The 113,746-nt window shown below is 58.7% G+C and carries 109 protein-coding genes and 2 pseudogenes (2 of these 111 only partly in view); 40 read left to right on the top strand and 71 right to left on the bottom strand.

The features are described 5' to 3' along the window. Positions 1-103, top strand: partial view of a 4-phosphoerythronate dehydrogenase PdxB gene (pdxB, locus tag HX821_RS20770; RefSeq protein WP_177036333.1) — the final stretch only. It extends 1,040 nt beyond the left edge of the window; the window shows 103 of its 1,143 coding nt (coding positions 1,041-1,143); the start codon falls outside the window, past its left edge; its stop codon occupies positions 101-103. A 51-nt stretch (positions 104-154) separates the two neighbouring features. Here the strand turns inward: pdxB and HX821_RS20765 are convergent, their stop codons facing one another. Beyond that, positions 155-328 carry a PA1571 family protein gene (locus tag HX821_RS20765; RefSeq protein ID WP_003218992.1) on the bottom strand — a complete coding sequence of 58 codons (174 nt, stop codon included), beginning with the start codon at positions 326-328 and terminating at the stop codon, positions 155-157. 216 nt (positions 329-544) lie between these two features. Between HX821_RS20765 and HX821_RS20760 the strand changes: the two genes are divergently transcribed. Beyond that, positions 545-2,353, top strand: coding sequence for an ABC transporter transmembrane domain-containing protein (locus tag HX821_RS20760; RefSeq protein ID WP_177008120.1), 1,809 nt, complete (start codon positions 545-547; stop codon positions 2,351-2,353). Positions 2,354-2,416: 63 nt separating this feature from the next. On the opposite strand, the gene HX821_RS20755 is transcribed toward HX821_RS20760, so the two are convergent. Then, on the bottom strand, positions 2,417-4,345 hold the full coding sequence (locus HX821_RS20755) for a transglycosylase SLT domain-containing protein (RefSeq protein WP_008437594.1): 1,929 nt from the start codon (positions 4,343-4,345) through the stop codon (positions 2,417-2,419). Positions 4,346-4,557: 212 nt separating this feature from the next. Between HX821_RS20755 and HX821_RS20750 the strand changes: the two genes are divergently transcribed. Further along, entirely contained in the window at positions 4,558-6,477 is a 1,920-nt protein-coding gene (locus HX821_RS20750) for an ATP-binding cassette domain-containing protein (protein ID WP_003218986.1), read from the top strand. Positions 6,478-6,675: 198 nt separating this feature from the next. Here HX821_RS20750 and HX821_RS20745 read toward each other — a convergent pair whose 3' ends face one another. Further along, positions 6,676-7,113: a universal stress protein gene (locus HX821_RS20745; protein ID WP_003218985.1), complete on the bottom strand. Its 438-nt coding sequence runs from the start codon at positions 7,111-7,113 to the stop codon at positions 6,676-6,678. Positions 7,114-7,217: 104 nt separating this feature from the next. Here HX821_RS20745 and HX821_RS20740 point away from each other — a divergent pair, with 104 nt between their 5' ends. The 7 genes from HX821_RS20740 to HX821_RS20710 all read left to right on the top strand — a co-directional run bounded on the left by HX821_RS20740 (position 7,218) and on the right by HX821_RS20710 (position 15,599). Then, a complete protein-coding gene (locus HX821_RS20740; protein ID WP_177036332.1) occupies positions 7,218-7,655 on the top strand; it encodes a hypothetical protein in 438 nt (145 codons plus the stop codon). 452 nt (positions 7,656-8,107) lie between these two features. Then, positions 8,108-10,255 (top strand): fatty acid oxidation complex subunit alpha FadB, encoded by a 2,148-nt coding sequence (gene fadB, locus HX821_RS20735; RefSeq protein WP_003218979.1) that lies wholly within the window; start codon positions 8,108-8,110, stop codon positions 10,253-10,255. Between the two features lie 29 nt (positions 10,256-10,284). After that, positions 10,285-11,460 (top strand): acetyl-CoA C-acyltransferase FadA, encoded by a 1,176-nt coding sequence (gene fadA / locus HX821_RS20730; protein ID WP_003218978.1) that lies wholly within the window; start codon positions 10,285-10,287, stop codon positions 11,458-11,460. A gap of 96 nt (positions 11,461-11,556) precedes the next feature. After that, positions 11,557-11,793, top strand: coding sequence for a DUF1653 domain-containing protein (locus tag HX821_RS20725; RefSeq protein ID WP_008437597.1), 237 nt, complete (start codon positions 11,557-11,559; stop codon positions 11,791-11,793). Positions 11,794-11,907: 114 nt separating this feature from the next. After that, positions 11,908-14,529, top strand: a complete 2,622-nt coding sequence (gene topA / locus HX821_RS20720; protein WP_003218973.1) for a type I DNA topoisomerase — start codon at positions 11,908-11,910, stop codon at positions 14,527-14,529. Positions 14,530-14,655: 126 nt separating this feature from the next. Further along, entirely contained in the window at positions 14,656-15,177 is a 522-nt protein-coding gene (locus tag HX821_RS20715; RefSeq protein ID WP_003218971.1) for a DUF6586 family protein, read from the top strand. Positions 15,178-15,365: 188 nt separating this feature from the next. After that, positions 15,366-15,599 (top strand): hypothetical protein, encoded by a 234-nt coding sequence (locus HX821_RS20710; RefSeq protein WP_003218969.1) that lies wholly within the window; start codon positions 15,366-15,368, stop codon positions 15,597-15,599. 112 nt (positions 15,600-15,711) lie between these two features. Here HX821_RS20710 and sulA read toward each other — a convergent pair whose 3' ends face one another. Continuing rightward, complete coding sequence (sulA, locus tag HX821_RS20705) at positions 15,712-16,185, bottom strand: SOS-induced cell division inhibitor SulA (RefSeq protein ID WP_003218967.1); 474 nt, start codon at positions 16,183-16,185, stop codon at positions 15,712-15,714. Between the two features lie 10 nt (positions 16,186-16,195). Further along, positions 16,196-16,804, bottom strand: a complete 609-nt coding sequence (gene lexA / locus HX821_RS20700) for a transcriptional repressor LexA (RefSeq protein ID WP_003172575.1) — start codon at positions 16,802-16,804, stop codon at positions 16,196-16,198. 262 nt (positions 16,805-17,066) lie between these two features. On the opposite strand from lexA, the gene psrA reads away from it, so the two are divergent. Both psrA and nagZ read left to right on the top strand, forming a co-directional pair. Beyond that, positions 17,067-17,774 carry a transcriptional regulator PsrA gene (psrA, locus tag HX821_RS20695; RefSeq protein WP_003218964.1) on the top strand — a complete coding sequence of 236 codons (708 nt, stop codon included), beginning with the start codon at positions 17,067-17,069 and terminating at the stop codon, positions 17,772-17,774. Positions 17,775-17,944: 170 nt separating this feature from the next. After that, positions 17,945-18,955 carry a beta-N-acetylhexosaminidase gene (gene nagZ, locus HX821_RS20690; RefSeq protein ID WP_003218962.1) on the top strand — a complete coding sequence of 337 codons (1,011 nt, stop codon included), beginning with the start codon at positions 17,945-17,947 and terminating at the stop codon, positions 18,953-18,955. A 112-nt stretch (positions 18,956-19,067) separates the two neighbouring features. Here the strand turns inward: nagZ and HX821_RS20685 are convergent, their stop codons facing one another. Genes HX821_RS20685 through mfd form a run of 3 tightly spaced genes read right to left on the bottom strand, consistent with a single transcriptional unit; the run spans position 19,068 to position 25,798 of the window. Beyond that, positions 19,068-21,758, bottom strand: a complete 2,691-nt coding sequence (locus tag HX821_RS20685; RefSeq protein WP_177036331.1) for a DEAD/DEAH box helicase — start codon at positions 21,756-21,758, stop codon at positions 19,068-19,070. 9 nt (positions 21,759-21,767) lie between these two features. Then, positions 21,768-22,337 (bottom strand): CsiV family protein, encoded by a 570-nt coding sequence (locus HX821_RS20680; protein WP_003218957.1) that lies wholly within the window; start codon positions 22,335-22,337, stop codon positions 21,768-21,770. Between the two features lie 11 nt (positions 22,338-22,348). Beyond that, the gene (gene mfd / locus HX821_RS20675) at positions 22,349-25,798 is read right to left on the bottom strand and encodes a transcription-repair coupling factor (protein ID WP_003218956.1); all 3,450 of its coding nucleotides are present in this window, start codon (positions 25,796-25,798) and stop codon (positions 22,349-22,351) included. 339 nt (positions 25,799-26,137) lie between these two features. Here mfd and HX821_RS20670 point away from each other — a divergent pair, with 339 nt between their 5' ends. Further along, positions 26,138-27,601: a glyceraldehyde-3-phosphate dehydrogenase gene (locus HX821_RS20670; RefSeq protein ID WP_023659083.1), complete on the top strand. Its 1,464-nt coding sequence runs from the start codon at positions 26,138-26,140 to the stop codon at positions 27,599-27,601. A 163-nt stretch (positions 27,602-27,764) separates the two neighbouring features. Here the strand turns inward: HX821_RS20670 and HX821_RS20665 are convergent, their stop codons facing one another. Continuing rightward, complete coding sequence (locus HX821_RS20665; protein WP_177036330.1) at positions 27,765-29,063, bottom strand: MFS transporter; 1,299 nt, start codon at positions 29,061-29,063, stop codon at positions 27,765-27,767. Positions 29,064-29,349: 286 nt separating this feature from the next. Beyond that, on the bottom strand, positions 29,350-29,892 hold the full coding sequence (locus tag HX821_RS20660; protein ID WP_102605707.1) for a chalcone isomerase family protein: 543 nt from the start codon (positions 29,890-29,892) through the stop codon (positions 29,350-29,352). A 236-nt stretch (positions 29,893-30,128) separates the two neighbouring features. Here HX821_RS20660 and sthA point away from each other — a divergent pair, with 236 nt between their 5' ends. Beyond that, positions 30,129-31,523, top strand: a complete 1,395-nt coding sequence (gene sthA / locus HX821_RS20655) for a Si-specific NAD(P)(+) transhydrogenase (protein ID WP_003218947.1) — start codon at positions 30,129-30,131, stop codon at positions 31,521-31,523. 42 nt (positions 31,524-31,565) lie between these two features. Here the strand turns inward: sthA and HX821_RS20650 are convergent, their stop codons facing one another. Together HX821_RS20650 and HX821_RS20645 are read right to left on the bottom strand one after the other, a co-directional pair. Beyond that, a complete protein-coding gene (locus HX821_RS20650; RefSeq protein WP_003218946.1) occupies positions 31,566-32,288 on the bottom strand; it encodes a glycerophosphodiester phosphodiesterase family protein in 723 nt (240 codons plus the stop codon). A gap of 66 nt (positions 32,289-32,354) precedes the next feature. Further along, entirely contained in the window at positions 32,355-32,939 is a 585-nt protein-coding gene (locus HX821_RS20645; protein ID WP_003218944.1) for a PilZ domain-containing protein, read from the bottom strand. Positions 32,940-33,033: 94 nt separating this feature from the next. Between HX821_RS20645 and HX821_RS20640 the strand changes: the two genes are divergently transcribed. The 3 genes from HX821_RS20640 to HX821_RS20630 are packed head-to-tail and all read left to right on the top strand — an operon-like array spanning position 33,034 to position 36,278. Next, on the top strand, positions 33,034-34,284 hold the full coding sequence (locus HX821_RS20640) for a lipoprotein-releasing ABC transporter permease subunit (protein WP_177036329.1): 1,251 nt from the start codon (positions 33,034-33,036) through the stop codon (positions 34,282-34,284). Between the two features lie 7 nt (positions 34,285-34,291). Beyond that, on the top strand, positions 34,292-34,975 hold the full coding sequence (lolD, locus tag HX821_RS20635; protein ID WP_003218941.1) for a lipoprotein-releasing ABC transporter ATP-binding protein LolD: 684 nt from the start codon (positions 34,292-34,294) through the stop codon (positions 34,973-34,975). 58 nt (positions 34,976-35,033) lie between these two features. Further along, positions 35,034-36,278, top strand: a complete 1,245-nt coding sequence (locus HX821_RS20630; protein WP_177022893.1) for a lipoprotein-releasing ABC transporter permease subunit — start codon at positions 35,034-35,036, stop codon at positions 36,276-36,278. Between the two features lie 118 nt (positions 36,279-36,396). On the opposite strand, the gene HX821_RS20625 is transcribed toward HX821_RS20630, so the two are convergent. Both HX821_RS20625 and HX821_RS20620 read right to left on the bottom strand, forming a co-directional pair. Next, positions 36,397-37,749 (bottom strand): heavy metal sensor histidine kinase, encoded by a 1,353-nt coding sequence (locus HX821_RS20625; RefSeq protein ID WP_177036328.1) that lies wholly within the window; start codon positions 37,747-37,749, stop codon positions 36,397-36,399. Further along, positions 37,749-38,429 carry a heavy metal response regulator transcription factor gene (locus HX821_RS20620; RefSeq protein ID WP_076017250.1) on the bottom strand — a complete coding sequence of 227 codons (681 nt, stop codon included), beginning with the start codon at positions 38,427-38,429 and terminating at the stop codon, positions 37,749-37,751. Before HX821_RS20620 ends, HX821_RS20625 begins: the two co-directional genes overlap by 1 nt. Positions 38,430-38,585: 156 nt before the next feature. On the opposite strand from HX821_RS20620, the gene HX821_RS20615 reads away from it, so the two are divergent. After that, positions 38,586-39,110, top strand: coding sequence for a plastocyanin/azurin family copper-binding protein (locus tag HX821_RS20615; RefSeq protein WP_177036327.1), 525 nt, complete (start codon positions 38,586-38,588; stop codon positions 39,108-39,110). Between the two features lie 57 nt (positions 39,111-39,167). Next, complete coding sequence (gene queF / locus HX821_RS20610) at positions 39,168-39,998, top strand: NADPH-dependent 7-cyano-7-deazaguanine reductase QueF (RefSeq protein ID WP_076017252.1); 831 nt, start codon at positions 39,168-39,170, stop codon at positions 39,996-39,998. A 126-nt stretch (positions 39,999-40,124) separates the two neighbouring features. Here the strand turns inward: queF and HX821_RS20605 are convergent, their stop codons facing one another. After that, a complete protein-coding gene (locus HX821_RS20605; protein WP_008437612.1) occupies positions 40,125-40,391 on the bottom strand; it encodes a DUF4404 family protein in 267 nt (88 codons plus the stop codon). 110 nt (positions 40,392-40,501) lie between these two features. Further along, on the bottom strand, positions 40,502-41,113 hold the full coding sequence (locus HX821_RS20600; RefSeq protein WP_008437613.1) for a hypothetical protein: 612 nt from the start codon (positions 41,111-41,113) through the stop codon (positions 40,502-40,504). Positions 41,114-41,308: 195 nt separating this feature from the next. Between HX821_RS20600 and HX821_RS20595 the strand changes: the two genes are divergently transcribed. The 3 genes from HX821_RS20595 (at position 41,309) to rssC (ending at position 44,008) form a co-directional block, all read left to right on the top strand. After that, positions 41,309-41,998, top strand: a complete 690-nt coding sequence (locus tag HX821_RS20595) for a VacJ family lipoprotein (RefSeq protein ID WP_008437615.1) — start codon at positions 41,309-41,311, stop codon at positions 41,996-41,998. A gap of 346 nt (positions 41,999-42,344) precedes the next feature. After that, positions 42,345-43,526, top strand: coding sequence for a two-component system response regulator RssB (rssB, locus tag HX821_RS20590; protein WP_003218921.1), 1,182 nt, complete (start codon positions 42,345-42,347; stop codon positions 43,524-43,526). After that, entirely contained in the window at positions 43,526-44,008 is a 483-nt protein-coding gene (gene rssC, locus HX821_RS20585) for an anti-sigma factor antagonist RssC (RefSeq protein ID WP_003218919.1), read from the top strand. Before rssB ends, rssC begins: the two co-directional genes overlap by 1 nt. Positions 44,009-44,207: 199 nt before the next feature. Here rssC and tal read toward each other — a convergent pair whose 3' ends face one another. Both tal and dusA read right to left on the bottom strand, forming a co-directional pair. Beyond that, positions 44,208-45,134 carry a transaldolase gene (tal, locus tag HX821_RS20580; protein ID WP_177036326.1) on the bottom strand — a complete coding sequence of 309 codons (927 nt, stop codon included), beginning with the start codon at positions 45,132-45,134 and terminating at the stop codon, positions 44,208-44,210. A 303-nt stretch (positions 45,135-45,437) separates the two neighbouring features. Continuing rightward, a complete protein-coding gene (gene dusA / locus HX821_RS20575) occupies positions 45,438-46,448 on the bottom strand; it encodes a tRNA dihydrouridine(20/20a) synthase DusA (protein WP_177036325.1) in 1,011 nt (336 codons plus the stop codon). Between the two features lie 103 nt (positions 46,449-46,551). Between dusA and HX821_RS20570 the strand changes: the two genes are divergently transcribed. Continuing rightward, positions 46,552-47,703: a site-specific integrase gene (locus HX821_RS20570; protein ID WP_177036324.1), complete on the top strand. Its 1,152-nt coding sequence runs from the start codon at positions 46,552-46,554 to the stop codon at positions 47,701-47,703. On the opposite strand, the gene HX821_RS20565 is transcribed toward HX821_RS20570, so the two are convergent. The 9 genes from HX821_RS20565 to HX821_RS20525 form a co-directional block, all read right to left on the bottom strand. After that, complete coding sequence (locus HX821_RS20565) at positions 47,678-47,953, bottom strand: pyocin activator PrtN family protein (RefSeq protein ID WP_177036323.1); 276 nt, start codon at positions 47,951-47,953, stop codon at positions 47,678-47,680. The two genes, HX821_RS20570 and HX821_RS20565, sit on opposite strands and share 26 nt — an antisense overlap. Positions 47,954-48,218: 265 nt before the next feature. Next, a complete protein-coding gene (locus HX821_RS20560) occupies positions 48,219-48,479 on the bottom strand; it encodes a hypothetical protein (protein WP_177036322.1) in 261 nt (86 codons plus the stop codon). A 58-nt stretch (positions 48,480-48,537) separates the two neighbouring features. After that, entirely contained in the window at positions 48,538-48,849 is a 312-nt protein-coding gene (locus HX821_RS20555) for a hypothetical protein (protein ID WP_177036321.1), read from the bottom strand. A 49-nt stretch (positions 48,850-48,898) separates the two neighbouring features. Further along, positions 48,899-51,697, bottom strand: a complete 2,799-nt coding sequence (locus tag HX821_RS20550) for a toprim domain-containing protein (RefSeq protein WP_177036320.1) — start codon at positions 51,695-51,697, stop codon at positions 48,899-48,901. 11 nt (positions 51,698-51,708) lie between these two features. Continuing rightward, the gene (locus tag HX821_RS20545; RefSeq protein ID WP_177036319.1) at positions 51,709-51,954 is read right to left on the bottom strand and encodes a hypothetical protein; all 246 of its coding nucleotides are present in this window, start codon (positions 51,952-51,954) and stop codon (positions 51,709-51,711) included. A 71-nt stretch (positions 51,955-52,025) separates the two neighbouring features. Next, on the bottom strand, positions 52,026-52,400 hold the full coding sequence (locus HX821_RS20540; protein ID WP_177036318.1) for a hypothetical protein: 375 nt from the start codon (positions 52,398-52,400) through the stop codon (positions 52,026-52,028). Next, on the bottom strand, positions 52,397-52,690 hold the full coding sequence (locus HX821_RS20535) for an ogr/Delta-like zinc finger family protein (RefSeq protein WP_177036317.1): 294 nt from the start codon (positions 52,688-52,690) through the stop codon (positions 52,397-52,399). The genes HX821_RS20540 and HX821_RS20535 overlap by 4 nt, the downstream gene beginning before the upstream one ends. After that, the gene (locus HX821_RS20530) at positions 52,687-53,160 is read right to left on the bottom strand and encodes a YmfL family putative regulatory protein (protein ID WP_177036316.1); all 474 of its coding nucleotides are present in this window, start codon (positions 53,158-53,160) and stop codon (positions 52,687-52,689) included. Before HX821_RS20530 ends, HX821_RS20535 begins: the two co-directional genes overlap by 4 nt. A gap of 40 nt (positions 53,161-53,200) precedes the next feature. Beyond that, entirely contained in the window at positions 53,201-53,449 is a 249-nt protein-coding gene (locus HX821_RS20525) for a hypothetical protein (protein WP_177036363.1), read from the bottom strand. Between the two features lie 38 nt (positions 53,450-53,487). Between HX821_RS20525 and HX821_RS20520 the strand changes: the two genes are divergently transcribed. From HX821_RS20520 to HX821_RS20510, 3 genes are all read left to right on the top strand, one after another. After that, a complete protein-coding gene (locus HX821_RS20520) occupies positions 53,488-53,958 on the top strand; it encodes a helix-turn-helix domain-containing protein (protein ID WP_256349001.1) in 471 nt (156 codons plus the stop codon). A gap of 230 nt (positions 53,959-54,188) precedes the next feature. Next, positions 54,189-55,232, top strand: a complete 1,044-nt coding sequence (locus HX821_RS20515) for a nucleoid-associated protein (RefSeq protein ID WP_177036315.1) — start codon at positions 54,189-54,191, stop codon at positions 55,230-55,232. Then, a complete protein-coding gene (locus HX821_RS20510; protein WP_177036314.1) occupies positions 55,201-56,457 on the top strand; it encodes a hypothetical protein in 1,257 nt (418 codons plus the stop codon). The genes HX821_RS20515 and HX821_RS20510 overlap by 32 nt, the downstream gene beginning before the upstream one ends. 15 nt (positions 56,458-56,472) lie before the next feature. Here the strand turns inward: HX821_RS20510 and HX821_RS20505 are convergent, their stop codons facing one another. From HX821_RS20505 to HX821_RS20390, 25 genes and pseudogenes are all read right to left on the bottom strand, one after another. Next, a complete protein-coding gene (locus HX821_RS20505; protein ID WP_177036313.1) occupies positions 56,473-57,732 on the bottom strand; it encodes a phage late control D family protein in 1,260 nt (419 codons plus the stop codon). After that, positions 57,729-58,169, bottom strand: a complete 441-nt coding sequence (locus tag HX821_RS20500) for a phage tail protein (RefSeq protein WP_177036312.1) — start codon at positions 58,167-58,169, stop codon at positions 57,729-57,731. The genes HX821_RS20505 and HX821_RS20500 overlap by 4 nt, the downstream gene beginning before the upstream one ends. A 5-nt stretch (positions 58,170-58,174) precedes the next feature. Further along, complete coding sequence (locus tag HX821_RS20495) at positions 58,175-60,796, bottom strand: phage tail tape measure protein (protein WP_177036311.1); 2,622 nt, start codon at positions 60,794-60,796, stop codon at positions 58,175-58,177. After that, the gene (locus HX821_RS20490) at positions 60,786-60,905 is read right to left on the bottom strand and encodes a GpE family phage tail protein (protein WP_017477242.1); all 120 of its coding nucleotides are present in this window, start codon (positions 60,903-60,905) and stop codon (positions 60,786-60,788) included. The genes HX821_RS20495 and HX821_RS20490 overlap by 11 nt, the downstream gene beginning before the upstream one ends. A gap of 8 nt (positions 60,906-60,913) precedes the next feature. Then, on the bottom strand, positions 60,914-61,249 hold the full coding sequence (locus tag HX821_RS20485) for a phage tail assembly protein (RefSeq protein WP_177036310.1): 336 nt from the start codon (positions 61,247-61,249) through the stop codon (positions 60,914-60,916). A gap of 49 nt (positions 61,250-61,298) precedes the next feature. Next, the gene (locus tag HX821_RS20480) at positions 61,299-61,814 is read right to left on the bottom strand and encodes a phage major tail tube protein (protein WP_177036309.1); all 516 of its coding nucleotides are present in this window, start codon (positions 61,812-61,814) and stop codon (positions 61,299-61,301) included. Positions 61,815-61,871: 57 nt separating this feature from the next. Beyond that, entirely contained in the window at positions 61,872-63,047 is a 1,176-nt protein-coding gene (locus HX821_RS20475) for a phage tail sheath protein (RefSeq protein ID WP_177036308.1), read from the bottom strand. A 120-nt stretch (positions 63,048-63,167) separates the two neighbouring features. Then, on the bottom strand, positions 63,168-63,602 hold the full coding sequence (locus HX821_RS20470; protein ID WP_177036307.1) for a phage tail assembly chaperone: 435 nt from the start codon (positions 63,600-63,602) through the stop codon (positions 63,168-63,170). A 12-nt stretch (positions 63,603-63,614) separates the two neighbouring features. After that, positions 63,615-65,663, bottom strand: coding sequence for a phage tail protein (locus HX821_RS32040; RefSeq protein ID WP_177036306.1), 2,049 nt, complete (start codon positions 65,661-65,663; stop codon positions 63,615-63,617). Then, positions 65,660-66,277 (bottom strand): phage tail protein I, encoded by a 618-nt coding sequence (locus tag HX821_RS20460; RefSeq protein WP_177036305.1) that lies wholly within the window; start codon positions 66,275-66,277, stop codon positions 65,660-65,662. The genes HX821_RS32040 and HX821_RS20460 overlap by 4 nt, the downstream gene beginning before the upstream one ends. Beyond that, on the bottom strand, positions 66,277-67,188 hold the full coding sequence (locus HX821_RS20455) for a baseplate assembly protein (protein WP_177036304.1): 912 nt from the start codon (positions 67,186-67,188) through the stop codon (positions 66,277-66,279). The genes HX821_RS20460 and HX821_RS20455 overlap by 1 nt, the downstream gene beginning before the upstream one ends. Further along, positions 67,185-67,529 (bottom strand): GPW/gp25 family protein, encoded by a 345-nt coding sequence (locus HX821_RS20450; protein ID WP_177036303.1) that lies wholly within the window; start codon positions 67,527-67,529, stop codon positions 67,185-67,187. Before HX821_RS20450 ends, HX821_RS20455 begins: the two co-directional genes overlap by 4 nt. Beyond that, entirely contained in the window at positions 67,526-68,098 is a 573-nt protein-coding gene (locus HX821_RS20445) for a phage baseplate assembly protein V (RefSeq protein WP_177036302.1), read from the bottom strand. Before HX821_RS20445 ends, HX821_RS20450 begins: the two co-directional genes overlap by 4 nt. A gap of 61 nt (positions 68,099-68,159) precedes the next feature. After that, entirely contained in the window at positions 68,160-68,618 is a 459-nt protein-coding gene (locus tag HX821_RS20440) for a phage virion morphogenesis protein (RefSeq protein WP_177036301.1), read from the bottom strand. Next, positions 68,608-69,090, bottom strand: a complete 483-nt coding sequence (locus HX821_RS20435) for a phage tail protein (RefSeq protein ID WP_177036300.1) — start codon at positions 69,088-69,090, stop codon at positions 68,608-68,610. Before HX821_RS20435 ends, HX821_RS20440 begins: the two co-directional genes overlap by 11 nt. After that, positions 69,087-69,272, bottom strand: a pseudogene (gene lysC / locus HX821_RS31665) (Rz1-like lysis system protein LysC); the annotation flags it as partial. The pseudogene lysC and the gene HX821_RS20435, both read right to left, overlap by 4 nt. After that, positions 69,187-69,630, bottom strand: a complete 444-nt coding sequence (gene lysB / locus HX821_RS31870) for an Rz-like lysis system protein LysB (protein ID WP_177036299.1) — start codon at positions 69,628-69,630, stop codon at positions 69,187-69,189. The pseudogene lysC and the gene lysB, both read right to left, overlap by 86 nt. Beyond that, positions 69,627-69,830: a hypothetical protein gene (locus HX821_RS20425; RefSeq protein ID WP_177036298.1), complete on the bottom strand. Its 204-nt coding sequence runs from the start codon at positions 69,828-69,830 to the stop codon at positions 69,627-69,629. The genes lysB and HX821_RS20425 overlap by 4 nt, the downstream gene beginning before the upstream one ends. Beyond that, positions 69,827-70,669 (bottom strand): N-acetylmuramidase family protein, encoded by an 843-nt coding sequence (locus HX821_RS20420; protein WP_177036297.1) that lies wholly within the window; start codon positions 70,667-70,669, stop codon positions 69,827-69,829. Before HX821_RS20420 ends, HX821_RS20425 begins: the two co-directional genes overlap by 4 nt. Further along, a complete protein-coding gene (locus tag HX821_RS20415) occupies positions 70,666-70,989 on the bottom strand; it encodes a phage holin, lambda family (protein WP_017477258.1) in 324 nt (107 codons plus the stop codon). The genes HX821_RS20420 and HX821_RS20415 overlap by 4 nt, the downstream gene beginning before the upstream one ends. A 45-nt stretch (positions 70,990-71,034) precedes the next feature. Then, entirely contained in the window at positions 71,035-71,247 is a 213-nt protein-coding gene (locus HX821_RS20410; protein WP_177036296.1) for a tail protein X, read from the bottom strand. After that, positions 71,247-71,708, bottom strand: coding sequence for a head completion/stabilization protein (locus HX821_RS20405; RefSeq protein WP_177036295.1), 462 nt, complete (start codon positions 71,706-71,708; stop codon positions 71,247-71,249). Before HX821_RS20405 ends, HX821_RS20410 begins: the two co-directional genes overlap by 1 nt. A 104-nt stretch (positions 71,709-71,812) precedes the next feature. Further along, complete coding sequence (locus HX821_RS20400) at positions 71,813-72,529, bottom strand: terminase endonuclease subunit (RefSeq protein ID WP_102604841.1); 717 nt, start codon at positions 72,527-72,529, stop codon at positions 71,813-71,815. Positions 72,530-72,540: 11 nt separating this feature from the next. After that, positions 72,541-73,548: a phage major capsid protein, P2 family gene (locus HX821_RS20395; RefSeq protein WP_177036294.1), complete on the bottom strand. Its 1,008-nt coding sequence runs from the start codon at positions 73,546-73,548 to the stop codon at positions 72,541-72,543. Positions 73,549-73,593: 45 nt separating this feature from the next. Continuing rightward, entirely contained in the window at positions 73,594-74,472 is an 879-nt protein-coding gene (locus HX821_RS20390) for a GPO family capsid scaffolding protein (RefSeq protein ID WP_177036293.1), read from the bottom strand. Between the two features lie 151 nt (positions 74,473-74,623). Here HX821_RS20390 and HX821_RS20385 point away from each other — a divergent pair, with 151 nt between their 5' ends. The 3 genes from HX821_RS20385 to HX821_RS20375 all read left to right on the top strand — a co-directional run bounded on the left by HX821_RS20385 (position 74,624) and on the right by HX821_RS20375 (position 78,384). Next, positions 74,624-76,381, top strand: a complete 1,758-nt coding sequence (locus HX821_RS20385) for a terminase ATPase subunit family protein (protein WP_134327121.1) — start codon at positions 74,624-74,626, stop codon at positions 76,379-76,381. Next, a complete protein-coding gene (locus HX821_RS20380) occupies positions 76,381-77,433 on the top strand; it encodes a phage portal protein (RefSeq protein ID WP_177036292.1) in 1,053 nt (350 codons plus the stop codon). Before HX821_RS20385 ends, HX821_RS20380 begins: the two co-directional genes overlap by 1 nt. A gap of 156 nt (positions 77,434-77,589) precedes the next feature. Beyond that, positions 77,590-78,384 (top strand): DNA adenine methylase, encoded by a 795-nt coding sequence (locus HX821_RS20375; RefSeq protein WP_177036291.1) that lies wholly within the window; start codon positions 77,590-77,592, stop codon positions 78,382-78,384. A 66-nt stretch (positions 78,385-78,450) separates the two neighbouring features. On the opposite strand, the gene HX821_RS20370 is transcribed toward HX821_RS20375, so the two are convergent. The 3 genes from HX821_RS20370 to HX821_RS20360 all read right to left on the bottom strand — a co-directional run bounded on the left by HX821_RS20370 (position 78,451) and on the right by HX821_RS20360 (position 81,920). Then, positions 78,451-79,848: a helix-turn-helix domain-containing protein gene (locus HX821_RS20370; RefSeq protein WP_177036290.1), complete on the bottom strand. Its 1,398-nt coding sequence runs from the start codon at positions 79,846-79,848 to the stop codon at positions 78,451-78,453. Positions 79,849-80,790: 942 nt separating this feature from the next. Further along, positions 80,791-81,579, bottom strand: coding sequence for a hypothetical protein (locus HX821_RS20365; protein WP_177036289.1), 789 nt, complete (start codon positions 81,577-81,579; stop codon positions 80,791-80,793). Between the two features lie 128 nt (positions 81,580-81,707). Next, the gene (locus HX821_RS20360; protein WP_177036288.1) at positions 81,708-81,920 is read right to left on the bottom strand and encodes a hypothetical protein; all 213 of its coding nucleotides are present in this window, start codon (positions 81,918-81,920) and stop codon (positions 81,708-81,710) included. A 541-nt stretch (positions 81,921-82,461) separates the two neighbouring features. Between HX821_RS20360 and HX821_RS20355 the strand changes: the two genes are divergently transcribed. Beyond that, on the top strand, positions 82,462-84,396 hold the full coding sequence (locus tag HX821_RS20355) for an ATP-binding protein (protein ID WP_177036287.1): 1,935 nt from the start codon (positions 82,462-82,464) through the stop codon (positions 84,394-84,396). Positions 84,397-84,581: 185 nt separating this feature from the next. Here HX821_RS20355 and HX821_RS20350 read toward each other — a convergent pair whose 3' ends face one another. The 5 genes from HX821_RS20350 to HX821_RS20335 form a co-directional block, all read right to left on the bottom strand. Continuing rightward, positions 84,582-85,247, bottom strand: a complete 666-nt coding sequence (locus HX821_RS20350) for an SOS response-associated peptidase (protein ID WP_177036286.1) — start codon at positions 85,245-85,247, stop codon at positions 84,582-84,584. A gap of 28 nt (positions 85,248-85,275) precedes the next feature. After that, on the bottom strand, positions 85,276-85,464 hold the full coding sequence (locus HX821_RS31865) for a hypothetical protein (RefSeq protein WP_256344317.1): 189 nt from the start codon (positions 85,462-85,464) through the stop codon (positions 85,276-85,278). Continuing rightward, positions 85,454-85,615, bottom strand: a complete 162-nt coding sequence (locus HX821_RS31860) for a hypothetical protein (protein ID WP_256344316.1) — start codon at positions 85,613-85,615, stop codon at positions 85,454-85,456. The genes HX821_RS31865 and HX821_RS31860 overlap by 11 nt, the downstream gene beginning before the upstream one ends. A 1,112-nt stretch (positions 85,616-86,727) precedes the next feature. Continuing rightward, a complete protein-coding gene (locus tag HX821_RS20340; RefSeq protein WP_177036285.1) occupies positions 86,728-87,438 on the bottom strand; it encodes a hypothetical protein in 711 nt (236 codons plus the stop codon). A gap of 270 nt (positions 87,439-87,708) precedes the next feature. Beyond that, the gene (locus HX821_RS20335) at positions 87,709-89,421 is read right to left on the bottom strand and encodes a hypothetical protein (RefSeq protein WP_177036284.1); all 1,713 of its coding nucleotides are present in this window, start codon (positions 89,419-89,421) and stop codon (positions 87,709-87,711) included. A 514-nt stretch (positions 89,422-89,935) separates the two neighbouring features. Between HX821_RS20335 and HX821_RS20330 the strand changes: the two genes are divergently transcribed. Beyond that, on the top strand, positions 89,936-91,270 hold the full coding sequence (locus HX821_RS20330) for a hypothetical protein (protein WP_177036283.1): 1,335 nt from the start codon (positions 89,936-89,938) through the stop codon (positions 91,268-91,270). A gap of 31 nt (positions 91,271-91,301) precedes the next feature. Here the strand turns inward: HX821_RS20330 and HX821_RS20325 are convergent. Next, a pseudogene (locus tag HX821_RS20325) lies at positions 91,302-91,558 on the bottom strand (pyocin activator PrtN family protein). Positions 91,559-91,927: 369 nt separating this feature from the next. Next, positions 91,928-92,263, bottom strand: coding sequence for a GrlR family regulatory protein (locus HX821_RS20320; RefSeq protein ID WP_177036282.1), 336 nt, complete (start codon positions 92,261-92,263; stop codon positions 91,928-91,930). Between the two features lie 421 nt (positions 92,264-92,684). Between HX821_RS20320 and HX821_RS20315 the strand changes: the two genes are divergently transcribed. Beyond that, positions 92,685-93,050, top strand: coding sequence for a DUF6124 family protein (locus HX821_RS20315; RefSeq protein WP_177036281.1), 366 nt, complete (start codon positions 92,685-92,687; stop codon positions 93,048-93,050). A gap of 145 nt (positions 93,051-93,195) precedes the next feature. Beyond that, on the top strand, positions 93,196-93,417 hold the full coding sequence (locus HX821_RS20310; protein ID WP_177036280.1) for a hypothetical protein: 222 nt from the start codon (positions 93,196-93,198) through the stop codon (positions 93,415-93,417). Positions 93,418-93,504: 87 nt separating this feature from the next. On the opposite strand, the gene HX821_RS20305 is transcribed toward HX821_RS20310, so the two are convergent. Beyond that, positions 93,505-94,692, bottom strand: coding sequence for an MFS transporter (locus HX821_RS20305; protein ID WP_102368406.1), 1,188 nt, complete (start codon positions 94,690-94,692; stop codon positions 93,505-93,507). Positions 94,693-94,862: 170 nt separating this feature from the next. Here HX821_RS20305 and HX821_RS20300 point away from each other — a divergent pair, with 170 nt between their 5' ends. From HX821_RS20300 to HX821_RS20285, 4 genes are all read left to right on the top strand, one after another. Beyond that, positions 94,863-97,670, top strand: coding sequence for an ATP-binding protein (locus tag HX821_RS20300; RefSeq protein ID WP_008437634.1), 2,808 nt, complete (start codon positions 94,863-94,865; stop codon positions 97,668-97,670). Next, positions 97,667-98,866 carry an EAL domain-containing protein gene (locus tag HX821_RS20295; protein ID WP_102368407.1) on the top strand — a complete coding sequence of 400 codons (1,200 nt, stop codon included), beginning with the start codon at positions 97,667-97,669 and terminating at the stop codon, positions 98,864-98,866. The genes HX821_RS20300 and HX821_RS20295 overlap by 4 nt, the downstream gene beginning before the upstream one ends. A gap of 124 nt (positions 98,867-98,990) precedes the next feature. Continuing rightward, on the top strand, positions 98,991-101,888 hold the full coding sequence (locus tag HX821_RS20290; protein WP_087693699.1) for an ATP-binding protein: 2,898 nt from the start codon (positions 98,991-98,993) through the stop codon (positions 101,886-101,888). Positions 101,889-101,916: 28 nt separating this feature from the next. Next, a complete protein-coding gene (locus HX821_RS20285; RefSeq protein ID WP_017477281.1) occupies positions 101,917-102,564 on the top strand; it encodes a response regulator in 648 nt (215 codons plus the stop codon). Here the strand turns inward: HX821_RS20285 and HX821_RS20280 are convergent, their stop codons facing one another. From HX821_RS20280 to HX821_RS20255, 6 genes are all read right to left on the bottom strand, one after another. Continuing rightward, positions 102,565-103,059 carry a fimbrial protein gene (locus HX821_RS20280; RefSeq protein ID WP_003218900.1) on the bottom strand — a complete coding sequence of 165 codons (495 nt, stop codon included), beginning with the start codon at positions 103,057-103,059 and terminating at the stop codon, positions 102,565-102,567. Continuing rightward, positions 103,056-103,523, bottom strand: coding sequence for a fimbrial protein (locus tag HX821_RS20275; RefSeq protein WP_003218898.1), 468 nt, complete (start codon positions 103,521-103,523; stop codon positions 103,056-103,058). The genes HX821_RS20280 and HX821_RS20275 overlap by 4 nt, the downstream gene beginning before the upstream one ends. Positions 103,524-103,533: 10 nt before the next feature. After that, the gene (locus tag HX821_RS20270) at positions 103,534-104,445 is read right to left on the bottom strand and encodes a fimbrial protein (protein WP_256344314.1); all 912 of its coding nucleotides are present in this window, start codon (positions 104,443-104,445) and stop codon (positions 103,534-103,536) included. Between the two features lies 1 nt (position 104,446). Further along, positions 104,447-107,023, bottom strand: coding sequence for a fimbria/pilus outer membrane usher protein (locus HX821_RS20265; RefSeq protein ID WP_134325970.1), 2,577 nt, complete (start codon positions 107,021-107,023; stop codon positions 104,447-104,449). 41 nt (positions 107,024-107,064) lie between these two features. Next, positions 107,065-107,760, bottom strand: a complete 696-nt coding sequence (locus HX821_RS20260; RefSeq protein ID WP_003218892.1) for a molecular chaperone — start codon at positions 107,758-107,760, stop codon at positions 107,065-107,067. A 67-nt stretch (positions 107,761-107,827) separates the two neighbouring features. After that, positions 107,828-108,406, bottom strand: a complete 579-nt coding sequence (locus HX821_RS20255) for a fimbrial protein (protein ID WP_003218890.1) — start codon at positions 108,404-108,406, stop codon at positions 107,828-107,830. Positions 108,407-108,843: 437 nt separating this feature from the next. Between HX821_RS20255 and mqo the strand changes: the two genes are divergently transcribed. Further along, a complete protein-coding gene (gene mqo, locus HX821_RS20250; RefSeq protein WP_177036279.1) occupies positions 108,844-110,490 on the top strand; it encodes a malate dehydrogenase (quinone) in 1,647 nt (548 codons plus the stop codon). 85 nt (positions 110,491-110,575) lie between these two features. On the opposite strand, the gene HX821_RS20245 is transcribed toward mqo, so the two are convergent. Continuing rightward, positions 110,576-111,229 (bottom strand): NADPH-dependent F420 reductase, encoded by a 654-nt coding sequence (locus tag HX821_RS20245; protein ID WP_008437644.1) that lies wholly within the window; start codon positions 111,227-111,229, stop codon positions 110,576-110,578. Between the two features lie 97 nt (positions 111,230-111,326). Between HX821_RS20245 and HX821_RS20240 the strand changes: the two genes are divergently transcribed. Then, on the top strand, positions 111,327-112,223 hold the full coding sequence (locus HX821_RS20240; RefSeq protein WP_173406091.1) for a LysR family transcriptional regulator: 897 nt from the start codon (positions 111,327-111,329) through the stop codon (positions 112,221-112,223). Here HX821_RS20240 and HX821_RS20235 read toward each other — a convergent pair. After that, complete coding sequence (locus HX821_RS20235) at positions 112,220-113,068, bottom strand: LysR substrate-binding domain-containing protein (protein WP_177022879.1); 849 nt, start codon at positions 113,066-113,068, stop codon at positions 112,220-112,222. The two genes, HX821_RS20240 and HX821_RS20235, sit on opposite strands and share 4 nt — an antisense overlap. 97 nt (positions 113,069-113,165) lie before the next feature. Between HX821_RS20235 and HX821_RS20230 the strand changes: the two genes are divergently transcribed. After that, on the top strand, positions 113,166-113,746 hold the 5' portion of the coding sequence (locus HX821_RS20230; RefSeq protein ID WP_177036278.1) for a DMT family transporter. It continues 319 nt past the right edge of the window; only the first 581 of its 900 coding nucleotides appear in the window; it begins with the start codon at positions 113,166-113,168; its stop codon lies beyond the right edge, outside the window.

The raw sequence follows: 113,746 nt of genomic DNA, 5'->3' as shown, positions 1-113,746 counted from the left end.
CTACCCCGAGCGGCGTGAGATTGACGGCTTGAAAGTGCGGATCAACGGCGAGTCTGCCGCCTTGTCGAGCATCGTGGCGGCATTGGGCGCACAGGCAATCTGAAGGCATAAAAAACCCGGCCATCAAGGCCGGGTTTAAGAGAGCGTGGGCGAATCAGCCTCGCTTGGCAGGCTTGACCAATTTCTGTTCCAGTTCGGCGCACGCGCTCTGGATCATTTCTTCGGTGATTTGCACTTCGCGGCCCTGAGCGTCGATGTACGAGCAAGGCAACTGCTGCGGTTGGCGGATCACTTGAATTTTGGCGTTGCTGCTGTTTTGCAAGGACATGGCCCGTCTCCTCATCAGGTTGTGTACCTACTTTAAAACCCCCGCGTGACCGCGTTGTTACAACTCCTTGCGCGGCCCGCAGATCGAATGCCCAGTCCAGCAGAAACCGATACAAATTTCCAGCCGGTCCTTAGACCAATAGCCTCTAGGGCCTAGCTTCGGTGAGCATAATTAACCTGACTCATTGTGATTCGCTCAAGTTCCCCCCATGTAGCAATGCAGGTTCCCGTCTCCAACCTTCAGGTGAAACCCTCCATGCTCTCAGCCCGTCAACGCCGCGCGATTCGCCTGGCCAGTCGCTTCGTCGCTCCCTACCGCTGGCAGGCCCTGGGCGCCTTGTTGGCGCTGATCGTCACCGCCGGCATTACCTTGTCCATGGGCCAGGGTATTCGCCTGCTGGTGGACCAGGGGTTCATGACCCAGTCGCCGCACCTGCTCAACCAATCCATCGGTCTGTTCATGATCCTGGTGCTGGGCCTGGCGGTGGGCACCTTTGCGCGGTTTTACCTGGTGTCGTGGATCGGCGAGCGGGTGGTGGCGGACATCCGGCGGCAGGTGTTCAACCACTTGATCTACCTGCATCCGGGCTTCTACGAAAACAACCGCAGCTCGGAAATCCAGTCCCGGCTGACCACCGACACCACCTTGCTGCAATCGGTGATCGGCTCCTCGCTGTCGCTGTTCCTGCGCAACGCCTTGATGGTGATCGGCGGGATCGTGCTGCTGTTTGTCACCAACCCCAAGCTCACCAGCATCGTCGTGATAGCGCTGCCACTGGTGCTGGCGCCGATCCTGATCTTCGGCCGCCGGGTGCGCAGCCTGTCGCGCCAGAGCCAGGACCGCATCGCCGATGTCGGCAGCTATGTGTCCGAAACCCTCGGCCAGATCAAGACCGTGCAGGCCTACAACCACCAGGTCCAGGACGAACAGCGCTTCGCGCTGACGGTGGAAGAGGCCTTCACCACCGCCCGCAAACGCATCGTGCAGCGCGCCTGGCTGATTACCCTGGTGATCATGCTGGTGCTGGGCGCCGTGGGCGTGATGCTCTGGGTCGGCGGCATGGACGTGATCGGCGGGCGCATTTCCGGTGGTGAGCTGGCGGCGTTCGTGTTCTACAGCCTGATCGTCGGCAGTGCCGTCGGTACCTTGAGTGAAGTGTTGGGCGAGTTGCAGCGCGCCGCCGGTGCGGCGGAGCGGATTGGCGAATTGCTGCAGTCGAGCAATGAGATCAAGGCGCCCGAAGCCAACGTGATCAAGTTGCCGGAGCGGGTCAGTGGCCGCCTGGAAATCCAGGATTTGCGCTTCTCCTATCCGTCGCGTCCGGATCGTTTTGCCATCGACGGCTTGAGCCTGAGCATCAATGCTGGCGAAACCCTGGCCCTGGTCGGTCCGTCCGGTGCGGGTAAATCGACGATGTTCGATCTGTTGCTGCGTTTCTACGATCCCCAGCAAGGCCGCATCCTGCTTGAAGGCCACCCGCTGACCGAGCTGGATCCGCTGGACCTGCGCCGCTGTTTCGCCCTGGTGTCCCAGAGCCCGGCGCTGTTTTTCGGCAGCGTTGAGGAGAACATCCGCTACGGCAATCCGACGGCCACCTTTGCCCAGGTCGAGGAGGCGGCGCGCATCGCCCACGCCCACGACTTCATTTTGCAAATGCCCGACGGCTACCAGACCCACCTGGGCGACGGCGGCATGGGCCTTTCGGGCGGCCAGCGCCAACGCCTGGCCATCGCCCGGGCCTTGTTGGTGGATGCACCGATCCTGCTGCTGGACGAAGCCACCAGCGCGCTGGACGCCCAGAGCGAACACCTGATCCAGCAGGCGCTGCCGCAGTTGATGGAAGGGCGCACCACCCTGGTCATCGCCCACCGGCTGGCCACCGTGAAGAATGCCGACCGGATTGCCGTGATGGACCAGGGCAAGCTGGTGGCGGTTGGGACGCATCAGCAACTGATCGCCAGCAATCCGCTGTATGCACGGCTGGCGGCGTTGCAGTTCAGTGATGGTGAGTCGACCACCCACTGATTCACCGCCCACAAAAAATGCCCGCATCTCTCAATGCGGGCATTTTTTATGGGACAGCGTTACTTACTGATCATCAAAATACCGCTCATGCCAATCCACCAGCGGCTGCGGTGCATTGAGCTTCTGCCCGTAGATCACCGAATAAGACAGCACGTTCTGCACATACTGGCGGGTTTCGTCGAACGGGATGCTTTCCACCCACACATCGAAACTCAGGTGATCGGCGCCGCGCAGCCATTGGCGTACACGGCCCGGGCCGGCGTTGTAGGCGGCGGTGGCGAGCACGCGGTTGCCGTTGAACTGGGCGTGGACCTGGCTCAGGTAGGCGGCGCCGAGCTGGATGTTCTTGTCCGGGTCGAGCACCTGCTGTTGCGAAGCCAGCGGGATGCTGAACTTGCGCGCAGTCTCCTTGGCGGTGCCGGGCATCAGTTGCATCAGGCCGGTGGCACCGACGCCGGAACGCGCGTCGTCCATGAAGGCGCTTTCCTGGCGGGTGATTGCAAATACCCAGCTGGAATGCACGCCGCGGACCTTGGCTTCTCGCACGAGGGTGTCGCGGTGGGCCATCGGGAAGCGGATGTCCAGGTCGTCCCAGTACTGCGCCTGGCTGATGGTGCGGATCGCCGGGAAGTACCACTTCATGTCGTAGGCCAACTTGGCCTGGGCGACCATTTCGTCGCGGTTGAAGTGCCGGCTGACGTGGTACCACTCGCGGCGGCCATCAACGATCTGGCCACGGGCGTAGAACTCCAGGGCGCGGCGCACGCCCGGTGTGTTGCGTACCTTGTTCATCAGCGCCTGGCTCATCACCAGTGGCTTGTTGTTCAGTTGGTACGGGGACTGGGAGCGATCCGCCGCCAGGAAACCGTAAAAGTCTCGTTCCTTGGCCAGGCCCTTGTACATCACCAGGGCTTGCGGGTTCTTCGGCTCTGCCAGTTCCAGGCTGCGGGCCTGCCAGTAGCGCCAGCGGTTGGTGGTGGCCAGGTCCTGGGGCAGCTTGCGGGTCAACTGGTAGGCGTCTTCCCAGCGGGCCAGGCGCAACAGCAGGCGCAGGCGCCATTCGGAAACGGTGTTGTCCCGCAGTTCCGGATCGTACTTGGTCATCACGTCAAGGGCGCGCGGGTCGTAGCGGCGTGCCAGGGTCAAGCCGATTTCCCGGGCGATCGACACTTTTTCGTCACGCGAGAAGTGCATGCTGCTGGCATAACCGTCGAGCAGGGCCATGGCCTTGTCCGGGTCCTGGCGTGCCAGGCGGCGCAGGCCCAGGCCTACGGCGTCGGACATGGCTTCGTTGGCCGGCAGGAAGCGCGATGGGTCGCCGAGCATGTCGGGCTTCTGCGCCACGTCCACCATCAGGCGGCCCTGGGCGCCGAGGGTCGGCAGGGTCTTCACCAGGCTGTTGGCCAGCGGATAGTTGCGGGCTTCGGCGGCCAGCTTGGCGCGGTCCCAGATTTTCTGTTCGGTCAGTTGGCCGTCGGCGGCCCACTGGCCAAAGGTGGCATCACAGGCCGCAGGCTGGGATTTACCGGTCAGCCACAGCTTCTCGGTGGTTTTATAGCCTTCGGCTTTTTGGTTGTGGGTCAGCTGGAATTGGCCATGGAGGCAGTCCAGTTCGACGAAATTGAGTTTGGCGTCGTAGTACTTTTCAAAGGTTTGCCAGTCGCCACGGTCGGCCAGCCAGCGCAACCAGCGCAGCTTCATCCAGTTGGCCTGGGGCAGGTCGCCGTTCTTGGCGAGGAATTGTTCGATTTCCTCGTTGCTCGCGGTTTTCAGCCGCGCGGTCAGCTCGTCGTAGGCGAGGTACGGCGTCAACGGGTAGTCGGCCAGGGCCTGGCTGTACTGGAAATACGGGCCGCTGTCGCCTTTGGCGAGAGCTCGTTTGGCTTCATCGTAATATTGACGTTGGGTGGTGAGGTCCACGGCCTGGGCGGATTGAACGGCGGTGGCAGAAAGAAGCAGACAAGATAAAAAGCTGAAAAGGCGACTGCGCATGAGACGTCCGTGCAGAGGAATCTGGACTAGTGCCGACGTCGCCGACACTGATTGCCCCTAGCTTAGCCTTTTGCCCGCAACCGGTGAAAGCTTTGCCGGTCGCTTCGTTCAAGTTCATCTGAAATGTCCAACAGAACGTGTCAGCGGCGAAAATGCCGGCCGCCTCGAGCCCTAAGTCAGGTAGAATGCGCGCCCAGTTTTTGGAGAAGCGTATGACCCTGCTCAAATTCAGCGATGTGTCCCTTGCTTTCGGCGCTATGCCGTTGTTGGACAAGGTGTCCTGGCAGATCGCCCGTGGTGAGCGGGTGTGCATCATCGGCCGCAACGGCACCGGCAAGTCCAGCATGATGAAGCTGGTAAAAGGCGACCAGAAGCCCGATGACGGCTCTGTCTGGCGCGCCCCGGGCCTCAAGATTGGCGAATTGCCGCAAGAATTGCCGGTGGCCGACGGACGGACAGTGTTCGACGTGGTTGCCGAAGGCCTCGACGGCGTGGGCGCACTGCTCGCCGAATACCATCACCTGGCGCAGAACTGCGTCACCGAAGCCGACCTGGACAAGCTGATGCACGTCCAGCAAGACCTCGAAGCCCGCGACGGCTGGCGCTTGCAGCAATTGGTCGACAGCACCCTGAGTCGCCTGCAACTGCCCGCCGACAAGACCCTCGCCGAATTGTCCGGCGGCTGGCGTCGCCGCGTCCTGCTGGCCCAGGCCCTGGTTTCCGAACCGGATCTGTTGCTGCTCGACGAACCGACCAACCACCTGGACATCGGCGCAATCGCCTGGCTTGAAGAAGCCCTCAAGGATTTCCAGGGCGCCGTGCTGTTCATCACGCACGACCGTTCCTTCCTGCAGAACCTGGCAACCCGCATCCTCGAACTGGACCGTGGTGGCCTGATCGACTGGAACGGCGACTACGCCAGTTTCCTGGTGCACAAGGAAGCCGCGCTGTCTGCGGAAGAAACCGCCAATGCCCTGTTCGATAAGAAGCTGGCCCAGGAAGAAGTCTGGATCCGCCAGGGCATCAAGGCCCGCCGCACCCGTAACGAAGGCCGCGTACGTGCCCTGAAAGCCCTGCGTGTCGAGCGCAGCGAGCGCCGTGAACGCACCGGCAAGGCCAATATCCAGCTGGACACCGCCGACAAGTCGGGCAAGCAAGTGATGGTCCTGGAAAACGTCAGCTTCCATCACCCGGACGGCCCGTTCCTGATCAAGGACTTCTCCATGGTCCTGCAGCGCGGCGACCGTATCGGCCTGCTCGGCGCCAACGGTACCGGCAAGACCACCTTGCTCAAGCTGATGCTCAACGGCCTGCAACCCACCAGCGGTACCGTGGAAGAGGGCACGCGCATCGACGTGGCCTACTTCGACCAGTTGCGCCACCAGTTGGACCTGGAAAAAACCGTGATCGACAACGTCGCCGAAGGTCGCGACTTTATCGACATCGACGGCCAGAGCCGCCACGTGCTGAGCTACCTGGGCGACTTCCTGTTCAGCCCGCAGCGTGCACGTACGCCGGTCAAGGCCTTGTCCGGTGGTGAGCGTGCGCGCCTGCTGCTGGCCAAGTTGTTCAGCAAGCCAGCCAACCTGCTGGTACTCGACGAACCGACCAACGACCTCGACGTGGAAACCCTGGAACTGCTGGAAGAGGTCCTGCTGACCTTCAACGGCACCGTGCTGATGGTCAGTCACGACCGGGCATTCCTCGATAACGTGGTCACCAGCACCCTGGTCTTCGAAGGCGAAGGCAAGGTGCGTGAATACGTCGGTGGTTACCAGGACTGGCTGCGCCAGGGCGGCTCGCCGCGCCTGCTGGGCGTGACCGAGAGCAAGTCCGGCAAGGCTGACTTGACCTCGGCCGTGGTTGCTCCAGTGGCTGCTGCTCCGGCACCAGCCCAGGAAGCACCTGCTGCGAAGAAGAAGCTCAGCTACAAGCTGCAACGTGAGCTGGAAGCACTGCCGGGTGATATCGACGCCAAGGAACAGCAGATTGCTGCCGTTGAAGCTGAAATGGCTGACGCGGGTTTCTACCTGCGTCCGGCTGCAGAAACCGCCAAGGTGATTGCATCCCTCGAGCAGCTTAACAGCGAGCTTGAAGCCCTGGTTGAACGCTGGGCCGAGCTGGATGCCTGAGTGATTCAAGCGCAATAAAAAACCCGGCGCTCATTTGTATGAGCGCCGGGTTTTTTGTATGAAACGCGGTTCAGATGTGGGAGCGGGCTTGCTCGCGAATGCGGTGTGTCAGTCCATATATTTGTCGACTGATCCACCGCTTTCGCGAGCAAGCCCGCTCCCACACAAGCCCGCTCCCACATTGGATTGCCGTTGGTCTTACGAGCTCTTGACCAGTTTCACGGCCAGCACATCGCAAGGTGCGCCGTGCAGCACGTCATTGGCGGTGGAGCCCAGCAGCAAGGCCAGGCCGTGACGGCCGTGGCTGCCGACCACGATCAGGTCGCAACCTTGCTCCTTGGCCAGGTGGTGGATTTCCTGGCGCGGCTGGCCGTAGGTCAGGTGGCTCTGGTCTTTTTTCAGGGCAGGGTATTTGTTGATCAGCCGGTCAAGGCGTTCCTTGGCCTGGTCGAACTGCTGCTGTTGCAGTTGGGAAAGGTCCATCGGCACATCGCCGCCAAAGGCCATGGCCATCGGTTCGACGATATGCACCAGGGACAGCTTCACCGAGTCGCCTGCAAGGCCTACGGCCCGCTTGATCACGGGGTCGCATTCTTCGGTCAGGTCCACGGCGACCAGAATATGTTCGTAGGGCATGAGGAGTCCTCCAAGGGAAAGCGATAAGTTCAGTATGGCTGGTTTCAAGCGGATGGGGTTGCGTCAGGTCAAATCCGCTCATCAAGAAATTCGGGAGTACACATATGACGGTCTGGATAGTGGTGTCAATCCTTGCGCTGGTTTTAAGCCCCCTGGCGTGGCTGCGTCCTTCGCTCCATTCGAGCGGGCGCATGGCTTTGCGCATGGAGGCGCGGCGCATTGGCCTGGCCATGCAACTGACGCCCCAGGAATGGCCGCACTGGCTCAAGCACGAGCCGCCAAGCCCGTGTGCCCAGTATCACCGGCCACGGCGTGGCACCACGCGGGTGACCTGGAGTTACTGGCAGTTGGAGCCGGGGGTTTGGGTCAATCAGTGGCAGGAAACCTGCGTCGATGAAAAGTTGTTGCCACATTTTGCGACGCTGCCGGCGAACGTCTACAAAGTCGAAGCCGACAAGCAAATGATCACCCTGTACTGGGGCGAGAAGGGCGAGTTGAGCGTGTTGCAGGACATTGACGCGGTGCTCAAGGCGCTGGCCTGAGATTCCTGCGGGCATTAAAAAGCCCGAAAGCATCATCGGGCTGGAGTTGGCCAGGCAGGCCGGTAATTCGTTTTACGTGCCGCTAGCCTAGCCGCATATTCGGTTCTGTACAGCCCTTTAAATCAAAATTCACATTATTGATTTCGCGAATGATTAAACATTGGCGGGGCGATGCCGGCTGCCCCGGGTTCTGAAATGACTGAAAAGTCGCGTTTTTGCGGCCCTTTCGAGCGATTGACAATTCGTCGGATTTGGCTGAAGGTGACGTACCCAAATCAAACGGGCGTATGAATTGAGCGTTTGTCTTTCAGACCGTTCGTACAGAATCCCGACTATCGCGTTGGCGGGTGTGCCTGGCAACTTGGCGTTAGCATCGACGGTAACGTCAGTGCCTACGCTGAATCCTGCGTCCGACGTGTACTGTTCAGCTTCCATATCGTGGAGATCAGTTGATGATTTACGAAGGTAAAGCCATCACGGTTAAGGCTCTTGAAAGTGGCATCGTCGAATTGAAATTCGACCTCAAGGGTGAGTCCGTCAACAAGTTCAACCGTCTAACCCTGAATGAATTGCGTCAGGCCGTAGACACCATCAAAGCAGATGCTTCGGTCAAGGGCGTGATCGTCTCCAGCGGCAAGGACGTGTTCATCGTCGGCGCTGACATCACCGAATTCGTCGACAACTTCAAGCTGCCCGATGCCGAGCTTGTGGCTGGCAACCTCGAAGCCAACAAGATTTTCAGCGATTTCGAAGACCTCAACGTGCCGACCGTTGCCGCGATCAATGGCATCGCCCTGGGCGGCGGTCTGGAAATGTGCCTGGCCGCCGACTTCCGCGTGATGTCTGCCACCGCGAAAATCGGCCTGCCGGAAGTCAAGCTGGGCATCTACCCAGGCTTCGGCGGTACCGTGCGCCTGCCGCGCATCATCGGTGCCGACAATGCCATCGAGTGGATTGCCGCCGGCAAGGAAAACCGTGCTGAAGACGCGTTGAAAGTCGGCGCCGTGGATGCTGTGGTGGCTCCCGACAAGCTGGCAGAAGCCGCGCTGAACCTGATCAAGGGCGCCATCAGCGGCGAATTTGACTACAAGGCCAAGCGTCAGCCAAAGTTGGAAAAACTCAAGCTCAACGCCATCGAACAGATGATGTCGTTCGAAACCGCCAAGGGTTTCGTGGCTGGCCAGGCCGGCCCGAACTACCCGGCGCCGGTTGAAGCGATCAAGACCATCCAGAAGGCCGCGAACTTCGGTCGCGACAAAGCCCTGGAAGTCGAAGCCGCTGGTTTCGTCAAACTGGCCAAGACCTCTGCCGCGCAGAGCTTGATCGGTCTGTTCCTGAACGATCAGGAACTGAAGAAAAAGGCCAAGGCCTACGACGAAATCGCTCGCGACGTGAAACAGGCTGCCGTACTCGGCGCCGGTATCATGGGCGGCGGTATCGCCTATCAGTCGGCGTCCAAAGGCACGCCGATCTTGATGAAAGACATCAACGAGCACGGCATCGAGCAGGGTCTGGCAGAAGCCGCGAAGCTGCTGGTAGGCCGCGTTGATAAAGGCCGCATGACTGCAGCGAAAATGGCTGAAGTGCTTAACGGCATTCGTCCGACCCTGTCCTACGGTGATTTCGGCCACGTCGACCTGGTGGTCGAAGCGGTTGTCGAGAACCCGAAGGTCAAGCAGGCGGTACTGGCTGAAGTTGAAGCCCAGGTGAAAGAAGACACGATCCTGGCGTCCAACACCTCGACCATTTCCATCACCTTGCTGGCCAAGGCCCTCAAGCGTCCGGAAAACTTCGTCGGCATGCACTTCTTCAACCCGGTGCACATGATGCCGCTGGTGGAAGTGATCCGTGGCGAGAAGTCCAGCGAGCTGGCCGTTGCCACCACCGTTGCCTACGCCAAGAAAATGGGCAAGAACCCGATCGTCGTCAATGACTGCCCGGGCTTCCTGGTCAACCGCGTACTGTTTCCGTACTTCGGCGGTTTCGCCAAGCTGGTCAGCGCCGGTGTGGACTTCGTGCGCATCGACAAGGTCATGGAAAAATTCGGCTGGCCAATGGGCCCGGCGTACCTGATGGACGTGGTCGGCATCGACACCGGCCACCACGGTCGCGACGTAATGGCTGAAGGCTTCCCGGACCGCATGAAAGACGACCGCCGCTCGGCGATCGACGCGCTCTACGAAGCCAAGCGCCTGGGCCAGAAGAATGGCAAGGGCTTCTACGCCTACGAGACCGACAAGAAGGGCAAGCAGAAGAAAGTGGCCGACCCATCGGTTCACGAAGTACTCGCGCCGGTCATCTACGAACAGCGTGAAGTGTCCGACGAGGACATCGTCAACTGGATGATGATCGCCCTGTGCCTGGAAACCGTGCGTTGCCTGGAAGACGGCATCGTTGAAACCGCAGCCGAGGCCGACATGGGCCTGGTCTACGGTATTGGTTTCCCTCCATTCCGTGGTGGTGCGCTGCGTTACATCGATTCCATCGGTGTGGCCGAGTTCGTTGCCCTGGCTGATCAATACGCTGATCTGGGCCCGCTGTACCACCCGACTGCGAAGCTGCGCGAGATGGCCAAGAACGGCCAGAGCTTCTTCGGTTAAGTGCCCAGACGACTAGAGCGAGAATATTTATGAGCTTGAATCCAAGAGACGTCGTGATTGTCGACTTCGGTCGTACGCCGATGGGCCGCTCCAAGGGCGGCATGCACCGCAACACCCGTGCCGAAGACATGTCGGCGCACCTGATCAGCAAATTGCTGGAACGCAACGTCAAGGTCGATCCGAACGAAGTCGAAGACGTGATCTGGGGCTGCGTCAACCAGACCCTGGAGCAGGGCTGGAACATCGCCCGCATGGCTTCCCTGATGACGCAGATCCCGCACACCGCTGCCGGCCAGACCGTCAGCCGGCTGTGTGGCTCGTCCATGAGCGCGCTGCACACCGCTGCCCAAGCGATCATGACCGGTAACGGTGATGTGTTCGTGGTTGGCGGCGTGGAGCACATGGGCCACGTCAGCATGATGCACGGTGTGGATCCGAACCCGCACATGTCCCTGTACGCGGCGAAAGCCTCGGGCATGATGGGCCTCACCGCTGAAATGCTCGGCAAAATGCACGGCATTACCCGCGAAGCCCAGGATGCATTCGGCCTGCGTTCCCACCAGTTGGCCCACAAGGCAACCGTGGAAGGCAAGTTCAAGGATGAAATCATCCCGATGAACGGCTACGACGAGAACGGTTTCCTGAAACTGTTCGACTACGACGAAACCATTCGTCCGGACACCACCCTGGAAAGCCTGGCGGCCCTGAAGCCGGCCTTCAATCCAAAGGGCGGCACCGTGACAGCCGGTACTTCGTCGCAGATCACTGACGGTGCTTCGTGCATGATCGTGATGTCGGCCCAGCGTGCCCAGGACCTGGGTATCCAGCCGATGGCCGTGATTCGTTCGATGGCAGTCGCAGGTGTGGACCCGGCAATCATGGGCTATGGTCCAGTACCGGCCACACAAAAAGCATTGAAGCGCGCAGGCCTGACTATCTCCGACATCGACTTCTTCGAGCTCAACGAAGCTTTCGCCGCACAGGCCCTGCCAGTGCTGAAAGATTTGAAAGTGCTCGACAAGATGAACGAGAAGGTTAACCTGCACGGCGGCGCGATTGCCTTGGGTCACCCGTTTGGGTGTTCCGGCGCTCGTATCTCCGGCACGTTGCTTAACGTGATGAAGCAAAATGGCGGCAACCTTGGGGTTGCAACCATGTGCATTGGCCTCGGCCAAGGCATCTCCACCGTCTTCGAACGTATCTAAACGTTTCGTTGACGGAAGCCGGGGCCCAGTGCCCCGGTTTTTGTTTTTTGGAATTTTTTATATTTTTTTTAACAAATTTTGTAAGAGGGCCAGAGCATGAAAGTCGAACCAGGGCTCTACCAGCATTATAAAGGTCCGCAGTACCGCGTTTTTAATGTGGCGCGGCATTCCGAGACCGAAGAGGAAGTGGTGTTCTACCAAGCACTGTATGGCGATTACGGCTTTTGGGTGCGTCCCTTGAGCATGTTCCTTGAGACCGTCGAAGTTGACGGCGAACAGGTCCCGCGCTTTGCTTTGATGCAGGCCGAACCCAGCCTTTTTTCCGTGCAATAAAGGCAGGCCGCGCAGAATGCTGCGCTTGACCTCACCTTGTTGCCACTATATATAGCGTTGCCGCGTCAGGCGCCAACCGCCTTTCACTTCTCGAATTCAGGAATTTTCCGATCCATGGGCAAATCGCTGGTCATTGTGGAATCCCCGGCTAAGGCCAAGACCATCAACAAGTACTTGGGTAACGAGTACGTGGTGAAGTCGAGTATCGGCCATATCCGAGACCTGCCCACCAGCGGTTCGGCTAGCGCCAGCAAGGAGCCTGCCGCCAAGCGTGGCAAGGCGGCTGCGGGCGAAGGTCCGGTGCTCACGCCTAAAGAGAAAGCGCGCAAGCAGCTGGTCTCGCGCATGGGTGTCGATCCCGATCATGGCTGGAAAGCCAAGTACGAGATCCTCCCGGGCAAGGAAAAGGTCATCGAAGAGCTGCGCCGGCTCGCCAAGGATGCTGACACCATCTATCTCGCAACCGACTTGGACCGCGAAGGGGAGGCTATTGCCTGGCACCTGCGGGAAGCCATCGGGGGTGACGACAGCCGCTACAAGCGCGTGGTGTTCAACGAAATTACCAAGAAGGCGATCCAGGAAGCCTTCTCCAAGCCGGGCGAACTGGACATTGACCGCGTCAATGCCCAGCAGGCCCGTCGCTTCCTCGACCGCGTCGTGGGTTACATGGTCTCGCCGCTGCTGTGGGCGAAAATCGCTCGTGGCCTGTCCGCCGGCCGTGTGCAATCGGTTGCGGTAAAGCTGGTGGTGGAGCGTGAGCGCGAGATTCGTGCGTTCAACCCTGAAGAATATTGGGAAGTGCACGCTGACCTGGGCACTGCCAAGGGCAACAACGTACGCTTTGAAGTGGCCCGCGAGAAAGGCGAGGCCTTCAAGCCGCTCAACGAAGCCCAGGCCATGGCCGCGCTGGAGAAGCTCAAGGCTTCCAGCTACAGCATCGTCAAGCGTGAAGACAAGCCCACCAGCAGCAAGCCGTCGGCGCCGTTCATCACCTCCACCCTGCAACAGGCTGCGAGCAACCGCCTGGGCTTCGGGGTGAAGAAGACCATGATGATGGCCCAGCGCCTGTATGAAGCGGGCTACATCACGTATATGCGTACCGACTCCACCAACCTGTCGCAAGACGCGGTGGCGATGGCGCGCACTTATATTGAAAGCGAATTCGGCAAGAAGTACCTGCCGGAGAAGCCGAACGTCTACAGCAGCAAGGAAGGCGCACAAGAGGCTCACGAAGCGATTCGTCCCTCCGACGCCAACACCGAGCCAAGCAAGCTGAGCGGCATGGAGCGCGACGCTGAGCGCCTCTACGAGCTGATCTGGCGCCAGTTCCTGGCGTGCCAGATGCTGCCGGCGCAATACCTGTCGACGACTGTCAGCGTGGGTGCTGGTGACTTCGAGCTGCGTGCCAAGGGCCGTATCCTCAAGTTCGACGGTTACACCCGCGTGATGCCGCAAATCGCCAAGCCGGGCGACGACGATGTACTGCCTGACATGGCTCAGGGCGATGTGTTGAAGCTGATCAAGCTCGACCCGTCCCAGCACTTCACCAAGCCGCCGGCGCGTTATTCGGAAGCCAGCCTGGTCAAGGAGATGGAAAAGCGCGGTATCGGTCGTCCTTCGACCTATGCGGCGATCATCTCCACCATCCAGGACCGCGGCTACGTGGCCTTGCACAACCGTCGTTTCTACTCGGAAAAGATGGGCGACATCGTCACGGAGCGCCTGTCCGAGAGCTTCTCCAACCTGATGGACTACGGCTTCACCGCCGGCATGGAAGAGAACCTCGATGACGTGGCCCAGGGCGAACGCGACTGGAAAAACGTGCTCGACGAGTTCTACGGCGACTTCAAGAAGAAACTTGAAGTGGCTGAAAGCGCCGAGAACGGCATGCGGGCCAACCAGCCGGTGATGACGGACATTCCGTGCCTCACTTGCGGTCGCCCGATGCAGATTCGTACCGCCTCCACCGGTGTATTCCTCGGTTGCTCGGGTTACAGCCTGCCGCCGAAAGAGCGCTGCAAGGCCACCGTCAACCTGGTGCCGGGCGATGAAATCGCGGCCGATGACGAGGGTGAATCCGAGTCTCTGGTATTGCGTGGCAAGCACCGTTGCCCGATCTGCAGCACGGCAATGGATGCCTACCTGCTGGACGAGAAGCACAAGCTGCACATCTGCGGTAACAACCCGGATTGCAACGGCTACGAGATCGAAGAAGGCACTTACCGCATCAAGGGCTACGAAGGCCCGAGCCTGGAATGCGACAAGTGCGGCAGCGAGATGCAGCTCAAGACCGGCCGTTTCGGCAAGTTCTTCGGTTGCACCAACCCGACGTGCAAGAACACCCGCAAACTGCTGAAAAGCGGTGACGCGGCGCCGCCGAAGATGGACCCGGTGAAGATGCCTGAGCTCAAGTGCGAGAAGGTCAACGACACCTACATCCTGCGTGATGGTGCTTCGGGGCTGTTCCTGGCTGCCAGCCAGTTCCCGAAAAACCGTGAGACCCGTGCACCGCTGGTGATGGAGATCGTGCCCCACAAGGACGAGATCGATCCGAAGTACCACTTCCTCTGCGAAGCGCCGAAGAAGGACCCGGACGGTCGCCCGTCCGTAATCCGCTACAGCCGCAAGACCAAGGAGCAGTACGTGCAGACCGAAGTGGAAGGCAAGCCTACCGGCTGGAAAGCGTTCTACGACGGTGGCAAGTGGAAGGTCGAGGACAAGCGCCAGGGCGCTTGATACGATCAGCTACATGCACAAAGGCCGCCTTGATAGGCGGCCTTTTTTTGCGCTTGCAGTGGCCTTGGCTGATCCGTGACACTGTTCAGCCAGCATCACGCTTTATTCGTTGTGGAGACTGCCTTCATGGCCAACGAACTCTATACCCGTACCAACCAGAAAATTTACTTCGCGGGTTTGTCCCTGGAAGCCCTTGGCCGTGCCGAGGAAGGGAAGGAGATGAACGCTATCGCGCTGGTACAGGCCGGGCGTGAAGCCGCGCTGTTCCACCTCTATGGCGCCTTGCTTGGCTTGTGCCATGAGATCGCCGGGTTCTACCGTCTGCCGCAGGCCGGCTCGCCGCGTGCGGAAATGATCATCCACCGGGATGTGCTGGAGTCCATGGCCATCCCGGAGTTGGCCGAACTGGTGGAGATGGCGCAAAGCCCGGACAGTTGGCTGGCGCGCTTGCTGGTAGCCCACGCGGAGATGTTCCAACCTCCACGGGTGAAGCACACGCCCAAAGGCGATGTGACCCAGCCGCTGATCGTGGCCGTAAGCCTGGACGAAGAAGGACCCGAGCCGTTGAGCCGGGAAGAGCTGGAAAGCTGGCGGCAGGAGCTGAAGAAGTTGGCCATTCGGTTTCGGGATGGATTGAACGAGTGCTGAAGGCTTTTCGCTGACAACTACCGCTCTTGTGGCGAGGGAGCTTGCTCCCGCTGGGTTGCGAAGCAGCCCCAAGGCTTTTCAGGCCTGGCAGTGTCAGCTGTCGGAGGGCCGCGGCTCAGCCCAATGCGGGCAAGCCCGCTCGCCACAAGACTGATATAATGCCGGCCTTTCGTGGAGAACAGACTTTTATGCCAACGTCCTTTCTGGAAATTGTTGAGTTGCCCGACGGCCGAATCGAGCTGCGCCGGGCTGAGGACGAGGGTTCTCTGGTGATCTTGGATTTTTCCGAGGACGCAAAAGCGTTCCTGCAGGGCCAGCACGTGGAAGTGGCAAAAGCCATGTTGAGCGTAGGTGTGCAGATGGCGGGGCGCCTGGCTGAAGGCGAACCGGAAAAGGAAGACGGCCCGCGGATTCTTCACTGAATCCGTCTGTCGACTTTTTTACAGGCTTCAATTGTGCAGATCGGCTTCTCAATTCTGAAGAAGCCTCGCGTCATGGCGGATCCTGACAGCTGTCAGTTACCCGCGTATCGTTTTATCCCAACCGAATGTTCAAGCTTTGCGCATCACCTGTGCGGGCGGCGCTGATCAGTTGCTGCCTGGCCGCTGTGGTCAGCGGGTTCAGCCAGCTGACCACCGTATGGCTACGGCCCAGGCGCAAGGCTTCGCAGGTCAACTGCTGGGCGCTTTGAGCACCACGGGGTTGCAGCAACAGGATGCGTTCGCGGTTCAGGCCGGCATCCCGCAACCAGGCCTGGGTCAGGCTGGACGGCGGGGCGATCAGCGTCAGCCAGCGGGCGTCCTGTTCCTCGCTCAATTCGCGAAGGATCGGCGCCAACAGGCTCAGGCAGTTCCCGGCAGCACCGCGCAACGACAGTTCACTGAACGCCTCGGGTTCGGCGCTCCAGGGCGCTTCGACCACTTCCTTGAGGATGGGCGCAAGGGGCTGGGCCATAAAGGCCTCAAACAGCGACAGTTGAGTGTGTTGTGGGGTCTGTAGGAACTGCATGATGCCTCCGTTAGCGGCGAATAACGCCGACGCTCAAGCCTTCAATCACCAGGTCCTGATCCTTCAGGTTCACTTCAATCGGCGCGAATTCGGGGTTCTCGGCCAGGAGCCAGACCTTGCTGCCTTCGCGCTTGAAGCGTTTGACCGTCACTTCATCGCCGATACGGGCGACGACGATCTGGCCATTGCGAGCTTCACGTGTGGTGTGGACGGCCAGCAGGTCGCCGTCGAAAATGCCCACGTCCTTCATGCTCATGCCATGGACCCGCAACAGGTAGTCGGCACGGGGATGGAAGAAGGTCGGGTTGATGTTGCAGGATTCCTCGACGTGCTGTTGCGCCAGGATCGGCGCACCGGCTGCGACGCGGCCGATGATCGGCAGTGTCGACTCGTCGGCCTTGGCTTCGAAGCCAGGGATACGAATACCGCGGGAAGCACCCGGGGTCATCTCGATCGCGCCTTTGCGGGCGAGGGCCTTGAGGTGTTCTTCAGCGGCGTTGGGTGACTTGAATCCCAGTTCCAGCGCAATTTCCGCCCGGGTCGGCGGGTAGCCGTTGTCATCGAGGCAGCGCTTGATAAAAGCCAGAATCTCAGCTTGGCGTGGCGTCAGTTTTAGCATGTTGATCGCTCTGTCTTTTTATACAGTGACTGGGATTATATACAGTGGACTGCGCTTGGCAATCACCGTTTTCAGTCACTCCGCTGGACGGTCATTTATCACCTGTCCTACACACTGGAGACAGCGCTGCCTACAGACCTTGGCGAATGTGATTAAATGGCCATGAAATAGCTGACCGGCCAGCCGCAAACCGACCTGCAGGCTTGACAAGACATAGCTTGAAACGTATGTTTCAAACAAGTGTTTGTCAGGCGGAGTAGCCATGGCCCAGTCGGAAACCGTTGAACGCATTCTCGATGCTGCCGAGCAGTTGTTCGCGGAAAAAGGATTTGCTGAAACTTCATTGCGGCTGATTACCAGCAAGGCCGGGGTCAACCTGGCGGCAGTGAACTACCATTTCGGCTCCAAGAAGGCGCTGATCCAGGCCGTGTTCTCACGTTTCCTGGGGCCTTTCTGCATCAGCCTCGACCGTGAGCTGGAACGTCGCCAGGCCAAGCCTGAAAACAAGCCAAGCCTGGAAGACCTGCTGGAGATCCTCGTCGAACAAGCCCTGGTGGTTCAGCCACGCAGCGGCAACGACCTGTCGATCTTCATGCGCCTGTTGGGCCTGGCGTTCAGCCAGAGCCAGGGCCACCTGCGCCGCTATCTGGAAGACATGTACGGCAAGGTGTTCCGCCGCTATATGTTGCTGGTCAACGAAGCCGCCCCGCGTATCCCGCCAATCGAACTGTTCTGGCGCGTGCACTTCATGCTCGGTGCCGCGGCATTCAGCATGTCCGGGATCAAGGCACTGCGTGCGATTGCCGAGACCGACTTCGGCGTCAACACCTCCATCGAGCAGGTCATGCGCCTGATGGTGCCGTTTCTCGCCGCCGGCATGCGTGCCGAAACCGGCGTCACCGACCAGGCCATGGCCGCCGCCCAATTGCGCCCGCGCAGCAAGTCAGTACCGGTCCCGGCCAAGGTTTAACCCCTCCCGGGTGTGCGCGGCCGCTTGCATCCGCTAAGCTAGCCGCCCATGCCGATTTCAGCTATCTATCCACAGCCCGTTGCGCTCGCTGAGCGTCCGTCTCCAGATTCAATCCTGGCGATGCGATCTCGCGGGGGCTTCGGGCTGCGTGCGTTATTTAAGGAAGCTATATGACCCAAGCCCTGCAAGGCTCTTTGATGGTGGACGTTGCCGGCACCTGGCTGACGGCTGAGGATCGCCACTTGTTGCGTCAGCCCGAGGTGGGCGGCCTGATCATTTTTGCACGCAATATCGAGCATCCTCGGCAGGTGCGTGAATTGAGCGCGGCGATTCGCGCCGTGCGCCCGGACCTGTTGCTGGCGGTCGATCAGGAAGGCGGCCGAGTGCAACGCTTGCGTCAGGGGTTTGTGCGCCTGCCGGCGATGCGTGCCTTGGCCGACAACCCGAATGCGGAGCAACTGGCCGAGCAGTGCGGTTGGATCATGGCAACCGAAGTGCTGGCGGTTGGCCTGGACCTGAGCTTCGCCCCGGTGCTGGACCTCGATTACCAGCGCAGCGCCGTTGTGGGCACTCGCGCCTTCGAAGGCGACCCCGAGCGCGCCGCCGTGCTCGCGGGCGCCTTCATCCGTGGCATGAATAGCGCCGGTATGGCGGCCACCGGCAAGCACTTCCCCGGCCACGGCTGGGCCGAAGCCGATTCCCACGTCGCCATTCCCAACGACGAGCGCAGCCTGGAACAGATTCGCGCCAATGACCTGGTGCCTTTCGCGCGCCTGAGCAAGCAGTTGGCGGCCGTCATGCCGGCCCACGTGATTTATCCACAGGTCGACGCGCAACCAGCCGGCTTCTCCCGGCGCTGGTTGCAGGACATCCTGCGTGGCGAGTTGCAGTTCGACGGGGTGATCTTCAGTGACGACCTGTCGATGGCGGGGGCTCATGTGGTCGGTGATGCTGCCAGTCGTATCGAAGCGGCGTTGACTGCCGGTTGCGACATGGGCCTGGTGTGCAACGACCGCGCCGCCGCCGAGCTGGCCCTGAGTGCTGCCCAGCGCATGAAGGTCACGCCGTCGGCGCGTATCGCGCGGATGCGTGGCCAGGCGGTGGCGTCGACCGAGTACAAGCAGGATCCGCGTTGGTTGGCGGCGTTGGGTGCGCTGCGGGATGCTCAGTTGATCGACTGACAACTGCGGTGCGCCCTTCGCGAGCAAGCCCGCTCCCACATCCGACCGCATTCCTCCAGGGTATATGCGGTCAAATGTGGGAGCGGGCTTGCTCGCGAAGGCGATCTAACAGTCAGCGCTTTTCCTGCTTATGAGGCAACGGCGCAAACAACGCCTCGATATCCTCATTCCCCAACTTCCAATCTCCCGTCGTCCGCCCATCCAGAACGCCCGCCGCCAGGTCAGACTTTTCCTTCTGCAAATGCTGGATTTTCTCTTCCACGGTGCCCCGGGCAATCATCTTGTAGACGAATACCGGCTTCTCCTGGCCGATGCGGTACGCACGGTCGGTGGCCTGGTTTTCCGTGGCCGGGTTCCACCACGGGTCGTAGTGAATCACCGTGTCGGCTTCCGTCAGGTTAAGTCCGACGCCGCCTGCCTTCAGGCTGATCAGGAAGATCTGCAGCTTGCCGCTCTGGAAGTCTTTCACCGGCGTGCGCCGATCCCGCGTCTGACCGGTAAGAAGCGCATAAGCCACGCCGCGCTTCTTCAACTCGGCCTCGATCAGGCTCAGCATCGAAGTGAACTGGGAAAACAGCAGAATCCTGCGGCCTTCGGCAAACAGCTCTTCGAGCATCTCCATCAAGCTGTCGAGTTTGCCCGAGCTACTGCCCTTTGCCGGCAGGGTTGCATCATTGACCAGGCGTAAATCACAGCACACCTGGCGCAACTTGAGCAGCGCCTCCAGGATGATGATCTGGCTGCGCGCCACACCCTTGCGGGTAATCTCGTCGCGGACTTTCTTGTCCATCGCCAGGCGCATGGTTTCGTACACGTCGCGTTGGGCTTCGTTGAGGTCGACCCAGTGGATGATCTCGGTCTTGGGCGGCAGCTCGGTCGCCACCTGCTCCTTGGTGCGACGCAGCAGGAACGGCTTGACCCGACCATTAAGGTGCTGCAATCGCACATCGCTGCCGCGCTTTTCGATCGGTACGCGGTAATCGCGGTTGAAGCTCTTCACGTCCCCCAGCCAACCCGGCAGCAGGAAGTGGAACAGCGACCACAGCTCGCCCAAGTGGTTTTCCAGCGGTGTACCGCTGAGGCACAGGCGCTGGCGGGCGTTCAGCTCGCGGGCCGCCTGGGCGGCCTTGCTGTTGGGGTTCTTGATGTACTGCGCTTCGTCAAGGATCAGCACGTGCAAGGGCAGGGCGGCCAGTTGCTCGATGTCCTTGGGCAGCAGGGCGTAGGTGGTCAGCAGCAGGTCGTAGTCCTGCAACTGAGGGAAATGTTTCTTGCGCCCCGCGCCGTACAACGCCATGACTTTGAGCTGCGGCGTGAAGTGCGCCGCTTCGTCGAGCCAGTTCGGGATCAGGCTGGTGGGCATCACCACCATGCACGGGCGGTCCAGGCGTCCGGCGATTTTCTCGCTGAGAATATGCGCCAGGGTTTGCAGGGTTTTGCCCAGGCCCATGTCATCCGCGAGAATCCCGCCGACGTCGAGTTGGCGCAGCGACTGCATCCAGCTCAGGCCTTCCAGTTGATAAGGGCGCAACGTTGCGTTCAAGCCTTCCGGCGCTTCGCAGCTGAAATCCTTGATGTCCCGCAGGCGCTGGGCGAAGTTGCGGATCTTTTCGCCGCCTTCCCATTGCAGCGGCAGGTCTTCCAGCGGGTTCAGGCGAATCGCGTCGGCCTTGGCCAGGCGCAGCGCGGTGGTGCCGGGCTCTTGCAGGTAGAACTCGCCCAGGGTTGCCAGCACCGGTTTCAGCCGGCCATAAGGCAGCGCCACTTGCAGCGGGCCGTGGCCGTTGGGCAGGCCGGGAATGTTCACCAGGATCAGTTCGTCATCACGGCGCCGGGCGAGTTTTTCCGGGTTGAGGATCTCGGTGTGAGAGCGCATCAGGTTCAACAGGATCGGCAGAAGACTCAGGCGTTCGCCGTTGACGATGATCCCCAGCTCCAAGTCGAACCAGTCGCGCTCCGGCATCTCGTCGACGCTGGCGTACCAGTCGTCGACGGCGCTCAGGTCAAAACCGAAATCTTCGTCGATCTGTAGTTCCCAACCCTGGGCGCGCAGGTTCGGCGAGGCATTCAGGGTGAAGTTCAGCCACGCGCTGTCATTGACCATCTCGAACAGCTCGCCGGCGCTTTCCGGCAGGGCCTTGCTCTGGCGGGTGGCGATCTTGAAGCCCAGCAGGCGCAGCTGTTCGCGAAACTGCTGCTCCACCTCGGGGTGGCGCTTGATCCGCAGGCTCTGTTGTTCCTGGCGCACGATAATGTCGGCGTTCTTCTGGCCGCTGACGTAGTTGCCCAGATAGTTGAAGGACAACGCCGCGCGATGCTGGATATAACGCTGCATCTTGCCGTTGCGCGGTTCGAAGGCACTGAACTCGATACTCGCCAGCCACAGGCGCGGCACCGGTTGCACGTCTTCCATCACCACTTGCGGCAACACCACGCGGTTATCCAGCACCGCCTGGAGCTTCTCCAGCAACTCGGCATCCTGGGCCGCCGCCGGGTAGGCCAGGGTTTCCTGGACCTTGAGCAACACGGCGGCGATGTGTTTGCAGTTGGTGTGTACGGGGCAGGTGCAGCGGCTGTCCACCAGGATCAGCGTGCCCTTGGCGGATTCGCGCAGGGAGATGGTCTGGCGGTAGACATTGCCACCCGAGCCTTCGCAGCTGGCAATGATGGTGCTGTCGCCGGACTCGACGATACGCACGCGGTTTTCCAGGGCGTAGCGTCGGCCACGCTCAAGGCTTTGCTCTTTAAAGCGATTGGCCCACGAAGGGGCCAGGGGTTTGGTCAACGACGACGTCAGGGGCATGGTGCTGGATCAGTCCTGGACATCGGGCGGTGGAGCGCTGGGCGGCTTGGCGGTCAGCGAAGTGATCTTGATCAGCAGGGCGAGGTGGCCGCCGTCCAGGTAGTTGAGCTGGTTGTTCTTGGTGCGCACGTCTTGCTGGCTGAGGTGTTCGCTGGCGATGACGCTGCCGTTGGCGTCGAACTGGTTGACCCAGAAGTCTGCGTCGATATCGGTAAAGCGCCCAAGCTGCAGGTTCAGGGTACCTTCGATGGGGAACTGGCCGAACTGTTCCTGGCCATCGCTGATGGCCAGCTTCACCGGTTGCTCCCCGAGATTCTGTTCCCAGGACTTGTGCAGCAATACGGTGTAGTCGCTGCTGGCTTGCAGCTTCTCGACAATATTGCCCAATCGTGGCGGGCTCATTTTGTCAGTCCCCAGGCGTGGTGCGCCGGCGTCCCAGTTTTCCGGCGCCGCACGGCTGTTGATCACCGGCTCGGCGTTCTGGCGCACCAGGATCATCTCCACCAGGTACGGGCTGTCGGCGAACGCCGAAGGGGCAACGACCACCAACAACAAGCTCAAAATGCGGAACAGGCGCATTGGGGCGTCCTTCAAGCAGATTTCGGGATGAGGCGCTCAAACAGCGCCTCCAGTGTATTAAAGCGTTCTTCGGCGCGTTCCATCGGCACCATGAATTTGAACAGCGTAGCCCCTTCGAACTTGTAGCGATTGGGCTGGCCCTGAATCAGCTTGATCAGCACCAGTGGGTCCACCGGCGTCTGCGCTTCGAATTCGATACGCCCACCTTGCGGCCCGGCGTCGACCTTCTTGATGCCCAGTTGCTCGGCCTGCAGTTTGAGCAGGGTCAGGCGCACCAGGTTCTTGGTCGGCTCCGGCAACAGGCCGAAGCGATCGATCATCTCCACTTGAAGGTCCTTGAGACCTTCTTCGTCGGTGGCCGAGGCGATGCGCTTGTACAGGATCAGTCGCGCGTGCACATCCGGCAGGTAGTCTTCGGGGATCAGCGCCGGCAGGCGCAGGTTGATCTCCGGGCCGCCACCCAGCGGTTGGTCGAGGTTCGGTTGTTCGCCCTTGCGGATGGACTTCACTGCGCGCTCGAGCATTTCCATATACAGGGTGAAGCCGACGGCCTGGATCTGCCCGCTCTGGCCATCGCCCAGCAGTTCGCCGGCGCCGCGGATTTCCAGGTCGTTGGTGGCCAGCACAAAGCCGGCGCCGAGGTCCTGGGTGTTGGCGATCGCTTCCAGGCGCTTCTCGGCGTCGGAAGTGATCTGCTGGCGCGGCGGTGTCAGCAGATAGGCATACGCCTGGTGGTGACTGCGCCCGACCCGGCCGCGCAGCTGGTGCAGCTGCGCCAGGCCGAACTTGTCGGCGCGCTCGATGATGATGGTGTTGGCGCTCGGCACGTCGATGCCGGTCTCGATGATGGTCGAGGCGATCAGCACGTTGAAGCGCTTGTGATAGAAGTCGCTCATTACCTGTTCGAGTTCGCGCTCGCGCATCTGCCCGTGGCCGATGGCGATCCGTGCTTCCGGCACCAGTTCGGCGAGGTCGGCGGCGCATTTCTCGATGGTTTTTACATCGTTGTGCAGGTAGTACACCTGGCCGCCGCGCAGCAACTCGCGCAGCAGGGCTTCCTTGACCGTGCTTTTGTTCTGCTCCATGACGAAGGTGCGCACCGACAACCGGCGCGCCGGCGGCGTGGCGATGATCGACAGGTCGCGCATGCCCGACACCGCCATGTTCAGCGTGCGCGGAATCGGCGTGGCGGTGAGCGTCAGGATGTCGACTTCACTGCGCAGGGCCTTGAGCTGTTCTTTCTGGCGAACCCCGAAGCGGTGCTCTTCGTCGATGATCACCAGCCCGAGGTTCTTGATCTTCACGTCATCCGACAGCAGCTTGTGAGTGCCGATGACAATGTCGATCTTGCCTTCCGCCAGGTCGGCGATGGCCGCATTCACTTCCTTGGCCGATTTGAAGCGGCTCATCACCTCCACAGTCACCGGCCAGTCGGCAAAGCGGTCGCGAAAGCTGTTGTAGTGCTGCTGGGCGAGCAGGGTGGTGGGGACGAGGATCGCCACTTGGCGGCCACCGTGCACCGCAATAAACGCTGCGCGCATTGCCACTTCGGTCTTGCCGAAGCCCACGTCGCCGCACACCAGGCGGTCCATCGGCTTGGGCGCCAGCATGTCGGCGCGCACGGCGTCGATGGTGGTTTGCTGGTCCGGGGTTTCTTCGAAGGCGAAGCCGGCGCTGAAGGTGGCGTAGTCGGCTTTTGGGTCGGCAAACGCATAACCTTCGCGGGCGGCGCGGCGGGCATAGATGTCGAGCAACTCGGCGGCCACATCGCGTACCTGTTCGGCGGCCTTGCGCTTGGCTTTCTGCCAGGTCTCGGAGCCCAGGCGGTGCAACGGCGCGAGGGCGTCGTCGCTGCCGGTGTAGCGGGCGATCAGGTGCAGGTTGGCCACGGGCACATAAAGCTTGGCGCCCTCGGCGTATTCCATGGTGAGGAATTCGGCCACCTGGTTGTCGATCTCCAGGGTCTGCAGGCCCAGGTAACGGCCCACGCCGTGGTCGATATGCACCACCGGCGCGCCTTCGCGCAGCTCGGTGAGGTTCTTGATCACCGCATCGTTGTTGGCATCGGCGCGCTTTTCCCGGCGGCGGCGCTGCATCACCCGCTGACCGAACAGCGGGCTCTCGGCAATCAGTGCCAGGGCCGGGTCGTCCAGCAGCAGCCCTTCGTCCAGCGGTGCGATGGTGATCGCCAGGCGATCCTTGCTCGCGACAAAGTCCGGCCAGCTGTCGACGGTTTTCGGCCGCAGCTTCAGGCGTTCCAACAGCTCCAGCAGCACCTCGCGGCGCCCGGCGGACTCGGCGGTAAACAGCACGCGGCCGGGGAAGTCACCGAGGAAATTCGACAGTGCTTCCAGCGGCTGGTTGGCCTTGGCTTCAATCGCCAGGTTCGGCAGCGCTTGCGCCGGGAAGCGCTCGCGGCCGGCGCCTGCATCCACGTCCTGCTGGCTGGCGACTACCCGCGGCCAGTTTTTCAGGCGGGCGAAGCAGTCTTCCACCGGCAGGAACAGCTCGGCCGGTGGCAATAAAGGACGGGACGGGTCGACGCGGCGTTCTTCATAACGGTTGCGCACGTCATTCCAGAAATTCTCCGCTGCCTGTTCGATGCCTGGCAGCGAGAACACCTGGGTATCCTGGGGCAGGTAATCGAAGAGCGTGGAGGTTTCGTCGAAGAACAGCGGCAGGTAGTACTCGATACCGGCGGGGGTAATCCCGCTGCTCAAGTCCTGGAAGATCGGGCAGCGACGGAAATCCACGTCGAAGCGCTCGCGGAAACGTGCCTTGAAGCGCGTGACCGCGTCTTTTTGCAGCGGGAACTCCCGGGCCGGCAGCAGCTTGATCGACTGCACCTTGTCGATGGAGCGCTGGTTTTCCGGATCGAAGGTGCGCAGGGTTTCGATTTCGTCGTCGAACAGGTCGATCCGGTAGGGCAGTTTGCTGCCCATCGGGAACAGGTCGATCAACGCGCCACGCACGGCGAACTCACCGTGCTCGTACACCGTGTCGACGCAGCGATAGCCGCTGGCCTCAAGCCGGGTGCGCATTTGCTCCACATCGAGCTTCTGGCCGATATCCAGCACCAGGCTGCTGCCCAGCAGGAACTTGGTCGGTGCCAAGCGGTGCAGGGCCGTGGTGATCGGCACCACCAGCACGCCGTGGGCCAGTTCCGGCAAGCGGTACAGGCTGGCGATGCGCTGGGAAATGATGTCCTGGTGCGGCGAGAACAGATCGTAGGGCAGGGTTTCCCAGTCCGGGAAATGCAGTACCGGCAAATCGGGGGCGAAGAAACTCAGCTCCTGTTCCAGCCGCTCGGCACTTTGGCTGTCGGCGGTGAGCAGCAGGGTAAAGCGCTTGGCAGCGCTGGCAGCCTCGGCGATGGCCAGGCTCAGGGCGGCACCGGGCAGATTGCCCCAGTGCTGTTTACCTGCCGCGGCAGGGAGAAGCGGTAGACGCAGAACGGGCACGGAAGGTTGAGCTCCAAGCGTTGCGACAAAGTCGGTAATTGTAACGGCCCGGAGTGCCGCCTGTCAGTTGCTGACTGAGCCTATTACGGTTTGTAGGAAATGTAGTGGCTAAGACAAACAAAGGTGCCTTTTGACTCATTATGTAGTGCCGAAATCGGTGTATGTTTCGGAGGGTTACGGACACTTTGTCACATTGGTCCAACAGGGGGTGCGCTGGAAGCCGCGTATTTACTGGGCTGCAGAGGGGCGATATTTTTTTGCAAGGGGTTTTGTTGCGGGCCGCGCATTGCTCCGAGGGCGGTCGGGCGGCATAATGTAGCCCCTTTTTTCTGCCCCTACATGTGGAAGGTTCCCGTGACTCAGAAGCCCGACCAGTGTCTTGGTGAATGGATCGACCGTGAAGCACTCGCTGAAGCGATGATTCCGCTTATCGGTCAGCTATACCGCAATAACAACGTGGTGAGCTCGATCTATGGCCGCAGCCTGATCAACCAATCAGTCATCGCGATTCTCAAGGCTCATCGCTTTGCTCGCCATCGTTCTGCCGACGATAGCGAACTCTCCGTCCACGAAACATTCCCTCTGCTTAAAGCCATGAGCGAGCTCAAGCTCGGCGCGGCTTCGGTAGACCTGGGCAAGCTGGCCTATAAATTCCGCAAGGAAGGCGCTGGCCGCACCGCCGAGCAGTTCGTACGTGAAGAAATGGCCGACGTGGTTGGCCAGCAAAACGCCGCAGCCCGCAAAGGCACCGACGTTGTGCTGTACGGTTTCGGTCGTATCGGCCGCCTGCTGGCGCGCATCCTGATCGAAAAAACCGGTGGCGGCGACGGCCTGCGCCTGCGTGCCATCGTGGTGCGTAAAGGTGCTGAAAACGACCTGACCAAGCGCGCGAGCCTGCTGCGTCGTGACTCGGTCCACGGTCCGTTCAACGGCACCATCGTCATCGACGAAGAAAACAACACCATCACCGCCAACGGTAACCTGATCCAGGTGATCTACGCGAAGAACCCATCTGAGGTGGATTACACCCAGTACGGCATCAAGGACGCACTGCTGGTGGACAACACCGGTGTGTGGCGTGATGCCGAGGGCCTGGGCCAGCACCTGGCGTGCCCGGGTATCGACCGCGTTGTCCTGACTGCGCCTGGCAAGGGCAAGCTGAAGAACATCGTGCACGGCATCAACCACGGTGAAATCACCGCTGACGACAAGATCGTGTCCGCCGCTTCCTGCACCACCAACGCCATCGTGCCGGTGCTGAAGGCTGTGAATGACAAGTTCGGCATCGTTAACGGTCACGTTGAAACGGTTCACTCGTACACCAACGACCAGAACCTGATCGACAACTTCCACAAGGGCGATCGCCGTGGCCGTAGCGCCGCGCTGAACATGGTGATCACCGAGACCGGTGCTGCCACCGCTGCTGCCAAGGCCCTGCCTGAGCTGGCCGGCAAGCTGACCGGTAACGCGATCCGTGTGCCGACGCCGAACGTGTCGATGGCCATTCTCAACCTGAACCTTGAGAAAGCCGCCACCCGTGAAGAGATGAACGAGTACCTGCGCTACATGGCGCTGCACTCCGATCTGCACAAGCAAATCGACTTCGTCAATTCGCAGGAAGTGGTTTCCACCGACTTCGTGGGCTCGCGCCACGCCGGTGTGGTGGACGCTGAAGCGACCATCACTCAAGACAACCGCGTTGTTCTGTACGTCTGGTACGACAACGAATTCGGTTACAGCTGCCAGGTGGTTCGTGTGATGGAAGACATGGCCGGGGTTAACCCGCCAGCATTCCCGCGCTAAGCATCAGCGGTAAATGAAAAAGCCCCGACTGGTTCGGGGCTTTTTTATGTCTGTTGTTTTTGTGTTGCTTGTACCGGCCTCATCGCAGGCAAGCCCGCTCCCACATTTTGATTTGTGAATACATTTCAAATGTGGGAGCGGGCTTGCTCGCGAAAGCGGCCTATCAAGCGCCGCCGACTATCGAAGCCTGCGCGGTACGCAGTTCATGCCGGTTGCCCTTGAACAGGATCAATGTGGCGATCAAGCCCAGCACCGCCGCGCCGCTGAGCCAGATGCCCGGTGCGGCCTTGTTGTCCAGCACGTGGATCAGGTAGGTACACGCCGCTGGTGTGAAACCACCAAAGGTCGCCGTTGCCAGGCTATAGGCCAGGGAGAAGCCGGTGGTGCGCACTTCTACCGGCATGATCTCGGTCAGCGCTACAACCATCGCGCCGTTGTACGAGCCATACAGGAACGACAGCCAGAGCAGCACGATCAGCAGATGGCTGAAACTCGGGTTGGCCACCAGCCAGGACAGCGCTGGATAAGCGGTGAGGATCGCCAGAATAGTCGCCCCCAGCAGCAGGGGCTTACGCCCGATCTTGTCGGACACCGCCCCCATCACCGGCAGCCAGATGAAGTTCGAGATGCCCACGCACACGGTGACCAGCAGCGCGTCGAAGTCCGAAAGGTGCAGTTCGGCCTTGCCGAAGGTCGGGGTGTAGGCGGTGATCAGGTAGAACGACACGGTGGTCATCACCACCAGCGCCATGCCGGCGATGACGATGCCGAAGTTCTGGCCGATCGAGCGGACGATTTCCTGCAGGGTAGGGCGGTGTTTACGCGCCTGGAATTCCGGGGTTTCTTCCAGGGAGCGACGAATCACGAAGATCACCGGCACGATCAGGCAGCCGATCAGGAACGGCACGCGCCAGCCCCAGTCACCCATTTCTTCCGGGCTGAGCCAGTGGTTGAGGCCTACACCCAGCAGGCCGGCGAATACCACGGCGGCTTGCTGGCTAGCGGACTGCCAGCTGACGAAGAAGCCTTTGCGGCCTGGAGTGGCGATTTCCGCCAGGTACACCGACACGCCACCCAGCTCGACACCGGCGGAGAAACCTTGCAGCAGGCGGCCGAACAGCACCAGCAGCGGCGCCGCGACACCCAGGGTGGCATACCCGGGAACGCAGGCGATCAGCACGGTACCGGCGGCCATCATCGCCAGGGTGATCACCAGGCCCTTTTTACGGCCGTGACGGTCGATATAGGCACCGAGGAAAATCGCGCCCAGCGGACGCATCAGGAACCCGGCACCAAAGGTCGCCAGGGACAGCATCAGGGACGCGAACGCGCTGTCGGTGGGGAAAAATGTCTTGGCAATGGCCGTGGCGTAGAAGCCGTAGACCATGAAGTCGAACATCTCAAGGAAGTTACCGCTGACAACGCGAAAGATCGCCTTGCCCTTGCCCGTTGTAGTGGACATGTCATGCACTCATTTTGGCTATCTTATTAGTAATCCCTGGTCGCAACCGTCCTTGCTGTTGAAGCTCTGGCACGAGGCTGGCGCTGAACAGTTTTGTAACGATATGTGTATAAGCCACCACAGGCAACAAAAAACCGATAGCAAGCTGGCAAATTGCCGCAGGCCTCCCGGTGATGAAAATCCAATGCGGGAGCGGGCTTGTTCGCGAATGCGGTGTGTCAGTCAGCTTATGAGCCACTGACACACCGCATTCGCGAGCAAGCCCGCTCCCACAGGGTTTTTGCGATCAGTTGAGGAGGGTGTTACGCAGGCTGTCGGACAAGCCTTTTGGTGCCAGCCAGATTCCCAGGTAAGCCTTGGCCAGCTCGTCATTGCGACTGCTGAACACCACCGTGCCGTTGATTTCCAGGTTCAGGCCGCGCTGAGGCTGGAAGTCCAGCGCATAACGGTCGCCGCTGCGGATGTTGCGGAAGCTTTTGTGCAATTGATCCAGTTCAGGCTTCAGGCGGGCGAGGGTGGCGGGTGTTTGCTGACGTTCGAGGGTGGCAGTGGCGGCCTTGATCACATCGTTGCGGTCGATATCGCGAAAGTAATACAGCTCCAGGCGCAGGTCTTTTTGCTGATCCAGGGCTTGTTTGGCGCTCAGGTCAGCCGGGGCGAACAATGCCGCCGCATAGACGTCTGCCCACAGGTAGGTCAGGACGGCCTGGTTTTTCAGCACCAGTTGATGAGATTGCGGCGGAAAATCGGCTTGTTTGAGGCGATCAGCCTCATTCGCCAGAACCGGGACCGAAAACATCAGCAATAAACAAATGACGACATGCTTCATAATGGCCAGTCCTGAAAAGGTGCTTGCCTACAGGTTAATTCAATAACGAGCGCCGTGTAGTAAAGGCAAAACTGGCCTACGACGCGACCAAGGGTTAATGTGCGCGACGTTGAGCGTTCTATAGACTGTGCCCCGGCTCACACACTTGAGCCACATTGATCCTTCATGACCGCTGGCCGCGGCATGATTTAGCCAGGCGTCCAACCGTGCGCCCTGGCCTGTTCTGAGGAGTACGCATGGCTGTCTACAACTACGACGTGGTGGTACTGGGTTCCGGCCCAGCTGGAGAAGGTGCGGCGATGAACGCCGCCAAAGCAGGGCGCAAGGTGGCGATGGTCGATAGCCGTCGCCAGGTCGGCGGTAACTGCACCCACCTGGGTACCATCCCGTCCAAGGCCTTGCGTCACTCGGTGCGCCAGATCATGCAGTTCAACACCAACCCGATGTTCCGGGCCATTGGTGAGCCGCGCTGGTTCTCGTTCCCGGACGTGCTCAAGAGCGCTGAAAAAGTCATTTCCAAACAGGTTGCCTCGCGTACCGGCTTCTATGCCCGTAACCGCGTCGACCTGTTCTTCGGCACCGGCAGCTTCGCCGACGAGCAAACCGTCGAAGTGGTCTGCGCCAACGGCGTGGTCGAGAAGCTGGTAGCCAAGCACATCATCATCGCCACCGGCTCGCGTCCGTATCGCCCGGCGGATATCGATTTCCACCACCCGCGTATCTACGATAGCGACACCATCCTCAGCCTGGGCCACACCCCGCGCAAACTGATCATCTACGGCGCCGGCGTGATCGGCTGTGAATACGCCTCGATCTTCAGCGGCCTGGGTGTATTGGTCGAGCTGGTGGATAACCGCGACCAGTTGCTGAGCTTCCTCGACTCGGAAATTTCCCAGGCGTTGAGTTACCACTTCAGCAACAACAACATCACCGTGCGCCACAACGAAGAGTACGAGCGGGTCGAAGGCCTGGACAACGGTGTGATCCTGCACCTGAAATCCGGCAAGAAGATCAAGGCCGACGCCTTGCTGTGGTGCAACGGCCGTACCGGCAACACCGACAAGCTGGGCATGGAAAACATCGGTGTGAAGGTCAACAGCCGTGGCCAGATCGAAGTCGACGAGAACTACCGCACCTGCGTACCGAACATCTACGGTGCCGGTGACGTGATCGGCTGGCCAAGCCTGGCCAGTGCCGCCCATGACCAGGGCCGCTCGGCCGCTGGCAGCATTGTCGACAACGGCAGCTGGCGCTACGTCAACGACGTGCCGACCGGGATCTACACGATTCCCGAGATCAGCTCGATCGGCAAGAACGAGCACGAACTGACCAAGGCCAAGGTGCCTTATGAAGTCGGCAAGGCGTTCTTCAAGAGCATGGCGCGTGCGCAGATCGCCGGTGAGCCCCAGGGCATGCTGAAGATCCTGTTCCACCGCGAGACTCTGGAAGTGCTGGGCGTGCATTGCTTCGGCTATCAGGCGTCGGAGATCGTGCACATCGGCCAGGCGATCATGAACCAGCCGGGTGAGCTGAATACCCTCAAGTATTTCGTCAACACCACGTTCAACTACCCGACCATGGCTGAAGCCTATCGGGTAGCGGCCTACGACGGCCTCAACCGGCTTTTTTGAGCGGCTCCGGCCGGTGGCCTGAGCCGGCCGGGGAGACCGATTTCAGTAATTCCCGAGGGTGGCAGTGGCCAAACCGGGAAAGTCTGTAATCAGGCTATCTACGCCGAAGTCGGCGAGCCTGCGCATCAGCGCGGGTTCGTTGACGGTCCACACGGACACGTGCAAACCCTGGCGCTGGGCTTTTTCCAGACGCTCAGGGGTGCACAACGTCCAGTTCAACGCCAGAATCTCACAGCCATAGTTGGCCGCGACCTTCAACGGGTCGAGCCAGGCGTATTCGGCTACCAGCCCGCGGGACAGGTCCGGGGTGAGGTCCAGCGCCGCTTTCAACACTTCCCGCGAGCTTGAGGTCACGGTGACCTTGTCCATCAGCCCGAAACGCTGAGCCATTTCCCGGATCGCCAGCACGGTGGTTGCCGCGCGGGTGCGCGATGCGCTTTTGACTTCCAGTTGCCAGTGGTCGAAGTCGCACTGTTCGAACAGCTCTTCCAGGCGCGGGATCGGGCAAGGGTTGACCCAGCCCGGGCCGCCTTTGCGCGCGTCCATCTTCACCAGGTCGGCGGCTGAATACTCGACGACCTTGCCGCGCCGGTCGGTGGTGCGCTTGAGCGTCGGGTCGTGGATGACCATCAGCTCGCCGTCCATGGACAGGTGCAAATCCAGTTCGCAGCGGCGCACGCCGTGCTTGAGGCATTCCTGGAAGCTGGTCAGGGTGTTTTCCGGTGCTTCGCCTTTGGCACCGCGGTGGCCATAAATCAGGGTCACAGTTGCTCCTTTACGCCAGGGTTCCTGGCTGGATGGATGACGCGACGCGCCATTCAATGATCGTATTCAGGTGTCGGATTCGTCGCTTTTTTCCCGCGCCAGGCGCCGTTCCTGGGCCTGTTTCTGCAGGATATAGCGTGCCAGCAACTGGCGTTGGGCATCGGTCATGGCTTCGAATTCCGTGCCGATTTCAAAGCCACCGGTCTTGGCATCGCAATGGGTCACCTTGGCTCGCAGCAACAGCCCGAGGGCTTGCGGCATCAGCACCAGCTTGACCGCCAGGTGGCTGTCGGGCTGGATCGCCGTGGGGTTCAGAAATTCGATGCCGCCTTCGGAGATGACCACGGGCTGCGGCGTACCGATCTCGCCCAGCAGGCTTTGCGCCATGATCTGGCTGAGCAAATCCATGCGTTTGTTCTGCACTTTGAGGAAGGCGGCCAGGGTGCGGTCCCGCTCGCCGATCTGGCGCAGCAAGTGCTGGGATTCAAATTCACTCAGGTGCAACTCGCTGAGCAGATTGAACAGCGGCGAATCATCCAGCAACACTTCCTTGCTCAGCGCTTCCGGGCCCGACAGTGGGGTAATTTCCAGTGCGATCATGTCCTCGATACGGTAGTATTCGCGGCGATCTTCTTCATCTAATGTCGACATGGCGAACCCAAGGCAGCGGTGATGGTCTGAGTGTAAAGCTGCTTACCTGACCCCGCCACAAGGACGTCTTCTTTTCCTCCGAACAAGCCCCGACATGTTCAGACCTCTCTTCGTATTTATTGGCACGCGTTATACCCGTGCAAAACGTCGCAATCATTTTGTGTCGTTCATTTCCCTGACCTCGATGATCGGGCTCGCCCTTGGCGTTGTCGTGATGATTGTGGTGCTGTCGGTGATGAACGGCTTCGATCATGAGATGCGTACCCGCGTGCTGGGCATGGTGCCCCACGCGACCATCGAGTCGGGTGAGCCCATCAGCGACTGGCAAAGCCTGGCCGCGAAGGTCAAGCAGAACCCCAAAGTGCTGGCGGTTGCGCCCTTCACCCAGATGCAGGGCCTGTTGACCAACGACGGCAAGGTGCAGAAAGTCCTGCTCAATGCCATCGACCCGGCGCAGGAACGCAATGTCTCGATCATCGATAACTTCATGCAACAGGGCAAACTGGACGACTTGTCGCCCGGCAGCTTTGGCATCGCTATCGGTGACAAGGCGGCGGCCAAGCTCGGCGTGGGCATCGGCGACAAGCTGACCTTCGTCGCGCCGGAAGTCACCGTGACTCCGGCGGGCATGTTCCCGCGCATGAAGCGCTTTACCGTGATCGGCATCTTCCATGTCGGCGCCGGTGAGATCGACGGCTACCTTGGCCTGACCAACCTGACCGACCTGGCCCGCCTGCATCGCTGGAAGCCGGACCAGGTCCAGGGCTTGCGCCTGAAATTCAACGACCTGTTCGACGCGCCGCGTACCTCGTGGGAAATCGCCCAGCACCTGGGTGAAAACCAGTACTACGCCCGCGACTGGACCCGTACCCACGGCAACCTGTACCAGGCCATCCGCATGGAAAAAGCCATGATCGGCTTGCTGTTGCTGCTGATTGTCGCCGTCGCCGCCTTCAACATCATCTCCACTCTGGTGATGGTGGTGAACGACAAGAAGGGCGACATCGCGATCCTGCGCACCCTTGGCGCCACGCCGGGGCAGATCATGGCGATCTTCATGGTCCAGGGCACGGTGATCGGCGTCGTCGGCACCTTGATCGGCACCGTGGTGGGGATTCTCGCCGCGCTGAACGTCAGCGCGGCTATCGCCGGGCTGGAAGTGTTGATCGGCCACAAATTCTTGAACTCCGACGTCTACTTCATCGACTACTTGCCGTCCCAGGTGCAGAGCCAGGACGTATTGATGGTCGGCGGCGCCGCGTTGGTCCTGAGTTTCCTTGCCACCCTGTATCCAGCCTGGCGCGCGGCACGTACCCAGCCGGCGCAGGCTTTACGTTATGAGTGAATCGGGCATGAGTGAAAAAGCAATCCTGAGCTGCCGCAACCTGGGCAAATCCTACGAGGAAGGCCCGGAGTCCGTGGTGGTGCTGTCCAACCTGCAGCTGGAACTGCACCCGGGCGAACGCGTGGCGATCGTCGGCAGTTCCGGTTCCGGTAAAAGTACCTTGCTCAACCTGTTGGGCGGCCTTGATACGCCGTCCCAGGGCAGCGTCTGGCTGGCCGGCGAAGAGTTGTCGGCCCTGGGCGAGAAGGCCCGTGGCCAGTTGCGCAACCGTTCGCTGGGTTTTGTGTACCAGTTCCACCACTTGCTGCCCGAGTTCACCGCCCTGGAAAACGTCTGCATGCCGCTGTTGATCGGCAAGACCGCGATCCCGGAAGCACGCCAGCGTGCCCAGGCGTTGCTGGAGCGCGTCGGCCTGGGCCATCGCCTGGAGCACAAGCCGGCTGAGTTGTCCGGCGGCGAGCGCCAGCGTGTGGCGATTGCCCGTGCCCTGGTCAACAACCCGGGCCTGGTGATGCTCGACGAGCCGACCGGCAACCTCGACTCCCATACCGCCCAGGGCATCAAGGACTTGATGCTGGAGTTGAGCACCCAGATGCGCACTGCGTTCCTGGTGGTGACCCATGACATGAGCATGGCCCGCCAGATGGACCGTGTGTTGCACCTGCAGGAAGGTCATCTGGTCGCCATCTGACCTGTTTCAAGCCCGGCGCCCGGCGCCGGGTTTTCTATTTTTTCAACGGTGCCCGCGAATGTTCAGACCGTTATCGATTTTCATCGGCACGCGCTATACCCGCGCCAAGCGCCGCAACCGTTTTGTTTCGTTTATCTCGATGACCTCGATGATCGGCCTCGCCCTCGGCGTGCTGGCGATGATCGTGGTGTTGTCGGTAATGAACGGTTTCCAGCGGGAAATGAGTTCACGCATCCTTGGCATGGTGCCCCACGCGACCATCGTTGGCGTGAAGCCGATCAGCGACTGGAAGCCGGTGGCGGATGCCGCGATGAAGAATCCGGAAGTCACTGCTGCCGTACCGTTCACACAGATGGACGGCATGCTCTCCTACAAGGGCGCGATGCAGCCGATCGAGATCAGTGGCGTTGATCCGGCCCAGGAAGGCAAGGTGTCGATCGTGGCCCAGCACATCGTCCAGGGCCATCTGGAAGACCTGAAGCCGGGCGAGTTCGGTGTGGTGATCGGCGAAATCACCGCCCGGCGTTTTCGCCTGAACGTCGGTGACAAGCTGACCCTGATCGTGCCGGAAATCAGCAGTGCGCCCGGTGGCATCACCCCGCGTATGCAGCGTTTGAACGTGGTGGGTGTGTTCAAGGTGGGCGCGGAGCTGGATGGCTCCATGGCCCTGATCCACATGGCCGACGCCGCCGAGATACAGCATTGGGAGCCGAACCAGGTGCAAAGCGTGCGCCTGGCGGTGAAAGACTTGTATGCCGCACCCAAGGTCTCGGCGGATATCGCCGCCAGCCTCGGCGCCGACTACAAGGCCGACGACTGGACCCACACCCAGGGCAGCCTGTTCAGCGCGATGAAGATGGAAAAAACCATGATCGGCCTGCTGTTGCTGATGATCGTCGCGGTGGCGGCGTTCAACATCATCGCGACCTTGATCATGGTGGTGAACGACAAGGGCGCCGACATTGCGATCCTGCGCACCATCGGCGCCACGCCACGGCAGATCATGGCGATCTTCATGGTGCAGGGTACGGTGATCGGGATCGTCGGTACCTTGATCGGTGGCATCCTCGGCGTGATTGCGGCGCTGAACGTCAGTGAACTGGTTGGGTGGCTGGAACGGGTCACCGGGCAGCATATCTTCAGTTCGGACGTGTATTTCGTCAGCAACCTGCCTTCGCAGTTGCAGGGTGGGGATGTGTTGCTGATTTGCTCGGCGGGGTTTGTGTTGAGCTTTTTGGCGACCATCTATCCGGCGTATCGGGCGGCGAAGATTGAGCCGGCGCATGCCCTCAGGTATTCGTAATTCTTAAGACCGCCTTCGCGAGCAAGCCCGCTCCCACATTTTGACCGCGTTCTTCCTGAATGCACTCGGTCAAAATGTGGGAGCGGGCTTGCTCGCGAAAGGGCCGCTACAGCTTGCATCAATACCCCTGCGGCAACTCCATCACAAACCTCGCCCATCCCGCCCCCGACTCACAGAAAATCCGCCCCCCATGGGCCCGCACAATCGACTGGGTAATCGCCAAACCCAGCCCCGCATGCTCGCTGCTCCCTTCATGACGCGCCGGATCTGCCCGGTAAAAGCGGTCAAACAACCGTGGCAACAATGCCTCGGGAATGCCTTCCCCGGTGTTTTCCACACTCAGCGTCACGCCTTGCATCCCCTCGACAATCCGCACGCTGACTTCGCCACCCGGCGGGGTGAACCGCAACGCGTTATCCAGCAGGTTGGAAATCGCCCGGCGCAACATGCTGCGGTCACCTGAAGTGCTGGCGTTGCCTTCCCGAACCAGCCGCACCTGGACGTCCTCCGCCAGCGGCGCGAAAAACTCCAGCAATGCCTCCACCTCGTCCGCCAGCACCAGGGTTTCGCGCTTGGGCACCAGCAGCCCATGGTCCGCCTTGGCCAGGTACAGCATGTCGTTGACCAACTGCGCCATCCATTGCAGTTCTTCCAGGTTGCTGTGCAGGGCTTCGCGGTAGTCCTCCAGCGCCCGTGGCTGCGTGAGGATGACTTGGGTCTGTGTCAGCAAATTCGACAGTGGCGTGCGCAGTTCATGGGCGATGTCGGCAGAAAACGCCGAAAGGCGCTGGAAGGCATCGTCCAGGCGGCCAAGCATCGCGTTGAAGGACTGGGCGAGTTCCGCCAGTTCGGCGGGCATTTGTTCCTGGGGCAGGCGCTGGGTCAGGGAGTGGGCAGACACGCCGCTGGCGACTTCGCTCATGCGTCGCAGTGGCCGCAACCCGCTGCGGGCGGCCCAGGCGCCGAGCAGGGCGGTGGCCAGGGCGGAAAGGCCGACGGTCAGCCAGATCAGATGCTGCATGCGTTGCAGGAAGTGTTGGTGATGGGTGATGTCGAGCATCAGCGTCAGGCGTGGCGAGTCAGCGTTTCCAGGAATCAGCGGCGCGTTGTACACGCGGTAATCGGTGCCGGCGTTCTGCACGCTGTGCAGGCCAGGCGCCTGGGGCAGGGTGATGCCGGGAGCGCCGTCGAACCAGCGCTGATCGCCTGCGGTGATGCGCAAGGCCAGGTCAGGCTGGCGATTGAGTTCTTCTCGCAGCGTTGTTTCTCGTAAGGCAAATCGTTCTGGCGTGTCGGCACCTTGCAATGTGCTGCGCAGCGCTATCAGCTTGCCGTCGAGCAACTGCTGGTCCAGCTCGATAAAGTGCGCCTCGCTGGCATGGTTGAACAGTACGCCCGCCAGCAGCGAAACCACGGCGGTACAGCCAGCAAACAGCAGTGCCAGGCGGCTGGTCAGGGAAATCCGTTTCATCAACTGAACCGCTCCTCAAGCACGTAGCCCATGCCGCGCACGGTGTGGATCAACTTGTTGGGGAAGTTATCGTCGACCTTCAGGCGCAGGCGGCGGATCGCGACTTCGATGATGTTGGTATCGCTGTCGAAGTTCATGTCCCACACCTGAGAGGCAATCAGCGACTTGGGCAGTACTTCGCCCTGGCGCCGCAGCAGCAGTTCCAGCAGGGAAAACTCCTTGGCCGTCAGGTCGATGCGCTGGCCGTCGCGCTCTACCCGGCGGCGGATCAGGTCCATGCGCAGGTCGGCCAGTTGCAGGCTGGTTTCCTGGGGTGGGCTGCTGCCACGGCGTAACAGGCTACGCACCCGGGCCAGCAGTTCGGAGAAGGCGAAGGGCTTGACCAGGTAATCGTCGGCGCCCAGTTCCAGGCCATGCACCCGGTCTTCCACGGCGTCCCGCGCGGTGAGGAACAGTACCGGCATGTCGAGCCCGGCGTTGCGTACGGCCTGGAGGATCTGCCAGCCATCGCGACCTGGCAGCATCACATCGAGGATCAACAGGTCGTAGTCACCGGTCAGCGCCAGGTGCTGGCCGGTGGTGCCGTCGGCCACCAGTTCGGTGTTGAACCCGGCCTCGGCCAGGCCCTGGCGCAGGTAGTGGCCGGTTTTCGGTTGGTCTTCGACGATCAGCAGTTTCATGGGCGGCTCATGGTTTTACGGGAACACAGACTTTATACAGCGCAGGTCCGGCGGCAGGCTCAAGCTGACAAAGTTGTAATCTGGCCGTCAGCTGGCTGGCAGCGGCGCGTTCGTAAAGTGTCCCACAGACTGATTCCGAACCTTTGGAGTGTGAGCATGTTTTTGCGTAAATCCTGGCTGTTGGCTGGCTGCCTGATGGCGCTGAGTCTTCCGGCGCTGGCTTCCCCGGCTGAAACCTTCGCCTTCGGTGAGGCTGCGCCCGCCGCCAAGGCCACGCGCACGGTGGAAGTGGTGCTGCAGGACATTTCCTTTTCGCCCAAGGCTATTGATGTAAAAGCCGGTGAGACTGTGCGCTTTGTGCTGGTCAACAAAGGCCAGTTGCTTCATGAATTCAACCTTGGCGATGCCGCCATGCACGCAGCGCATCAGAAAGAGATGCTGCAGATGCAGGCCAGCGGCATGCTGACGGCGACCGGCATGGGCAAAATGGACCACAGTGCGATGGGGCATGGTGATATGGCAGGCATGAAACACGACGACCCCAACAGCGTGTTGGTAGAGCCAGGCAAGACCGCCGAGCTGACCTGGACCTTCACCAAGGCCACCGGCTTGGAGTTTGCCTGCAACATTCCGGGGCATTACCAGGCGGGCATGGTCGGCAAGCTGACCGTCAGCCAGTAAGCCATTGACGGGCAAAGGCGGGTAGAATGGCGGCGTTTATTTAGCCAGGTTTCCGCCATGCATCCCGCAGCCGAACATTCGCCGCTGGGCAAGTCCAGTGAATACATCTCCACCTACACCCCGTCGTTGCTGTTCCCGATTCCTCGCGCCGCCAAGTGGGCCGAGCTGGGCCTGAGTGCCGAGACCCTGCCGTATAAAGGCGTGGATTTCTGGAACTGCTTCGAACTGTCCTGGCTGCTGCCATCCGGCAAACCCGTGGTGGCCATCGGTGAATTCAGTATCCCGGCCGACTCGCCGAACATCATCGAGTCGAAGTCGTTCAAGTTGTACCTCAACTCGCTGAACCAAACCGCGTTTGCCGATGTGCAAAGCCTTGAAGCGACGTTGCGCACCGACCTGAGTGCCGCGGCCGGCAAGCCGGTTGGCGTGCGCATCCGCAGCCTGGGCGAGGTTGAAGCCGAAGGCGTGGTCGCGTTGCCGGGTGTGTGCATTGATGACCTGGACATTACCGTCAGCAACTACGAGCACCCGCGCCCGGAACTGTTGCGTTGCGACGATTCGCGCGTGGTGGAGGAGAGCGTCCACAGTCATCTGCTCAAGTCCAACTGCCCGGTGACCAGCCAGCCTGACTGGGGCAGTGTGGCGGTGGAGTACCGCGGCGCGGCGCTGGATCATGCCAGCCTGCTGGAATACCTGGTGAGCTTCCGCCAGCACTCGGACTTCCATGAACAGTGCGTGGAGCGGATCTTTCTCGACCTGCAGCGCTTGCTCAAGCCGGAGAAACTGACGGTGTATGCGCGCTATGTGCGGCGTGGCGGGCTCGATATCAACCCGTACCGCAGTACGGAAGATCTGCAGTTCCAGAACCTGCGCCTGGCTCGACAGTAGCCTTCACCCAAAATAAATGTGGGAGCGGGCTTGCTCGCGAAAGCGGTGTATCAGCCAGCATATGTATCAGCTGACGGACCGCATTCGCGAGCAAGCCCGCTCCCACATTTGATAGGTGTCGGGCTATTAAATCCCGATGTTGCCCAGGGTCACCACAATATTGCGCAAGGTCCCGGCAATGCCCGGGTGCTCCAGTTCGAAGCGTTCTACCGCCAGGTTCACACCGTCGGCGATGCTTGGATCCTGAATGGCACCTTCCAGTGGCTCCTGAACTTCCAGTTCAGCAATCAAGTCTCGCAGCTCTTCGCGCTGTTCGAGGGGCATTTCTGGATTCTGATCCAATTGCTCGCGCAAAATTTTGACCTGTTCTTGCAGTTGTTCGCGGGCAGGCATGGCGTTCTTCCTTTTATCGATAGGCACTGACATAGACCGCGGCACGCCGGGAAAGGTCTATGGGCTGACCTGTAGATTAATCCACTGGCGCCTACTGTGCATGATCTCGATCAGGGCTTCTCGCCCTTGAGCTGGCGCAGGCTGATGTCGGCCAGGCAGGTCTGCAGTTCGCCCAGGTGGTCAATCACCGAGTGCACGCCCAGGCCATAGAGCGCGACAGTGGCTTTGGCGCGCTTATGCTCGCGTTCCTTCTCGGTGAGTGCTTGCCATTGCTGCGGCGAAAGCCCGCACAATGAGCCACAGGATGCCAGGCCAATGGTCCACAGCCCGGCATTGAGCCCCGATTGCAGCAGGCGTGGCTCGCCGCTGACCAGGACGCAGCCTTCCAGGCGTTCGATATTCAGTTCCATCAGGGCCTGCCAGCAGGCGTGAGGCGCCGGCCAGCGGGTGGAGGAGGGCTTGGCAGCCTTGATCCAGCGGGGTAGCCCGGCGGCCAGCGGTGTGGAAACCGACGCCGGCAACTCGTCCAGCCATGCACAAGGGACGCGCTGTTCTTCGAGGCTGCGCAGGATCTTCAGAGCGCCGACAGTGGCATGGGTATCGCTGGAAGGCGCGGAATCGGCGCGGGCCTGGGAACCAAAGTCCACCAGGCAGCCACTAAGCCCGAACAGTACGGCCGTCAAGGACGGGGTGCTGGCACTAACAATCTCGGCGTGTGGCATTTCGACGTCCCTGAAATAGCAGTGACGCTACCGGACTTGGGTGACAAGCAAGTTACACCCGCAGCAATTGTAGGAATTTTGTGCATTTGCTGAATGACATTTCTGCAAGGCTGCCTAATCTGACACTTCCGTCATATACTGACGGCCTCATTCAGGGCATAGCGCCCATGACAGACCATTCAAGGAGTTCAAGCTATGCGCTGGAGCCAATGTCTAGCTCAGCTGTCCGTATGTGCGAGTATTTTGCTGGTTCCTTTCGTAGCCCAGGCGGCCTCGGAAGATGATCCATGGGAAAGCGTCAACCGCCCGATCTTCACCTTCAACGATACCGTTGATACCTATGCCCTCAAGCCATTGGCTCAAGGCTATCAGTTCGTGACCCCGCAGTTCGTGCAGGACGGGATCCACAACTTCTTCCGCAACATCGGCGACGTCGGCAACTTTGCCAACGACGTGCTGCAACTCAAGCCCCACGCTGCAGGCGTCGACACTGCTCGCTTGCTGATGAACACCACGTTCGGCGTGCTGGGTTTCGTTGATGTCGGCACCAAAATGGGGCTGCAACGCAACGACGAAGACTTCGGCCAGACTCTCGGCTACTGGGGCGTCGACAGCGGTCCTTACGTGATGCTGCCACTGCTGGGCCCAAGCACCCTGCGTGACGCACCGTCCAAGTATGTGGACAGCTACACCCAGCCATACCGCTACATGAACGATATCGGCTGGCGCAACAGCACCTTCGGCCTGAATATCGTCGACACGCGTGCCAGCCTGCTGTCCTCCGAGAAGCTGATCAGCGGCGACAAATACACCTTCATCCGCAACGCCTACTTGCAGAACCGTGAGTTTAAGGTCAAGGATGGCAAGGTTGTAGACGACTTTTAAGCCCCAGGCTTGAAAGAAGAAGGCGGCCCTCGGGTCGCCTTTTTTGTGGGCGGCATTCGAGGTTTATCCGTGGGTTACGTGCTTACTTTAAGTCGCGGTTTTATGCGTTCTTATAACTACTGGTGATTTGCGATGTAAAGACGCCCGGCGACCATCGCCGTGAGCTTGAAACCCCTGGCGGATGGGAGTACCGTCTGCGCCTTAGAAGGGCACCTCTGCTTTACCTTTGTGCGTCGGCAATAACTCGGCGTTTTGTAGGACAGAGAGGCTAGAAAGCGAATCCAGTAGTAAGCCCGGCCATTGTCGAGCTGCCTACGCCAACCTAATTCTGGCGCCGTTTGCCCACATGCAGAAAACCAGTGCCACGCTGCTGATAATCGATGACGACGAAGTAGTGCGCGCGAGTCTTGCGGCCTATTTGGAAGACAGTGGCTTCAGCGTCCTGCAGGCCAGCAACGGCCTCCAGGGTCTCCAGGTATTCGAGCGCGACAAGCCCGACCTTGTGATCTGCGACCTGCGCATGCCCCAGGTGGGCGGCCTTGAGCTGATCCGCCAGGTGACCGACATCGCCCCGCAGACGCCGGTGATTGTCGTGTCCGGTGCTGGCGTGATGAACGATGCCGTCGAGGCCTTGCGCCTCGGCGCTGCCGACTACCTGATCAAGCCCCTGGAAGACCTGGCTGTGCTGGAGCACTCGGTGCGTCGTGCCCTGGATCGTGCACGGCTGCTGCTGGAAAACCAGCGTTACCGTGAAAAGCTCGAAACCGCCAACCGCGAACTCGAAGCCAGCCTGAACCTGCTCCAGGAAGACCAGAACGCCGGTCGCCAGGTGCAGATGAACATGCTGCCGGTGAGCCCGTGGAGCATCGACGAGTTCAAGTTTGCCCACCAGATCATCCCGTCGCTGTACCTGTCGGGTGATTTCGTCGACTACTTCCGCGTTGATGAGCGGCGTGTCGCGTTCTACCTGGCCGACGTTTCCGGCCACGGCGCCTCCTCTGCATTCGTGACCGTGTTGTTGAAGTTCATGACTACACGGCTATTGTTCGAGTCCAAGCGCAATGGCACCTTGCCGGAGTTCACCCCTTCGCAAGTGCTGGGCCACATCAACCGGGGCCTGATCAGCTGCAAGCTGGGCAAGCACGTGACGATGGTCGGCGGCGTGATTGATGAAGAAACAGGTCTTTTGACCTACAGCATTGGCGGTCACCTGCCATTGCCGGTTTTATACACTCCAGACAGTGTGCGCTACCTGGAAGGGCGTGGTTTGCCGGTTGGCTTGTTCAATGAAGCCACCTACGAAGACCACATCCTGGAATTGCCGCCGACGTTCAGCCTGACGCTGATGTCCGACGGTATCCTGGACCTTTTGCCAGAGCCTACACTCAAAGAGAAAGAAGCCGCCTTGCCCCAACGGGTCAGGTCGGCGGGCGGCAGCCTGGATGGCCTGCGGCAGGTTTTTGGATTGGCCACGCTAGGGGAGATGCCGGATGATATCGCCCTATTGGTGTTGAGCAGGAATCTTTGATGAGTACCGGAAGAATCCAATTCGCCGAGCAAGACGGGACTTTTGTCCTGAAGTTTGTCGGTGAAGTGCGCCTGACCTTGTGTTCGGCGCTGGATGCGACGATTGAGCGGATCTTCACAGCCTTGAATTTCTCGGCGATCGTGATCGATCTGACCGAAACCCGCAGCATCGATAGCACCACCCTTGGGCTGTTGGCCAAGTTGTCCATTCTGTCTCGGCAGAAGGTCGGACTGCTGCCGACCGTCGTCACCACCCACGAAGACATCACCCGTCTGTTGCAGTCCATGGGCTTCGATCAAGTGTTCAACATCGTTGACCGCCCGATCCCATGCCCGGAATGCCTGACCGACCTGCCGTCCCAGGACCAGTCCGAGGAAGTGGTACGGGTCAAGGTACTGGAAGCCCACAAGATCCTGATGGGCTTGAACGACTCCAACCGCGAGGCGTTCCATGACCTGGTGAATGCGCTGGAGCGGCACTAATTTCCAGCTGAAACACTGTCAAAGTGTGGGAGGGGGCTTGCTCCCGAAAGCGGCGGGTCAGTAGTGAATGTAGAGACTGACGCCCTGTATTCGGGAGCAAGCCCCCTCCCACATTTTTAACTGAGTTCGGCTCGAAATCGGCCAATACAAAAAAAGGGCGGCACCCTCACAGGTGCCGCCCTTTTTGTCGCCGCCGTTTTTAGAGCTTGGCGGTCAACAGCGCTTCGAGTTTTTCCTGGTCGCGGGCGAACTGACGAATGCCCTCGGCCAGTTTCTCGGTGGCCATTGCATCTTCGTTGGATTCCCAACGGAACTGCGCTTCGGTCAGGTGCACACGAGCTTCGCCCGCATGGCCTGGCGACAATTTGCGTTCCAGCTTGCCGTTGTCGGCTGCGAGTTTTTCCAGCAGGTCCGGGCTGATGGTCAGGCGGTCACAACCCGCCAGCTCTTCGATCTGGCTCAAGTTACGGAAGCTTGCACCCATTACCACGGTCTTGTATCCATTGGCCTTGTAGTAGTTGTAGATGCGCGTCACCGACTGCACGCCCGGATCCTCGGAGCCGGTGTAATCGTTACCGTTGGCCTTCTTGTACCAGTCGTAGATACGGCCCACGAACGGCGAAATCAGGAACACGCCGGCTTCGGCGCAAGCCACGGCCTGGGCGAAGGAGAACAGCAGCGTCAGGTTGGTCTGGATGCCTTCTTTTTCCAGCTGCTCGGCGGCGCGGATACCTTCCCAGGTGGAAGCGATCTTGATCAGCACGCGGTCACGGCCAATGCCGGCCTTGTCGTACAGGTCGATCAGGCGATGGGCGCGCTTGAGTACCGCGTCGGTATCGAACGACAAGCGGGCATCCACCTCGGTGGAAATGCGGCCGGGCACCACTTTCAGGATTTCCTGGCCGACGGCTACCGCAAAACGGTCGCTGGCCAGGCCTACATCGCCGTTGCAGTCGGCAACAGCCTCGTCCAGCAGCTTGGCATAGCTTGGGATCGACGCGGCCTTGAGCAGCAGGGAAGGGTTGGTAGTGGCGTCTTGCGGCTTGAGCTTGGCGAGGGTAGAAAAATCGCCGGTATCGGCTACTACAGTGGTGAATTGCTTGAGTTGTTCCAGCTTGGAAGTCATGGGCGTGCTCTGTCCTGTGGGTCTGATGACATTACCCGAGCGCTGACAGCCGCTCAAGGGCGCAAATGCATTCGATCGTTTGCGAGGGCAACAACCTGAAAACAGCCGTTTGAATCACCGGCCAATGCTCAATAGGAGGCCAAAACAGCCAGCAGGTTCAACCCAACTGCCCGATGACCACCCGATCAAACGGTGGGAGCAGCCTTGCCCCATCTTCCTGACATCCCCCCCATCCAAATGTGGGAGCGGGCTTGCTCGCGAAGGCGTCGTGTCAGCCACCCAATAAACCCACTGACACCCAAATCACCGCCCCTCCAACAACTCCCCGGCCTTATCCAGCAACGCCAGCGGATCACTGGCCTTATGAATATCCACCGACAACAACTGCCGAAACTTCCGCGCCCCCGGGAAACCCGTCCCCAGCCCCAGTGCGTGGCGCGTGATGTGATGCATCGCGCCACCTGTCGCCAGGTGTTCGGCTATATAGGGACGCAACTGCGCCAACGCCTCGGCGCGGGTGATCACAGGTGTCGTGCTGCCAAACAGCTGCTGATCCACCTCGGCCAGCAAATACGGATTGTGATAAGCCTCGCGGCCCAGCATCACGCCATCGAAGGTCTGCAGATGCTCCTGGCACTGTTCGAGGGTCTTGATGCCGCCGTTGAGGATGATCTCCAGTTCAGGGAAATCCTGCTTCAACTGGGCGGCAACGTCGTAGCGCAAGGGCGGGATGTCCCGATTTTCCTTCGGTGACAGCCCTTCCAGAATGGCGATTCGCGCATGCACGGTAAAACTGGTGCAGCCCGCGTCCTTCACCTGGCCGACGAAATCGCACAGCTCGGCGTAACTGTCCCGGCCGTTGATACCGATGCGGTGCTTTACCGTTATCGGGATCGAGACCGCGTCCTGCATTGCCTTTACGCAATCCGCCACCAACGCAGGGTGGGCCATCAGGATCGCGCCGATCATGTTGTTTTGCACCCGGTCGCTGGGGCAGCCGACGTTGAGGTTCACTTCGTCGTAACCGGCGTTCTGGGCCATGCGGGCGCAGGCGGCCAAGTCAGCGGGGACGCTACCGCCCAACTGCAGGGCAAGCGGGTGTTCGGCCTCGTTATGTCGCAGGAAGCGTTCGTGGTCGCCGTGGAGGATTGCGCCGGTGGTGACCATCTCGGTGTAGAGGAGGGCGTGTTTGGACAGCAGGCGCAGGAAGAAGCGGCAGTGTCTGTCCGTCCAATCCATCATGGGTGCAACGCTAAAGCGCCGAGACAGTGTGGGGCTTGATTCTGCTGGGCTAAAGCTCTGTTTATCTAGCATTTTACTCAACGTGTTCTTGGCTAGTTTTAGGGCGTTTTCAGGCGTTTTTGAAGGCTCGGTGGTACGATGTACCACCTCAAAACTGACGCGTACCACTTTCGATATGGCGACTATCAGGGCAAGAAAACTGGCGGATGGGACTGTGAGCTATACGGCTCAAATCCGCATCAAACGCGACGGAGTGCAAGTCTACCAAGAGAGCCAGACCTTCGCCCGGAAACAGGCCGCCCAGGCGTGGACGCGCAAGCGCGAATCGGAGCTGGACCAGCCTGGTGCGATCGAGCGGGCCAGCCGGAAGGGCGTCACCGTCAAAGACATGATTGACCAGTACCTGTTGGAAGTGGGAAAGGCCCGGCCGCTGGGCAAAACCAAGAAGGCCACGCTCGAAGCCATCGGCAAGATGGACATCGGCCAACTAAACGATATCGACGTCACCACTCAATGCCTGGTCGACTTTGCCCTGTTTCGGATGAGCCGCGAGGGCGGCGGCGTCCAGCCGCAAACCGCCGGCAACGACCTGGCTCACCTCGGTGCTGTCCTGGCGATCGCCAAGGATGCCTGGGGCTACCAGGTCGATCCGCTCGCCATGGGCGGCGCCCGCCGGGTGCTGCGCAAGCTGGGCTACAACCTAAAAAGCCGGGAGCGTGACCGCCGGCCGACATTGGACGAGTTGGGTAGGGTGCTGACGCACTACCAGGCCATGCAGGCGCGTCGCCCAACCGTCATCAATATGCTCAAGGTCGTGGGCTTTGCCTTGTTCTCCACACGCAGGCTGGATGAAATAACCCGCATTCGCTGGGCCGACGTCGACGAGCCTGGCCAGCGGGTGCTGGTGCGCGATATGAAGAACCCGGGGCAGAAGATCGGCAACGATGTGTGGTGCTACCTTCCAGACGAGGCGTGGCAGATCCTCCAGACCATGCCGAAGGCGGGCGATGACATCTTCCCCTACAGCCCTGAATCCATCTCCACGTCCTGGGCCAAAGCCTGCAAATTCCTGGAAATAGCGGACCTGCACTTCCACGACCTTCGGCATGAAGGCGTCAGCCGCCTGTTTGAAATGGACTGGGACATCCCACGCGTGGCGAGCGTGTCTGGCCATCGGGACTGGAATTCGATGCGGCGCTACACCCATCTGCGTGGCAAGGGTGACCGCTATGTGTGCTGGGAATGGCACGAAAAGATACTGAGGGCGCCCGTCCAACTGGGCGCCGCATCAGAGAAGTGGCTTAAACGGCGTGTTTTATCCCATTGAGCTGGTTCTGTTCCTTCACAGCGGCGGCGCGCTGCAAGTCGAGGTAGGCAGCGAGGTCGGTGAGGTGGATGCCTTTGGCCGACTTCTGGCTCGGTTCCAAGCGGGTTATAGGCAGCTTGATCTGACCGCTCATCACCTTGCGCTGGAACATCTCTGGCGTCAGGTGCGTGAAGTAGTCCCGGCACACTAGCTCCAGCGGGATAATCGCCTGGCCATCGTATTGGGCCATGAGAATGAAGGCTGTGTTCATGGTGGTCCCCTTACATCCGAAACGATTGATGGATGAATACCGGCGGCGCTTTGTGATCTGCGGGTTTCGCGTCACTACCCTGGGTCTCGCAAACGAACCGATGTCGCTTTCGGTTGGGCGCAGTCAGGGCCCCGGTAAGGCCTGGCACTACGGCGGCGCATTGCTCGTAGGCGAGAGGGCCATTCCAGCTGTCAGCCTTCACCACCTGGCAATTCGTTCGGGTTGCATCTGCGCATAGGTAAAGCAGAAGAAATACCGTCATACGCTAACCTCCCATGAGCATGCGCGTCAGTGCATTGGGCTGACCGTCCGGCGCCAGCTTTTCGAGTGGTTGGCTGATGGTGCGACCCTTCGCGGTGCGCAAGGTGGCAACGCCGCCATCGATCGATTCAATCACGCCGGTACGAGCACTGAGACGGTATTCCCGACCACCGCCGCTCATTTCGACGTAGCTGACGGTGTCGCCGACAGCCAACGGGGTTGTGGTAGCCTCACCGGTGCCGCCTTTGGGTTGATTCACTTGCATGGTGCTTCTCCTTTGGGTGGTCGGTGTCGAGGGGTTGCAGCCCCTCGGCACCACCTTCTTACTGGCTTTCGCCGGTTGGGTTTTGCTTCCGCACCAGGTGCAGCAGCAGGTTTTCAAACTCTACAAATTCATCCGTTTCCGACTGCCACTCCAGGACTGCCTGGATCTGCTCCCGGCTGCACTCCAGCACGAGGAACTCTCTTTCAGTTGCCGCACGAACCTCCAAGATCGCGACCAGCCCGGCTGGGTCGTAGGCTTCGGCGTGAACAATTTTCCCGGACTCGTTAAACCAGGCGTTCAGCTCTTTCAGGTGCCGAAGGCGGTTGGTTTCGCCCTGTGGGCCGTCACCGGTGATGACTTGTACGTGCATGGTGCTTCTCCTTTGGGTGGCAGGCGTTGCAGCGTCTGCGGATGGTTCGTCAGGCCTGGAAGTGCCAGCACTTCACGATGGGTTGTTTGGTGATGACCGCGTTGCTGGTCTTTGCCTGGTGGGCACGGACCGCGCTATCCGTCGCCTTGTTGGTATCGAGTAACTTCCGCGAGCGTGAATCTTTTAGGCGCTCGCGCAGCTCGCTGACGTCGGCAATCTTCTGGCGATGCTCGGCCGCGCACTTCACAAAGTCGTTGAGGTTGATGGCGATGATGTTGTCTTTCTTGCTGTGGTTAACCACCGGGCCATCGGCGTCGAGTCCTTCCAGGTATTCGTATACCTCCCAGAATTCAGCCACCACCGGATGGTCGGAGCTGATCGCGGACTGGCGCTCGATCGCCATGCGAATGATCTGCGTGCGGGTATGGCTGATTTGAGGCTCTGTGAGTGGTACCACCATGCGCAGGCAATCGAGTAGGGCGAGCATCTGGGCATGGTTTTTGTTGATCCGTTCTACTCGAATATACCCGCGCAGCTTGTTGCCGCAGTGCTGACAATCGGTATGTTCGTCATGAAACGGGGTCTCACAGGCGAAGCAGTGTGAATGCAGGTTGCGCAACTTCGCCTCGTAGCCAGGTACGCGCTGGGCGAACAGCTCCAGCACTTCCAGCTCTTTGCGCACGGCCTGCAGCACAAAGTTGCTGAGCGTTGAACCCTCCAGCGCGTTGAGACGATCTGCCGCCGCACGGCTCTCGGGAGTTACGTTCGGACGCACAAAGTGCAGTTTCACAATCCGAGTCATGATCGCTTCAGACGCCACTACAGGGGCGTTCTGGCTGATGGCAATCGTGCCGCGAAAAGGGGGCTCGTAGGTTTCGTTGCCGGCGGTTTTAACGCCCTTGGTCGCGAGCGTTCCGCCCCCGTAGTAATCCTTGAGTTCGTCCCATTCGAAGGTCTTGGCGTGTGCCTTGTCGTCGCCGCTGCGGTCCGACTCCAGAAGCACAATGGGCATGCCGGACACCTGACCCATAAGCCGGCTCCGGCCAGCCTTTGTAGATTTGGATGGGTCGAAGCCTTCGTAACCGTCCCGGCCCGCCAGTTTCCAGAGCAAGGTGAGCAGGGTGGTCTTGCCGGCGCCGGCTTCGCCTGTGGCTTCAAGGAAAGGAAACGATTGGTACCGCCCGCGGATCTGTTCGGCGAACAGCGAGCCAAACCAGAAGGTCAGCGCGACGATGCCTTGGGCGCCGAAACACTGCCACAGCAGGCCCAACCACTGCTGGTCGTATGTTTTGCCGTCCTTCTCCAGATCGATCTTCACACCTTTTTGCAGAGTTTTGAGCTTGAGCTTGCCCATCTCAAAAAACTCCTCCTCGTTGATGTGGATGACCTGGCCTTCGCGGACCGCTACGTCGTTGAACACGTAGCAGTGGTATTCCTTGCTGTACCCCACGTAGTCGATGGTCTGTACTGTTTTGATGCCGAAAAGCTGGTCTTTCATGAGTTTGTCCAACTGTTGCCCACTGCCGGTGAACACGGCCCCGGCACCCATGCCGAGAAGTCTTTTTTTGAACTCGCTGGCGGCGGCGACCTGGCCACCGGTGAAGGTGTTCTTCACTGAGCCTCCGTCGTGCGGGAAGTCGACGCGGAAGAAGTACCAGGACTCGTCGGTAATCTCGTTGCGCTGGAAATAAAGGGCCTTGGGATAGCAGTTGGCAATTTCGACGACGCAGCCCGCTACGTTCAGTGCCTTCTCCCTGAGCTGTTTTTCGCTGAGTGTTTGGGCTTCCTCGTCATCGCTTTTTTCCAGGGCCTGTTTGGCGCTGTTGTATTTCGCGAGGTCCAATTTCCACCAGTACAGGCGGGAGTCGAAACAGAAGTGAAACTCCTCCCGCTCCCGCCACTGGTACATGAGCAATGCCTTGTCGCTGGCACTGTCGGCGATCAGCAGGGCGCCCTGGTGACGGGCTTCCTTAAGGTCTTTTTCAATGCGCTCAGCGCGGGCTTTTTCGTCGTCAATGAACGCCCAGCGCTGATGCAGATCGTTCCAGTCGACCTTGCGTGCATCCGGTTGCGATACCTGGGCGGCATCGCAGGCAAAGCCGAGTTCGCGGGCACGTTTCACCCAGGTGCGGGTGTACTTGTGAGCGCCTGGCTCGTTGTCCAAGGCCCAAACCAACTTGGGAGTTTTGCCACCGCGAGCGGTGATGAGCGCCTTCAGCGATTCTTCTGGAAAGGCGTTTGATGACAGAGCGGCGACAGCCGAGATGCCGTTTTGAATGAGCGCAATTGCGTCGAAGATGCCTTCAACGATCCACAGTTCGTTTACCTCCAGCAGGTCCAGGCAAGGCGGGCACCACCAATGCCCTCGGTAGCTCTTGAGGGGCTGGAACCGGGCCTTCTTCTTGCCGAAGCGGGAAGGCTGATCAATCAGGCGTTCCCAGTAACCGCCATGCTCCAGTGGAAACCGCACGGTTGCAGAGCCGATGTTCAGGTCGCGATCGAAGTAGCTTTCTTGGGTGTACCAGCCCTCAATCAGCTCCACACGGAAACCCCGGGCGAACGCCAGGTATGCCTGGGCACTGGCGGCTGGCTTGTCACTGGTAGCCGGTGCGCGCTTGCTCCAGTCGTCGAACAGGTCCGGGTACAGTTCTTTGACCGGTGCCATGTACCGGCATTTTTCTTCGCGGCCACAGCGGATGAACCACGGTTCGTCGTGGCGGGAAAAAAGGCGTTTCTGGTTGCACTGAGGGCAGGTGCCCTTGCGCATGTAATGTGTGCCGGTCATGTGCTGGAGGCCGTAATCGGACTCCAGACGCTGAAGTACATCAGCCCGGATCTTGTCTTCCATGGGCTTACGTATCACTGCGGACGCTCCGCAGTAGGCACCACGAGCTGCTTTTTCAGCTCGTGGCGGGTCTTGCCAATTCCCGCCAGGTGCGGGTAGTCGGCAAGCACTTTTGGCCCACGCTGACCGTTGGGTACATTCCGGTAGCGATCGGAGTACCAAATATCAGCCATCGTGACTTCGTACTGGCTGGTCAACCACAGCAGGTAGTGCTGCGCCTGCTGTTCGTCCAGCTCCAGTTTTATGGTGATTTTGCTCATTTCGGCCACCAGTAAGTTGCAAATTTCCCCTACCCACGCGGTGCGGGCATCCATCAGGGATTGGTTTCGGGTTAGTGCGGGAGGTTGCGGGTCAGCAGCAGGCGTGTCGGAAGCAAACGCGCTGAAATGGGGTGTCGCTGTTGGGTGCAGTTGTCAAGCAGCCAGATGACCGGCCGGAATGGACCGCTGTTCGGGTGAACGCCAAGCCAGGCAACACGCTTGCAGGTCATGCTTTCGAACTCGGCCACTGCCAGTTCAGCAATGCGCTGCACCAGGTGCAGTGGCACTTCAAGCGACAGGGTCAGGTACCCTGCGCAGTTATCCAGGAGCTGGTTGTCACCGGCGAGGTGCTCGCAACGGTGGCGGTAAAGGTAGGCTACGGCCGCTTGTTGCATGGCAGCGCGGTAGTCACTAGTGGGGTTCGTTGTCAGGGCAATGGTGTTCATACGGTTGCGGCCTCCACTTCCAATTGATCCAGCAGATCGGGTTGATCGTTGGCGGTTTTCATTGCCTGGCGGCGAATGACCACGTCTGCAACCGGAAGCTTCACGGCTGGGTTGGGCATGCCGCTGGGGCTCAGTTCGTGGGTCATTTGAAATTCAGCACGCACCGCCCAACCACAGGCTTCGTTGGTGCATTGCATGTAGGTGATGCGCAGAAAAATGTGCTGGCCTTCGCTGGTGCGGATGCGCATCCGGCTGTGGCAGTGAGGGCACACCAGTTTGTAGGTACTCACTGGGCAGCTCCTGCGCTGTAGAGCTGAATGGTTGCGAACACCTCGGCATACCGGGCCGACATGTAGGTGATCAGCGCGGCGATGATCGCGTCTGCTTCACGCTTTTCGATGACTCCGTCATCCAGGGCGGCTGACATGATCTGGTCGACCTTGCCCCGTTTGGCCGATGCCTTGAGCGAACGGCTGTACAACTCCACGTTGTCCAGCGTTTCCGGGAGGCTCAGCGGTACGAACATGCCGCCGTACATTGAAGCGATGTAGTCGGGCAGGAAAGTGGTACCGGCGACCTTCTCCAGGCGATGGATGTGCTCGTCGGTCAGCGGGCGACTGCCTGCATTTTCGTAGGCTTGATTGTCGAACTTCTTAAGCGGCATACCGAGGTCTGCCGAAGCGTACGAACGACCGCCCGGGTAGGCGCCGATGACGGCCATTACGACGTTTTTTCTGCTGTCTAGAACTGGGCGTTTCATCTTCTGGTTTCTCCCTGGAGTCATCGCCCCTACAGTCGTTTCATACAGCCTGTGCTGAATTTTGCGCGGCACTTTCCGCGAGGATTCCAGGCAAGATTTCTTTGCCAATCACCCGCGACAGGTCTCGCAGGATTTGGTACGTCAACCGGCCACGAGGCAGCTTTTTGTGCCCGGCCCAACGCTGAACCACTTGCGTCACCGTTCGCACCTCATAGCCGTGGCTGAGGGCGAATTGACGGAAGTTGCTGCCGCGCTCGATCAGCCGTGCTTGGATCTGGCGCTTTTCCATGGCTTGGCTCATGGTTCGAGTGTTCCTAGTTGGTTAAGATGTACCTGTTTGTTCGCAGTATACGCACCAAAACGAGTGCGTCAATTGGAATGTATGAAAAAATGAGTATAGCCGCTCGCCTGCGCAGCGTTATCGACGAGAGAGGTATGTCTATAAAGGAGGCCTCAGAAGTAGTGGGGATCCCCTACAGGACGCTTCAGAACTACCTTCTGGGCGAGCGTGAACCCAATGCGAAGGCTATGGCAGCCATTCGCACTCATTTGGGTATAAGTCTGGATTGGCTGCTGACAGGTGAAGGTTCTATGTGTCTGGGTGTTTCATCAGTCTCGTCGGAACCTCAAGCAAAGAACCAGCAGGAGGAGGCCATTCTTGAGCTGTTCCGCTCGCTTGGAGAGGCCGGTAAGCGGGAGATACAGAGCGCTGCTGAAGAAAAGAAACGCTTAATGGATGTCGAGCAGCGCCTCAAGGATTTGACTGAAGCCCTTGCCGATACCAAACGGCCAGCATAGTCTGTACCCATTAAGAACGGATCAGCGTGAAGGGATAGCACTGATCCACTCGCCAAGCCCGATTTACAGGGATTGCGGTTCTGCCAAATCGTCATAGGGATGTGATTTATGCATAGCACCACCCCTCTCTCGGTGTGTTCTCATCTCATTTATGCTTTCTATGGTAAACCCGAAAAAACGATCGGTGCTTTATCCATAATTAAATTAATTAGCTAGGGCGCAGCAAAGTTATGGAAATTACTGAGTCGATTATTCATGGGGTTATCAAGGCTCGTGAAACTAACGGTGACGGTGCGGTAACGATAAAGCCCCGTGAAATGGTGCTGCCTATTGATGCGCGCCTTGATACTTTGGGGGGGGAGGTGCTAACCCTTTACACTCGACTCAGTAACGGCTACGGGACATTTGGTGATGATGCTTTAATTCATCAGTTTCCTATTCTAATGAAAAGATATATTGAACAAGAGGTAGATCTCGTCGAGTTTAGTCGAGGGGTGTGTTCATTGATCTCGGTTCCTATGCAAGAGCAGTGGATGGCTACTACGACTTGGCCGCTTTTTGTTCGATACCATAATCAGGGCAGAGATTGGCTTCTTATAGCAATGTTGAAGCTTAAGGAAGGCGTAGGCATTGATGAGGCGACTCTTGATCTGAATGACTCCTTGTCATTTGACGTTAGCCACTTGTATGAAGCTGCGCGAATTGATATTCAAAAATGGCAGAATGATGAGCAGCCATACCTTTCATTTATAAAAAGGCGAGCTACTGATGCTGATGTTACCAAGTATTTTCGGGTGGCCTTGGCTTGTACTGAATATACTGATGCTCGACATAACACAGAGGTAACGGTTACAGCGCTTAATGATTACTTCGAGAGCTTGGGCTGGGAACCACTTAAAAGGCAAGTTGCTACTGATCGGTTATATGCTCATTGTGTTGAAAAGAAAGCGAATGATGAGCCGGTAAATTTAGTGGCATTATCTGCAATTATTAATGATCAAGCTCCTGAGTCATTCATTAATTTTATAAGGGATAATGAGTACGAAGTGAGTGAGGTTTTTTCGCCAAATCCTGCCACTTACAAAAAATTGATGAGGGTTAGTAGGAGGTTTGGTAGTGTTAGTGTAAGCTTTGATGTTAATGATCTTCGGAATGAAACTGTTTATTATGATCCGGAGTTGCAAGGTTTGGTTATAATGAATCCACCAGCAGATCTTCTTGCTGAGATGGATAAGGCTCTCGGTGCTCAAAATGCTGCCAACGACGAAGATTGAGTTAGCTGTCGAAGTTTACAAGCTGCTGGAGAACCGAACTCTCGAGCAAGGTCGCTTGAGGGGAACTCTCCCCGGCGAAGTATTCCAAGAAGCCGTTACGAAGTTGGAAAGGCTAGAGATGCTCCAAAGTTCGTCTGCTGAGACAAGAGAGGTGCTTTTTATGCCACCTTTGGAGCAGAACGCTTTTTTTGCTTTTTCATTAGATGATTTGCTTGCTACTAGCCAGCGCCGTCAGTCTGTGCCTGCCAAATTTTATCTGGCTGATATCAACTATTTATTTGAGGGCGACTATGAGACTGCCCCTCCAGAAGTATGTTCGTATGTAGATGCTGTGACCCTGGTAGGGTTGTTTTCTCCCCCGCTAGCTGACCACATTGTCCCTAAAGGCGCTGCTAAGTTGATTTTTTTTCATGGAGAAAAAATCGAGTTGTTCCTTGAATATAGTCGTGAGGAGATGTCTTGCTTGAGTGGCGTCTCGGCTTTTGCTCAAGATTATATAAAGACAGAAACGCACGTGGAGCAGAAGCGCACTATTGTTAAGTCTATACTTTTGGAGATGAAGAAGGAGGTTGGTGAGGGAAGGTTTCATGTTGGGTTGATTATGTCTCGATTTGAAGAGTTTGCGAGGCGTGTATCGTCCAGTTATCAGTTGTACGTTTCGGAATTTTCTTTTCAGAAAATAAAGGCAGAGGTTGAAAAGAGTAAGTTTGAGGCGCTGGCTAAAATCAACAAGGTTTTTTCCGATATACAGAACCAGCTTTTAGCAGTCCCAGTTGCCTTGATAGTTGTTTGCGGCCAGATGGAAGTGGTTGACGGATTCTCTTTGAAGAATTTTTTTATTCTGGTAGGGTCGCTTGTTTTTGCAGTTTTTATGTTGTTTTTAATATTGAATCAAAAAAATACCTTGTCCACTATTTTTTTTGAAATGACCGCAGAGTGGGATTTGATTAAGGGTAAGCATAATGCGGTCAAATTAAAGTTTGATGCGCCTTATAAGTTGCTGCGTGTTCGGTATAGATATCAGTCGATATTGTTGGAGGTCGTTGGTCTGGTAGTACTTATCTCCTTTGGTGTGGCGCTTGTTATGTTCTTTTATTATTCTGAAAAAGGCGCTGTGCCATGGGGTGCGATTACTTGGACATCCATCGGTATTCTATCTTATATCGTGTTAAGAGCGGTTTCACTTTTTTGTGATCCTTCCTTAAGAGAGGGTGGCGACAAGTAAGCTGGTGATTGTTACTTAATGATCTAGCTTGCTTTGTTCGCGATCTACCGCCCGCTTCGCCGTTTTCTCACTGGCGTACAACCACCGCAACCGCCTTGGCTTCGCCTGATCCCCTGCCGTAATCGTCTTTTCCTTCCCGGTTTTCGCGTCGCGGTAATACGCAATGATCCCCGTGTAATCGCCCTTGTTTTCTTCTGCCATGTCTTCAACGTTGTCCTCCGGCAGTTTGCTTTCCAGTTCCAGGCTCACCGTGTAACCGCCGTCGGCAGTGAGACTGTGCTGCACGTTGCCGCCATACCAGATGATCTCGTCGATTTCCTCTTTAACGCCCTGGAGTGTGTACGTCAGTTCGGGGATCAGATCTGGCCGGCCCATGGCCAAGTTGTAGCTGAGCGTGGCGCTGCCGCGTTGTAGCCGCCGAAACTCCGCACGGGCGGCGCGTAGGGCTGACTGCTGGTCGCTGTACGTGTGGCGCAGGTCTTTGAGGTTATCGCCGCCGCCGGCAATGGCCTCCTGTTTCTTGGCGCTATTGACGTCGTAGTAATAGGCGCGCACGCCGTCGTAGCTGTCGCGGTCTGCTTGCAGATAGCGGTGCTGGTCGCCGTCGGCACGCGTAAGGGTGATGTGTGGCAGTTCCAGGCCGCTGGCGGTCTTGCCACCGCCCGCTGGCATGCACAGCAGGCAACCTGCTTTGACGCTGGCCACCGCGTCGAATTCTTCTCCCAGGCGGCTGATCAGGTTCGCGTCGGATTCATTGGCCTGGTCGAGCTGCAGAATGGGCAAACCGTCCAGGGCTCCGGCGATGGTGGCGGTGAGGCCGTTGCCAATGGCGATGTCGCCCAGAACGTCGCCGAGAGTGGTGTTGCTCCAGCTACGCTCTCGTTTGGTTTTAAGCCCCTTGCGCAGATCTGCCGATCGAGCGCGAATGCTGAGTACATCCGGCGCGCCGCTGTGTTCGGTTTCGTCGACGGTGTAGGTGCCCTTGTCCACCAGGCCGGTATCGCTCCAGCCCAACCACAAACGCAATACCGCACCCTTGGGCGGGATCGACAGCAGACCATCATGATCGCTGAGGGTGATGCTGAGTTGGTCGGCCTCGACGCCGCGATTGTCGGTCAGCTCCAGGCTCATCAGCCGCGGGCTGATCAGTTGCGCAATGTCCAGGCCGTCGACGGTGAGCCGAAAGGCCGGCACGGGATAGGCTGCGTCACGGACGTACTGCTCGGCGGTACTGCGCACGTAGCCGGTGACCTTGGAAATGGTGGAGTCGATCACAGCAGGCCTCGTAAGATGTTGACGCCAATGCTGGTGCCGGCGCCGAGTAGATCGATTCGGTCGTCGTCGATGCGCTTGAGGCTCAGGGTGAATTCAATGCGCCGTGGGGTGCCGTCCCTGAAAAAGATGGTCTTGTTCTCGCTCAGGCTCTCTATCACCCAAAGGCCGTATATCCGCCCGGTGCCTTCGACCATGGGCCAGGCCTTGCCGGTATTCGCCATCAGGCGTATCGCGTCGAGGCTCAGGGCGCTACCGGCCAGCTCGGGCAAGATGATGCCGGGGAGGGTGATGGCATCGTCGCCACGACCGAGGAACTGGCGCGCGGGCGCCGCGCCGATCCGGTTGTTGCTGGCATGGCGCCAATCGGTTTGGCGTTGCAGCTCCTGGTAGGCGGCAGTGGATAGGCTGAACACGAACATGCCGAGGGCCATCATCATGGTGGTTATTCCAGGTCAGAAAGTTTGCTGCGCTGACGCGCTTTCTTTTCGTTTTCGATGCGGGCCATCAGTGCACGCACGCTCTTTTCCAAACTTTGCATGTCCGTGCCAGGCCCCGCCGTAATGGTGAATTCGTAGGTGTCGTGGCTGTCGTAGACCGCAGCTGCGGGCGCGCTGCTGATCGGTGGCGCAGTGTCCACGGAAAACGCCGGCATGGCGGTTGTGCTCAGTGCCTGGGTGCCCGCCGCTGTCATCTGCTTGCTCATGCTGATCAGGGCGTCCAGTGGGCCTTTCTGTCCACCTTCCAGGCCCTGTGTCAGGCCTGCCATGGTGAACCCCCCCAGTTCTGCGAACACCCGCGACGGGCTGTGGATGCCGAGCTTTTCCTTGAACCAACCAATGCTGGCGTCGCCGATAGAGCTGATGGCCGTTTTGACGCTGCCAAGCCCAGCCATCAGCCCGGTGACCAGGCCATTGACGATCATGTTGCCGAATTCGGTGAACCGGTTTGGTAGATCCACGCCCAGGTAACTCAATACTCCAGCGAACGCCTGGTAAATGAGGCCGATGGGGCTGAAGTTGGTGAGGGTATTGATGATGCTGATGATCCCGCCGTCGAATCCGGATTTGATTTCGGTCCAGGCGTTGGCGAAGTAGGTTTTTACCGCGTCCCAGTTCTTGTAGATCAGGTACGCGCCACCGGCCAGTGCAGCGACAACAGCAGCGATGACCAGGACAATCGGGTTAGCGGAAAGCCCCCACAACGCTATGCCAACCGTACGAAGTGCGGTCACCAGGGGACCAATCAAAATCCCGCCCAGCGTTCGCAGAACCGTGCCGAACACCTTGAAAATACCGATGATGCCGGGCAGGCGAACACCGAACATGGCCAGGCCGAAGCGTAGGAACAGGAACGGCCCCAAGATGCCGGCGAGTGTGAGGGCGAGCCCGCCGAAAACCGCTGACAACACCGCCACACTGGCTACGATCTTCAGCAAGGTCGCCGTCAAAGTCGGGTTGGCTTTGACCCAGGCATTGACCTTGTCTAGCACACCGCCGATGGCGTCCATGACGTCGACCATGGTCGACCGTACGGCTTCGCCCGCGCCGCTTTTGGTGTTGAATAACTTGTTCTGCAGCACTTGCCAGCGACCTTCGATCGCATCAGCACGGATATCCATTTCCCGCTGCATCGAACCATTGGCTGCGGCGTCATTCACCAGGTCGAGCTGACGTTTCAGTTCGTCCAGGTTGTTGACCAGCTTGCCGGCGTCCTTGCCGAATTCTTTGCCGAATATCCGCGTTGACGCTTCTGTCTGTTGCTCAGGCGACAGCTTTTTGATCCGCTCAAGGACACCCATCATTGTGCCCATGGCGTCCTTGCTCATTCCGCTCTGCACAGCCTTTGAGTCAAGGCCGACCATGGCCATGCCTTCCTGGAACTTCTTGCTCTGCATGGTGGCTATGGAAAGCTCACGGATCATCGCCCTGGAAGCGCTCGCGGCGACTTCTGGTGCCGAACCCAGCGACAGGAACGTACTGCCCAACGCTGCCGCCTTGCGGTAGTCGAGCTTGTCGGCTACGTCGCTCATGCGGGTCAGCGTTTCAATGATGTCCCCACCCTTGGAGCGGGTGTTGTCGTCCAGGTAGTTGAGTGCATCACCCAACTCGGAGATGTTCTTGATCGGTACCTTGTACAAGCCGGCGATCCGGCCCATGTCCTCGCCCACCTGTTCCGCCGGCAGATCGAACGCCACAGCAGCGGTGGCCGAAACCTTTGCCATGGTCAACAGGTTCTCTTTGCCCTGAATGCCAGCCCGGGCCTGCGCTTCGACCAGCGCAGCGAATTCGGTGGTGGCAATTGGCATTTCGTTGCTGGCCGCTTTGATCGCGTCCGCAAACTCGTAATAGGTGGCGGTGAGTTTGCCGTTGTCGTCCCGCGCGCCGTCGACCTGCTTGGCTACGCCCATCATGGCCGTTTCGAAGTCGACGTATTCCTTTACCACGCCGATGACTGGGCGGCTGGCTGCGTACGCAACGCCCAAGCTGGAGCCCCCGGCCACGGCCGCGTTGCCCGCGAACTGCTTGCCCTTGTCGTAGCTGCCCCGGGCCATGGCCGCGCGCTTGTGCTGGGCGCTCAGCTCCGCCATGCGCTTGCCTTGCGTGCTGATGCTGGCGTTGGTGGCTGTGATCTGCTCGCGCAGCTGGCGTTCGTGGGCCACCAGATTTTTAGTGCTGATGCCGGCGTCATTGAGCTTTGACCGCAGGCCTTGCAGTTGAACGCTCTGCTGCTGGTGTTGCTGCTTGAGCTTTGTGGCCTCGCGTACCGCTGACTGAAACTCGCGCGTCATTGCCCTGGTCGGCGCGCCGGTCGCGGCAAACTGCTGGCTGAGGGCTTTGACTTTATCGCGTGCCGCGGTGAGTGCGGTGCCGGTCTGATCGGCGGCGGCACGCTGAGCGCGCCAGGCGCTGACGTCTTTCTGCTGAGTGTTGAGTTCTTTCAGGCGGTCACGTGCAGCCTTAAGCGCGCGGGCGGTCTCAAGGCTGCCGTTGTTGATTTGCTTCAACGGGCGGGTGGCTTTGTCGATGGCATCCAGCACCACCTGTAGCCGCAGATCATTTGCCATCGGTGGAACTCCGCACCCTGGCGCGCTCGCGCCAGTCCATCAGTTCTTGCAGGCCCAACTGATCCATGTCAGCCGGTGCCCAGTGAAAAACCACGGCCAGATCGGCCATGGCCTCCTCTACGCAACGAGGGATGCATCCGTCTTCGTCGATTTCTGTAGCAAAAAACCGGTGATCTTCGTGCTGAGCGCGACCAGGTCGGCGGGGTCCATGGACGTGACTTCAACGGTGGTGAGGGTTGGCGAGCTGATGCGCGGTAACACCTTGATCAAGCTGTTGACGTCCATCTGCAGCAGCTCGGCCAGGCTCACGCCGCGCAGCTCGCCCGAGTTGGGTTTGCGCAGGGTGATGCTTTCGATGGTGCTGGTGCCACGGCGGATAGGTGTGTCGAGGATGACGGTGTTGTCGTCAGCAAGTGATTGAACGTCAGGTTGTCCGGTAGCCGCGTTTTTCATGGGTATAGCTCCTGGTGATTGGCAAGCAAGTTATATGGCGGTGGGGAGCTCAGAAGCCCAGGGCGTTGCGCTGTTTCTCCAACATGTCAACGCCGGCGACCTTCTCGATGAAGTTGAGCAGGTCGATTTCGATGATATCTTCGTTGTCGACGGTCAACTTGTAGTAGGTGCAGGTGGTGGTCATGGAGTGTTCGGTGTCTTCGCCTGGCTGGGCGTCACCCATCTCGATGGTTTCATGACGGCCTCGCACGACAATTTCCACCGCGCTGACTTCACCCGTGTCGTCCTGCTCAAAGGCCCCGGTAAAGCGCAAGGCCACACCCGAGGCGTTGACCATGGCGAATTGTTTGAGGCTGATTAGATCCAGGCCGCCGGTCTTCCATTCGAACTGGATACCATCGTCAGAAAAGCCCAGGTCCGCCTTGACTGGGCCATTCATGCCAGCGCCGCGATAGGCTTCCATCTTGCGGCCGAGGGCGGGCAGGGTGACGGACTTCACCACCCCCCTGTAGATGTTGGCGTCGTTGAACAGCATGAGGTTCTTAAGTTTGCGTGGCATCGCCATGGCGGTATTCTCCGGGTGTTTGGCAGGGGGTTAACTCCCCTTTCGGGGAGACCCGGTTTAGCCGTTGATCTGGCTGGCAAACGTCATCAGGTAGCTGTCGGTGATGCGCTGGCGCAAGGTGAGGTCTTCCAGCGGCGGCACTGGCGTGTAGTCGTAATCGATCGTCAGCTTGCCAGCCTTGAGGGTGTCCTTATCGTTGATATCTTCCGGGTACCAGGCGCTGCCGCCGATCAGGTAGCCCTGGGCAACCAGCTCGCGGAACTTGGCGTTGATGCCTTCGATGATGTCCCGCACCAGGGAGGCGTGCATGGGCTTGTCCACGGCCCACATGTGCGCCTCGGCCATGGTGTCGGCGAGGATCTGGGCGGTACGGGTGTAGTTTTCGAAGGCGAACAACGGATCATCGCTGCACGTACGGCTGCCCCAGAAGCGGAAGCCGCCCTCATTGATCAGTGTTGTGACCTCGTTGCTGTTGAGGTAGTTGGCGTCGGTGGCCGGGTTTTGCAGATCCCAGAACACGTCTGCGCTGATGCCGGTCACGCCGTTGACCGCAACGTTGGAAAGGGTCTTGTGCCAGCCGGTTTCCTGGTCGATTTTTGCCCGCAGGCCCAGGGCGCGGGCCACCGCCGACGCGGTAACGGTCGCGCTGGTGACCGTGTCCCAGTTCTGGAACTCCGGCCAGATCACCATGACCTCACGGGCGCCGAAGTTTTCACGGTAAGCGACCACTTCTTCCTTGGTTTTGCAGTCCCAGGCACTGACGTAGGCGAATGCGCGCAGGTCCTGCGCAGTCGATACCAGGGCGGCGGCCACCGGCTGGCTGTCAAGACCAGGTACGCCGAGAATGCGTGGCGTCATGCCCACACGGGCCTTGGCTGCGAGTAAGGCTTTCATGCCGGTGTATTTGCCATCGGCGGTGGTGGTACCGATCAGGGCAGTGGTAGTAGCGGCTGAGTCTGCGCCTTCCTTGACCCGAACCACGATTGTGTAGGGCTTAGTCTGATCGGCGATGGCTTGGAGGCTGGACGCCAGAGTGCCCTTTACGCCGGCTTTGGCGATGGCGCTTTGCACGTTGGTCAGCAGTACCGGAGTGTCCAGCGGGAAAGCAAGCGGGTCCGCATCTTCAGCCGTACAAACCAAGCCGATGACTGCGGTGGGAATGGTGCGAATGGGGCGGGTGCCGTCGTTGAGTTCGATGACCCGCACGCCGTGGAGATAGTCTGAACCGGCCATGGGTGGATGCCTGCGCTGTGATGGAATGACAGTGCACAGGCTGCCGCGCGCGCGGCAGTTCGGCGAGTGGTGGACGTTGTAGGTGGACACGCTACAAGGCGCGCCACCTTTCGATGGTTGTTATTGAACCTGCTCATCAAGCCAAGTGGGCGCGATAGGGCGATGGGTGCTATCCGGGAATTCCGGCGATTGCGGCCAGTCGCGCAGTGCCTGCATGAACACCAACAGCCCTCCGAATTGCTCGGCGGTGAGCGTTGTCGGTGCGCCAATTTCGAGCTGATCGCGGTGCCGGTCACGCAGCCATGCCGCAGACGTCAGTACTCCATCACGCCAAGCGCGTTCGGCCAAAGCCACGGCATCGAGATCAACCGGCGGTTCGACCAGCTCAAGCGAACCATCCTCGGACACTTGCGCGAGCAAACCGCTCGATATCCCTGCCAGCAGCTCCCTTCGCTGCGGCTCAGTGATCGCAATCGCATCGGTCGGAATCTGCTTTTTGCTATTCAGCGCAGTGTCGAAGAAACCACGCTCTGAGGGGCTGTAAAACGCTGCCATAGATGTACCTCTTTATCGGCCAAGCGCCAGCCAAGCGATGTCGCCTGCTGACTGGGTGTAGTTGTTCTGAACCCGGATCACAGACCTCGACACGTACCCAGCTCCAGGCGTAAATGCTGCCCCGGTAATCATCGTCGTAAAGGCCATGCAGGCGCCCACCCACATGATTTCGGTCGGGAACGTCACGGAAAGAGACACGTCACGACCAGGGCCTTGCGACGTACCGCTGTTGGTCGCCTGTCCAACCCCGACCGCTAACCCCCATTGTAAAATCCAGCCGCCCAGCCAGGTTGGCATTGCGATGTAGCCATTCGCGCCAAGCACCCATGAAATACCAGCGCGCAGCTTTTTTGGCGTCACCGCTTTTGTGTCGTCGGTTCCGGCATTGACCTCCGGTTGCGTGGCGAGTTGTACAACGCCCAGCACGCCCTCTTGTGCGGCTTGCCACAACGCGGCCAAGCGCGTGGCAAGCGTCAACGGGGTAACTATCGTCGAAGGTTCAGAGCCGCTATTCACAGCTGTCTGCGAGGCGATTCGAGCGATACCAGCAACGCTTGTTGTCGCCTGCACTACTTTGGCAGCGATTGCCTGCCAGACCCGTAGCGCCGTCATCGGTTTGGTTGTGTCAGAGCCCTGCTCGGCTTCCGTTTGGGTCGCACCGGCGATGCCGTAGCCAGACAAGGTGTTTGGCAACCCTGTCAGAGAAGTGAAAGGCACGGAGGCAATGCCGTAGCCAGACAAGGTGTTTGGCAACCCTGTCAGAGAAGTGAAAGGCACAGAGGCAATGCCGTAGCCAGATAAAGTGGTCGGTAGACCTGTCAGTGCGGAGAACGGCACAGAGTTCAAGCCAGCGCCGTTGCCGTAGATGGTGCCCGTGATCAGTACATTGCCTTCCGACGTGATCCGGATGCCCGGTCCGGTGGACCATGGGTCAGTTCCAAGCCCCATAAATGCAGTTTTGAATACACCGTCAGCTCCGCCCCAAAAGCCAACGCCCCCCTTAATCGATGCAGGAGCCCCGGCGAACATTCCCAATCCCCATGAGGGCGTATTTCCCGGGCCAATATAGAATCTGCTGTTCTCCGTCAATTGGACATTGCCTTGAAGGGTTCCCCCATTAATCGACAATGCATCGGTGATCCCGGCCGCAGCAAGCGTTGTCGGGTTTGTACCGGCAATGACCCGACCATACTTGTCGACGGTAACCTTGCCATATGAGCCCGCATTGACCCCTGTGCGGCCCACAGCCATCTCGAAGGTCAGCGCGGTAGTACCCAGGACAATTGGCGCGTCGGTTACCAACTGCCAAACGCTGTCGCCGTTGACCGTGCCCGTCTCGACGCTCACAAATAGGCCAGGTGTTACCTCGATACTGGTATCGGCATCCTCGGCGCGTTTCCATAGGCCCGTTGAAGAAACCACCCACAGGCCGTTGTCTTTGGCCGTCAGCTGATTCTTCACCAGTACGCGGTTCCCGGCCTGCAACGCCACGCCATCAACGGTCTGCAGACCGCTCAACGTGGTGTTGCCGGTCGTGGCTACCAGTACGGAGTGCTTGAAGTCCTGTTTGGCCTGGGCCTCAATGATGGCTGTGTCGACATACTCGCGAGTGGCCAACACGACGCTGGGGTCAATCTTCAGTTCGATATTCGCGGTGTTGCTGACGATCAGGTTGATCCGAATCACCTGTGTCCGGCCAGATCCTTGGGCGAGCAAGGGTTTGAAGGTCGGCGCGCAGTTGGCAACCGCGACCATGTCGCCGTCCTTGTCGTAAAGGGCCAGCTCACGTACCCACCAGCCGCCAACGCTCTCCGGGATGACCTGCTCGGCAATGATCACGCTGGCGTTGGCTGGATCAACCTTCACCTGATTCAGGGGGGCACGTCGGCGCTCGTTGATCAGCCTGGTCTGCGCACTGTTGGGGATGGGATCGGTGCCATTGGCATCGCCCACGGCCATTTGGGCAAAGGTCCATGCCGTGCCGAGGGCATCTGCATTGGCCTGCTTGGCTCTGCCGATGTCAGTGAGAATCGCGAAAAACTGGCTATTTTGGTCGGTCATGAGTGAATGTCCATCGTGTCGATATGATGTTCGCGGCCACCGATGCGAATCACTCCGCTGACGTCAATGTCGCGCTGTGTCGGTGGGTAAACGCTGAGTTCGTCGCCTTCGTACACGCTGGCCCCGATAAACACCGTGCCGGTACTTTCCAGGCTAATGGCCAGGCCTGTCAGGTGGCGGGTAACGGGCTTGGCGTCATCAATCAGCCACGTTAGCTCCAGGTACATTTCTTCGGTGATACCGGTGTCGAGCACGCCGACCTTCAAGGCAAAGGTGCCGGGTACACCTTCTGGCGCGGTCTGCCACCACTCCATCACCTCGATCAGGTAACCCAGAGGCTCGACCACGCGGCGCAAGGCACCGATGGTGCCTTTGTGCGCATGGATGTAGCGGGATGAACGAATGGCCGCGCGCTTGGTGGCTTCGGTCCAGTTGCTATCCCAACGGTCGACGGAAAAGGCCCAAGCCAGGTAAGGCAGCAATTTCACCGGGCAGGTGTTTGGGTTGCACAACTGCCGCAGCGGTATGGGTACCCGCTGAATCTGTGCGAGTGCCTGAGCGGCTTGGCGCTCAAGCGGCGTGGAGTTGCCCGGAAGAAGTTGTTGGGCGCCCATTACTCGACACCCCGGGTGACAGTGACGCCAGTGCAGTAGGGGGCTTGGGCTTTGGTGGCGACGATATCCGCCCAGTTTTCCAGTTCAACCTTGCGCACGCCTTCGACGTGAAGTGCGGCGTGAACTGCCGATTCAGACACTTCCATTCCCAGGCGCCGACGTTGGTTGACGTAGGCCAGCACGCGCTGCTCAGCTGCTGCGAGAATCGGTTCCGACTCGGGGCCGCTGGTCAGCAAGTACAGCTTGGCTTTGACCTGGTAGCGGACGATTTGCGCGCCTTGGATGGTGAGCCGGTCAGCCACTGGGCGGCGGTCATCGTCGCTCAGGTACGTTTTGACGATGGCAAGCAAGTCGGCCGATGCTGTGCCATCACCCAGGAGTGATTGCACGGTGACCACGGCCACGGCCGGGGATGGACTTTCGGCTGTGGCGTCTGCAACGCGGCCGTCCGCGCCTCGGGCATGGAAGATGTAGCTGTTGCGGGGGCCGGCGGTGCTCAACCCTTCCCAGGACATTTGTGCCCGCTCGCGCAAGCTATCGTCGCCCTCCATCAACCGAGCTACGGGCGGGTTTGCCAGCGGCTTGGCTTCCTGGACAACCAGGCGCGTGACGTTGAAGTTGCCCGCCAGTTGGTCCAGATCGGGACCTTTGGCCAGGGCCAGCAGGTTGGCAATTGAGGCCTCGTTGACCCTCTGGCGCCAGATGGTTTCGCGGTAAGCGTTTTCTTCCAGCAGCTTGGTCAGCGGCTCCGATTCCATTTCGAGGCGGGCAGCAATTTCGCTTTGTTCCTCGATCGGCCACAGGCTGATCATGTAGGCCTTGCGCTCGGCGAGGATCAACTCGTAATCGATCTGCTCGACGATCTGCGGCGCCGGGAGCTGGCTGAGGTCAATCGCGGCAAAGGAGTTCATACGCTGCCTCCCAGTTGCAGCGGGATGCTCAGGCTGAACGATTCGTTGCTGTCGACGACACTGCCTTCCACGTCCAGCACGGACTGGCCTTGCAGATTTGCGCCGACGAACTGAATGCGGCTGAGGCTGATCCGCGGTTCCCAGCGCATCAGCGCCATGACTGCGCCCGAGTACACCCGCAAGCGGGTGACGTCGTTGAATGGGTGGTCCACCAGCTCGGGCAGCAAGCTGCCGTACTCTCGGCGCATCACCCGGGTACCGATGCGGGTAGTGAGGATGTCGGTCATGGACTGGGTGATGTGGTCCAGAGTGTCGATGGCGCCGCCGGTTTGTCGGTTCATTCTGGTTTCCCCGTCTTGCCGTTGCCTGGCATCACACCGCCATGGGGGTGGTTGACCACGCTGATGCCGGCTGCGACTACATCTTTGGAGACGGTCACAAGGCCGACCACGTTCTGGTTGCCGGTTTGGTTGTAGTCGCCCTGGTGATTTATAGGACCGATGATATTGATCCCGCCATTACTGACGATGCTGGTGGTGCCGCTGTCGGGCAGGGTGGCATTCAGGTGGTGGGCGACGCTGTCGTACTCGATCACCGCGCCGTCGGCGTAGGTGCGGCGGTGCAGGCCGGCGCGGTCGCCGTTGGCCGGGATGTTGTCGCAGGGCAGTCCGGTAAGGACAACGCCGTTGGCGAGCTGGCCGGATGGGCTAAACAGGATCACCTGTTCGTCCAGGGTGGGTGGATCCCACTCGCGGTCAGACCCGGCGCGGAGAGCCAGCCAGGGTAGCCAAGCGGTGGTCAGTTCACCGGTTTTTACCTTCACGCGCGGGGGCTTCATCTGCACGGCGGCGATGACGCCAAAGCGGATGAGGTTTTCGAGCATGCGGGAGAGGGCGGCGAAGTCGTTCATAGCGCCGATGGTGGCGCCACGCGCGTGCGGGCGCAGCTTCGTTGCCTTGTAGGAGAGGTAGTTACAGTGTCAGATGCGCGAGCAGGCTATCGCGAATCAAATCAAGGTCAGCATCGGTGAACCCTAAAACCTCCCGCTGTTCGTAACGCACGTCAGGAGCGCCAGGCTCTGCACGATCCTTCAAACCATACTGGTGAACCCTGGCAATTCGAGCGATACGCCCCGTGAACCCAACCGTTACGGCGTTGCTATCACCACGGACCTTGAGGTATGACGCTGTCCGTAGCTTCTTGAACATCGCCAGCTTGCGGCGAATACGACCCTGTTTCCCGCGAAGATCACGCTTTTTTCGAGGCGCATATTTGCTGCCATCCGGGTTTTCCTGCGCCATCATTCGTTTCTGCTGGCTGCGGCGCAGCTCCTGTCCAATGGTCCGAGCAAGTTTGCTGCGCTCCCCTGGCTCCAACCGTGCCAGTAGAACCGCCGCCCAGGTCTCCAACGCCTCCAGGTTATTTGCCATCGGGCACTATCCACTCACTGGTGTTGCCCTGGGCCCCGGGCTTCCAGTTCGGATCGAGATAACCCGCCACGCGCTGAGGTTCGTTCGGGTGTTTGACGGTGGTGTTGCCCTGGTCATCGTTGCCAACGACTACCCGCTCTGTCAGCGGCAGGGTGATGCTGAGGTCCACTTTGTCCTTGTCGAGGATGTCGGCTTCGAACTTGATGCCGTCTTTGACCTTGTCGAGGTTTTCCAGCAGCTCGGACTGGTTGACGCTGAGCCAGCCCAGGATCGGCAGGATCACGCTGTCGGGGTGGCCGGCGAATTCGGTGAGGATTATCTGCAGGTCAAAGCTGTATTCAAACGACAGGGTATGGGCGGCGGTGCAACGAACCCTGCCGTTGTCGATGAATATCAGCAGTCGGTCGGGGTTGTGTTTGAACTCGGCAACGGTGGCCAGCAGGTGGGCGCGCAGGCTTTCGGGCTTGTTCATGGTTGGGCCTGCTGGTGTTTGTAGACCATGTCGACCTGGGCAGCGCAATCAGCCCAGGCAGCTTCGGCGCGGTCCTGATCGGTCAATTGGTCCCCGTTATTGCGCGGGCTGGTCGCCGGTAGTTGGCACGGCACCACGGCCGGACAGCCAGTCACGGTAAGCTGCGGCGCCGATGAGGGCGGGGCGCTCGCGCAACCGGCGAGCAGCGTCAGGCAAAGGCTGATCAGCCCAGTTCCGTAGTTCGGCGTTTTCACGTTTAAGGTCCTCTATGGTTCGCTCGCGTTTCGCCAGCCCCTGGCGCAGTTGATCCTGTTGGACGCGCAGGTTGCTCTGGGCGTCGCGCTCCTGGTTCAGGGTGGCGGTGAGGGTGTTGGCGGTTTCCAGGTTGCGGTCAGCGTCCTTCCGGGCATCCGCGGCCTCCTTTATTGCAAGCTTGGTCTTGTTTTCTGCGGCGTTGATGCGCTGTTGCTGGCCCCAGATAATCAGCGACAGGGCGCCCAGCAGGGCGAGGCCATAAAGGGCCTGGCGCAGGGTGCTCACGCGCGGTACCAGCCGAGTTTGTTCATAGCTGCGGTGTCGAGCTGCTTGACGGGGCCACGCACGATCACGGCCCGCGCGCCGTTCATTATCTGGATGGACTCGGCCAGGAGCTGCATGTCGTCATGTTCGGACGACGCCGGCACCACCAGCACGTCACCGTCCTGCACCCGGAGTTTTTCCACCGCGTCGAAGTCGATCATGCCGCCACCCCTTGCCCACACTCGCAACCGGCGTGCCGTTCGTAGGCGCGCTGGAGCTTGGTGTCGTAGAGATTTCGCAGATAGTCCGGCCCGTTGTAGAGCTTGGCGAACTCGGCCCACTTGCGGGCTTTCAGGGCCTTGTGTAGCACTGGATCGGTCTCGATAAAGCGGGTGAAGGCGTCGAACTGCTGTGATTCGCCGGCACTCATTGCCGCCACAAAGTCCTGCACGCTGGCATAACCGAGGCGTTTCCAGTGGAACCCCATGATCTGGAAGGCACCCCAGGAAGCCGACTCCAAGGCGGCGGTGTCGTCGATCAGGCGGGCCATGGCCAGGCGTTGGTGCTCGGCGGTACCGCCGATGTATCCGCCAGGCTTTGGGTTCACCAGGGCGGGGTTGGCGGTGGCTAGTTGGTCAGCGTGACGCTTGAGTTCGGCCGGGTCATCGCCCGCGTTTCGAGCCGTGGCGAGCTGGCGGTACATGATGTGGCGTTCGAACAGGATCACCGGCTTCCCGTTGTCGAGAAAGCCCTTGCCCTTGGATTCCACTTCATTCACCGCGTAGATGCTCGCCAGCGGTACGCCGAGACGTTCGGCAGCGACCACCAGGTCGTTGTTGCGTAGCAGTTGGGTACAGTCGCTACCGGCAAGACTGGCTTGAGTCTTGGTGCCGGCGACGCCGTCGGCGACCAGGCCCATTTTGACCTGGTACGCGCGGACGGCGGTTTCTGTGGCGTCGCCATAGTCACCGTCCGGCACGACGTTGGCACCGTTCTTGTTGAGACTCTTTTGCAGCATCAGCACCGCTTGCGAGCGGTCACCGTGGCGAAGGGTGGTCATAGTTGCTCTACCTTTCGGTTGAAAAACCTCTTGGCCGCAGCGCGGGTGCCTTCAACGCCGAGCAGGCCGATTACCCCGCCGAAAAATGGCGCGGTGGAGGTCGGGATGCCCAGCAGCGCCAAGCCATGGCTGGCGGCCAGTGCCAAGGATCCGCACAGCGGAGCCTCGACCACCATGCGGCGTAGGGTGCCGCCGCCGTACATGATTCGCAGGGCGGCGATGATCAGGGCGAGGACTCCGGCGTAAAGAGTCGGCCAGTTCTGTTCGAGCCAGGCGGCGAGCCAGGCCCAGGTGTCGGGACGGTCAGGCATGCGCTTCATTCCGTTGTCCAGGGTTGGTGGGTTCAAGGGCTTGGTGCTGCGGTGTCAGTCCCATAGGTTCACCATCTGCCGCTGGGGCGCGCTGGCTTGGACTTCGGGCATGTTGACGACAAGGCCTTGCGGCAGGATTGGGCCGTGGTCGGCCAGGCCTGGGTTCGCTTCAAGTACTGCCTCGGTGACGCCTGCAGTGCGGCCGTAGTGGCGCCAGCAGAGGGCGTCGACGGTGTCGTTCTGATTGGCGCAGACGGCGACAGGCATCAGATCAGCTCCACGGTGGTGCGGCTGATGCCGAGAAAGTCACGGACAGCCCAGCGCAGATCGCGGCGGTAGTCGTCGATGGTCGGGGCGACATCTTCGGCTTTATCGTTGCCTGTATTGGTTGCGCTGTAGTCGCGGTACCGCTCGCAGACTTCGGCGCCGGTACCGGCCTCGATCGCACGCCGGTACAGGTGAGCCTGGACCGATACATCGTTGATCTTGTCGTCAGGGACGTCGGCCAGCGTGGTGTAACCGGCGGCCAGTTGCTGGGCCTTCCACAACTTCAGCTCGCGATTGAGATTGATCGCTGCAGCGATTACGGCCGTTTCCAGGCGAGCGGGGGTGACGCTGTTGTCGATGCGTAGAGTGGCGCGGAGCTGCTCAAGGTCTATTGAGGGCCAGAACGGGTCGGTGTTGATGTGACCGCCCGTGACTGGGCCGCTGGCTACAAATGCGCTCATGGAACAGCACTCAAAAATGGGTCGCCGGTGGTCGGGGCTTCACGTTCAGGAGGAGCGGCCTGGCCGATCCGCCCCGAGCCGGCGGGGTGCGTGGGGACGCTCGGTTAGCTGCTGGGAGCAGCGAATTTTTTGAGGAGGCGCTCAACGCGCTCCAGATCCTTCTTGCCACCGCAGTTGGTGTTCAGCTCGATGGCGCGGGCCAAGTGGGTTTTGGCGGACTCCAGAGTGCCGAGGACGATCAGGCGGTTTCCTGCTGGATCCTCGTCGGAAACTTTCTCGGCATACGCCTTGCCCAGTGCAAGGTGCAGCTTGGCCTTGGCCTGATCCGGCATGTCCTCGTCACCTGCGATCTGCTCGGTGCGTAGCAGCAGATCCAGATCAAAGGTTCCGCCGGCCTTCTGCGCTTTCAGCGCCACTTCGGCGATTTCTTCCGCGACGATGGTGCCGGTGGTGCGTTCGAAGCGGTCAGGCATCAGCAGCGCGTGGTGGATCACGTATTCCGCAATGTCCAGGGCACCGGCAAAGTCTGTGGCGTCCATGCGCCAGACCATCAACGTGGTCAGCACCTGGTCCTGGGCGCCTTTGCCTTCGGCGAGAACACCTTCCACGTAGGGGACATACTCAGGCAGCAATTGCCGTTTCAGTTCCGCCTTGCCTTCGGTCGATTGCACCTGTTTCAGGCGCAGATAGTCTTGCTGGAGCTTGGCGAGGTGCAGCTCGTAAACAGATGCGCCTTCCATGGTCATGGCAGGACCTGCCACGGCAGCCGCTGCAACGGCTGCTGTGACGCGCTGGAAGTGGCGGCGGCAAGGATTGGTCATGGTTGCCCGCCTCAGCTCAGGGTGATGTTTTCGGCCATGGCAGCGCAGCCCAGGTCTTCAATCACATAGCTTTCGTTGACCGATTCGAAGTTCTCGATGCGGTCGCGTTTGGCGTTGTCGACGACGGTGCGGCGCCGGGTGTTTTCCTGCCAGTAGATCGACAGGTTGTCGAGGCGGGTCACCAGCAGGCCGTTGGGCGGGAAGTGCGGCACGCGCACTGCGGGCAAGTTACCGATACGTTTCTGGCTGGTGACGATATCGGCCGCAAGCATTTCGGTCGGCGCCTGGGTTTTGTTGATGATCGGGAAGTACTTGTCGGCCAACAGTTGGCGACCGCAGATCACCACCAGGTCGGTGTCCTCCTGATACCAGGGCTCGATGAACTCGTTGACCATGCTCACGACCAGGGCGTCGATATTTTCGAAGTCCTTGCCGGCGCCGATCTGGATCTTTCCGCTGCCGTCGACGACTTCCCTCATCACACGAGCAGGGTTTTCCAGGCGCATTTTCTCCAGCCAGCCAACGTTGACGTCCTGCAACAGTTGGTTGAGCGTCGGGTTGGAGGTGGCGGCACGACTGGTGCCGTTCCAGCCGATCATGATCCGGTTGAGTGCCTGGGCCTTGATGATGGCGTCGCGAATACGCGCCTGGAAGTCCTTGAACTTGGCCCACTGATCCAGCTTCTGGTAACGGATGCCGGTGTCGAAGTTGGTCTGGGTGCAGACGTACCCACGGTTATCCAGTCCGCTCGGGTCGCGCGGCTCGCGGTCCTTGACGGTTGTGTCGGTGGTGCTGGCGATGGTGCCGTCGATACCGATGCCGATTTTTTCACCGGACTGCTCGGACACGCCAAACACATTGATGGCGCTGAGGAAGGCGCTGGACTCCTGGATACGGGTTTCCAGGGTCTGGGCCACGCTCGGTGCGGCGGTAAATTTGGTGGTGACGTCGCTCACGCCGTGCAGCTGCGCGAGTTGTTGCAGGTAGGCGTTGTACAGGACGCGGGTATCGTTACGCATGGTGTTCTCCGATGTTCCTTGGCTGGGTGTTGTCCGTGATGTGAATCAGCAGTCAGTGACGAGCGCGCCGTCACCGCCCGTAGCCGGCGGGCGAACGGAGTACTGCGGTTTTTGTCCGGTGGTGTCCGGGGTTTTTTCGAGCTGGGCAACCAGAGCCGTGAAGTCGGCGGACAGCTTGTCGTGGGCGATCTGCAACTTTTCGCGGGCCGACTTTTCGGTGGCGAAGGTTTCGCCCTGGCTGGCGACATGCTCGGCCATGGCCTCGACGGCCTCGCCCAGTTCAGTGAATAGAGCGGCGTCCTTGCCTTCCTTGTCCTTGCTCTTGCCGAGGAGTTCGAGAACGCGGGTGAACAGGCCTGTGACCTTTCCGCTTTCGTCCTCAACTTCTTCGAATTCAAGTTCGATCTCGACAGCCTCGGAAAACAGGTTGCCAGGATCGCGCTTACGGGCTGCCAGTGGGTTCATGTCCGGGTGTTGAGCGCTGAACGTCAGCATCTCGGTGCCCAGGCTGGCCGGGGTGTCGGTAACCGCGATGCCGTCCAGGTAGGCCCGTCCGGTGTCGGCGAACTTCGGACGAATCTCGATGCTGGTGTACATTTTTTGCCGTGCCTTGTTCATCGTGATCAGGTCGGCGGTCGGTTCAATCCGGGCAAACAGGGCGAGCTTTTTGGCTCCGGCAATTTCGACTTCTTCGGTCTTCAGCGCGACCACATCGCCGTAAGCACGGAAAGGGCTATCGGGCAGCAGGCTGCGCATATGCTCGATCCACACCCGTGCACCGTAAGTGTTCTGGCTGTAGGTCTCGGCGGCATCGACCAGCCATTGCCGTTCGATCTGGCGACCGTCGGTGGTGGCGCCTTCGACGGCGACGCGGAAGAACTTGGAGAGCTGTTTTTTGCCTGGGTTGTCGGTTTTGCCGGCCATGCGTGGATCCTCAGAGCGGTGGCTGTGTGCCTTGGCGATGAGCGCATGTTGTTGAGCGCGAGCGCGACGGGCAACGAGGCGCTGTTGTAGATCGAGGGGCTACAAGGACCGGAGCGAGAACTGTACGCGCGCGGGCGGCAGCATCTGCGCCATGAATGCCATCGTCGAATTGCCCACTGATCACCGCCGCCATGCCAAGCACCTGTATTGGCAGGGCTATCGCGTGTGCGAGATCGCAGAGCTGATCGGGGAGAAAGAAAAGACCCTGCACAGCTGGAAGGCCCGCGACGAATGGGACCGCGCGACACCTCTGGAGCGTATCCAGGCGGCGACCGAGGCCCGCCTGGTGCAGTTGATCCTGAAGGACCCCAAGTCAGGATCGGACTACAAGGAAATTGATCTGCTGCACCGCCAGCTGGAGCGGCAAGCCCGCATTCAGCGCTTCAACGACGGCGGTACTGAAACCGAACTGAATCCGAACTTGGCCAAGCGCAACGAGGGGCCGAAGAAGGCGCCGAAGCGCAACGAGTTCGACGAAGAACACATCGAAAAACTGACTGAGGCGTTCATTGATGGCTGTTTCGGTTATCAGCTGGATTGGTACAAAGCGGGTAACCAGCGGACCCGGGCGATCCTCAAGTCACGGCAGATCGGCGCGACCTACTATTTCGCCCGTGAAGCGCTGATCGATGCATTGACGACTGGTCGCAACCAGATATTTCTGTCGGCCTCAAAAAATCAGGCGCATATCTTCAAGGCCTACATCCAGGCCTTTGCCCGCGAGGTGGTGGGTGTCGAGCTGACGGGCGATCCGATCATTCTGGGGAATGGGGCGGAGCTGCACTTCCTGGGCACCAACGCCCGGACCGCGCAGGGTTACCACGGCAATTTTTACTTCGACGAATTCTTCTGGACGTTCAAGTTCAAGGAACTCAACAAAGTCGCCAGCGGCATGGCGATGCAGAAACAGTACCGCCGGACCTACTTTTCGACCCCTTCCAGCATGGCGCACGAGGCCTATACGTTCTGGACGGGCGAGCGGTTCAACAAGGGCAAACCGGCGGCGCAAAGGGTAAAAATCGACGTATCCCACGACGCTCTGCAACAGGGTCGGCTGTGTGAGGACCGGGTCTGGCGGCAGATCGTCACCATCCTCGACGCGGAGGACCGTGGCTGCGACCTGTTCGACCTCGACGAGCTGCGCCAGGAGTACGACGCCGAGGCATTCCAGAACCTGCTGATGTGCCAGTTCATCGACGACGGGGCGAGCATTTTCCCGCTCGCGATGTTGCAGCCGTGCATGGTGGACAGTTGGGACCTCTGGGCCGAGGACTACAAACCGTTTGCCGCGCGGCCGTTCGGGGATCGTCAGGTCTGGGTTGGTTACGACCCAGCAGAGAATGGTGACAGCGCTGGATTGGTGGTGATCGGGCCGCCCATGGTGCCTGGTGGCAAGTTCAGGGTGCTGGAAAAACACCAATTCCGGGGCATGGACTTTGCGGCCCAGGCTGAAGCCATTCGCCAGGTCACCAGACGCTACTGGGTGACTTACATCGGGATTGATATCACCGGCATGGGCTCCGGCGTGGCGCAGCTGGTGAAGCAGTTCTTCCCGAACATCACCACGTTCAGCTACTCGCCTGAAGTCAAAACCCGCCTGGTGCTGAAGGCTTATGACGTCATCAAAAACGGCCGTCTGGAGTTCGATGCAGGCTGGACCGACATGGCGCAGTCATTGATGGCTATCCGCAAAACAATCACCGCCTCCGGGCGCATGTTCACTTACACGGCCGGTCGCACAGACGAGACGGGCCATGCCGACCTGGCGTGGGCGCTGTTCCACGCACTGCACAACGAACCCCTTGAAGGGCAGACCACGGCGAACACCGGATTTATGGAGTCCTACTGATGAGCAGACGTAAGCGCGGAACCCAGCTGGCCACCGCTCAGCCACCCGTTGAAGGGGATTTGCTGCCGCCTGAGTCCGGGCCGGTTGAAGCGTTCACTTTCGGTGATCCTGCTCCCGTGCTGGATAGCCGGGAGATCCTCGACTACCTGGAGTGCTGGGCCAATGGGCGTTGGTTTGAAACCCCGATGTCCATGGACGGCCTGGCGAAAACGACCCGGGCCAGCGTGTACCTGCAGTCAGGGCTGAACTTCAAGCGCAACATGCTCGCCCGCACGTTCGTTCCCCACCGGCTGTTGAGTCGCCAGGCCTTTGAGCAATTCGCACTGGACTGGCTCTGGTGTGGCAACTGCTATCTGGAAAAGCGCAACAACATGCTCCGCAACACCATGGGCCTGCTGCCGCCACTGGCGAAGTACATGCGCCGAGGCGTGGACATGGAGACCTATTACCAGGTGCGTGGCTGGAAGGACGAGCACGAATTTGCCCCCGGTTCGGTCTGTCACTTGCGCGAGGCCGATATCAACCAGGAAATCTACGGCCTACCTGAGTGGCTAGCTGCGCTGCAAAGCGCACTGCTCAATGAGAGTGCCACGCTGTTCCGGCGCAAGTACTACAACAACGGCAGTCACGCCGGTTTCATCCTGTACATGACCGACGCGGCGCAGAAGGAGGAGGACATCGACTCACTGCGCACCGCGCTCAAGAACTCGAAAGGGCCAGGCAACTTTCGAAATCTGTTCGTGTATGCGCCGGCTGGGAAGAAGGACGGCATTCAGCTCATCCCGGTGAGTGAGGTCGCTGCCAAGGACGAATTCAGCTCGATCAAGAACATCAGCCGCGACGACTTGCTCGCGGCGTTGCGCATTCCACCGCAGTTGATGGGCATCGTGCCGCAGAACGCGGGCGGTTTTGGGTCGTTGCGGGAGGCTGCTGAGGTTTGGGCGGTCAACGAGCTGGAGCCGTTGCAGGCGAGGCTGGCCCAGGTAAACGAGTGGCTGGGGGAGGAGGTTGTCAGCTTCAAGGAATTTGAGCTTCCAACGGGGGGGAAGTAGTACCCCCGCGCAGTAAACGAGGCGACGAACCGGTGCGTCAACACCGGTTCGACGCTGAAACACTCGAACACGCCGAGTGCTCCAACCAAGGCCTCGCCCCACTGCGCAGGGGGTGCGAAGCCTAAGCGAATCCAATTGTCGAAACAAGGATCACTTATGAGCACACCAATAATCCCGTGGATGGGCGGCAAGCGTCGCCTGGCAGATCGTCTTATTCCGCTGTTTCCGCCGCATGAATGTTACGTCGAGGTCTTTGCCGGCGGCGCCGCGCTTTACTTCATGCGGCCTCAGGCTGCGCCGGTTGAAGTTCTCAACGACATCAACGGCGACCTGGTGACGTTGTACCGCGTCGTGCAGAACCACCTGGAAGAGTTCGTGCGCCAGTTCAAGTGGGCGCTCAGCTCCCGCCAGGTGTTTGAATGGCAGAAGATGACCAGGCCGGAAACACTCACCGACATCCAGCGGGCTGCGCGGTTTTTCTACCTGCAGCACCATGCCTTCGCCGGCAAGGTCAGCGGGCAGACCTTCGGTACCGCCACCACTGGCCCTGCCATCAACCTGCTGCGGATCGAGGAGAACCTGTCTGCTGCCTGGCAGCGGTTGTCTGGTACCTATGTCGAGAACCTGGGCTGGCTTGAGTGTGCGGAGCGCTACGACCGGCCGCACACCTTTCATTACATGGACCCGCCGTACTGGCAGACCGCTGGTTATGGCGTGGACTTTCCGTTTGAGAACTATGAGCGGATGGCCGACTTCATGCGGCGGTGCAAGGGCAAGGTGATGGTGAGTATCAACGACCACCCTGATATCCGACGCGTGTTTGAGGGGTTTCAATTTGAAACCGTGGACATTCGCTACAGTACGGCCAATCAGCGGCAGGGGAAGGCCGAAGTCAGCGGGGAGCTGGTGATCATGAACTGGGAACCGACTGTACTGGGTCGGTTGTTTTAGTTTTAGTCGCTGGGAGTCAAACTTATAACTAGCCGCATCTTTGCGGCTAGTTAAATTAGACAGGCACTAGTTATTGCGAAGCTTCTGTACCTCCATTGCCCTGCTGCCCGCATTGGTCAGCGCCGTGTAAAAAAAACCATCCTTCTCGTCTTCTGAATAATCTGCTTCTGCGATTATTTCGTAAAGTGGTATTCCATAGGCGTCAGCTACGGGCAGAAAAGATAACAGCGTCTGCCCTATTGCCTCCGAATGCTCGATGTCTGCGTTTTGAAATTCTCGAATACGTACAAATGTTTCTGGATGGTGTCCCGGTGGGGCTGTTACGTTGCTAGTGAGACACATAGGTATGCCATTTTTATCTATGTTTTTTAGAAAGTGATTTAGGTCTAGAAAAGGTATGGTGCGCCAAACATTTAATAGCTTTATTTTTAGGTGGAACTCTAAAGGCCATCCGGCTTTTAATTGGAGTTCTCTTTGGGCTTCGATAATTCCTCGAAGTACGTAGTGCACGTAGTTAAGATCAACTACGCTCGTGTTTTTTATATTGGCCTTTTCAAGTTTGTCTACAAACTCTTCAGAGTGCTTGTAGCCGGATAGATACCTTCTGATATCTTGGGTGGTTCCCTTGCACCAGTTTAACGGAATAGTAATGTCGCTGGTTAAGTCATTTCGCAAATCCCATGTCACACTTAAGTTCGTCGGATCATTGTTGTGGCACTGTCTGGCTATAATTCCTCCAGCTCTTGGATAAACTGTGTCAAACGGTAGACAGATAGGTCTTCCTGTCTTGGCTCCGAGGGTTTGTCTGACGCTATCTATGTTAAAAGTAAAGTCTGACCTAGGGACTCTCCATAAATTGGGCTTGATCATTATTCTTAAAAAAGGGGCGTTAGACTCTGCTTCTGAAAATTCCGGATCTAGATCGTGCCATTTTTTATATCTGGAAATAGTACTTTTCGATCGGTCAAACAATTTCTCAATCATGTGTCTGTCGGTTTCCGGGGTGGGTTCCGAGCCGTCTGCAATCCTGCGATAAATGTATCCGCTACTATGCACGTGCGGTGCCTCAATACTTTGAGGGACCACGACGCAAATAATTGCTCGATTAGCATCCAGACCAATTATTTCTGAAGGTCCGTGTAAGGTCCTCGTTTCGAAGTGGCATGCGGGGCTTAAGTTTGCTACAGCCTGCCTTATTCTCTGTAATGCGGCGTCTAACTCTGAAATGTCTATACCAATGAATTCGCCAGCGACAGAGTTTTCTTTGGATTCTTCCTTTATTCCGTAAAAGATCCACCCGCCGTAACTGTTGGCAAATGCAGATATGGATTTTGCAATGGCGGTTGATTTCGGTATTGCCTGTTTGTATTCAATATACCAACCTTCATTTATATTTTTTAATGCTGATAAGTCATCAGCTTTAAGGTCCTCGAAATTGTTCTCGAATGGTGAGTATTCATTCATGAATATGCATCCTTCTTCCGGGCTGTATCGAGAGTGTTAAAAAACGTTGTCTGAAGATTGCCATGAGAAAGCACTGAAAACAAAAATATGAGGGTAATTGATATCCATTCTCGTTTTCTGGAGGGTTTGACCTGGCGCGCGCTGTCGTCCCCCCACCACGCCTGCGGGCTAAATGGGTCGTTTTTTCTGCGCACCTGCGGACCATTCACAGCGGCCCAGGCTGGGCTCTTCTTGGCGTTGTAGGGAGGTTAAAAGCCTGCGGAACCCTGCGAAGGTGGATAGTTTTCGCAAACCTCACAAACGCGCATGGGCAGTCGGATCCAGTTGGTGCCTCGGGAAAAGGGTTAGGTTTTTTTTGAGTGGGGCGTATTTAGCTGGAAGGTCCGTATTTACTGGGCTTGAGGGCTAACTTTGATGGGTTAGGTTGGGTTAGGTAAAAAGTTAGGAGTGTGTAACTTGTTGTTTTTTAATGAATAAATTTAATGAATATTTAACATCAATAAAGGTTAGGTAATTACCATTGCTAACCAAAAGCTAACTTTGCCAATCCTTCGCAAACCCGCACCAGACAAGGCCTTCAGAGCATCCAGAAAAAACTAACCCTCCTAACCTGTTTCCCGTGGGTCAACATGAAAATCCTGAATGTACCTAGGCCGTGGGATCTACTGACGCCGAATGCATGATTGCGCACTCCTCATCCGCCTCACATTCGCGCGCGCTATCTCCCGCGCAGCGTTAGATGTTGTGAGTTGCTGAGGTTGCTGGGGTTGGAGCTACAGGCACTAGCGATAAGCATTGCAGCGCGACACGGCGCATATTCGCTGCGCTCTAAGCGTGAACTAATACGCGTCTTTCACACACTGGAATCACTGAGTCGATGCGTAGCCAGGCTCGGCATTGGCGAATTCCGCGTCGAACTCAAGTGACAAACGGCGAGCGCGATCAGCTTCGGTTGGTACTGAGCCTACGCACGAATAGGTCAGCCCACTTCAGAGCGTCGTACACCAAGGGTTTCAGAATTGGCTTTGAGCCGTGAACATCTCCCATATCGGAACGCAGGGTTTGCAGGACATTAGCGCCTTGGTTCAGTGCGCCGTTGAAGTTCTGCAAGAACTGCTTCAGCTTGGCCTCGTTCCACCCCAGCTCTCGAAGCTGATCCTCCATATCAGCTAACGTTCTCAGGGCCTCTAGGGACCGAGTGCATCGCTGCTGGAAGGATGCTTTGGTAGGGTCACCAAGCGAGTGCGCTGCGTAAATCTCGCTTGTTGCCGTGTCTATCGCACCACAAGCGGCTGAAATCGCCCCGCTCAAATCACCATCACGAAAGCGCTGCGATGCCTTCACAAGGTCGCTACGTGTCGCTTCCGGTAGCTGGGCGAGTTCAACGGGGTCGAACAGTTCTAGGGCCACTAGACGACTATCGACCACTCCCCATCCATGGCGCGAAAGCAGTTCACCGAGTTGCGATAGCAGCGCTGGATTTTTCTTAAGAAGCTCTTCAACTAAAATGGTCAAAAAAGCCTGTCCTTCTTTGGGATTCATGCGGCCAAACAGCGCGTCAATGGCAGTCAACAGTTGGCCTTTGGTAGCCCCATTTTCCGGGTTTTGATCTAGATGAGACAGCTTATACAGATCGATGCCGGCCAACCCGACGAGGTCCTTGATGTCATTGAACCTACATTCACCAAGGACTGATCGGATCGTCCCCCACGCTTTAACTATCGTCGTCACTGAAACTTCTCCAAGGATGTATGCCTATTGCATCGAGCTAGCATAGGTGAAACTCAGTGATCATCGCTCTCCCTGTGACATTTCTATTTAGTTGGCCAGCAGACATTTCTAATCAGCCTTGACAGCAGTTACTCCCGGCTGGCCTTTCCGATCAGCTTGATCAGCGTGGCCTTTTTGGTCTCCGACTTTTCATAGCGAGCCAGCTCAACCAGATACTCCTGCGCTGCATCTCCTCCGGCCTCGGCGAGTGCCGCATAGATCGCACTGCGTTGACGGCCGGTCGTCGCGCGCTCGGCGCACTCAATCAAATACGCCACATCTACGTTGCCTTCATTTGCCATGCTGACTCCTCGTGTTGCGGGAAATGACCTGCAAAAGCAAGCCCCGATCAGCAAAGGATAAGCGTAAAGCTCCTAGAGCAGATAGGAGGGTGGAACTATCGCTCGTGATAGGTGCGGTGGTACGAAAGTGGTACAGGTTTTTTTGAGTGGGGCCGGAGGGGGCAGATTATAAGGTCTGTAGGTTTAGTCGTTCCAATCCATCATCGGGGCGACGGAGAAGCGGCGGGAGAGGGCTTGCGGTGGAGCTATGACTGAAGGCATTGGGATCTGGAATGGAGAATGCAAAGGGTGAGCAGTTTATCAGGAACGGGTTTGAGGGGCCGGGTATTGATCGTCTGGCACGAGACTCAGTTTAAATAAATCTGTCCCCTTTTTTCTTTTTTTTCTCGATTGTGAGATAACTCTGGAATGAAAGGCGCCAAGCTTGCGTCTCCATAGGGAATGAAAGGAGTGTTGGAGTTATATTTGCTACTTTGTTTTGTTCTGTAGACAACTAGAAATTTAGCTTTGTTAGATTTTATTTTAAGGGGATAGGTGCGCTATGTTGAATCTTGTTGGAGGTGCCGAATATAAGGGTTTTTTACTGCGGGAACCGTTTGATGTTGAAGGATGCATTGTTGTACTAACAGGTAAGAATGGTGTAGGTAAAACAAGATTTCTCGAAAGTATTAAAGAATGCTCAACTAAAGCTTTTTGTTCAGGAAGGGAGTTAAGTTCTAATGATATAGCTTTTTTAGCTCAGTCAGCCTTGGTGCCTTCATTTGGGCAAGGGTATAATGATGATGCATATGTCTCTAAGGTTAAAGGTACAATAGAATATTTTATTAGAAGTAGGCAGGACTTTATAGATCCGTATGATGTGAATAAAGAAGTTGGTCGAATGATGCATCGGGCGACGGGTAATGCGCAAAATTCTTTAAGTTATGCGAAGCTGCATGAGTTGTGTCGAATTATATCGAAGAAGTTGGATTTGCCAGTTTCTGATCTGACAGAAGAGCATTTAAGGCTAAACTTTTATGAGCTTTCGGGTACACCATTTGGAGTGAGTGATCTTTCAGTTATAAGTAATTCCTATCGGAGGCGTATTTCTGAGAATGAGTTTAATGAGTGGCGAGCCGTGGAGAAGCACCTAAATGTAATTTATGTTGCTTCGGATAAAGTAGGCGAGTATTTTGGGCCGAAGCCTTGGGATGCAGCTAACTTAATATTGGAGGAGGTATTTGACGGCAAGTTCATGTTTTCCACTCCCGATGAACAGTCTACCGTTTACGACTATGTCGCTGAGTTGAAACTAAAAAGCAGCGGGCAGACCTTAAGTCCTGACTCACTTTCGTCAGGCGAGAGGACATTGTTGTGGCTTGTATTAACACTGTTTAATACGCAATATGGAAAAAATACATCGTCGGATGTTCCAAAGTTATTACTTATTGACGAGCCTGATGCATTTCTGCATCCGAAAATGGTTGAAAAGTTGTATGCGGTGTTAAATAGCTTTACCGCTATATTTGGCGCCTTTGTTTTCATAACTACTCACTCACCGACGACTGTTGCATTGGCTCCAGCAGATAGCATTTATGTGGTAGATGAGGCAGGAGCGGTTTTAGTCGAAAAGGATTTGGCAATATCTGAGTTACTTGATGGAGTTAATCAGATTTCTTTGGATCCTGAAAATAGGCTTCATGTCTTTGTTGAAAGTTTTTATGACGCTAATTTGTTCAATGCTCTTTATACGCACCTTAGGGGGGTGGAGGACGCAATTGATTCTAAGGTTTCATTAACTTTTATTCCGTCTGGAGAGAAAGTTCCTAGGACTCGTATTGTTGAGGCTATGCATAGTTTAGTTACCGAAGATGAAGAGTTAATTTCAAGGGTGGTCGCTGCGATAAATGGAGTTGGTAGTTGTGCGCACGTATATGCGGCTGTTGAGAGTTTTACTGATAATAGTAGTAAATACGTCAGAGGTGTAGTTGATTGGGATCTCCATAATAAACCTGAACCGGGTGTGGTGGTTTTTGCTGAAGGTTATGCCTATACGACAGAAAATATTGGTCTAGATCCAATTTCAATTCTTTCGTTACTGCACTTGGATAAATACGATGATTATCCTATTGCTAGCCTTTGTGGAGAGGACGTTCGTTGGGACGATTGGGTGAAGCGCTTGGATCTGCTTCAGGTATCGCTAGATCGCTACTTAGAGCGTGTAATAGGGACTCCAAATAATCGGGATGTAGAGATTGGCTATGTGTCTGGGGTTCGACTTTTAACTGATAGCAGGTATCTTCGTATGGGAGGGGAGCTAGAGGGGCGAGTGATTGCCGCCTATCCTGGTATCAAATCTTATATAGGCAATGGTGCAAAAAAAGATCTCAAGTATACAGTTGTTACTAAGTCTATGCTAAAGCTTCTTGGGGGGAGGTTCATTCCAATCCAATTTGTTCAGTTGTTCAAAGAATTGCAGTCATCGCGACCTAAATAAAGTTCATAGGCTTACTTGAAGTTGGTGCGATAGGCAAATGTCGAAACCTACTATTGGCATATGGCTGTGAGGAAACTGAAAGTCACCCTATGAGATTTTCTTCGCTTCAACTTTTTAGGTTCTTCAAGTCCTTTTCAATAGCAATTTATGATAAGTAGTGAGACTAGCAGCGTAGCTTAAGCTTACTAGGGCACAGGCCCGATCAAACTGGCATCTTTGTTTCTCACGTTGCCCACGGCGGCGCTCACCTTGAACCACTCAAAGGCCTCGGCCGGCTCGCCCTGGTGCAAAAGTATCTGCTCGGCGCGCTCTTTGGGTGTGGCTGGGGCCAACCATTCCCGGGCCATGTCCGGCGTCAGTACCACTGGCCGCCGGTCGTGGATGTCCACCATTCCGCCCGCGCTGTCCGCGGTGATGATCACGAATCCATGATGCTCGCCCGGGCCTTCATCAGCATCGGGCAATTGGCCAATGGCCGCGCACAGGACCGGTGCGCCATCCCGCCGGCGGATCAGGTAGGGCTGTTTCTTAGGGCCGCCTTCGTCCAACCACTCAAACCAATTATCGATGGGCGTGATTGCCCGGTGTGGCCAGATCGCCCGGAAGAACGGGCCGTGGGCCACTTTCTCGACGCGTGCATTGATTGGCGCCGCGCGATCTTTGGCCCAGTGCGGCCGCCATCCCCAGCGCACCAGGTCGGCCCGCAGGTGGAACAGGGCGACTTGGGTTGTCGGGGCGACGTTGTAACGCTCGAGTGGCAATTCACCGACCGAGTTCGCCAGTGCATTGGGCATGCTCAGCGCCGCAACGAAGTCGTGGATGCCGCTGTACTGGGAAAGTCTTCCACACATGGTTGGGCCCTCAATCTGACACCTGAGCTTAGACGATGGTTTTTGGTCGAGTGACGAGGCCATCGAGCAGCTCTTTCAGCTGATCCGCTCGTTTCTTGTCAGCTCTTGATGAGGTCGTCAGGTCGTTGATCTGTTTGCGCATGGCGGCGGCTTCAGTGCTTCTCTCGGCGAGGTATCCCCGGAACTGCGTCTTGACTGCCTCGGCCTCAGCCAGCAATTTTCACCAAGCCATGAATGTCCTCCCTCGCTTTACGCAGCTGCAGGTTCAGTTCCTGGATCTCATTCTCCAGTAGGCGGGCGTGCTGTTTGTGCATTTCGAGAGGCGTGGGGATGCCTAGCCACCCGAAGGTTTCTTCGTCGATGTTCATGGGGTGTAGTTCCGAATGCTGTATGTGCATACAGCAATCTAGGTTGGTAGATTGTGGGACTTTGGGCGACGAGCTGTAGGAGGTTGGGCCAGTGGCGTAATACGTGGCGCAATTCGGGGAGTTGCCGTGCTACATGTGGGGCTGTGAGGTGCTTCATCACCTGGCGCGCGCCGTCGTCCCCCCCACCTCGCCTGCGGGCTAAATTGGTCACTTTTTCTGCACTTCTGCAGCTCCTTCGCGACGGCCAAGGCAGGGCGCTTTGCCCGCGTTTTGGGGGTATCGGAACCCTGCGGTACCCTGCACCAGGTGGGTATTTCTTCGAAAGGATTGGAGGCTTTGGTACGGCGGTCGGAGGGGGGTGTCTCAAAAAGAGTAATTTCGGTAACCACCGCTTGGGAGTGGGCTAGAGGCTTCGTATTCCGTGGAGTTTGGTATTACAAAAAGGAGTAACAAATAGGTAATTGGAAAAGTAATTATTCCTCAAGATGTTGTTTTTAAAGGGTTTTTATAGGAGGTGGAATTACATTTATAAAGAGTAATCAGATTACTACAATATTACTTAAAGATTACCTTTTGGCAGAAACACAAAGTCCTTTAATTTCAATCGCTTGAGCGTAGAAAGCGGTCAAGATTACTTATGTTACTTTTTTTCTGCCTCCCATCTAGATTTTGGATTTCATGCCCTATACGTGTGATGCGCACGTGTACCGAGGTGCATGCTGATGCTCGTGGGAATGGCGTGGGAGTACTTATGGGCACCTGGCGTCGCTGGAAGTATTGGATTCCTGGCCTGCGCTGAGCGATAGTGGGGGGGGCAGGCACGAACACTGTGTCCAGGACTGCTACGCGAAGCAGTTGGACAGCGATATGGGCGAGCTCTTCGCTTATATCGATAGCTGCGCCTTAGTCAAATATTTGGCCAACATCCACAGATCGAACTGCGTTATGTCCTGGCCTGTCTGCGAGATGCCAATGAGGCAAATAAGAAAATTTCATCAGCCCGCTGCATCGTCTAACGAGGCATCGCTCCGTCCATAGATGGGGTTCGCCGAACGAATCCAATTATCGGCGTATTGTGGACGCTCAGTTTGTAGGGCGTGTTTAACCACCCATTACAACCTTAAGCCTAAATCCCAAGGGAACGTCGAAATTTCTGAAGTTACTGACACCGCAGCCCAGTTGATCTTCAATTTATCCGCAGGAGTTATAAGCACGGCTTCGTTCCTGTCCCACTGGAAATCATCATCTATTAAAAGGGGCCCCGGAATGTGCGGGTTTAACACCCCGAAAGCGATGTGGTGAAAAGCTCCTCGTGGCCCTTCACTGCCTGTGATCAGTAGTTCACTATGCCGAGTGGAATCATTGAACGTTAATGAAAGATGATCCACCTGGAGATCAGCCACGACTATTTTCCCTAGCGGGGGGCAGTCAAAATTTAATGCAGGGAAATCAAACGTCGTTTTTTCATCTGTGAGCGCTACGGCGAGTGTTAATAGAGAACGGTTAGCGTCGAATGTTAAAGAAACCAGGGAGTCGGAAAATCGGTAGCCCCACCAATTTTCGGCAATCCTATTCGGTGGTCCAAGTTGCTCTTTAATCCATTCCGCAGGGGCTCCCAATTCAATGCCCGTAAAGATGTTTTTAGGCGTTTTTCTTGCCTGTAGCATTACAGACGGTCGTCCAAGTCTGGATCTCAAAGTCCTAATGCCTTGCGTTCCCATCGCTAGCCACAGAAGTGTAGCGCTGCCGAGAAACCCACCGATGGCGTTTATAGCAATGTCAGCAAGGTGTAGAGAATTAGCTAAATCAATGAATGTGCTCATGGCTCCACTCTAAATTATCTGAAGTTTTTAATGGTAGCCGTCATCGCCCCGCCCGTAGATAGGCACAGGGCAGCTTTTGGCCGAATATTGCTGTGAACGAACGACAGCACTCGATTTAGAGACGCACGTCAGGGATGGTTTGAAGGGCTATAGGGTGATGCGAGGTTCTTGTTACGGTTCAACTCAGTACTCGACGGGGCCAAAATGCCCTTTATACCCGACTTGGGTGAGGACTAAGCGATTGATGCGCTACTTTAGGCCGCTCTGTTCTCAGAGTGCAGCTTCCAGGGCAGAGTTGAGCTCCTTACTCAGGTTCCCCAGGTGAGCCCGAAGCACATGGTCCTGTTCATCGAAAAATTGCTTGAGGGTATACAGGTAGTCCTTTTTTTCCCTGTAGCCATAGGGGGTGATGAGGTGTGTACGCATCACATTAGCTAACGGTGCCAAGTGCGCATGCTGCTCCAAATCACGCAGGGTCGTGAGCGCCACACCAAGCAATTCACCCTTGAGTCGGCGGGGCAAGCGCGGAGATGTCAAGATAGCCTGCATAACTCGGCCGATGGCTTCCGCGGCTTCGAAGGAGATGTAAACGTGATTGCCTTCGAGTTGGTTGGGTCTTAGCACGTCGCCAGGTTTTGATAGCGATTCGGCATCTCTAACCCACACCGCGGTAGCGTCAACGATTTCGTACAACAGGTAGCCCAGCGGTGTTGGGAACTCATAGTCCTCGTCTTCGGGGCGAACTTCGCGAGCGCGATCGACTAAACGTCCAGCGAAATGAGGCATGTAGTGGAGCCACAAGTGATCAGCGGTACGCTGATGCAGGCCTTCCAGGACCATTATCCTGAAGAACCAGATGCCTGCATAAATCGGGTCGTGGTGCTTTCCAACATCTTTAAAGGTAAGCAGCCGCCCGTTGAATTTCTTTTCTAGAGCTTCATCTGCATCAATCCGCGCGAGTACGGCCTCGCCAATAGACCGGTAGACCCCGAGTCGGGCTGCTACGCCAACATCGGCAAAGTAGAACCGCAAGATGCGGTTCTCATCAGGCAGCCTCAAGCGGCGTCCGCCCTCGCCGAAGTTTTTGTTGTTCTTGAGCTCGCTGTACAAGACGCTAGCTTCATTTGCCAACAGTGCGTTGAAGAACTCGTCTTGGAAGTCTTCTTCAAAGCGTGTTGCGCGCTCCATGACCTCCATACAAAGGTATGGTCGAACGATTGCGAGGTGTCCAGCAAGTCGACGGGATGACAATAATCGTTTTACGACGATGGCGGCACGGCGCTGCAGCCGCTGCGAGGGGCCAACCAGGTCAGCAAGCCACTCGCGAAAACTGAACCATTTGCGGAATAACCAGTTTACCGGAGCACCTTCTCCTAACGAGAAGGATCCGTCGTCTCGGAAGATTAGTTGGAAGTTGGGTCGTGGGGGGCGAATAGCGCTGGCCAAATGGTTTCGCACGCTCTCTGACGCCGCAAGATCAAGAGCAGATGCGAGATGACGATGCAGCAAGTCAGCAAGCTCATCTAGCTTACCTGCGTGCAATAGTGAGGTGCTCAGGTCATCGAATATGCCTAGGTTCCACCGTGTAAGCTTCGTCCTGCGCGACCGCCAGTAGACAAAACCAGCGAGGAGTAGAAACAGCAGGTACTGGGTGGCGCTCTTGTCGAATCCCCATAGCCAGGGGCCAAAGCTAGGCACTCCTAGTGTGGAGAGTACGGGCTGGAAAAAAAAGCCATGGATGACTAGCAGGGCCGACCAGATAACCAGCCAGTCGAACCAATTCAAGCTTAACCGGAAGCTGAGTCTGGCAGTGCTAGGCACGATCGCCCACACCGCAGCGATTAAGCCTAGCATGGTGAGTAATGCGCTAGTGTCAATGCCAGCAGGGTTCATAAAGTGATTCAACCGTATAATAACTGTGGGGCCAAGGATTTTACTGAAGCAGTTGTGATTGTTACGGAGCAGCACCGTCTTCACGGACACATTGATGACCTGCCCGGCACTCCCACTTTGCATAGCTCATATTGCAGCCAGTGGGTACTAACTGCTATTGCTGACGATTCGCTTCGAAAAGAACCAAGCATAGCACTGACAATGCTTGGGATTACTGCATCCAGCGAGAAAGGGACTGATTTTCAGTGCATAAGAATGGTGTTGATACGAAATTGGTGCTGATGGTCGGCGGTAGCGCTGTAGTGCCTGTACTGTGAGGGCTTTAGGTTTAGGCCTTCCAACCCTCATGGGTGCAACGCTGAAGAGACGGGACAGGGCTTGCGGTGGCGCTATGTCTGAGGAAATTGGGATCTGGGACGGAGATTGCTAAGGGTTAGCAGTTTATAAGGAATGGCTTAGAGAGGGTGGGGTGGATCGTACGAGACTAGATCAATATTAAATAAATCTGTCCCCTTTTCTTCGCTTTTCTTCGATGAAAAGTGGTCGTGGTTAGAAAGGCTATATTAGAATCTGAGACGATTTTCTTGATTCTTGGGGAGGAGAAATGGAATTTAATAATCGTGAGATTTCTATAATAATTTGGACTGCGGTCGCTATTATTGCTATGTGTTTCCTGAGAGATATCAGGAGTAATTTACTTGAAATATTTAAAGCTTTTTTTAGTCGTCATTTTCTAGGTTTTTTTTCGCTAGCTTTTTTATGGATGACTGTCTGCGTTTACGGCCTGTATCGAGTTGATTTGTGGGAGTATGCAAATCTCAAAACAACCATTGTATGGGGCGCGACGTTTGCCTTCAGCTCAATGTTTAGTTTATCTAAGATTAGATCCGACAGGTCTTTTTTTAGTGGGCTTGTTAGCGGTGCTGTAAAGCCGACAGCCATCGTTGTGTTCGTTACCAGTCTCTATTCTTTTTCTTTGTGGGTGGAGATTCTTCTCGTTCCGCTTGTGGTTTTTCTTAGTTTGCTTAGCGCGGTTTCTTCCCGTGAAGAAAAAAATGCAATGCTTACAAAGTTTTTAGATCGTTTGGTCATCGTTATAGGTGTTGCATATTTGACGAATGCTGCTTTTGAGATGGTCAATGATTTTACTTCTTTTGCAAGTGGGACAAACTTCAAGGATTTCTTTGGTCCGGTAATTCTCACTTTTATGTTTTTCCCTTTTCTTTATTTGTTTGGGCTATACGGGGCGTACGATGTTGCATTTGCTCAAATAGGATTGAGGTTGAAAGATGAGAAGATAGCGGCTTACGCCAAGCGGACTGCATTGATGATGTTTAGAACAGATGTCGAGTTAATGCAGCAGTGGCTGCTAGAATTGTATAACTGGGCAGCATCAGGCCCCGCAGAAATCAAAGCTTCAATTGTTTCTATGAAATACCGAAGACGCAGAGAAAAAAAACCTTTGCCTGTAGCTAGCGCTGATGGGTGGGTGCCCCGAGACGCTCGAAGATTTTTGTACGGTTTTCGGTTGGAGATTGATACGTATAGACCTGCGTATGGGTACGAGAATTGGTTCGGAAACTCAAAGTATGTCGAGGTTGGTGCTAACTTTAGATCTTCCAATATTTCCTATTACATAAGAGGTGGGGAGGATGTTGTAAGGCACGTGAAGCTCGTGCTTAACGTGAATTCGGAAGAGGATATAGCAATTGCTGAAGATAGCTTTAGGGAGATTGCTGAAAGTTTGCTTAGGGTAGTGTTTGACTGTGTGCCGAGTTCTTTGGAAGCACCATTGAATGAGGCTGAGAATATGAGGTGTGTTGTTGGGGGGCGTGGGGTGCAGTTCTGTAAGGAAATGTATGTGCGCGGAGCGCCTGGAGGTTACACAAGATCTATTGGAATTTATAACGATGATGTCTTTTGTGATGAAGGGGATTGAGTCCGATTTGGTTAAAGTCGGACTCTGTTGATTATGCGGCTTTTCCCATAAGTTTCCTTTGCTCAGTTGTAGCTTTTTCGCATTGTCGATCAATGTGATCTGCTAGGTCTCTTATGTGTATGCCAAGCGCCGCTTTCTGGCTTTCTGGCTATCTGCGCCAAGACGAACGATTGGAATATCAATCTCGGCATCCAAACATTTTCGCCTGAATTTTTCGACTGTCAGATTCATATAATCATTGCAAATAATATCTAGTGGGATTACGGCGCAGCCTTCGTATTGAGCCATCAGGAGGAATAGATGTGAACGGGACGGATTTATTTTACGCCTAATAATCTAGTTTCAATCTTAAATAAATCCGGCCCGTTTATTCAATCACCCGTGCGACGGAGAACCAGCGGGAGAGGGGAGCGGTTTGTAGGGGCATGAGGGATCAAAGTTAGCAAGGCGAATGGAGTGCAGTTTATTAGAGATAGATCTTGGGTGTGGGGAGGTCTTTCCACGCCGTTCACAATCTCTTTTCGTTTGGAATACGCCCACGTTCGCACGTTGATGATGCGTTGGTATAGTGGTCAGACCCCGACATCCGTTTTATTCGGACGGGCGTCGATTAAAACAAGTTAGATGACCGGTGAGTTATCTAACTTGAATGCAAAACTAGACAGTTGGTGCGACTCTTTTTCCGTGAAGGGTTATTTGGACGTGAGGTGCCCCTTCTACTGTGCCGGATAGTGAAACGGTCCCACCTTCATAATCGATATTGCCATTGGCATTTAGAATGTAGTTGTCAACGCCTGCGACATTTGTATTGCCCGCACGCCACATGCTGACCTTAAACTGTCCAGTAAAAGCTCCTGAGGTAGTCGGTACTTGTCCTTGATAAAGATAGTTCGGGTCTCCTCCATTAACGGAGCCGTCTTTGATTACTACGAGACCGTCTCCATGATCTGGGCGGTTAGATCTAAAAGCTACTGAAAAAATACCGTTAGACATTTTCATAATTCCTAGATTGATAGCGTTTTGATGCTAGCTCCCTGCTAGGAATTCGCAATTTATTAGGAAGGTTAAATACGTGGAAATGTTACTTAATGTGTGTTCTGAGAAAAAAGTGGTCCGCAACTCTCCGGGAAATTTCCCACGCTTTTCTCAGCTTGTCCCTCAGACCTCGCATCGCTAACCTCCTCAAACCGCTGGAAAACCAGCGGCCGGATGTGGAAGTCCGTACCAGCTAAGACGCAATCGCCTATAAACACCTGCCGGCGTTTTTTTACGCCTGTATCATGTGTTATGGCGGCTGTGCGCGGGGCACTTCGGTGCGCCGGGTCCTTAGCCCTGGTCTTCCACACCTGCGTACAGCTGCCACCCTCATGTGGAAGTGAGATTGGCAGTTCCTGAATAGTTAAGGAGCTTCGCCATGTACAAAGTCACACCGAACCCGCCTCATGCTTCAAACGCTGCCCCCACTGATGCCAAACTTCAAGCTGCGGCCCAGCGTGCCATCCATCATTACTTACCGTCATCTGATGACGACGCACCCGCTGATCAACCAAGCAGCAATCTATTCCTCGTAAGCCCCAACATAGACACCGAAACCCTTCTAGCCAACGCCGCCGAAAACCTGGAATCCGCCAACCAAATGGCTGCAACCTTGGCTTTCGACCTAGAAGAACCCCACCGCGCTATCGTCCTGGGCATCCAGCAGCTAATCGACCTGAGTGCTCTACTCGTTGACCGAGCCTTGGAGCAAGTCGCGCCTGTAGGCAGCACGGCCACCGCCTGACGCCGTACCCTGCCGCCTTACCCCAAGGCGGCAACCTGAACCCATCCTGTCATCCTGCAAAGTTTCATAATTCCCTGCGCTTTTGAGGTCTACGATCCTCCTTGAGAGAGGACCTATACGCCTCCAGCCCAAAGGGAACTGAAAAATGATCTCCAATCTCGTCAAAGTCGCGATGATCGCTGGCACGTTGCTGTTGGCCGCTTGTTCGACGGGTTCGTCGGACGTGAGTAGCGACCCGTGTTTTTCAGGGGGATGTCAGGCCTTTGGGGACCATAGCCCCAGCAAGGCCGCCAAGATGAATTTTGGCGGCAACGCGCTGGGGAGCAGTTACGGGGAGTATGGTTCGGGGTTGATGCATGATGACTGACTGAGCGGGTGGGGCAGTCATTTACTCAGTGACTGACCCACCGCTTTCGCGAGCAAGCCCGCTCCCACATTGGATCGTGGGAGGGCTTTAGTGACCGCCTTTCATACGTCGGGCGATCAGGTAGATGCCCAAGCCTACCAGCGCCGTAGCCGCGCCAATGTAGCCCGTGCTGGTCCACCCATACCCCGCCGTAATCGCCATCCCACCGAACCACGGCCCCAGCGCATTCGCCAGGTTGAACGCCGCGTGGTTGGACGCCGCCGCCAGGCTCGGTGCTTCATGCGCAATGTCCATCAAGCGGATTTGCAGCGGCGCGGCCATGGCGATCATGGTGCCGACCAGGCCGATGCCCAGCAGTACGCTCCACAGCGAACTCGCGGCGAAGGTGAAGAAGATCAGCACGGCCATCGACCACACCATAATCCAGCCCACTGCGCGAAATTGCAGGCGATCAAACAGCTTGCCGCCGGCGATGTTGCCGATGATGCCGCCTACGCCAAACGCGGCCAGACCGAAGGGAATCCACTGCGGCGAGACTTTGGTCACTTCGAGCATGGTCGGCGCCAGGTAGCTGAACACGCAGAACATCCCGGCAAACCCAATAGCGCCAATGGACAGCGCCATCCACACCTGCGGTTTGGTGAAGGCACGCAGTTCTTTGCGCGGGTCGCTGCGGGGTTCGTCGTGGCGATCCGGTACGAATTGCCAGACCAGCGCGATGGTGCACAGGGCGATAGCACTGACCAGCGCGAACGCCGAGCGCCAGCCAAAGTGTTGACCGAGGAAGGTCGCGATGGGGTTGCCGAGCAGCATGGCCAGGGTCAGGCCCATCATCACGCGGGCGACGGCGCCAGCGCGTTTGTCGTTGGGCACCATGCTGGAGGCGACCACGGCGGCGATGCCGAAGTAGGCGCCGTGGGGCAGGCCGCTGATAAAGCGGAAGGCCACCAGCGAACCGAAGGTCGGGGTAAACGCCGTGGCGAGGTTGCCCAGGGCATAAAGGCCCATCAGCAATAGCAGCATGTGTTTACGCAGCAACTTGGCGCCGAGGATCGCCAGCAGCGGGGCGCCGACCATCACGCCCAGCGCATAGGCGCTGATGGCGTGGCCCACTTGCGGTTCGCTGAGATTGAGGTTGTGGGCGATGTCGGGCATCAGGCCCATGATGGCGAATTCGCCGGTGCCGATCGCAAAGGCGCCCACGGCCATGGCCGCTTCCATTTTGGCGGCGCTGCGCGCGGGCAGCACGTGCCCGGGTGTTTGCTGGATAGTCATGGGTAACTCTGTTTGATGAAGTGCACGAAGGACAGCCGCCGATGCTACGCAAGCAGCGACGAAGGTGTCTAGAACAGCGTGTTGCGCGAGAGTTCCATCGGCGCAAGCAGTGCGGGGCTTTGAGATCCGTCTTATTCAACTACCCTCTCGCCACGCTTACTCTTTTGGCGATGAAGCTCAAACATTTCCTGCAACCACTCGACTCTTCTTTTTCGACGCCCAAGGCCGCGCGCAAGTTGTTGCGGCTGTTTGCCCTGGCATTGGTGCTCGGCGTGTATGTGGGTGCCTACAGCTACTTGCGTGCGGCGTTGAATGAGGAAATTTCGCTACGGCGCAGTTATATGAATGAGGCGATTTCCGATGCGCAGAGTTTTTTTGTCAGCCGCCAGACGCTGCTCAAAAGCCTCGGCCTGTCGACGGTTCGTCATGTCACGCCACCCGTGGGCAACCTCAATAATGTGCCGGCCGAAGAGTTGCACATCACCTTGGGCGAGGCGGGCAATATCTGGAGCCTTTGGCTGACTAGGCGCCTGCTTGATTACCTGCAGGTCAACCAGGTCAACCTGATCTACGTCGCGCAGCGCGCCGAGCCGGTGGTGGAGCGCCTGTTTACCGTTGGGGCGGCCCCGGAGAATGTGCCGCAGCCGGTATTGCAGCGGTTGATGGCGGTGGACACCGGCAAGGTCTCGGTCAGCGATGAGTTGTGGCTGACTGAGCAGAGCCGCCTGGATTCACCGCTATACATCTTCACCCGCCTCGACGACCGTAGCCCCACGTCGGGTTGGCTCGGGCTGGAGGTGGACGGCCCGGACCTGATCAACGCCCTGCAGCATGAAAAAGCCGGGGACTTCATGTTGCTTGACGGCGCCGGGCAGCTGATTTTCAGCAGCACGCCTCATCAACCCTCGGCTGCGCAGGTGCTGCGCCAGTATCACGCCACGGCCAGCTTTGGTTGGGAAGGCAGCCGCTGGCTGCCGGATCGCTTGGCCATTCGCAAGCACCTGGGTTACTCCCAGTGGCAGATCGTCTACAGCCTGGAGCTGAGTTCACTGTTGCCCAGCCTGGCCATGCCGTTGCTGCTGTGCCTGCTGTTGTGCGCAGCGGCCAGCTTGTTGATGGTGCGGTTGGTGCGGCGCATCGATCAGCGTTTGATTATCCCGGCAGCCAATCGCATCGAAGCGCTGGTGGAGAGTGAGGCATTCAGCAGTGCGGTGATTCGCATCGCGCCAGTGGCCTTGTGCGTGCTGCGCCGCAGCGACGGCGAGGTAGTGCTGGAAAACCCCCTGTCCCGGCAATGGCTGGGCAACGGCCACGAGCGCCAGCAACTGTGTCACGGCTGGATTCGCCGCGCGTTCGATGAGTCGGAACAAAGCAGCACCGACGAGCTGCAAATGGCCGACGGTCGTCACCTGTACCTGAGTTTCGCGCCAACCCGTTACCAGCGTGAGGAGGTGCTGATCTGCGCCTTCAGCGACATCACCGAACGCAAGCAGGTGGAGTTGGCCCTGCAGCAGGCGCGCACGCTGGCGGACGCGGCGAATGAGGCCAAGACCCTGTTCCTGGCAACCATGAGCCATGAAATCCGCACGCCATTGTATGGCGTGCTGGGCACCCTGGAATTGCTTGCGCGCACCGACCTTAACAGCCAGCAGCGTGGCTACCTGAATGCCATCGAGGGCTCGTCGGCGAACTTGCTGCAAATGATCTGCGATGTGCTGGACGTGTCGAAAATCGAAGCGGGACAACTGTCCCTAGAGTTCAGCACGTTCTCACCGATCGAGTTGGTGCAGGAAGTGATCCAGGGCTACGCAGGCGCCGCCCAAAGCAAGGGCCTGCAGTTGTTCGCCTGCCTCGACCCGCAGTTGCCCGACCACGTGAGCGGGGATGTCACACGCATCCGCCAGATCCTGAATAACCTGCTGAACAACGCGCTGAAATTCACCGAAAGCGGCCGGATTGTCTTGCGTCTGCGCCTGGAAAGCCGTGAAGGCGAGCGCACGATGTTGCAGTGGCAGATAGTCGACACCGGCAAGGGCATCGCCGAGGAAGACCAGCGGTACCTGTTCGAGCCGTTCTTCCAGGTCAGCGGCAATGCGAATGTGGTCGCCGGCAGCGGCCTGGGCTTGTCGATCTGCAAGCGCCTGATGCACTTGATGAACGGCACCTTGCGGGTGGTCAGCGAACCGGGCCTGGGCAGCAGCTTTTCCTTCACCTTGCCGCTGGAGCAAGTCAACGACGACGACCAGGCTCCCTGGGCGCAGCCGCTGCTCGGCGAGCGGGTGTATGTGGTGTCGCCGGTGCGTGAGCTGGCGGAAAGTGTTGGCGGCTGGTTGCGTCGCTGGGGCGCGCGCGCGCAACTCGGTGCGCCGGAGTCCGCCGAGGCCGACCCCGGCGCGGTATTGGTCGAGCTGTATCCCGGCCCGACCGAGCCCGACCAGTTGCTGCATTGGTCCGGGCCGCGGGTGATGGCCGCGGTCGACGAGCATGGCGCTTATCCCTGGCAGATCGGCCTGAACAACCTGCAGGCGCTCAACCGCGCGGTCAGCCGCGCCCAGGGCAGCGAAGAGTTGTTGTCGCCGAGGATCAGCGAGAAGCCCACCGAGTTCAGCCTCAACCTGCGCCTGCTGGTGGCCGAAGACAACCTGATCAACCAGTTGATCCTGCGCGACCAGTTGGAAGAGCTCGGCTGCAGCGTGGTGCTGGCCGGCGACGGCATTGAAGCGCTGTCATTGTGGGGTGATACCGCGTTCGACATGATTCTCACCGACGTCAACATGCCACGCATGAACGGCTATGAACTCACCGAACAACTGCGTCGCCTGGGTTGCTCACTGCCGATCATCGGGGCCACCGCCAACGCGATGCTCGACGAAGCCGAGCGCTGCCTGAACGCTGGCATGGATCATTGCCTGGTCAAGCCGTTCACCCTGCGCGCCCTCTACCAGTGCCTGCATCGCTATCAGAGGAGGGTGCTTTGAGCGCCTATCGCGTACTCATCGTGGAAGACCATCCTTTCCAGCATGAGTACTTGATCAACGTCTTCCAGGCCATCGGCGGGTTTGACGTCGATGTGGTCTGGGATGGCGCCACCGCGCTGCAACGCCTGGCCCGACAGCGCTACGATCTGCTGCTCAGCGACTTGATGATGCCGGGGATGGACGGTGTGCAACTGATCCAGCACTTGGCCCGCATGCACGCGCCGCCTGCGCTGGCGCTGATGAGCGTGGCGTCGCGGCGCATGCTGGTGGGCGCCGGGCAGGTGGCCGGGAACCTCGGCCTGACCGTCGCCGGGCTAATCTCCAAGCCGGTGCGCGAACGCGAGGTGCGCACCCTGCGCGATTGCCTCGACAAACTCGCCGAGCAGGCGCGCACGCCGTGTTGCCACCGGGGTGTCAGCCATGCCCGGGAGAACCTTGAGCGCGCCTTGGCCAATGGTGAAATCCAGGCGTGGTTCCAGCCGAAAAAATCCCTGCATGACGGGCGCATCGTGGGCGCCGAAGCCCTGGCACGCTGGGTGCACCCGGTGGAAGGGTTATTGATGCCCGGCGCGTTTCTTGACGACATCGAGCGCCTTGACCTGGAAACCCGCTTGCTCACCTGCATTCTCGGCCAAACCCTCATCGCCCAGGCCCAGTGGGCGCAACTCGGTTACCGGCTGCCGGTGTCGATCAACCTGCCCACGCATTTGCTCGACCAGAGCGACCTGGTCGACCGCCTGCTTGCCCAGGTGCAAAGCCGCGACGCCGAACCCCGGCAAATTACCTTCGAATTGATGGAAAGCTCCACCACACGGCTGCCCAGTAACTACTACGCTGGAGCATGTCGCTTGCGCATGATGGGCTTTGGGTTGGCGCAGGATGACTTCGGCAAGGGGTTCAGTTCCTACTTCAACCTGGTGTCGACGCCGTTCAACGAGGTCAAGATCGACCGGTCACTGGTGCATGGCTGTGCCGAGAACGAAAGCCTGGCGTCGGCCTTGCAAAGCATTGTCGAGCTGGGCCGCAAACTCGGGCTGACCACCATCGCCGAGGGCGCCGAGACCCAGGCGGAGCTGGCGATGTTGCGGCGTATCCGCTGCGATCAGGTGCAGGGTTTCCTGATCTCCCATGCCGTGGCGGCGGAAAAATTCAGCGCCCTGTTAATCGAGGATGGCCCTGCGCCAGCACTTATGTGAGTGGCCAGGGTCACACAGTCAAGAAGCCCGAAGGAAGGGTCGCCCGGTCAGCCGGGCGTTATTGGCCAATGCCGGGATCAAGCATAGGCCCCATATCCTGATTCAGGCTTCTGCGGTACTGACGATGAAACATGCAAGTCTGCGCCTGGACAAGCTGGCGCAAAGCTCTCAACGCTTGAACAAAGCCCTGTTATTGCTCACGGGGCTCGCCTTGTTGCTGTCCAGCAGTTGCTATTGGGCGGTGTCGCGGTTGCTCGACGCTGAACAGGAAAAGGTCGAGTTCCACTTCGCCCGCGTGGTGGAGATCATCCATGAGCACGAGGCGTTCCTGCGCAACGTGGCCAGTGGCTACAGCCGCAGCAACGCGCCGCCGCTGCCGGCCGTGCAGTCGACCTCGGTGGTGGAGTTGCAGCACGAAGGCGGGCAGGTGGTGTTGCAGGCCAAGGGGTTTGCGATGTCGCTACCCTTCACCTTGTCCCACGCCGAGACGTTCTCGGCGGATGACACGCGCCGGGCACTGGCGTTTGGCGTGCAACTGACTGACTACTACGGCGGCTACTGGGCCAGCTCGTTTTACGCCTCGCCGCAGCTGTTCGTGTTCACCCCCAATGCCGTCGCCAGCCTGGCCGTGCCCGGCGTGGGCGGCTTGCGCCAGCACCAGCCATTGTTGCGCGAGCAGTACCGCGACGTGGTGAGCCGCTTGCAGCAACTGCAACAGAGCCAAAGCCTCCTGCTGACCGACAGCCGCGTGCGCTGGATGCGTGCGCCGCCGCAGTTGTACCAGAACAGCCGCAGCGTGGTCGCGATGATCGGCCTCGACGCGCCTGCCGCCGTATTGCCGGCCAATCAGCCTCAGGGCCTGCTCACGCTGGCGGCGGTGGTGGACACCTCGCAGGTCGACGAAATCGAGCGAGTACTGCAACTGTCGGTCTACAACCAGTTCACCCTGATCTCGCCCCAGGGCGACGTGTTGCTCGGCAGCCTCGGCGATGAACACATGGCGCCCCTGGGCCTGAGCTTCAACAGCCAGGGTTTGCGCTTCAAGATGCTCAGCGAGGGTGGCGAGCACTGGACCGGCCTGTACGCCATCAGCTATCAGGATTTCCTGCGCTACGCCAAATGGCCGCTGCTGGGCCTTGGCCTGACGTTTCTGGCGGCCGTGCTGCTGGGCTGGTGGATCAACCATTGGTACAAGACCCGCATCGTCAGCCCGGCGCAACGCGCGCAGGAGCGTCTGTTCGAGAGCGAGGCATTCAACCGCATCATGCTGCACAACGCCCCGGTGGGATTGTGCGTAGTGCGCCGCAGCGATCACCAGTTACTCCTGGAAAACCAGCGCGCGCTGCAATTGCAGGGCACCGCACCGCTGCTCGACGTGCTCAAGGCCAACGATGGCCCGGACACCCCCGGCGAGATGTGCCTGGCGGTGGAGGGGCGGTACTTGCAGGTCGTGGTGGTGGCGGCGCGGTACGAAGGTGAGGACGTGTTCCTCTGCGGCTGCAACGACATCACCCGACACGTGGACGAAGCCCAGTTGCTGACCCAGGCGCGCCAGGAAGCCACCGAAGCCAACGAGGCCAAAACCGTGTTCCTGGCAACCATGAGCCATGAAATCCGCACCCCGCTGTACGGCGTGCTCGGCAATCTGGAACTGATGGCCCTGACCGACATGAGCGAGCGCCAGCGCCACTACCTGGAAATTATCCAGGGTTCGTCCACTGTGCTGTTCCAGTTGATCAGCAACGTACTGGATGTATCGAAAATCGAATCCGGGCAAATGGCCGTGGAAGCGGCGCCGTTCAGCCCGGGCCAGTTGGTGGCGGAATCGGTGTTGGCGTTCAGCGCGACCGCGCGCAATAAAGGCTTGCAGATCGATGCCGAGATCGACCCGCTGCTACCGCCGCAACTGCTTGGCGATGCTGGCCGCATCCGGCAGGTCCTGCATAACCTGCTGGGCAACGCGATCAAGTTCACCGACTCCGGGCGCGTGCGTTTGCGCCTGATGGTGCAGCAACTACTTGACGATAAAGTGACCCTGCAATGGCAGGTCACTGACACCGGCGTGGGCATTCCGGAAAAGGCGCTGGACCAGTTGTTCAAGCCGTTTTATCAGGTAGCGGGCGACCAGGACGGCAATGGCGCCGGCCTGGGCCTGTCTATCTGCTCGCGCTTGAGTGAGTTGATGGGCGGCAGCATGCGCGTGGTCAGCGAGCCAGGGTTGGGCAGCAGTTTTTCGCTGTTCATCACCTTGCCGGTGCTTCAGGAAACCCTGCCCTCTGCGGAACAACCGCCGATGCCGCCGTGCCTGGACGCACCGTGCCTGAACGTGCGCGTGCTGGTCGCCGAAGACAACCCGGTCAGCCAGGCCGTGCTGCAAGAACAGCTCGAGGCCCTTGGCGCCCACCCCACCGTAGCGCGTGACGGCGAGCATGCGCTGCAAATCTGGGGTTCGCAGCCGTTCGACCTGGTGATCACCGACATCAATATGCCGCGCCTCAACGGCTACGACCTGGCCCGCGCGTTGCGTGAACAAGGCGTCCAGGTGCCGATCATCGGCGTCACCGCCAATGCCCTGCGCGAGGAGGGCGAGCGTTGCCTGGCGGTGGGCATGAACGCGTGGGTGGTCAAACCGCTGAGCCTGAGCATGCTGCGCCAGGCGTTAATGGCGCACTGCCGGCGGGCCACGGCCTTGCCGGTGGTGCAGGTGGACCGGGACCGTGAAGGCTGGATCGAGCTTTCCCCGGCCATGCGCCAACTGATGGCCGACACGTTGCTGGTGGATGTGCAGCAGATCGAACAAGGCCTGACGGCCGGCGATGCCACCCTCGTACGTGAGCGTTTGCACAGCCTCAACGGCGCGCTGGCCAGTGTGCGTGCCGGGGAACTGTCCAGCGCTTGTCAGGCATGGGAGAACACCCTGTACGACGCACCGCTGGATACATACGCCACCACGCAGATTCGAGGCGTGTGCGCACGGCTTACAGCGGTTGCGCAGTGCTTGCTGGCAGAGTCGCAAACTTGATGAAAGCCCATTACAAGGAAGATAAAGAATGCGAGAAATGAACGTTGTGATCGCCGATGACCACCCGATCGTACTGGTGGGCGTGCGCGAAATTGTGCAGCGTGATTCACGCTACAGCCTGGTGGGCGAGGCGGTCAGTTCCAGTCAACTGATCGAGCAGTTGCGCAAGCACCGGCCGCAAGTCCTGATCACCGATTTCAACATGCCGGGTGACGACACCTATGGCGATGGGTTGAAGCTGATCGAGTACATCCTGCGTCACTTTCCCGCGACCCAGGTGCTGGTGCTGACCATGATTTCCAACAGCCTGATTCTCACCCGCTTGCAGGAGTTGGGTGTGGCCGGGGTGATCCAGAAGAACCACCTGCACGGCGAGATCGAAAAGGCCCTCGGCGCGATCAGTGCCCAGCGCAGTTACCGCGCACCGGAGCCCGCCGCGACTTCGGTCTTGGCCAATGTGACCCAGGTGCAGGCGCGCTTCCAGAGCCTGTCGCCACGGGAGATGGAAGTGCTGCGTTTATTCGTGACGGGCATGAGCGTGAGCGATATCGCGCGGCAGTTGAGCCGCAGCAACAAGACCGTCAGCGCGCAGAAGATTTCGGCCATGCGCAAGCTGGAGGTGGACAGTGACCAGGCGCTGCTGACCTATTGCATCGAAGCCCGGCAGTTTCAGTAATCAGCGGTACGTCATCTGCATCAACAGGGTGGCTTTGTAGCTACCCGCCTCGGGCAGCTCGCCCAGGGACACGGGCTTGACGCGCAGGGTCAGCGCCAACGGTTCGTCTTCTACCGGCCAGGTGCCGGTTTGGCCCAGGCCGATCCCCGGCTTGTCGGTCTTGTCACGCAATTGCACCTGCAACCCCAGGGATGGGAGATTGGTGAGCAGCACCGGGCTGACGGTGAGGGCCCGGGCCATGCCCGCCGACAAACTCAGCTCGACCTGAGCGCCCGCCTGACAGTCGAAGACCAGCGGCACATCGGTGGCGACGGTGCTGCCGTCGGCCAACTGGTTGAGGTTGACCTTGCCCAGGTCCACCTGTTGCGTACTCGGAAACCTTGCGGTGCACGGCGGTGCGGTCAGCTTGCCGCTGACGTCGATCTGCGCTTCTTCCGCCGCTTGCGCAAGGGCGGTGCTGGCTACGGCCAGCAGCATCCAGGCGAGCGCTTTCATAGGTAATTGAGGGTCATGACCATCGACGAGGTGAACGCGCCCGGCGCCAGCGTGCCGCGTTCGACCAGTTGCGCCTTGAGGCTGATATCCACGTCGCCGCTGAGGTTGGTGTATTTCTTGACGGTGCCATTGAGGTTTGCCGCCGTGTTGTCCGCCCACAGCAACGACACACCGAGGTTATCCGCCGTGGTCTTGGCCACGGTGGAGGTGTAGGTGCCGTTATTGGACGTGAAGCTGACATTTAGCGAAGAACCCGACGAGCACTTCAAGCGCACCGGCACTTCCACAGTGCCGGTGGTCGCCACCTGGTCAGTACGCACGTCGCCAAATGCGGCGGTCAGGGTTGTGCCGGTACTCAATACGCACGGTGGGCGGGTGAGGGTGCCGCTGACGGTGATATTCACCACGTCGGCAGCGTGAGCGGTGCTGCTGAGCAGCATCAGGGCGAGCAGTGGAGTTTTCATGGCAAGGCCCTCATTGATAGTCGATGTTCAGCGTGTATTGGCTCTGAAACGCACCCGTCGGTGATTGCCCGGCCGCCAGTTGTGGCTTGAAGCTCAGGTTTACGTCATTGCTGCCCACGCGTAACTGCATAAAGCGCGGGGTAGTGAAGTTCACCGGGTTCAGGGTGTCGGTCCACAGCGCCTGCATGTTCAAACCTGCCAGCGAGGTGCGCGTCACACCGGTAGTAGGGCTGACTACCGTCTGGTTTGGAAGCAGGTAGACGTTGGCTCGCATCTGCGCCGAGCATTTAATTGACACTGTGGTCGACTGCATCTGGTTATTGATGTCGCTGTTGCTGATAGAGCCGAAGCGCAGGTTGACGCTGCCGGGTGAACTCAGGCTGCAGGCAGGCGGGACTACGGTGTATGAAAACCCTGTGTTAAGAAACCACTCGCCATAACCCAGCCAGTTTTCCGAGGTAACGCCCAGCAACACCCCTATCCAACGTGTGCCTGCAGTTTGGGGTGCTGTGCCCACCAGAATGTAGCGGTAAGGCACCACAGTATTAAGGGGTAGAGGCCGGCAGTAGCCGCCCAGGCAATTGCGGCTGTATTGGCCGATATTCAGATCGTATAAATAGATGTTGTTATACGGGTCGGACCATCTCAACGGGGCTTGATTCGGGCCGCTCATGTAGTTGATTCGCGTATTTAAACCGGCTGAATAGGGGAATGCGCGGCGAACGGTGCACGTGCCCTCGAAGACGATCCTGATCGCCTGGCCCGGTGTAAACGTGTAGCCGCCGCTCGGAACGCCTGGCACTGTGCAGTTGAGATTCCCTTCGACCAACGCTTGCGCCTGTTGTGAAAGGCAGCTCAATACTGCGCACAACAGCGCAAGCATCATCCGTCCACGCACCTTATGTGTTGCTTTAACGATCATGTCAGGAATCCTTGGCACCCGACCCACCGGCCGCGCGCTCACATTGAATATTCATTTGGGTGATGCCGCCGTCGGCAGGCGCTGTTTCGTCCAGCTTCAATTCACGGCTGCACCACGGCTGGCCGTCGACGCTGACCAACAACCGCGCCTCGGGCGGCACGCCGGTCAGGAACGCGCGGCCTTTGTCGGCCACCAGGGTGTTGCCGAGGGCGCGGCCATCCGGGGCAAACAATTCGGCGCGGGCGGCAAACGGCGCTGCTTCGCCAAGGGTGTCGCTGATGCGAAACAGGATGCGTTGGCCGCGCCGGGTGTCGAAGTCGGCCAGTACAAACGCGCCGCGGTTTGGCGTGACTTCCTGCACCGGCTCGGCGATGTCGACGTCAGACGGCATCGACTGGGTGTCCAGCGACACGCGGTTTTTGCGATAGGGCAGGGCCTGCGGCACCACGGTGTAGCCATTGCTGTTGGTGCGCACACCGCGCTTGTTGCTGATGCCCACGTCGGCGGCGCCCGGTGTGGCGACGATCACATTGGTTTCGCCCAATGGCTGGCTGAACATCAGGTTGCTGCCATACGCCACCACCGAACCTTCGACGCCCATGTCCAGTTGGCGGCTGCCGGTGGTCTCGTTATAGGCACCGCGCACAATCGCGTTGGGCGCGTCGTATTGCGCGGCGAAGGTGCCGCCGGTCTGGCGTTGCGCGCCGCTGACTTGCTGCGACACACCCGCGCTGTAGGCCAGCGTATCGTCCTCGAACGCGTTGCCGCTCAGGGTCGCGGTGCGTGATGCCGAGCCCCGCGCGCTCTGGTTCATGTTGGCCGTAACGCGCTGGCTGCGCGTGCCGCCCAGGGGCATGCTGATGCTCAGGGACAGGCTGCGGTCGTCGCTGTTGGCGCCTTTGTTCAGGCCCAGCCCAAGGGAGTAGGAAATGTCCCCGACGCTCGCGCTGTATCCCAATTGGATCGAGGTGTCGGCCTTGCTCTTGTCCCAGTAGGCGGTTTTCGACACGTTGGCATAGACCCCGCCGTAGCCGCCCAATTGCTGCGACACGTTGGCGGTGAAGTTGCTTTTCATGTGGCCGCTGCGGTACGTGTCCAGGGTTTGCTCGGTGCTGCGGCTGTTCAGCGCTTCGTTGAACGAGTAGTAGCCGCCGGTGGAGTAGCGGTAGCCGATCAGGCTGAAGTTGGTGTCGGTGGCCGCCAGGGACTTGGAATAGCGAAAGCGAAACGACTGGCCGCTGGACGTGGTTTTCTCCCGGCCCACGGCGTCGCTGCGGGCGTGGGTCACGTCCACCGAGATCGCGCCAAAGCCGGCAAAGTCGTGGGCAAAACCCAGCAGGCCGGCGTTGTATTGATTACTCAGCAGGCTGCCGCCAAACAGCGTGGTGCTGCCGCTCAAACCGCGTCGTAGGGAGGCCTGGATAAATGTTGGGGTTTGCTGCACAAAGGACGATTGCGCCGGGCGGTATTGGCCGGCGAATACCGAATAGCTTTGCTGGCCTTCGCGCAGCATGTAGGGCACCGACGAGAACGACTGGGTGTAGACCTGGCGCTGGCCGTCCGGGCCTTCCACGGTGACTTCGATGTCGCCATTGCTGGCGGTGGGGTACAGGTCGGTCAAGGCGAACGGCCCCGACGGCACCCATTGCTCATGGATCACATAGCCGCGCTGGCGGATGATCACCCGCGAGCGGCCATTGGCAATGCCGCGAATCACCGGGGCGAATTCGCGGGCCTGGTCGGGCAGCATGTCCAGATCAGAGGCGATGCCCAGCCCGCGATAGGGGATCGCGTCAAACAGGTCGCCTTCGGTGGTGGAATCGCCCAGGGTGGCGATCGCCATCATATTGCCCATGTCGCGCTGGGCGTAGGTTTCCAGCGACTCCCAGCGCCCGGGCGTGGTGCTGCCTTTTTGCCAGGTCGAAAAATTGCGCAGGCGCCAGGCCCCGGCATTCACGCCGCTCCTCAGGCTGCCGAACTGGTCCTGGCGGCGGCCGGTATCGGACTCCACGGTGCTGCCGGTGAAGCTGTAGTTGGTGAAGGCCACCTGTTCGCCGTTACTCCATTGCCGACGGCGCACTTCAAAAGGGATGCTGCCCAGGTAGGCCTGTGGGATTTCAATCGACAGGATCTGGCGGTTGAAGTCGTAGTCGTAGCTCACGCCGGCCAGGCCCTGATCGAACGCAATGCAGGTGGGGTCGGCGTCGGTGCGGTTTTGCAGGGCCGTGTCGGCCACGCCCTGGGCGCGGAAGAACTCGACATCCAGGCAGGGGAACAGGCCGGTGCTCGAGCGTTCCTGGGTGCCGGTGGCGCGGATGAAACGCACATCACGCTGTTCGATCGAGCGCTGGTTGAGCTGGATATCCACCCGGTAAATCCCCGGCAACTGGCCGTCGCTCATGGCGCTGACCTGTTGTTTCACAGCGGCCGAACTCTGCCCGCCGCCGATTTCGAGAAACGACGCATCGAACTCGTAGCCGGCGTGTGCGGGGGCCAGGTGCAAGGCGGCGGCGGCCACGAGCGGGCAGCCGAAAGCCTTCACGGCCCGACGGCGCATGAATGGGAATGAACGGAGCATGGTCGTTCCTGAAAAGGCGTTCCGGGGTTGTCGCGTGGGTATCAGTGAATGCGGATGACGGGGGCGGTCACGATGCTGCCGTAGTCATCGATGTAGCTCAGTTGCACTTCATCGCCGGCCTTTGCCTGGATCGGCAGCTCACGCGCTTCGCCTGGGCGCAGCACATCCGGCGCCTGGGTGATCGGCAGGCCGTTGAGCTTCAGTTCGCTGACCACCACGTGCAGCTTGGAGGCGTTATTGACGGCCAATGCACCCGCTTGGGCCTTCCAGTTCACTTGCGCCACCGCGTCCTTGAGCGAACCTTTGAGGCCGGCCGGGCGGTAGAACAGTTTGATCGTGGTCTTGAGCGCGATCTGCAGCACGTTCTTGCCTTTTTGATCGTCGCTCATGGCCGGGATTGCCTTGACGTTCATCAGGAACAGGCTTTCGCGGTCCTGGGGCACTTCTGGGCCACCGGTAAAAATGATGCGCAGGATATTTTCCTTGTCGGCATCCAGCCGGAACAGCGGCGGCGTGACGATAAAGTTATCGACGCTTTCCTCGTTGCCACTGCCGAAGTGGCTGACCCAGGACTGCACGAGGTAAGGCGAGGTGTCGTCGCGGTTGCTGACGCTCAGGTTGGCTTCGTTGGAAGCGCCGTCGTAGATCAGTCGCGTGGCGCCGACGGTGACGGCGGCGTTGGCGGCGCTGTGCCAGAGCGGCAGCAGGGCGAGCAGAAGATAGACTTTCAAACGCATGACAGGGGGACCTCCGGAAGCCCGCGGGCCGGCGCGCGAACGCCTGGCCCACGGTGTTGACGAGCAATTACTTGTAGGTAACGTCGAAGCTGGCCAGCGCGTGCACCTGACCGGTGCTGATGCCGGAGGTGGTCACCGCGTCGTCGCCTTCACCGGTGGTGGTGTCGGCGACGGTGCGCACGTAGGCAGCGGTAAAGTCGAAGGTATTGGACTGTGCACGCAGGTCGTAATCGGCGGTCGGCGTGTTCAGTGGCAGTTTGTTGCCGTTACGGGAGTCGGTGATCTGGATCGCGATGCCGCGCACCTGGTTTTCACCGGTCAGGCCCAGTAATGTCGGGTCGCTGGCGTCTTGCTGGCCGCTGAAGGTGATCGCGACGTTTTTACGGGTCGCGGTGCTGCAGTTGTCCAGGCTGATGGAAAACGGCTTGGCTTTATCGGTGAGCACCGAACCCACGGTGGGCGCGAAGTCAGCGATGCGCACCGGGTCCAGAGTCACCGACTTGTTCACGTCGCCGGTGGTGATGGTGCAGGCGTTATCGGTGACGGAACCGGTGAATTCGATCTGCCCGTCCGCCGCCTGAGCGGTGCCGGCCAGCAACCAGCAAGCGCCGCAGGCGAGGGTGAGTTGGCTCAGTTTGTTCAGCATTGCAGTGCCTCTTTTAAGAGAAGGAAGGTTGTCTGCCTACCCGTCAGGTAAGCCAATCCATAGTGCAATGCTGTGTTTTAGAGGCACATGAGACGGATCTTAAAAACTGGCGAACTGATGGCCGCCCGACCGCTGAGTCCATATAAGGCGCCGAGCGTGATATTCTGCGCGCCATCTTGGTCTAGCCTCTATCGAGTACGTACACCCGTATACGTCCCGGTGGTTAGCTGGCGCCCAGGTAGCTGAAGCCAATAATGATAAGAAGTCAGCGCAGAAGGGACATAAAAGTGAGGTCGATACGTCGGCCTTGTGTGCCCACCCTGCGGTCCCCGAATGAATGTGCACACCCCGCGGTGCGTTGCCTGGCGCAGCGTGATTGAGGGTTGCCCATGATCAGGGGCAGTGGGGCGGATGGCGTTTTATCATAGGTGCTACTGATGTTTAAAAAAGTAAACACTGCCCTGCTGGGGCTGGCTTTGTCGATGGGGATCACTTCCGTTCACGCGGAAGAGGCAAAGAAAGTCGATGTGCTGCTGATCGGCGGCGGCATCATGAGTGCAACCCTGGGTGTGTGGCTCAATGAGCTGCAACCGGACTGGTCGATGGAGATGGTCGAGCGCCTCGATGGCGTGGCCGAAGAAAGCTCCAACGGCTGGAACAACGCCGGTACCGGTCACTCGGCTTTGGCTGAGCTGAACTACACCCCGGAAGACAAGAATGGCAACGTTGAGATCCCGAAAGCGGTCGAGATCAACGAAGCGTTCCAGATCTCCCGTCAGTTCTGGTCCTGGCAGGTTCAGCAGGGCGTCCTGAAGAACCCGCGTTCGTTCATCAACTCCACTCCGCACATGAGCTTCGTGTGGGGCGATGACAACATCAAGTTCCTGAAGAAGCGTTACGAAGCGCTGCAGGCGAGCCCGCTGTTCGCCGGCATGCAGTACTCCGAGGACCCGGCGCAAATCGCCAAATGGGTTCCGCTGATGATGGAAGGGCGTGACCCGAACCAGAAAATCGCGGCCACCTGGACCCCGATCGGTACGGACGTGAACTTCGGCGAGATCACGCGCCAGTTCGTCGCTCACCTGCAAACTACGCCGAAGTTCGACCTGAAACTGTCGAGCGAAGTGCAGGACATCACCAAGAACGCCGATGGCACCTGGCGTGTCAGCTACAAGAACCTGAAAGACGGCACCAAGACGGAAACCGACGCCAAGTTCGTGTTCATCGGCGCGGGCGGCGGTGCACTGCACCTGCTGCAGAAGTCGGGCATTCCTGAAGCCAAGGAATACGCGGGCTTCCCTGTTGGCGGTTCGTTCCTGGTCACCGATAACCCAACGATTGCCGAGCAGCACCTGGCCAAGGCCTACGGTAAAGCTTCCGTTGGCGCACCGCCGATGTCGGTTCCGCACCTGGACACCCGCGTGCTGGATGGCAAGCGCGTGATCCTGTTTGGCCCATTCGCCACCTTCTCGACCAAGTTCCTGAAAGAAGGCTCGTACCTGGACCTGCTGACCAGCACCACCACCCACAACATCTGGCCAATGACCAAAGTCGGTATCCGCGAATACCCACTGGTCGAGTACCTCGCCGGCCAACTGATGCTGTCGGATGACGACCGCTTCAAGGCGCTGCAAGAGTACTTCCCGAACGCCAAGAAAGAAGACTGGCGCCTGTGGCAAGCCGGTCAGCGTGTGCAGATCATCAAGCGTGACGAAGAGCAGGGCGGCGTCCTGAAACTCGGTACCGAAGTGGTCAGCTCCGCCGACAACACCATCGCCGGCCTGTTGGGTGCATCGCCAGGCGCGTCCACCGCGGCTCCGATCATGCTGACCGTGCTGCAGAAAGTGTTCAAGGAACAGGTTGCTTCCCCGGCCTGGCAGGAAAAGCTGCACCAGATCGTGCCTAGCTACGGCACCAAGCTGAACGACAGCCCGGAAGCTGTGGCTAAAGAATGGGCCTACACCGCCAACATTCTGCAGCTGACGCCTCCACCTGCGATTCCGCAGCTGACTGCTCCAAAAGCCACCGAGGCTGCAAAGCCTGCGGCTGAGCCGAGCAAGCCAGCTTCTGACATCGCGCTGTAAGACGTTGGTGAGGTCCTGATTCAGGGCCTGCGCAACGTAAAAAGCCCGCTGAACCGGTGACGGTCAGCGGGCTTTTTTGCAGGTGTCACCAATGAGCGGGTACTTCGACCTGCCGCTCTGCAGCTGCCAACGCTGCCTTCAGTCCCTCTTTATCCAGAGGTATGCAGTACGCCGGCTTGGCGCGTTCAAACCGCCAGCTCTCATCCAGCCCACCGGCATCTACTGCGTCGAAGCCGATCTCGTCCAGCAGGGCGATGACTTGCGCCTTGGCTGCCGGGTCATCCGCCGCGACCGGGAGCGCGCGCCGGTCGGGTGCGCCGCGGCTGCGAGCATCCTGGGTCAGGTCCGGCGCCAGGATAGCGTTGAACACTTTCACCACATTTGATTGCGACAGGTGCTCGGCCACCAACCGGCTGGTGGTGGTTTCAAAGCGGTCGAGCACGGGAATATGGCCGTCGCGGTTCGGGTAGTAGTTGTTGGCATCCATCACGGTTTTGCCTTCCAGCCACTGCGCCGGCACGCTGCGGTAATGTTCGAACGGAATCGCCAGCAGGACCAGTTCGCCAAATTGCGCGGCGTCTTGCGCAGTACCCACTTGAACCCCACGAATGCCACTCAGCACGCTGCTCATCGACTGCGGGCCGCGGGAGTTGCTCAACATCACTTCATGGCCGGCCGCCAACGCCAACTGCGCAACGGCGCGTCCGATAAAGCCTGCTCCGATAATGCCAATTTTCATGTCGGTGCTCCTGAGTTGAGAGAGACGTTATGATGATTGGCTACTGGATGAGGATAAATGGCCGTTCTGGTCTTGGTGTTGTTACTGGGAGTGGTGAATGATGGACCGCCTTTCAAGCATGAGTGCCTTTGTGATGGCTGCCGAACTGGGGTCCTACGCCCGTGCTGCCGAACGCCTGGGAATGTCGCCTCAGATGGTAGCCAAGCATGTGGCGGCGCTGGAGCGGCGGCTGGGCGCACGCCTGCTCAACCGCACCACACGCCGGCAAAGCCTGACGGAGTTGGGAAGCGCGTACTACGAGCGCTGCAAACATATCCTGACAGAGGCAGAGGCCGCAGACTCCCTCGCCCAGATCATGAATGACACACCACGGGGCAAGCTCAAGATCAGCGCCCCAGTGACTTTTGGCTCCTACAGCCTGATGCCACTGGTGACCGAATTTTTACGCGACAACCCCGAGGTGGAAATCGACCTGCACCTGACCGACCGGTTTGTCGACCTGGTGGAGGAGGGCTACGAAGTGGCGTTCCGTATCGGCCCGCTGGCGAACAGCAGCCTCACGGCCCGGCCGCTGCAGCCCTACCGCCTGGTGGTCTGTGCGGCACCCAAATACCTGGCCGAGCGCGGCACGCCGCTGACGCCCGCTGACCTTGAACACCACGAGTGCCTGGGATACGCCTACTGGTCACGTCCGGCTGATCGCGAATGGTCGTTCTACCAAGGCGCCGTCCTGCACAAGGCCCAGGTCGCCAGCCGCCTGCACGTGAATGAAAGCCGGGCCTTGATGTCGGCCGCGCGGGATGGTTTCGGGGTTGTGCTGGGGCCTGAGGATTTCTTACGCTCGGCGCTCAAGAGCGGTGAGTTGGTGCGAGTGCTGCCGGACTATGAGGCGCCAAGTCGGCAGATGCATTTGCTCTACACCGCGAATCGCCAGCGCACCGCCAAACTGCGGCGATTTGTCGATGCGGTGCTGTTGCGTTTCGGACCACCCTAGACGCTGAAGCCGGCCTTGACCTGCTCATACAGATGCAGTGCCAACAGGTTGCTGCTGTCGCCAAGCAGGTACAGGTGATGCAGCGGCAGCGGCGGCAGTTCAGCTCCAGCAATCTGGCGCGTCAATCCCTTACCCATGCGGCTTTCTTCCACCAACCCCACCGCCATGCCACTGCGGATACACGCTTCAACAGCGGGCGAACTCGCGCTTTCCAGCAGCACCCGATAGTAAGTGCCGTGCTCCTTCAGCGCTCGAATCGCTGCAGCGCGATAAGGGCAACCTGTCAGTTGCACGGCAATCGGCAGTGGCGCCTGCGGTGGGCAGCTGAAGTGTTCGGCGGCCACCCACAGCGGCTGGATTTCTCCCAGGCGCTCGCCTTGTTCCAACGGCTGGGCGCTGACAATCAGGGCCAGGTCCAGCTGCCTGCTGGCGAACAGCGTGAGCAGTTCGCCACTGGAGCGCGCTTCTACCTCCAGTTCCAGCAGTGGGTTGTCGGCGACCAGGCGGGGCAGGAACTCCTGCATGAAGTCTGGCGCGTAAGAATCAGGCAAACCCAGGCGAATCTTGCCCTGCATGCGTTGCGGCGTGAGGGAGGCCAGCAAGCGGTCGTGGCTCTTGAGGAATTCGGTGGTTTCGCCCAGGAGTTTCTTGCCGTACATCGTCAGTTCAACCCCCTGGTTGCTGCGGCTGAACAGGCGTTGGCCGACCTGGTTTTCGAGCTTCTGGATCTGCGTGGTCACCGTCGAGGCACTGCGATGCACATGATTGGCCGCTTCGTTGAATCGCTGGAAGCGGGCCACCGCGTGGAAAGTGCGCAACAGGTCAATATTCAGTTGTTTGCTCATGATTCCACTTTTAAGGATTAGTGGTACAGATTATTCAAATATACAGAATCATGCGCGGCACTTAGCCTTTTGGTCAATCAAGCGAACCGGAGGCTCAATGAAGCGATCAACCGTGGGGCGGTTGCTGTTACAGGCGGTGTTCGTGCTGTCGTGGAGTTCGGGGTTTATCGGCGCGAAACTGGCGACCCGGAGTGATGGCGTGTTCAACGTGCTGTTCTGGCGTTTCTTGCTGGTGTCGTTGTGCCTGGCGCTGTTTTTGAACGTGCGGCTGCTAAAGGTTTCCTGGGCACAGATCCGCCATCACGCGGTGGTGGGTTTCCTCTCGCAGTTTCTCTATTTGACCTGTGTCTACGTGGCGATCCAGAACGGTTTGCCGCCGGGGATTGCGGCGATCATCGCGGCCCTGCAGCCATTGATGACGGCGGCGCTGTCATCGGGTAGCCACGCCGAACGCAGCGGCGGCTGGCAGTGGCTGGGGTTGATGATCGGTTTTGCCGGCGTGTCGATCGTCATCTTCGGGCAATACCGCAACAGCGGGGCCGAAGTCGGGTGGGTCATGTATGCATTGCCCCTGGTGTCGGCACTCGGTCTGACCGTGGCCACGCTGTACGAACGGCGGGCGGCCCGCACTGATTCCGGCGACCTGAGCCTGGCGTTGTTTATCCAGTCGTTGCTGAC

Origin of the sequence: Pseudomonas sp. B6001 (assembly GCF_013386015.1) — a bacterium.
Lineage (GTDB): Bacteria > Pseudomonadota > Gammaproteobacteria > Pseudomonadales > Pseudomonadaceae > Aquipseudomonas.
Note: the sequence above shows the minus strand (reverse complement) of the source record. Positions and strands in the feature narration are given on the sequence as shown.

Coding starts and splice junctions, on each gene's coding strand:
- fadB (WP_003218979.1), top strand. CDS start 8,108: ATGATTTACGAAGGTAAAGCCATCACGGTTAAGGCTCTTGAAAGTGGC.
- HX821_RS20460 (WP_177036305.1), bottom strand. CDS start 66,277: ATGGGCGCCCAACAACTTCTTCCGGGCAACTCCACGCCGCTTGAGCGC.
- tal (WP_177036326.1), bottom strand. CDS start 45,134: ATGACTTCCAAGCTGGAACAACTCAAGCAATTCACCACTGTAGTAGCC.
- HX821_RS20605 (WP_008437612.1), bottom strand. CDS start 40,391: ATGCCTGCCCGCGAACAACTGCAAGAACAGGTCAAAATTTTGCGCGAG.
- HX821_RS20440 (WP_177036301.1), bottom strand. CDS start 68,618: ATGGCAAATAACCTGGAGGCGTTGGAGACCTGGGCGGCGGTTCTACTG.
- HX821_RS20595 (WP_008437615.1), top strand. CDS start 41,309: ATGCGCTGGAGCCAATGTCTAGCTCAGCTGTCCGTATGTGCGAGTATT.
- HX821_RS20435 (WP_177036300.1), bottom strand. CDS start 69,090: ATGAACAAGCCCGAAAGCCTGCGCGCCCACCTGCTGGCCACCGTTGCC.
- HX821_RS20600 (WP_008437613.1), bottom strand. CDS start 41,113: ATGCCACACGCCGAGATTGTTAGTGCCAGCACCCCGTCCTTGACGGCC.
- HX821_RS20555 (WP_177036321.1), bottom strand. CDS start 48,849: ATGCACGTACAAGTCATCACCGGTGACGGCCCACAGGGCGAAACCAAC.
- fadA (WP_003218978.1), top strand. CDS start 10,285: ATGAGCTTGAATCCAAGAGACGTCGTGATTGTCGACTTCGGTCGTACG.
- HX821_RS20630 (WP_177022893.1), top strand. CDS start 35,034: ATGTTCAGACCGTTATCGATTTTCATCGGCACGCGCTATACCCGCGCC.
- HX821_RS20530 (WP_177036316.1), bottom strand. CDS start 53,160: ATGAAACGCCCAGTTCTAGACAGCAGAAAAAACGTCGTAATGGCCGTC.
- rssC (WP_003218919.1), top strand. CDS start 43,526: ATGAGTACCGGAAGAATCCAATTCGCCGAGCAAGACGGGACTTTTGTC.
- HX821_RS20570 (WP_177036324.1), top strand. CDS start 46,552: ATGGCGACTATCAGGGCAAGAAAACTGGCGGATGGGACTGTGAGCTAT.
- sulA (WP_003218967.1), bottom strand. CDS start 16,185: ATGCAGTTCCTACAGACCCCACAACACACTCAACTGTCGCTGTTTGAG.
- HX821_RS20390 (WP_177036293.1), bottom strand. CDS start 74,472: ATGGCCGGCAAAACCGACAACCCAGGCAAAAAACAGCTCTCCAAGTTC.
- HX821_RS20305 (WP_102368406.1), bottom strand. CDS start 94,692: ATGACTATCCAGCAAACACCCGGGCACGTGCTGCCCGCGCGCAGCGCC.
- HX821_RS20245 (WP_008437644.1), bottom strand. CDS start 111,229: ATGAAAATTGGCATTATCGGAGCAGGCTTTATCGGACGCGCCGTTGCG.
- HX821_RS20410 (WP_177036296.1), bottom strand. CDS start 71,247: ATGCCTGTCGCCGTCTGCGCCAATCAGAACGACACCGTCGACGCCCTC.
- HX821_RS20755 (WP_008437594.1), bottom strand. CDS start 4,345: ATGCGCAGTCGCCTTTTCAGCTTTTTATCTTGTCTGCTTCTTTCTGCC.
- HX821_RS20360 (WP_177036288.1), bottom strand. CDS start 81,920: ATGGCAAATGAAGGCAACGTAGATGTGGCGTATTTGATTGAGTGCGCC.
- HX821_RS20515 (WP_177036315.1), top strand. CDS start 54,189: ATGGAAATTACTGAGTCGATTATTCATGGGGTTATCAAGGCTCGTGAA.
- HX821_RS32040 (WP_177036306.1), bottom strand. CDS start 65,663: ATGACCGACCAAAATAGCCAGTTTTTCGCGATTCTCACTGACATCGGC.
- HX821_RS20320 (WP_177036282.1), bottom strand. CDS start 92,263: ATGTCTAACGGTATTTTTTCAGTAGCTTTTAGATCTAACCGCCCAGAT.
- lolD (WP_003218941.1), top strand. CDS start 34,292: ATGAGTGAAAAAGCAATCCTGAGCTGCCGCAACCTGGGCAAATCCTAC.
- topA (WP_003218973.1), top strand. CDS start 11,908: ATGGGCAAATCGCTGGTCATTGTGGAATCCCCGGCTAAGGCCAAGACC.
- HX821_RS20310 (WP_177036280.1), top strand. CDS start 93,196: ATGATCTCCAATCTCGTCAAAGTCGCGATGATCGCTGGCACGTTGCTG.
- HX821_RS20485 (WP_177036310.1), bottom strand. CDS start 61,249: ATGAAAAACGCGGCTACCGGACAACCTGACGTTCAATCACTTGCTGAC.
- HX821_RS20665 (WP_177036330.1), bottom strand. CDS start 29,063: ATGTCCACTACAACGGGCAAGGGCAAGGCGATCTTTCGCGTTGTCAGC.
- HX821_RS20495 (WP_177036311.1), bottom strand. CDS start 60,796: ATGGCAAATGATCTGCGGCTACAGGTGGTGCTGGATGCCATCGACAAA.
- HX821_RS20760 (WP_177008120.1), top strand. CDS start 545: ATGCAGGTTCCCGTCTCCAACCTTCAGGTGAAACCCTCCATGCTCTCA.
- HX821_RS20395 (WP_177036294.1), bottom strand. CDS start 73,548: ATGCGTAACGATACCCGCGTCCTGTACAACGCCTACCTGCAACAACTC.
- HX821_RS20520 (WP_256349001.1), top strand. CDS start 53,488: ATGTACCTGTTTGTTCGCAGTATACGCACCAAAACGAGTGCGTCAATT.
- HX821_RS20450 (WP_177036303.1), bottom strand. CDS start 67,529: ATGAACCGACAAACCGGCGGCGCCATCGACACTCTGGACCACATCACC.
- nagZ (WP_003218962.1), top strand. CDS start 17,945: ATGACCCAAGCCCTGCAAGGCTCTTTGATGGTGGACGTTGCCGGCACC.
- HX821_RS20420 (WP_177036297.1), bottom strand. CDS start 70,669: ATGACCACCCTTCGCCACGGTGACCGCTCGCAAGCGGTGCTGATGCTG.
- sthA (WP_003218947.1), top strand. CDS start 30,129: ATGGCTGTCTACAACTACGACGTGGTGGTACTGGGTTCCGGCCCAGCT.
- queF (WP_076017252.1), top strand. CDS start 39,168: ATGCATCCCGCAGCCGAACATTCGCCGCTGGGCAAGTCCAGTGAATAC.
- HX821_RS20340 (WP_177036285.1), bottom strand. CDS start 87,438: ATGAGCACATTCATTGATTTAGCTAATTCTCTACACCTTGCTGACATT.
- HX821_RS20680 (WP_003218957.1), bottom strand. CDS start 22,337: ATGCGCCTGTTCCGCATTTTGAGCTTGTTGTTGGTGGTCGTTGCCCCT.
- HX821_RS20280 (WP_003218900.1), bottom strand. CDS start 103,059: ATGAAAGCGCTCGCCTGGATGCTGCTGGCCGTAGCCAGCACCGCCCTT.
- HX821_RS20490 (WP_017477242.1), bottom strand. CDS start 60,905: ATGGCCGATCTGGCCGTGGTTTTTCACTGGGCACCGGCTGACATGGAT.
- HX821_RS20415 (WP_017477258.1), bottom strand. CDS start 70,989: ATGAAGCGCATGCCTGACCGTCCCGACACCTGGGCCTGGCTCGCCGCC.
- HX821_RS20270 (WP_256344314.1), bottom strand. CDS start 104,445: ATGATCGTTAAAGCAACACATAAGGTGCGTGGACGGATGATGCTTGCG.
- HX821_RS20425 (WP_177036298.1), bottom strand. CDS start 69,830: ATGATCGACTTCGACGCGGTGGAAAAACTCCGGGTGCAGGACGGTGAC.
- HX821_RS20725 (WP_008437597.1), top strand. CDS start 11,557: ATGAAAGTCGAACCAGGGCTCTACCAGCATTATAAAGGTCCGCAGTAC.
- HX821_RS20545 (WP_177036319.1), bottom strand. CDS start 51,954: ATGAGCAAAATCACCATAAAACTGGAGCTGGACGAACAGCAGGCGCAG.
- HX821_RS20240 (WP_173406091.1), top strand. CDS start 111,327: ATGATGGACCGCCTTTCAAGCATGAGTGCCTTTGTGATGGCTGCCGAA.
- HX821_RS31860 (WP_256344316.1), bottom strand. CDS start 85,615: ATGAACATCGACGAAGAAACCTTCGGGTGGCTAGGCATCCCCACGCCT.
- HX821_RS20300 (WP_008437634.1), top strand. CDS start 94,863: ATGAAGCTCAAACATTTCCTGCAACCACTCGACTCTTCTTTTTCGACG.
- HX821_RS20740 (WP_177036332.1), top strand. CDS start 7,218: ATGACGGTCTGGATAGTGGTGTCAATCCTTGCGCTGGTTTTAAGCCCC.
- HX821_RS20265 (WP_134325970.1), bottom strand. CDS start 107,023: ATGCTCCGTTCATTCCCATTCATGCGCCGTCGGGCCGTGAAGGCTTTC.
- HX821_RS20355 (WP_177036287.1), top strand. CDS start 82,462: ATGTTGAATCTTGTTGGAGGTGCCGAATATAAGGGTTTTTTACTGCGG.
- HX821_RS20285 (WP_017477281.1), top strand. CDS start 101,917: ATGCGAGAAATGAACGTTGTGATCGCCGATGACCACCCGATCGTACTG.
- HX821_RS20750 (WP_003218986.1), top strand. CDS start 4,558: ATGACCCTGCTCAAATTCAGCGATGTGTCCCTTGCTTTCGGCGCTATG.
- HX821_RS20290 (WP_087693699.1), top strand. CDS start 98,991: ATGAAACATGCAAGTCTGCGCCTGGACAAGCTGGCGCAAAGCTCTCAA.
- HX821_RS20315 (WP_177036281.1), top strand. CDS start 92,685: ATGTACAAAGTCACACCGAACCCGCCTCATGCTTCAAACGCTGCCCCC.
- rssB (WP_003218921.1), top strand. CDS start 42,345: ATGCAGAAAACCAGTGCCACGCTGCTGATAATCGATGACGACGAAGTA.
- lexA (WP_003172575.1), bottom strand. CDS start 16,804: ATGCTAAAACTGACGCCACGCCAAGCTGAGATTCTGGCTTTTATCAAG.
- HX821_RS20375 (WP_177036291.1), top strand. CDS start 77,590: ATGAGCACACCAATAATCCCGTGGATGGGCGGCAAGCGTCGCCTGGCA.
- HX821_RS20500 (WP_177036312.1), bottom strand. CDS start 58,169: ATGATGATGGCCCTCGGCATGTTCGTGTTCAGCCTATCCACTGCCGCC.
- HX821_RS20660 (WP_102605707.1), bottom strand. CDS start 29,892: ATGAAGCATGTCGTCATTTGTTTATTGCTGATGTTTTCGGTCCCGGTT.
- HX821_RS20540 (WP_177036318.1), bottom strand. CDS start 52,400: ATGAACACCATTGCCCTGACAACGAACCCCACTAGTGACTACCGCGCT.
- HX821_RS20645 (WP_003218944.1), bottom strand. CDS start 32,939: ATGTCGACATTAGATGAAGAAGATCGCCGCGAATACTACCGTATCGAG.
- HX821_RS20550 (WP_177036320.1), bottom strand. CDS start 51,697: ATGGAAGACAAGATCCGGGCTGATGTACTTCAGCGTCTGGAGTCCGAT.
- psrA (WP_003218964.1), top strand. CDS start 17,067: ATGGCCCAGTCGGAAACCGTTGAACGCATTCTCGATGCTGCCGAGCAG.
- HX821_RS20255 (WP_003218890.1), bottom strand. CDS start 108,406: ATGCTGAACAAACTGAGCCAACTCACCCTCGCCTGCGGCGCTTGCTGG.
- HX821_RS20475 (WP_177036308.1), bottom strand. CDS start 63,047: ATGGCCGGTTCAGACTATCTCCACGGCGTGCGGGTCATCGAACTCAAC.
- HX821_RS20640 (WP_177036329.1), top strand. CDS start 33,034: ATGTTCAGACCTCTCTTCGTATTTATTGGCACGCGTTATACCCGTGCA.
- HX821_RS20615 (WP_177036327.1), top strand. CDS start 38,586: ATGTTTTTGCGTAAATCCTGGCTGTTGGCTGGCTGCCTGATGGCGCTG.
- dusA (WP_177036325.1), bottom strand. CDS start 46,448: ATGCTAGATAAACAGAGCTTTAGCCCAGCAGAATCAAGCCCCACACTG.
- HX821_RS20275 (WP_003218898.1), bottom strand. CDS start 103,523: ATGAAAACTCCACTGCTCGCCCTGATGCTGCTCAGCAGCACCGCTCAC.
- HX821_RS20560 (WP_177036322.1), bottom strand. CDS start 48,479: ATGCAAGTGAATCAACCCAAAGGCGGCACCGGTGAGGCTACCACAACC.
- HX821_RS20670 (WP_023659083.1), top strand. CDS start 26,138: ATGTGGAAGGTTCCCGTGACTCAGAAGCCCGACCAGTGTCTTGGTGAA.
- HX821_RS20455 (WP_177036304.1), bottom strand. CDS start 67,188: ATGAACTCCTTTGCCGCGATTGACCTCAGCCAGCTCCCGGCGCCGCAG.
- HX821_RS20405 (WP_177036295.1), bottom strand. CDS start 71,708: ATGAGCGCATTTGTAGCCAGCGGCCCAGTCACGGGCGGTCACATCAAC.
- HX821_RS20385 (WP_134327121.1), top strand. CDS start 74,624: ATGAATGCCATCGTCGAATTGCCCACTGATCACCGCCGCCATGCCAAG.
- HX821_RS20525 (WP_177036363.1), bottom strand. CDS start 53,449: ATGGAAAAGCGCCAGATCCAAGCACGGCTGATCGAGCGCGGCAGCAAC.
- HX821_RS20445 (WP_177036302.1), bottom strand. CDS start 68,098: ATGAACGACTTCGCCGCCCTCTCCCGCATGCTCGAAAACCTCATCCGC.
- HX821_RS20380 (WP_177036292.1), top strand. CDS start 76,381: ATGAGCAGACGTAAGCGCGGAACCCAGCTGGCCACCGCTCAGCCACCC.
- HX821_RS20715 (WP_003218971.1), top strand. CDS start 14,656: ATGGCCAACGAACTCTATACCCGTACCAACCAGAAAATTTACTTCGCG.
- HX821_RS20370 (WP_177036290.1), bottom strand. CDS start 79,848: ATGAATGAATACTCACCATTCGAGAACAATTTCGAGGACCTTAAAGCT.
- HX821_RS20480 (WP_177036309.1), bottom strand. CDS start 61,814: ATGGCGATGCCACGCAAACTTAAGAACCTCATGCTGTTCAACGACGCC.
- HX821_RS20745 (WP_003218985.1), bottom strand. CDS start 7,113: ATGCCCTACGAACATATTCTGGTCGCCGTGGACCTGACCGAAGAATGC.
- HX821_RS20565 (WP_177036323.1), bottom strand. CDS start 47,953: ATGAACACAGCCTTCATTCTCATGGCCCAATACGATGGCCAGGCGATT.
- HX821_RS20350 (WP_177036286.1), bottom strand. CDS start 85,247: ATGTGTGGAAGACTTTCCCAGTACAGCGGCATCCACGACTTCGTTGCG.
- mqo (WP_177036279.1), top strand. CDS start 108,844: ATGTTTAAAAAAGTAAACACTGCCCTGCTGGGGCTGGCTTTGTCGATG.
- HX821_RS20625 (WP_177036328.1), bottom strand. CDS start 37,749: ATGAAACGGATTTCCCTGACCAGCCGCCTGGCACTGCTGTTTGCTGGC.
- HX821_RS20710 (WP_003218969.1), top strand. CDS start 15,366: ATGCCAACGTCCTTTCTGGAAATTGTTGAGTTGCCCGACGGCCGAATC.
- HX821_RS20765 (WP_003218992.1), bottom strand. CDS start 328: ATGTCCTTGCAAAACAGCAGCAACGCCAAAATTCAAGTGATCCGCCAA.
- HX821_RS20685 (WP_177036331.1), bottom strand. CDS start 21,758: ATGCCCCTGACGTCGTCGTTGACCAAACCCCTGGCCCCTTCGTGGGCC.
- HX821_RS20235 (WP_177022879.1), bottom strand. CDS start 113,068: ATGAGCAAACAACTGAATATTGACCTGTTGCGCACTTTCCACGCGGTG.
- HX821_RS20470 (WP_177036307.1), bottom strand. CDS start 63,602: ATGGCAGCGTTTTACAGCCCCTCAGAGCGTGGTTTCTTCGACACTGCG.
- HX821_RS20330 (WP_177036283.1), top strand. CDS start 89,936: ATGGAATTTAATAATCGTGAGATTTCTATAATAATTTGGACTGCGGTC.
- HX821_RS20260 (WP_003218892.1), bottom strand. CDS start 107,760: ATGCGTTTGAAAGTCTATCTTCTGCTCGCCCTGCTGCCGCTCTGGCAC.
- HX821_RS20620 (WP_076017250.1), bottom strand. CDS start 38,429: ATGAAACTGCTGATCGTCGAAGACCAACCGAAAACCGGCCACTACCTG.
- HX821_RS20400 (WP_102604841.1), bottom strand. CDS start 72,529: ATGACCAATCCTTGCCGCCGCCACTTCCAGCGCGTCACAGCAGCCGTT.